The organism is Brevibacterium sanguinis (assembly GCF_003315415.1).
Lineage (GTDB): Bacteria > Actinomycetota > Actinomycetes > Actinomycetales > Brevibacteriaceae > Brevibacterium > Brevibacterium celere_A.
In genome coordinates this window covers 1-115,343 of sequence record NZ_QNSB01000002.1, presented here as the reverse complement: position 1 = coordinate 115,343, position 115,343 = coordinate 1, and the positions used below count along the sequence as shown (strand labels likewise).

Here is a 115,343-nt window from a genome sequence, read left to right as displayed (position 1 = left end):
GGCGCCGACGGCGACATGGACTTCTACACTGACTCACGAGGAGGTGAGGCGAATGCTCATCGGAGAAGTGGCGCGGCGCTCAGGCGTGAGCGCGCGCATGCTGCGGCACTACGAGTCGCTCGGCCTGCTCGAGCCGAGCGCCCGCACCTCCGGCGGGTACCGCGAGTACACGGCCGACGACATCCACCGGATCTTCCACATCGAGGGGCTGCGCGCCCTGGGAATGTCCCTGCGCGACGTCGGCTCCGCCCTGGCCGATCCGGACTTCGACCCCGAGGAGGTCATCACCGAGCTCATCGCGGCCGCGCGGTCCCGGATCGCAGCCGAACGAGAGCTGCTGGCCCGGCTCGAACGAGTCGCACGACTCCACCACACCGACGGGGAGTCCCTGCTGCAGACGATCGACCTCATGCGCTCGCTCGAATCCCGCGACGTCATCCTCCGCCATCGGGCGGCGCTCGACAGCGGGGCCGAGGGAGCGGTTCCCGTCGACACGCTGTCGCGGGCCGTCCTCGACGAATCCGTGCTCAACGCCGCCGGAGCCCTGCGGTGGGCACTGGCACAGTCGGGCGCCGACGCCGTGAGCCATCTCGTCGACGGGCTGAGCGAGGGCGAGACGGAGACCCGCCGCAATGCGATCAGGGCCCTCGACGAGGTCCGGCGCAACAGCCCCGGTGAGCTCGACACCGCGACGATGGCGACGATCACCCAGGCGCTGCGCCGCGGGCTGACCGACACCGACGGCGATGTGCGGACCGTCGCGGCGCTCGCCCTCGGGCAGATGCTCGACGGCACCGCGATCGCCGACCTCTTCGAGATGGCGATGGACGGACCCAAGGACATCGACGCCGCCGAGGCGCTCGCCGGCTTCGTCACGAACGGGCACTCCCGGGGCGGGACCGCAGCGGGGGACGCGAACCGGATCATGTCGGAGCTGCGGCGCCATTCCCGATCACCCGAGGCGACGGTCCGCTTCCGGGTGCTCCAGGTCCTCGCCGAGATCCCGGGCCCCGAGAGCGACGACTTCATCGCCGAACTCATCGCCGATCCCGACCGGGAGGTCGCGGTGACGGCGAAGGCGATGCTGCATGCGAGGACGAGTCGGGCGACCTCGCCGAGGGCGGCCGTCCGCAATCCGGCTCACTAGACTTGGACCATGAGCTCCCGCAGGACGACACCCGAGCCGGGACGCGGACCGCGGGCGCGACGACACCGGCAGCCGTTCGTGTTCCGACGGCACCACTTCACGGTCACCGGCGTGCTCGATTACATCTTCTTCCTCTTCGGCGGTGCCGCTTCGACGTGGCTGGCCGTGCTCCTCGTGTTCAGGGGATTCTCCCTCGGGTGGTGGCAGGTCCTCACCCTGCTCGTCGTCTGGGTGGTGATCTCCTACCTGGCGCTGCCCCGACTGCACCGCATCTTCTCGCAGATCTACGTCCCCAACTACTTCATCGGCCGCACGCGGACCTCGGACGGGCTGCTCGGGGATCCCGTCAACCTCGCCTGGAGAGGCGAGGAGGCCCAGATCCACCACGCGATGAAGGCGGCGGGATGGTCGCTCGCGGAGGAGATCACGGCCGCCTCGACATGGAGGATCATCGTGTCGACGCTGACCCGGCGCAGCTACCCCGAGGCCCCGGTATCCCCTCTGCTGCTCTTCGGTCGACGGCAGGACTTCGCCTATCAGCAGGAGGTCGACGGCGATCCGGGGCAGCGGCACCACGTCCGATTCTGGAAGTGCCCCAGCGGCTGGCTGCTGCCGGGCGGCCTTCAGGCCGACTGGCTGGCGGCAGGGACCTATGACAAGAGCGTCGGCCTCTCCCTGTTCACCCTCCAGTTCACCCACAAGATCGACGAGAACACCGACATCGAACGCGACTACGTCGTCGACACCGTGACGGCGACCGATCCGCTGATCACCGTCGAGCACGTCGAGGACTTCTCCACCGGCTACCACTCGCGCAACGGCGGGGGAGACGCGATCATCACCGACGGAGACCTGCCCATCATCGAGGTCGGCGCGGTCGTGCCCGACGTCTCGGACTATCCGGAGCGGCTCGACCTCGCCCTGGACTTCACCGTCGAGGCGACCGATCGGCACTACGTCCCCGAACTCGCCAAGGTGCTGTGGTCGCGGCGACCGCTGCAGACGCTCATCGGCGCTGTGCTCGTCCTCGTCCTGCTCATCTTCCAGGCCGCGGGTGTGGCCAGCGCGGTGCTCGGCTGGGAGTGGCTGCGGACGGAGTTCTCACCGCTGGCCCAGATCGCGAGCTTCGAGTCGAGCGACGAATCCGCGCTCCTCGCCGCTCAGGTGCTCATCGGGCTCAGCTTCGTCATCGGCTGCCTGCAGGTCGCGGCCAGCGTGTCGGTCGTCCGCGGCAGCAACAGGGCGAGGCTGTGGCTGCTGGCGCTGTCGTCGGCCTCTGTCGTCGTGTCGATGACGAACTACTTCACCGGTGACCGGGAGCTCGCGACCAACCTCTATGCGCTGACGACCATCGCGATGCAGGTCGCGGTGCTCCTCGCCCTCTCGAGCGATTCGTCCCGGCTGTTCACGAGGTTCAGCACCGAGGCGGCACGCATCGAACGCCAGGACCGGGCCCTCGAGGACTGAGTAGACTGACGCTGACCGAACATCGTGCGCGGGGGACCCGGGTCCGGCCGCCTGGCGAAGGGACTGCCATGACCGATCCGACGAGCACCCCCACCCCCGACGAGGATCCGCAGGCGGCTGCCGACGCCTCGGTGTTCGACACCATCGACGACAGCCTCAAGGTCGTCACCGCGGAGATCACGGTCAACGCCCCTGCCGCCGAGGTGTTCGAGCTCATCGCCGACCCCTCCCGGCACGCGGACTGGGACGGCAACGACAATGTGGCGACCTCCGCCCCGGGTCAGCGGGTCACGGCGCCCGGCGTCTCCTTCATCACTACGCTGACGAAGGGGGTCGAGCGCGAGAACCACGTCGTCGACTTCGTCGAGGGGGAGCGCATCGCCTGGATGCCCTCCGAGGTCGGAGGCGAACCGTTCGGCCACAAGTGGATGTGGGAGGTCGAGGCCCTCGGCGAGACGAGCGCGACCGTGCGTCAGACCTATGACTGGACCCGGCTGCTCGACGTCCGCCGCCTCTCGCGGGCGCGGTCGACGACGCAGGAGACGCTGCTCGCCTCGATGGAGCGGCTGAAGGAGCTCGCCGAGAGCTGAGCCCGCGCCCGCGCACCCTCACCCCGATCGCGGCCCGGAGGCCACCGCGCCTCAGCCCGACCGCAGCACCGAGGCCAGCGCGTCGAGGACAGTGCGGTCCTCGATCGTCGAGGGCACGGCCGGGTTCTCGGCTCCATCGGCGATCTCCCGCATCGTCTTGCGCAGGATCTTGCCCGAGCGGGTCTTCGGCAGTGCCGGGACGACGTCGACGCGCCGCAGCGCCGCCACGGGGCCGATCTCCCGACGGACCAGGGCGATGAGCTCGGCCCTCAGCGCCTCCTCGTCGACCGCCTCGGCGCTGGTGCCGAGGACGACGAGAGCGCGGGGGATCTGACCCTTCGTCTCATCGTGGACCCCGATGACCGCGGTCTCCGTGACCGCCGGGTGGGAGGCGATGACCGCCTCCATGATCCCGGTCGACAGCCGGTGACCGGCGACGTTGATGACGTCGTCGGTGCGCCCCATGACGAACAGGTAGCCGTCGTCGTCGAAGTACCCCGAGTCGCCGGTGAGGTAGCAGCCGTCGAAGGCCGAGAGGTAGGAGGAGACGAACCGGTCGTCGTCACCCCACACCGTGGCCATGGTGCCGGGCGGCAACGGGAGCCTGATGACGATGAGCCCCTCCTTCCCGGGCGGCAGGGGAGTGCCGGAGGGGTCGACGACCTCGACCCGGTAGCCGGGCACCGGTTTCGTCGGTGAGCCGGGTTTGAGCGGGAAGCGGGTCAGCCCGAGCGGGTTCGCCGCGATCGGCCACCCGGTCTCCGTCTGCCACCAGTTGTCGACGACCGGGATGTCGCGGCCGGTCGCCTCCCTGAGCACCCGCGTCGTCCATTCGTAGGTGTCGGGGTCGAGGCGCTCGCCGGCGAGGAACGACGCCCGCAGGCTGGACAGGTCGTGTTTGCGCACCAGCGTGCCCTCGGGGTCTTCCTTCCGGACGACCCGCATCGCCGTGGGGGCCGTGAAGTGGACGTTGACGCCGTGGTCGGCGATGATGCGGAAGAACGTCCCGGCATCGGGGGTGCCGATCGGCTTGCCCTCGAACAGGACGGTCGTCAGCCCGGCGAGCAGAGGACCGTAGACGATGTAGGAGTGGCCGACCACCCAGCCGACGTCCGAGGCGGTGAACATCGTGTCGCCGGCCTCGAGGCCGAAGATCGCCGGCAGCGACCAGCTCAGCGCGACCGCGTACCCGCCGGAGTCGCGGACGATCCCCTTGGGCCTGCCGGTCGTGCCCGAGGTGTAGAGGACATAGAGCTCGTCGGTCGCCCTGACCGTGACGGGGGCGATGCCCTCGGCGGTCGCGGCCAGCAGCTCGGCATAGTCGAGGTCGGTCTTGCCGAGTTCGCAACGGTGCTGCTCGCGCTGGACGATGACGGTGAAGTCGGGGGTGTGCGCGGCGAGGTCGAGGGCCTCGTCGAGCATCGGCTTGTACTCGAGGATGCGGGTGGCCTCGACCCCGCACGAGGTCGAGATCACCGCCTTCGGCGCGGTGTCGTCGATGCGCGCGGCGAGCTCGGCCGGGGCGAATCCGCCGAAGACGACCGAGTGGATCGCGCCGAGGCGCGCGCACGCGAGCATCGCGACAGCCGCCTCGGGGATCATCGGGAGGTAGATGACGACGCGATCGCCCTTGCCCACCCCCCGGTCGGCCAGGGCGCGGGCGAAGCGGGAGACCTCGTCGAGCAGCTGAGCATAGGTGATCGTGCGGATCGTGTCCGTGACCGGGGAGTCGTAGACGATCGCGGCCTGGTCGCCGCGCCCGGAGGCCACGTGGCGATCGACGGCGTTGTGGCAGACATTGAGCTCACCGTCGGGAAACCACCGGTAGATGGGGGCCCGGGAGTCGTCGAGCGCCCGCGTCGGTTCGGTGACCCAGTCGATGAGCGATCGCGCCTGCTCCAGCCAGAACCCCTCGGCGTCCGTGGCGACGCGGTCGATGGCTTCCTCGTAGGCGTGGGATGGGAACTGCGCTGCTGTGTTGGCGTCCATGACACCATTGTGGCCCAAGCCACAGATCCGCGCCGAGGCGATGACGGGGCACAATAGGGGCATGCGATACGCAGTGGCACTCCTCATCGGCATCGGCGCCATGTTCGGCGTCAACCAGCTTACCGGCATCTTCTCCCTGCCGAGGCCGTGGAACTCGCTCCTCATGGGTGCGACCGTGGGTCTGACGATGGTCGTCATCCTTCTCGTCTGGGAGACGGTCAGACCGAGCCGGCACGGCCAGTCGCCCAAGTCCGCGCAGCGAACCGGGGACCGCGTGGCGGGTGGGGACGCGGCCGATCCGGCCGAGGAGGAAGTGCCTGGTGACGAGGCGAAGGAGGCCGAGGTGAGTGGGGACATGTCCGATCCGGCCGAGGACGAGGTGAATCGTCCGGAGGCGGATTCGGAATCGGAGAAGCTCGCGCTGATCTCCGGCGATCACATGGCCGACGAGCCCGGGGTGGGCGAGGCGGACGGGTCCTCGCTGGAGAATCCCCCTCCGGGAGAGGCGAGAACGCTCGGTGAACCGGGCGAACCCGTCATCGCCGACCCCGGGAAGGAGGTCGAGGCGCCCGACGAGGTCGAGATTCCCGAGGCCGCCGACGACGCCGACCCGGAACCGGTCGCCGACGAATCGGAGGGTGACGAGCGCGGCGACCCCACAGACATCGACGCCTACGGCGGGAGGTCGGACCCCGATCCGCACTCGGACACGGGGGTGACGCAGGAGCCCGGACGCCGGGACTGAACCGGACGTCGCCCGGGCCGGCGAGGCTCAGCCGACACTGGGGGTATGCGGCACGGATCGTCCCGCGAGCACAGCGAGCACGTCGGCGAGCGCTCGGTCCCGATTCGTCAGGAGGAGTCGGGGCCACCGTTCGCCGGGCGTCGGCTCCGACCCCTCGGCGATCTGCGCGCGCAGTCGGGCCCAGCGCCGCCAGTGCCGGTCGAAGGCGTGTTCACGCACCATCCGACCGCGCGCGGACTGGCCCTGCAGCGCGGCGTCGCGATCGACATCGATGAACACCGCCGCCGGCGCGTAGCCGAGCCGCAGCCCCAGCCACAGGAGGAGCCGCCGGCTCCATGACCGGGTTCCGGGATCATGGACGACGAGGGGGCCGTCGCCTCGGCGGAGGACCTGGAGCAGCACCGCGAGGTGCGCGAGGACGTGGACGAACGGCCGGCACAGCGGATACGGCGCCCACCCGATCCTCCGGGCGAGGCGCCGCCGCACGAGGTCGGAGTCGGCGACCCGGATCCGCGGTGAGGTGGCGGCCAGCGCGCGCAGGGTCACGGTCTTGCCGGCGCCGGGAACTCCGCCGAGCAGCACCAGAGTCGCCTGCGTCGAGGTCATACGGAGATTCTGCCCCTCAAGCCTGACGAGAGGGTTGGAGTTTCGATTGTGCTGCCTGCGGAACGATTCCCTGAGGGAGAACTGCCGTACGATGGGAACAGGAGACGACGCGATTCGGCGATCGATGCAGTTCGGACCGTGGTCACCGCATTCTCGCCTCCATGGTGTGAAAGCAGGTGGCTCCCATGTCGGCTGAAGCGTACGTCGACACGTACCGGCGATTGAGCTCGACGGTCCATGATGCGGGTCTGATGCGCAGGAGGCCGGGGTTCTACCTCGTCCGCATCGGAGGGTGGCTGGGGGCCCTCGCGGGGCTCCTCACCGTCGTCGTCCTCCTCGGCGCGACCTGGTTCCAGCTCATCGCGGCAGGGCTGATCGGCCTCGTCCTGGCACAGCTGGGGTTCCTCTCCCACGAGGCGGCGCACCGGCAGGTGTTCTCCTCCCGTGAGGCCAACGAGTGGCTGTCGCGGATCGTCGCCGGGCTCGTCATGGGCCTGAGCTTCGGGTGGTGGATGGCCAAGCACAACACCCATCACGCCTACCCCAACCACGAGGGCACCGACCCCGACATCGAGTCGACGCTCATCGCCCTGACCCCGGACGCCGCTCGCCGCCGTCGCGGTCTGGGTGCGTACCTGGCCAGGCATCAGGGGATCTTCTTCGTCCCGCTGCTGTTCCTCGAGGGCCTCAATCTGCATGTCGCCTCCCTGCGGATGCTGCTGGGCGCACGGGAGGTGTCGCATCGGATGACCGAGATCGCTCTCATCCTCGTCAGGCACGGGGCGTACCTGACCCTGCTGTTCCTCATCCTGCCGTTCGGGATGGCGTTCGCCTTCGTCGGTGTCCAGGTCGGAGCGTTCGGGATCCTGCTCGGCGGGGCGTTCGCGCTCAACCACATCGGACGGCCCTCCGTGCCCCGTGGCGTGAATGTCGACTTCCTGCGCAGGCAGGTGGTCCTGTCCCGCAACATCAAGGACGGTCCGGTCGTGCGGTTCCTCATGGGCGGCCTCCAGTTCCAGATCGAGCATCACCTCTTCCCGGCCGCACCCCGGCCGAACCTGTCGAGGATGCAGCAGATCGTGCGATCCGAATGCGCGCAGCGGGGGATCCCCTATGTCGAGCGGACCCTCGCCGAGGCGACCGCCACCGTCATCGCCTACCTCAACCAGGTGGGCGTGCGGAACCAGGATCCGTACGCGTGCCCTCTGGTCAGGCGCTACCGGGGATGAGAGTCGGCGAGGCGGTCCACGGAGGGATCGATGACGACAGGGCCGGACGAGGCGAGCGGTCGCTGAGCCCGGTGAGTTGAGGATGAAGGTGAGGACCATGGAGATCACGGTGCATTCGAGCATGTGCGTCGCATCGGGAAACTGCGGACACGTCGCTCCTGCCGTCTTCGCCAACCCCGAGGAGAACGACGGCTTCGTCGAGCTCCTCGACGCGCATCCGCCCGAGTCGCAATGGGTGCCGGCGCGCGAGGCCGAGTACCTGTGTCCGTCGAAGGCGATCCAGATCGACGGCCATGCCGTCCCTCCCGATCGCCCGGACCCGCCCGGTCGCTCGGACCTACGCGGTCGCCCGGACCTTCCTGATCGCAGGAGTACTCCTGCTGACGGGACTCAGGCGCGGTAGAACGAGGTGCGGTGGACCTCGTTCCTGATCTCATCGTCACCCGCCAGCGCCTTGTGGAGCAGGCGCACCGCCGTCGCACCGTAATCGTGCGCCCGGAAGTCCACGCTGAGGATCCGGGAGTCGAGGGCGTCGCTCATCGGATCTCCGGGAACGGCGACGATCCGAGGCGGTTGACCGCTCGCCGTCTCGGTCGCGAGACTCAGGAGAGTGGATGCGAGCCCCTGATAGGCGACGATCCACGACGACTGGGTATCCTCGCCGAGGTCCGCGACAAGGGCTCGCAGGGCGGATGTCTCGATGCGCCTCGGCGACGCCGGTGAACTGAAGCCGTCGTCGGCCTGCAGCGGCAGTCTCACTTCGCGCTCCGGGATTCCGCGCTCTCGGCATTCCCGTGCGAAAGCCTGCTCCACCTCCTGCAGCCACACCGGCATCGTGGGCAGATCGACGACGACGAGTACCGGATGGGTGCTCTCGGAGGAATCGTCGAGTCGACGGAACACCTCGGCGACGACCGCGGAGAAGTCGATGCTCACCGATGCGGCGACCCGTTCCCGCTGAGCGTCGGAGGGGTCTCCGATCGTCACCAGCGGGATCCGCGCCTCGGTGAACTGGTGGATGCGGTGGTCGTCGGGCTGTGGATCGCACACGATCGCTCCGTCGATGGGGACGTTGAGCGACACGCGCGACCGCTCATCGACATGGGTGTAGAGCATGAGATCGCTGCCGATCTCGGAGCACGCGTCGCTCACGCCCAAAGTGGTCTGCATGTAGAACGACAGTGCGCGCACCCCCGAAGGGATGGTCAGCCCCACAGTCCCGTAACGGGCGGAGCGCAGCTGCTGGGCGGCTCGGTTCGACACATAGCCCAACCTCTGAGCCGTCTGGCGCACCAGCTCGCGGGTCGCCGGCGACACTCGACCGCGGTCGTGCAGCGCGTTGGAGACCAATGACTTGGAGATGCCGAGCTCTCTGGCGATGTCCACAATGGTCACTCGGCGACTGCTCATGGTCCCAGTCTAGGTCCGTGGATGGAGTCCAGGGCCTTGACGGCGAGACGAGCCCTGGCTCACAATAGTGAACTGCTGGAACGTTCTAGCATCAGATCAGGCAGGAGTGTCAATGTCGACAACCATCTCTACCCGTAGGGCCGCCCTGACGCCGACGGTCATCGGCGGATTCATTGGCAGCGGCGTCATCTCTCTCATCGCGGCGAACTTCGTCCCCGTTTTCATCTCAGGGCTGACGAACGATCTCGGATTCTCCCTGGGCACGGCGGGGCTCATCGCCACCGGGCTCTCGTTGGCGTCCGTCGTGTCCATGTGGATCGCGAACTTGTTCGTCGCGCGCCGCTCCCGACCCGTGCTCGCCGGAATCGGGACCGGATTCATGGTCCTCGGATTCGGGCTCGCGGCGCTCTTCTACTCGCCGGCAGTCGTCCCAGCCGGCCTCATCGTCGCGGGCCTGGGTTGCGGGATCATGGGTGCGGCGAGCGTCGCCGCAGTCTCGTCGACCCTGAACCCGGATCGCAGCACCACGGTCGTCGCGCTGATCAACCGGGTGGCCGTCTCGGCACTGTTCCTCCTCGCCCCCATCTTCTTCAACGACCTGCGTCAGGTCTTCGTCGTCCTCACGTTCCTCGGACTGGTCGGAGCGGTCCTCGTGCGCGGCCTGCCCAACGCTCCGAAGGAACTCATCACCTCTTCGTCCCTCCCGGCGGCGAACGCCGCACGGATACGCCCCATCGGAGTGGTCCTCGCCGCAGCATTCGGTCTGTGGTCACTCACGGAGGACATGGTCTACTCGCTCACCTCGGCGGTCTTCGGAGTCCACGCCGGACTGTCACCGGATGTGTCGACCTCGGTGCTCGCGTACAAAGTCCTCGGAGGCCTGCTCGGCACGATCATCGCGCCCTTCGTCCTGAGGAAGCTGGGCCGGACGACGGCTATCGTCCTCATCGTCATCATCAGCACCGTCTCGAAGTTCCTCCTTGTCACGGCCGAGAACCCGGCGCTGTACGTCGTCAGCCTGGTCATCTGGGGAGTCGTCTATCTCACTGTTGTCGTCCTCGTCCTCGGACTGGCGGCGAACATGGACATCTCGGGACGCACCGGGGTTTTCGTCAACAGCTTCTACGTCATCGGGATCGCCTGTGGGCCCATGATCGCCGGTGCGCTCCAGCCGCAGATGTCCTTCGCGTCCTACGCCGTACTCGACTGCGCGGTGGCCGCCGTCGCCGGAGCGGTCATCGCGATGGTCTCTCACCGTGAAGAGGCACGTGTTCGAGCCGAAGCGGACGGACTCTCCGCCACCGCACGCCACCCTGAGACCATCTGACCCGCAGATCACCGACAGAGAAAGCAGGAACCATGACCATCGAATCCTCCACCACCCTCTCCGCGCGGGGCGATGTGAAGCCTGCCGAGCTGATCATCTCGGCCGCAGCCGTCCACACCTTCGATCCCGAGAATCCCGCTGCGTCGTGCGTCGCTGTGCGCGATGGCCGGATCGCGGCAGTCGGCACCCCTGCCGAGGTCGAACCGTACCGTGGCGAGTCCACGGTGACCCTGACCTTCGACGGCACGCTCACACCGGGACTCACCGACGCGCACACCCACGTCGTCATGGGCACCATCTGGACACGCGGCCTCGATCTCACCGATCTGAGCCTCGACCAGGTGAGAGAGGCGCTCGCCGCTCATATCGTCGTGAACCCCGACGAGGCGTGGGTGAGAGGATGGGGCCTCGATCCCAACATCTTCACGTCCGAGTTCGACGGCCGGATATTCGACGAGGCGACCCGGGGTCGGCCGATGTTCCTGCGCATGCGCGACGGTCATTCGGCCGTGACCAATTCCGCGGGGATCCGCATCGCCGGGATCTCCGGAACCGAAACCTTCCGCGACGAATCCGCGGTCGGAGTCGACGACTCCGGCGCTCCCACCGGCTACCTCCTCGAGTTCAGCGCCATGGACCTCGTCCTCGACCACTGTCCCGAGGAGTCGACCGCCGAACTCGGCGCCAGGCTCCTCGACGTGCTCCGTCGGATGGCTGCCACGGGCATCACCTCCACTCACGTCCTGGACTTCAACCCGCCCGCCGCCGAGGTGGTCGAATGGATCGAGGAGAATCACGACCTGCCCGTCAGGCTGCGGTTCTCTCCGCTGATCTTCCCGGGCACCACCCCAGCGGATTGGGAGGCAGTGGCCGCTCTGCAGGGGACCGGCGGACGCCGCTGGACGGTCGACGGGGTGAAGTTCATGATCGACGGAACCGTCGACAACGGCTCTGCATGGCTGGAGCATCCGGATGTCTTCGGCCAGGGGACGAAGTCGATCTGGACGGACACCGAGGACTATCGTCGCGCGCTTGCGTTCTTCGCCGAACGCGGAGTCTCCACCGCCACTCACGCGATCGGCGATCGCGGAGTCCAGTTCGTTCTCGACGCGGTGGAGGCCCTGGGCGACCTGCGGGACCGATCCGCCCACCGGATCGAGCACATCGAGACGATTCCCGACGAGACCGTGTCACGGTTCTCCGCGCTGGGCGTCGCCGCGAGCATGCAGCCCATCCACGGAACCCATCACACCAAGGCGGACAGGAGTGACAACTGGTCGCAGCGCCTCGGCGCCGAACGGGCAGGGCGAGGCTGGCGGTGCCGGGATCTGCGCGACAGCGGTGCGATCCTCGCGCTCGGTTCGGACTGGCCGATCACTCCCTGGGATCCTCGCGAGATGATGGCGGATTCGATCCTGCGCCGCCCGGTGCGCAGGCCCGAGGTCGCTCCGGTCCAGCCCGAGCAGGCGCTGACGGTCGAGCAGGTGTTCGAAGGGTACACGTCGCATGCGGCGATCGCGGCGAACCTGTTCGATTCCGCGGGTACGGTCACTGTGGGCAAGCATGCCGACTTCACGGTCTTCGCCGTCGACCCCCTGCAGCTCGATGCCGAAGCACTCGCCGACGTGGAGATCACCGCGTGCTTCGTCGCGGGCGAGCGAACGGTCTGAGCACCAGTTGTTCTCTGAACCTGTGAGTTGAGGAAGCGGCACGGCGCGCTCACTCAAAGGGTGTGAGGACTCAGCGATGTTTCCACGATGAGCAGATCGACCGAACTCTTGACCCGCGCCTCGGCGACCGTGGGAGTGCGCAACGACCCCGCGCCTCGGCGACCGTGGCAGTGCGCAACGACCCCGCGCCTCGGCGACCGTGGCAGTGCGCGGCAGCCGCATCGTCGCGGCTACTGCGGGGCGACCCCGAGGCCCGGTTCCTGCGCGTAGTGCGCGGCGAGGAGCTCGAGCCCCTCCTCGATGGTCACCCGGGGCCGCCACCCCAGGACCTCCTGGGTGCGGCGCTGGTCGAACCAGTGCGCGGTCGAGAGCTGCTCGGCGAGGAACCTCGTCAGCGGTGGCTCGTCGTCGTGCTCCCCGAGCTCCCACACGCGTTCGACGACCGACCCGGCGGCGAGCGCGGCGCGGACGGGGATGCGCAGCCTCGGCTCCCGAGCGCCCCCGGCGATCGCGATGCGCGACATCAGCTCGCCGATCGGTCGGGGCTGGCCGTTGGTGACGACGAGCGCCTCGCCATGGACGGTGTCCACGGCGTCGAGGGCGGCGACGATCGCCTCGACGGCGTTGTCGACGAAGAGGGTGTCGACGAGCGCCGTGCCGGCCCCGAGCACGGGCATCCGTCCGGAGCGGGCGCGCTCGACGATGCGCTCGGTGAGCTGAACGTCCCCCGGACCCCACATCAGGTGCGGCCTGAGGACGAGGACGCGGAACCTCTCGGAATCGGCGCCGAGGGCGATGATCTCGCCGGCGGCCTTGGTCCGGGCGTACTCGCCGCGCGCCAGGTCCGGGCTGGCCGGCCTGGCGCCCTCGCCGACGATCGACTCACCCGTGTGCGCGACCGAGGGTGAGGAGATATGGACGAGTCGGGAGACTCCGGCCGCCTGCGCGCCGTAGACGAGGGTGCGGGTGCCGCCGACGTTGACCTCCTCGAACTCGTCGGGGTCACCGGTCAGTGACACCTTCGCCGCGAGATGGACGACGGCCTCGGCCCCGTTGACCGCCTCGGCGACGGCAGCCGGGTCCGTCACGGTGCCGAGGACGTCCCGGGCGCCGTCGACTCCCGAGGGGCGGCGCTGGAGGGTCGTGACCGAGTGGCCCTGGGCGACGAGCGTCCGCGCGACGGACGAGCCGAGCAGGCCGGAGGCCCCGGTGACGGTGATCTTCATGCGAACTCCTATGGCTCGGTTGGGCGGGGGAGGCGTGCCGGCCGAGCGAGGCCGGTCAGCCCTGCCTCCCGGCTCACGGGTGCCGGCGCACCGACCCGCCCGAGAGGACGTGGTCGGCCCAGGCGGCGAGGCGCGAGCGGTCGATCTTCGAGTTGTGGCGGATGTCGGTCGGGAAGCTCGGGGCGACGAGGACGGCGCTGAGGTCGTGCCCGTCGACCTCGGCCACCCGCGCGCGCAGCCGCGCACTGAGGTCGAGCGGGGCGAGTCCCGGCGAGAGCTCGGTGCCCTCGGCGTCGAGCACCGCCACGAGCGCCTGCGTCCCGGTGGGGCCGACACCGACCACGGCGCTGCGGGTGACCTGGGCGTCCTCGTCGATGAGCGCCTCGAGGGCGCCGGGACCGACGGGTCCGCGCGGAGTCGTCACGACATGCTGGAGGCGGCCCTCGAGCCACACGCGGCCCGCGCTGTCGATGTGGCCGATGTCGTTCGTCCGATGCCAGGTGCGGCCGTCGAGATCGTCCCGTGCGGACTGCGCGGTCGTCCGCCAGAGCCGGTCGTACCCGGTCTTGATGTGGGCGGCGCTGACGACGAGCTCGCCGAGGCGGCCCTGCGCCTCGGCGCCTCGAACGAGGGTCTCGGTGGGGGTGCCGGACGCGTCGATCGGGGCGAGGGCGAGCTCGACTCCGTCGATGGGGCGGCCGACGCAGACGCCGAGGTCCCGGCGGGCGGGCGCCGATGTCGGGTCGGCGATGCCGGGCCCTGTCGACCGGTCCGGGGTGGTGCCGGCCGTCGTCGCGTCCCGAACGGTCGCCGAGGCGGCGGCCCGGACCCCCTCACGGTCGATGTCGGTGAGCAGGAGTCCTTCGGTCATCCCGTACGGTGAGTGGATCTCGGCGTGGGGGAACACCCCGGCGATCGCGTCCATGAGGTCGAGGGGCACGGGCGCTCCCGCGGAGAGCACGAGCTCGACCCCGGCACACGCGGCCCGCTGCTCGGCACTCAGCGCCGAGGCGGTGGCCGCGACGTTCCGGTACGCGGCGGGGGAGGCGAAGACCATCGTCGCCTCCCCGGCGATGATGGCATCGGCGATGGCGGTCGCGGTGAGGGTCCGCGGTTTCGTCACCGACATGTCCGGGGTCACCGAGGTGGCGCCGATGGCCGGTCCCAACAGGGCGAACGGCGGGAACCCGGCGACCAGACCGGTCCCCTCGGTGACATTGAAGACCCTGGTCAGGACCGCGGCCAGCGAGGAGATGTCGCCATGGGTGTAGCGCACCCCCTTGGCGGGACCGGTCGAGCCGGAGGTGAAGAGGATCGCGGCGTCCGCGTCGGGCTCCGGGGTGGGCGGCTCGGCGCGGTGCTCGGTGCGGGCGAGTTCGGTCAGGCTGGTCTCGACCGAGAGGAGCCGACGCCGGACCGGGCCCAGTGGGCGCACGGAGATGCGGCGCCCGGGCCAGTCGAAGGCGCGGGCGAGCCCGAGTCCGGGCAGCTCGCCGATGATCCACTGCGGATCCGCCGAGGTGACCGCCCGGGTCATCCCGCGAGGACCGAGACCGGCATCGGCGACGACGGCGACGGCGCCGATCTTCAGACAGGCGTAGAGCGCGGCGGTGAGGTCGTTGCCCGGCGGAACGAGCATCGACACCCGGTCGCCGGGACGCACACCGAGGTCGCGCAGCCCCTGCGCGATGCTCGTCGTCACATGCCACAGCCGCCGCCAGGAGACCTGCTGGACCGGTGTGCGCGAGCAGTCGACGGAGGCGACCGCGTCGTCGTCGCGGCGGGCGTCGAGGATCGCGGTGATCGGGCGAGCGTTAGCCGTCGTCGCGTCGGCGTCCGCTCCCGGTCCGGTCGAGCCGGCCGCCGCCGAGGCGGTGGGAGCCTGGCCCGGCTGTGTGGATTCCCGGCTCGCCGACTCCGTCGGAGAGGCGGGAGCGGCCACCGGGAACTGCGCGGTGAGCCAGTCGACGACGACTCCGGCGACGTCGAAGTCCTCGCTGACGAGGTGTGATCCCTGCTCGAAGCGGTGGATGTCGGCCTGGGGCAGACGCCCGCGGAGGTCACGGAGGTAGCGCTCGAGGAACACCGGGTCCTTCGGTCCCCAGACGAGGAGGGCCGGGCGGTCGAAGGCGGCGATGTCCTCGCCGGTGCGCTGCAGCTCCGCGTGCGAGGGATGCTTCTCGTCGACGGGGATGTCGGCGACGAACCCGCCGATCCCATGGCGGAGCTCACGGGTCTCATAGGGCATCCGGAACGCGTCCCTGACCTCGGGAGCGAGGTCGCCGAGGCGCAGCGTCACCCGCAGGAACCAGTCCGTGAGGACGGTCGCGGTCGGCAGCATCGGACCGGCCAGGGCGGCCCGCAGCGGAGCGGGGATGGGGGCGTCCTCGGGCTGGTGGACGGCGGTGTTGAGGCTGATGGCCGCCGAGACGAGGTCGCGGCTGCGCGCGGCCCAGCCGAGGGACAGCACGCCGCCCCAGTCGTGGCCGATCGTGACGATCGGGTGGTCGCCCGCGGACCCACGGTCGCCGCCGTCCACCTCGGCGAGGAGGGTGCCCACCACCGCGTCGAGGTCGTCGATGCGCTGGGAGATGCGCCGCACCTCGGGTCCGTGGGGCTTGGGCAGGGTCTCGTGCTCGAGCCGCTCCGAGAAGCCCATGTCGAGCTGATCGGGGGCGATGACCCGCCAGATCCTCTGGCCGGGACGACCCGCCGCCTCGACGGTGGCGCGGGCGAGGTGCCGCCACAGGTAGGACCATGTGGGATTGCCGTGGAGGGCGACGATGGTTCCCGTCGGCTCGCACCCCTGGGCGCGCAGAGCGGCGAGGGTGTCGAGGACATGGAAGGAATGCGTTCCGTCGGACGACTCGGTCTCGACGATCCGGGACCATGCGGGGTCCCACTCGGGCAGCGTCGGGGGAATCGTGGCCGGCCGTGCAGGAAAACTCATGGAACTCCGTTCACCACTCGATCTCGGTCATTGCCGTGTTGAGTCCCGATCCCACGCCCATGCACAGGACGCGGTCCCCGGGTGCAAGGTGCTCGGCCTCGCGGCACAGGGTGATCGGCAGGGAGGCCGGGCCGACGTTGCCCAGCTCGGGGTAGGTCACGGGGATCCTGCCGGAATCGAGCTTCGCCGCTTTCGTGATCGAGTTCGTGTGGACGTCGGAGACCTGGTGCATGACGTAGCGGTCCATGTCGCGCCAGTCCCAGCCGTCCTCGTGGGCTTCCTCCCACGCGGCGACGACGAGCTCCATCCCCCCGGCGAGCAGGCCCTTGGTGTCGGTGAACATGCCGTTGTGGTCGCCGACGCACAGTTCGTGGTGCTGGGTCGCGGCGCGGGTGATGCCGCCGAGGATGCGGTGGCCCTCCGGGTGCCTGTCCGTGGGGCCGAGGACCGCGGCGGCGGCTCCGGACCCCAGGGTCAGGGAGGCGAACTCGTTGAGGTACTCGTCGCGGGTGATCCCGGGGCGGGTGAGCCGGCTCAGCGTCGCCTCCTGCACGCGGGAGGCATCCTCACCGGCGACGACGAGGGCGTACTCGATCTGCCCGGAGTCGATCATGCTCGCGGCCAGGGTCATGCCGTTGACGAAGCCGAGGCAGGCGTTGGCGATGTCGAAGTTCATCGCCTGGGGGCCGAGACCGATGCCCGCGTGGACGCCGACGGCGACGGAGGGCTCCAGGTGCTCCCGGGTGACGGAGGTGTTGACCATGAGGCCGATGGCGTCGGGGGAGACGTCCGCCGCGGCGAGGGCCTTCCGGCCGGCGGCGATCGCTCCGTCGACGAACTGATGGGGCTCATCCCAGTTGCGTCGGGCCTCGACGCCGGCGACGCGCTGGAGCAGACCGGTGGGCAGGTTGAGGGTGGAGAGGGTATCGGCGAGACGGTCGTCGAAATCCTGGGATGCCACTCGATTGGGGGCCTCCTCTTCGGCGAGGCCGATGAGTGACACATTCGAATGCCGGAAAGTTGCGTTGCCGTTCGCCAATTGAAGTTCTCATCCCTCTTCGGGTAGTCCTGACCAATGTGCTGCCGGTTCCTGCCCCGGCCGCGCGGACCTCCGACCGGTGGTCGGACGCGGCGCGATCCGGGTCGAGACGCCAGAATTCAATCCTATATCCGCCAACCTGGGGGTGCGGTGAGCGATCCGGGCCGCGGGAACGGCCGCCCGGTAGTGTGGGCGGTGGAATGTTGAGTCGGCCGTCGCCGGTCACGGCCCGAGCACAGGAGCCTCGCCCATGAGCAATGCACGCGCGTTCACCACCTCGGCGCTTCCGCTGGAGGACCAGATCGTCCTGGTGACAGGCGCAGGTCGTGGCCTCGGCGCCGCGATCGCGAAGGCGTTCGCGCACGAGGGCTCGGCCGTCGTCGTCAACTACCGGTACTCCGCCGAGGCGGCCGAGGAGCTGGCGGAGTCGATCCGCGCCCGCGGCGGGCGGGCGGTGGCGATCGAGGCCGATGTCACAGACTCCCGCGCCGTCGACGCGATGGTCGAAGCCGCCCACACCGAGTTCGGGGCACCGATCTCGACCGTCGTCAACAGCGCGCTCGTCGACTTCTCCTTCAACGGCGACGAACGGCAGCCCGCCGATGAGATCGACTACTCGGACTTCGCCGATCAGTTCCGGGGGACCGTCGAGGCCGCTCTCAACACGATCCAGGCGGCGATGTCCGGGTTCCGGGAGATCGGGTCCGGCCGGGTCATCAACATCGGGTCGAACCTCGTCCAGAATCCCGTCGTGCCCTATCACGACTACACCGCCGCGAAGTCGGCCCTGCTCTCGCTGACACGGACCTTCGCCAGGGACCTCGGGCCCATCGGGGTGCGGGTGAACATGGTCTCGGGCGGGCTGCTGCGGACCACGGATGCATCATCGGCCACTCCCGCCGCGGTGTTCGACCAGATCGCGGCGGCCACCGCACTCGGACACGTGACCACTCCCGAGGAGTTCGCCTCGGCGGTCGTGTTCTTCGCCTCCCCGGCCTCCCGCGCCGTGACAGGGCAGAACCTCATCGTCGACAACGGCCTCGTCATGGGCTGACGACTGGGATGAGCCGCGCCCCGGCAGGCCGCGCCTATCCTCCGGAGCTCCCCTCGGCCGTCAGTCGTCGGCGCTCGCCAGCAGTGACTCGGCACCGGCCAGGTATCCCGCGATCATCGCCCGCGCCACCTCGAAGACGGCTCGCTCGGGGGGCAGGTAGGTCGCGTCGTGGAGCGAGACGCCCGGCTGGCCGGTGCCGACGAAGCTCATCGCCGACGGCACCGCCTGGGAGAAGAACGAGAAGTCGTCGGCGCCCAGGGAGCGCATTGGCTCGGCTGTCTCCGCCCCCAGGCCCTCGGCCCGCCGCGCGAATCGCGCCGCGAGCTCGGCGTCGTTGAGCAGCACGGGCTCCCCGTCGACGAGCCGGACCTCGGCCTCGAGTCCGTAGGCGACGGCGATGCCCTCGGCCATTGTCTTGATGGCCGCACGGATCCTCGTGCGATCCTCCGCCGAGGTGGTGCGCACAGTGGCGCTGATGTGTCCGGCCTGCGGCAGGACGTTGGCGGCGCCCTCGCCGACCCGGATCGTGCCGATGCTGACGACCGCGGCGGACATCGGGCCGATGGTGCGACGGACGATCTCCGGCAGTGCCAGCGCGATGTTCGACACCCCGGCGACGGGATCGGCGGCGTCGTGGGGGTAGGCGCCGTGGCCACCCCGGCCATGGACGGTGATGTGGACCTCGTCGGCGGCGGCGTTGATGTACCCGTCGCCGATCGCGATCTCACCGGCGGCGACGCCGGGGTGGTTGTGGACCCCGATCATGTGGGCGATCGACCAGCGCTCCAGGCCCATCTCCGAGACGATGTCGAGGGCCCCGGAGGGGTAGGTTTCCTCGCGGGGCTGGAAGACCGGCGCCAGCGCCACCGGCAGGTCGGCCCCGGTCCGTTCGCGCACCGTGCGCACCGCCCGCAGGAGCGTGACGAGCGCCGCCATGTGCACATCGTGACCGCAGGCGTGCATGGCCGAATTGGTCGAGGCGAAGCTCGCGCCCGTGCGTTCGACCAGGGGCAGGGCGTCGAGCTCCGCCCGGATGCCCACCGCCGGACCGTCGACGGGTCCGAGGCGTCCGATCCTGCCCGTCCGGGCGATCGGCCACAGGGTGAGGAGTTCGGAGAGCTCCGCGGAGACGAGTTCCGCCGTGGCGTCCTCGCTGCCTGAGACCTCGGGCTGGGAGTGGATCCTCCGGCGCAGCTCGTGAGCATACTCGAGATCGGCGGCGACCGCGTCGATCCAGATCTCCCCGAGGGCGTCGAGTTCGCAGGTGCGACCCGCGGCGGGTCCCTCGTGATCGTGTTCGGGAGGCTGAGGGACGTAGAGGCCGAGGGAGGAGGGGGTGCTGTTATCCATTCTCGCCCTTGTCATCGAGGCCGTAGACGCGGCGGGCGTTGCCGGCCGCGATCATCGTCGTGATCCTGCGCAGCTCGTCCTCCGGCCACCCGTGGCGCTGGGACCACTCGGCGAGGACGGAGTCGAGCCCGTCCTTGAACAGGAGCGCACCGAGGCAGTAGAGTTCGGCCGCTCCCCAGGCGTCGGAGGAGAAAAGTGCCTTGTGGAACGGGGTCAGTTCGAGGGACTCGGCGATGACCTGCGCGGATTGTGCCCCGGTGTAGTTGATCGCGAGGCCCACATCGCAGTAGACGTGCTCGAAGCAATGGGCGAGGTACCCGGCCTCACGGTGGTAGGGGTAGCAGTGGAGGAGCATGACGGTCGCGCCCGAATCGCGGCTCAGCCGGAGGAAGTCGGTGAGCAGCAAGGGGTTGCACCGGTGGAGGTCGACATCGGGGTCGCCGTAGCCGATGTGGAACTGGATCGGCACGGCGCGGTCGACCGCCTCCCAGATGAGATGGCGGATGACCCGCTCGTCGTTGAGGCGCCCCGGTCGGCGTGTGGCGTTGATCCACTCGGCGAGGGCGGCGTCGACCTCGTCGGCGGCCGGGCGGGCGGCTGCGAAGTCGAGCCCGATCCGGTAGGCCGCAATCGACTTGACGCCGACGGCAGTCCGCAGCCGGGAATCCAGCTCCGCGGAGAACGCCACCCGGAAGCGGGAGGAGTCGACGCCGGACTCGACGAGCTCCTCGGCTATGCGTTCGAGTCGTACCACCTCGGCGACACCGGACTCCGCGCGCTCGCCCATGTGGGCCGGGTCGAGGATCTCGTCCCCGCGGTGTCCGGTTTCGATGAGCAGAGTGTTGTAGCCCTGCCCGCGCAGCAGCCTGCGGTTGACCTCGGCCGCTCCGAGCTCGGCCCGCCTGGCCAGGTAGTCCTCGGGAGAGGCGAAGGCCGGCAGGTCGAGCAGCGGCGCGCAGTAGCGGCGTATCATGAATCCGAGCTGGGTGTCGAAGAAGGTGGTGCTCACGGGCCCGGGTCGGTCCGATTCGGTGATGAGGTCCTCGAAGCCCGCACGGTCGAGATCGTGCTCGAGCACGCCGTGGCAGTGGTGGTCGACCAGCTCGATGTCATTCATCCATTCGAAGTGCACGGGTGAGTCCTCGCCTCTCGTCGTGTGCGGTGTGGGTGTCAGTAGATGGTGCGGTACGCGGAGCACTGCTCGGCAGGCTCCAGGGCGCCGAACTCCGCGATTTCGGCGCGCTTGACGGCCAGGTAGGTGGCCAGCAGCTCGGGGTGGAACCATCCTCTCACCACGTCGTCGTTCTCGAGCAGCTCGAGGGCGTCGGCGAGGGAGGTGGGCAGCTGACCGGGAGGGGTCTGGGCGGAGTCTGGATCGCCGACGACCACCTCGGCGGGGTCGAAGCCCTGGCGCAGCCCTTCCATGCCTGCCTTGAGCAGGATGCCCAGCAGGAGGTAGGGGTTGGCGCCGATGTCGCCGCCGCGGAACTCGAAGTGCAGCTGCGGACGGGGGTCGCGCCCGCCGATCTCGTTCGTCGGCACGATCCGCAGCAGCGCCTCGCGGTTCTGCAGCCCGAGGAACGATGCCGCCGTCGACCAGTTGTGCGGTCGCAGCCGCTGGTAGGAGACCACGAGCGGAGCGAAGATCGCCGTGAGGGACGGGGCGTACCTGACGATGCCGGCCGCGAACCGGCCCGCCAGCTCGGAGAGGCGACCGGGGCGGTCCGCGTCGAATACGAGGGTCTCGCCGGTGGCGTCGTCGTTGAGGCCGAAGTGCACGTGGACCCCCGAGCCGCCGCCTCCGGCGACCGGGACGGGGGAGAATGTGACGTCTCTGTCATGGCCGGCGAAGACAGCGGACACGGTGTCGCGCACGAGCACGGCGCGGTCGGCCGCGGTGAGCGCTGGGGCGGGGGAGACCGTGACCTCGAACTGGTTCGGGGTGTACTCCGGCAGCCAGTTCTCCGGTTCAGCGTTCATCTCCGCCAGCGCCGCCATCACCTCGGAGCCGATCGGCTCGAGCCCGCGGTGGGCGAGTAGGGAGAACGGCTGGGTCGGCTTGGCGTTGCCGAGGTCGTTGAATTCGTGTTCGAAGGCGGCGTTGACGGTGATGCCGAAGTCCGCGGACAGCTCCGCGATCGTCTGCCTGAGGAAGGACCTCGCGTCACCGTGCCAGGGTGTGCCGTCGGTGTTGACCTGGTCCGCGAAGACGATGGTCAGGGGCGGCTGGCCCGGGATGGCCGTCGTTCGCACGGCCGAGTCGAAGTCGGGCAGCAGGCGCAGGTCCCCGGAGGAGCCGAACGGGATCTCGTCGGTGATGTGGCCGCTCGGACCGATCCCGAGGTTGGCCGGCACCCAGCCGCAGGAGGTGGTCTGCGACAGCGACTCCACGCGCACGGCCCGACCGCGGGTGTGCGCCGCGAGGTCGGAGGTCGCCAGGAAGGCGAGTTCGCCACTCTCGGGGCGGACGTGGGACGGAAGCCATTCGTGGCAGCGAAGTTCTGGAGTGGACGTGGCCTCATTGCTCATGATCGTGACTCTCTTCTCGAACGTCGGTGTTCCTTCGCGCTCGGGCGCGGGACAGTCGGCTCCGGGCAAAGCCGACTGTGTAATGAATGATATCAATGATGGAGTTCTAATGCCAAAATGAAACATAAGTTTCAGAACGGGCGGAGTCCTCGTCACAGGCCCTCGTGCCGGGTGGCCGCCGATCGTCGGGGCGCGGGCGGGAGTGTCGGGCCCCTCCCCGACACAGTACAGTCGAGATCACGAGCGAGAGGCGACCAGATGACAGGCGAACCACATGACTGATGATTCCACCCCGACCCACGGCGCCGCCGCCGGAGCCGAGGGGACGCCGAGCCTGGCGATGCGCCTGCGCAGTGCGATGTCCGAGCTCACCCCGGCGGAGAAGAAGATCGCGCGCGCGATTCTCGCCTCCTACCCGTTCTCCGGGCTTGACTCGATCTCCGATCTGGCTGAGACCGCGGGAGTGAGCGCCCCCTCCGTGGTGAGGTTCGCCCGGACCCTGGGTTTCAACGGCTACCGGGAGTTCCAGGAGGCGCTCAAGCACGAGATCCGCGAGCGTGAGGAATCCAATCTGTCCCAGGCGGAGGGCCGTGTGAGCGGGCAGGGAGCCGTGTTCAACGATGCGCGCCGGGCCTACCACGCGGGCATCGACCAGACCTTCGACGCAGTGATCGGCGACGAGCTCGACCGCACCGTGTCGCTGCTCACGCAGACGAAGAGGGCCGTCGGTCTCATCGGCGCGACCTACTCCGGCTACATTGCGGACATCTTCCAGGCGCAGCTGGCGCCGGTGCGTCCCGGAGTCACCAGGGTGGCCTCGAATCCCGTCGTCGCTGCCGGCCAGCTGCTCGACTTCAGGCGAGGCGATCTGCTCATCGCCTTCGACGTCCGCCGCTACGAGCCGACCATCGCCGACGTCGTGCGGGTGGGCAAGGAGCTCGGGCTGACGACGATCGTCTTCACCGACCCCTGGATGTCTCCGGCGGCGGCGCAGGCCGACCATGTGCTCACGGCCGATGTGCGCGCCGCCGGCCCCTCCGACACCCTGGTGCCGATGCTCGCCCTCGTCGAGGCGGTCAGTGAGCTCGTCGTCGCCGAGCTCGGGGAGTCTGGCATCGATCGGCTGGCCCGGCTCGACCCCCTGCGCCTGAGCCTTGGCGGCAGCGCGAACCGCGCCTGAGCGCGCTCACACGTCCTCGAGCACGCACGCCACGGTCTTCTCGCCGTCGGCGTTGATGCTCAGGCCGTGGGTGATCCCATTGCATCCCGGGTAGCGGCGGGCCAGCTCCGACTCGGCTTCGAGGTACTCGACGATCTTCGGGCTCACCCGTTCGCCGGGAACCAGCAGCGGGATCCCCGGTGGGTAGGGGGTGAGCAGCACCGCGGAGATCCGGCCGACCAGGTCGGAGATCGCCACGTGCTCGATCCGTCCGCCGGTCATCGCAGCCCAGGCCGCGGTCGGCAGCATCGCCACCTCGGGTTCGTCGAGGTAGATGTCGGTGCTGAGGTTGGCGAAGTCGGTCTCGCGGTAGAGGGCATGCAGGCGCTCGCAGAGGTCGCGCAGGCCCAGGGACGCGTACTGCGGCTGCTCGGCCGCGAACTCCGGCATCACCTCGGCGATATGGACATTGCGGTCTAGGACGTCCTTGAACCGGTGCAGCTCCGCGATGAGTGTGTTCCAGCGACCGTTGGTAACGCCTATCGTGAAGAGGATGAACAGCGAGTAGAGTCCGGTCTTCTCGACGACCACCCCGTGCTCGGCGAGGTACTTCGCGAGCACGATGCCGGGGATGCCGAAGTCCCCGAACTCCCCGTCCGTGTTCAGGCCAGGTGTAGTCAGGGTGACCTTGATCGGGTCGAGCATCGCGAAGTCCTCGCCGATCTCGTCGAAGCCGTGCCAGTCGTCGGCGGCCGACAGCTGCCATTCGGCCCGCTCGGCCAGCCCCTCGCGGGGAGGGGTGTCCGGACCCCAGACGTCGAACCACCAGTCATCGGCGGCGTGTTCCTGGCCGATCCGGATGATCGCCCGGCGGAACTCCATCGCCTCGGTGATGGTCTCCTCGACGAGGGCGTGCCCGCCGCGGCCGCGCATCATCTCCGCGGACACATCGCAGCTGGCGATGATCGAGTACTGGGGGCTGGTCGAGGTGTGCATGAGGTAGGCCTCGTTGAAGATGTCGCGGTCCAGCTCCGTCTCCTCGGCATTGCGGACGAGGATCTGCGAGGCCTGCGAGAGCCCCGCCAGGAGCTTGTGCGTCGACTGCGTGGAGTAGACGAGGGACTTCTGCGTCCTCGCGGTCCGTTCGTCGACCCCGTGCATGCCCCGGTAGAGCTCGTGGAACCGGGCGTGCGGCAGCCACGCCTCGTCGAAGTGGAGGACGTCGACGAATCCGTCGAGGGTCGACTTGATCTCCTCGGCGTTGTAGACGACCCCGTCGTAGGTGCTCTGGGTCAGGGTGAGGATGCGCGGGGTCGCGCTCGGGTCGGTGACGAACGGGTGCGCGCGAATCTTCGCGGCGATCGAATCGGGGCTGAACTCCCGGCGCGGGATCGGTCCGATGATCCCGGCGCGGTTGCGGGTGGGCCAGAGGTAGATCGGGATCGCGCCGGTGAGGATGATCGAGTGGAGAATCGACTTGTGGCAGTTGCGGTCGACGAGGACGATGTCCCCGGCGCTCACGGCGGAGTTCCAGACCACCTTGTTCGAGGTGGAGGTGCCGTTGGTGACGAAGAACAGGTGATCGGCCCCGAACGTGTCGGCGGCCCTGGCCTCGGACTCCGCGACCGGGCCTGTGTGGTCGAGCAGCTGACCGAGCTCCTCGACGGCGTTGCAGACGTCCGAGCGCAGCAGGTTCTCCCCGAAGAACTGGTGGAAGACGGTTCCGGCGGGCGACTTGAGGAAGGCCGTGCCCCCGGAGTGCCCCGGGCAGTGCCAGGAGTAGGCACCATCATGGGAGTAGTCCATGAGCGCCTTGAAGAACGGCGGCGCCAGGCTCTCGACGTAACGTGAGGCCTCCCGGTGGATGACGCGGGCGACGAACTCGGGGGTGTCCTCGTAGGGATTGATGACGCCCTCGATCTCGGCGAGAACCTCTGTCGGCAGGCTGCGCGCGGTAAGGCGCTCGCCGTAGAGGAAGACCGGGATGCCCGAATTCTGCTCCCGGATGGACCCGACGAGCTCGCTCAGCGCGGTGCCGTCAGGAGCGGCGGGGGAGGCGGTGAACCGGTCGACATCGATGAGCAGCCCCGATTTGTCGTTGAGCAGCCTGGGCGACTGGAAGGGGGTGATCTCGGTGGTGGCGGTGCCGAGCCGGTGCAGTGCGCTGCGCACGGAGTCGAGCGGATTGGCGTGCCCCGAGTCCGGTGAGAGGTGACGGGAAACGATGGCGAGGGTGAATTCCGGCTTGCTCATATGATTCCTTCGCGGCTGATGTCGGATGGGCGGTGCCGGTCGGAGGGCACCGGGCGGTCTGGGTCGATCGGCGGCCGGGTCACCAGCCGCCGAATCGCTCGAGCGCCTCCGTAGGCACGCGCCCCGAGGCGGCGTCGTCGAGGGCGTGGAGGACGATGTCCAGTCCGAGTTCGAGTTCGGACTCGGTGATCGACAGAGGCGGAGTGAGCTCGAGGACGTCATCGCCGACAGGGTAGATGACGGCGCCGAGCTCCCAAGCCCGGTAGACGGTCGCGGCCGCCAGTCCGGAGGCGACCTCGATGCCGAGCAGCAGACCCCTGCCGCGCACCTCGGCGATGGCGCGGCTCCCCGGGCGATCGGTGCGGCGAAAGTCGGCCAGGCGCTCTCGGGCGAGGGCGCCGAGCTCCTCAGCGCGGCCGGTGGGTCCTGTCCCCGACAGCAGGTCGAGCACCGCGTTCGCGGCCGCGGCGCAGATGGGAGCCCCCGCGGCGGTGAGCAGGGCGGTAGCGGGGACGACGTCGAGCACGGAGGCCGGACCGACGGCAGCGGAGACGGGCAGCCCGCCGCCCAGCGACTTGCCCAGGGTGACGATGTCCGGGCGGATTCCGGAGTGCTCGAACGCGAACAGCCTGCCCGTCCGTGCGAGCCCGGCCTTGACCTCGTCGACGATGAGGTGGGCCCCGGCTTCGTCGCACGCCTCGCGCAGGAGGGGCAGGAAGCCCGCGGCGGGCACCCGGACCCCGCCGTCGCACTGCACGGCCTCGACGATGACGGCCGCAACGTCACCGGGGGCCAGGGCGCGATCGAGCCGTGGCCGCACCCCGGCGAGGTCCGCCTCGGTGACGGGATAGTCGAGGACGCGGGACCCGGGCACCGGCTCCCAGCCGATCCCCGACACCTCCCGGGAGCTGCCGAACCCGCCGTGGTAGCTGCCGGTGAACGAGACGATCGTCGGGCGACCGGTCGCACGGCGCGCGGCCTCGATCGCGGCGGCATTGGCATCACTTCCGCTCAGACCCAGGTAGGCGCGCTGGGCCTGCCGGACCGGCACCAGGGTGAGCAGACGCTCGGCCAGCCGGGTGGTCTCGGCGACCGCGGCCGACAGCGCCGAGGCTCCCGCCCCGGTGCCGGCGGCGCGGGCCACCGCCTCGGCGATGTCGGGCTGCCCATGGCCGAGCGCCGAGGCGGTCCAGCTCGCGGAGAGGTCGATGAGCTCGCGCCCCGAGGCGCTCGTCAGTGTGGCCCCTGATCCTGAGGAGACGGCGAGCGGGAAGAACCGCAGGTTCTCGATGTGGGCGAGTGCGGACTGGTCCCGGGCGTACTCGGCCTCCTCGACCCTTCGCTGCTCCTCGGTGATCTCGACGATGCTCACGATTCAATGTCCTCGACCGTGAGGCGGGCGCCGATCCGCTGGGCGAGTGCGGGCCAGCTGATGACGATGACGAGACCGAGGACGCACCAGGCGCCCACGGCCCAGGGGAAGTAGGTGTAGGGAGCCTCCTGCTCGGTGACTTGGATAATGTAGACGAACACGAGGTAGAAGAGACCGAGGGCGGGGATGACGATCTCCCACTTCGGGATCCCCGAGCCGGGTCGGAAGGCGTGCCGGATGACCCCGACCGAGGTCATCCCGTAGGCGACGACCATGCAGAGCGTGCCGAGCGTGGCGTACCAGTAGTAGGCGTCCACGCTGGTAGCGCCGAAGACGCCGAGGCCGAGCGTCATCGCCGTGGTGAGCACGATCACCGCGGTCACCGCGGTGGTTGGCACCTTGCTCACGGGGTCCTGGCGGGCCAGCGAGGCGGGACCGAAGCCGTCCCGGGCGAGGGCAAAGAGGAGCCGGGAGGCGGCCGTCGAGGAGCTGAGGAAGGCGCCGAAGGCGACGAAGAATGCGACGACCGAGATGAGCACGGCGAACCAGGCGCCGATGTAGGTCGAGGACAGTGTGGTCAGGGTGGAGGCCGCGGTAGAGAAGAGCTCGATGCCGACGGCGTCCGTGCCGAAGCCGATGGTCTGGGCGAACATCACGAATACGTAGACGAGTCCGCCGATGATGACGGCGAAGAGCAGCGAACGGGGGATGACGCGTTTCGGCTCGGCCGTCTCCTCGCTCATCGAGGAGCCTGATTCGAAGCCTGCCCAGGACAGGAAGCCGAACACCGAGGCCGTCATGATCCCCGACAGCGGGTTGTCGCCCGGGCTGAGGACGCTGAGATCGATGCCGGTGGAGACCGGGGCGTGGCCGGTGCCGACGCGGACGACGATGACGATCGAGAGCACGATCATCGCGGCGATGCCGATGAAGCCGATCCCGAGCAGGGTGCGCGCGACCGTGGCGGACTCCCTGCGGTTGAGCACCAGGGCGATGAGGCCGACGGCCAGCGCCACTAGCATCCACATGCCGGGGGCGAGCGTGATCCCGATCTCGGAGAGCATCGCCTCGAAGAAGACGGCGCAGGCACCCAGGATGCAGGCGGCGAAGAAGATGTAGGTGCCGAGGAGGGCGAAGCCTCCGAAGAAGCCGGCACGCGGTCCGAGGGTTATGCCCGCGAGGGCGTAGACCGACCCGGCGTGCGTGATCCTGCGCAGTAGACGGATGAACCCGTAGGCGACGAGGAGCGTGCCGATGAACGATACTAGGAAGGTGAACGGAACGGCCTTGCCGACGAGGGCTGCGACCCCGATGCCGTTGAGGGACATGGCCATCACTGGACCCATGAATCCGATCGAGATGGCGGTGACTTCCCAGGTGTGGAGAGGTCGTTTGGGTGAGGTTCCGGCGTCGTTGCGCGGCTGTGTGTCTTTCACTGGTTTCCGTTCTGTGGTGGATTCGGTCGCTATGCCTGCGCGAGCAGCGAGATCCACCGTGAGTGCGCGGGTCCGAGCCGTGGTGCACGGTGCCGGCGGGCCTCGGGTGAGTTCGCAATCATCGTTGATCCTGTCTCGCGAGCGTCGGTGGTGAGCTCGGGGGCGATGCGAGTGCGCGGGCATCGACCACGGGTTATGTAACGTGAGTTTCAATATACAGAAACACGATGAAAATGTAAACGGACTTCAGCGCGCCTCCGCACCCCCTACCGGCTCTGGCCGCGGCGGAGGTGGAAGGTGTCGGGACGGGCGGCCTTCCAGTCCGCGGCCCAATCCCCGGGAGCGCCGTCGAGGAGCTCACCGGGCTCGAGCCAGTCGTAGAGCTTGGCGTACGACCAGGACTCCGACGGTGAGATGTTGCGGCGGAGCATCGTCGGCTCGAGCTCGTCGGGGCTGCTCACGCCCATCGCCGCCATGATCCGCACCGCCTCGGCGACGGTGCTCTCCTGGTAGTTCTTCACCCGCTGCGCCTTGTCGGTGACATCGATGGCCCGCGTCCGCCGGGGATCCTGGGTCGCCACTCCGACGGGGCACTTGCCCGTATGGCAGGTCATCGCCTGGATGCATCCGACGGCCATCATCATCGCGCGGGCAGAGTTCGTATAGTCGGCGCCCTGGATGAGGCGCTTGACGATGTCGGAGCCGCTGGCGATCTTCCCCGCGGCCCCGATCCTGATCCGATCCCGCAGGCCCGTCCCGACGAGGGCGTTGTGGACCGTCATCAGCCCCTGGGTCAGGGGCAGGCCGACGTTGTCCTCGAACTCGAGCGGCGCGGCGCCCGTCCCGCCCTCGGAGCCGTCGACGATGATGAAGTCCGGGGTGATGCCCGTCTCGAGCATCGCCTTGCACATGGCGAGGAACTCCGTGCGGGAGCCGATGCAGAGTTTGTAGCCGGCGGGCTTGCCGCCGGAGAGCTCGCGCATCCGGCCGATGAACTGCATGAGCTCGATCGGGGTCGAGAACACGCTGTGGTTCGGGGGGCTGATGCAGGTCTTGCCGACGGGGATGCCGCGGATCTGGGAGATCTCCTCGGAGACCTTGGGGCCGGGAAGCACACCGCCGATCCCGGGCTTCGCCCCCTGGGACAGTTTGAGGGAGGTCATCTTCACCTGAGGATCCTGCGACTTCTCAGCGAACGCCTCGGCGTCGAAGTGACCGTCCTCGGTCCGCGCGCCGAAGTAGGCGGTGCCGAGTTCCCAGATGAGATCGCCGCCGAACTCCCGATGGTAGGGAGTGATCGCCCCCTCGCCCGAGTCGTGGGCGAAACCGCCCATCGCCGCTCCCTTGTTGAGCGCCCGGATCGCATTGTCGCTGAGCGAGCCGAAGCTCATCGCGGACACGTTGAGCAGGGAGATGTCATAGGGCTTGGTGCACTTCTCACCCCCGACCCTGACCTTGGGCGGGACCCGCGGATTGGACAGCGGGACGGCTGAGTGGAGGAGGGATTCGTAGTCCCGGCGCTCGACGTCCCGCTCGGTGCCGAAGGCCTGCTCCGAATGGATGCCCTTCGACCTCTCGTAGATCGTCGTGCGGGTCTCCCGGTTGAACGGGCGGCCGTCCCAGTTGCGCTCGATGAAGTACTGCTGGATCTCCGGTCGGATCGACTCGAGCAGGAACCGGGCGTGGCCGATGACCGGGTAGTTGCGCAGGACCGCGTGCTTCTTCTGCGTGTAGTCCCACGCGGCCAGGGCCCCGAGCCCCAGCGCCGAGGCGGTCGCGGCAACGCGTGCCACCCGCTTTCCCGTCGAGGCCGTCGAGGCCACGCTGACGATGGGCAGCTGACGTTTCATCAGTCCTCCTTGAGGAAGAGTGCTTGTGGTGAGCCTAATGGGCTCGACCAGCGGTTTCCAGAGCCGCGGCGGGCTGCGAGTGCGTCACCCGTTCAGCCGCGGGCACCTTACGGCCACGGGCCGAGGGCACGGCCCCGCCACGGTCGCGGACCGGGGTCCGAGTTTGGACGCGCACCTCGGCGGGCATAGCGTGGGAGGCATGGGCACAGGCGGGTCGAGCGCGACGAGCGATCGGCGCACCGTCGTCGCCGTGTTCCTCGCCGGCGTCGCGGTGTTCCTCGTGCTCTACGAGACCCAGGGGCTCATCCCGGCCATCCGCACCGCCTACGACATCGACGCGCCGACGGCGAGCCTCACGGTGTCGGCGACCAACGTGGCCATGGCGGTCTTCCTCATCCCGTTCTCCCTGCTGGCCTCCCGGATCGGGCACGCGCGGCAGATCGCCGCAGGGGTCATCCTCGCCGCGGTGCTCGCCCTGGTCCTGCCGTTCATGCCGAGCGCCGAGCTGCTGATCGCCGTGCGATTCCTCCAGGGTGTGGCGATCGCATCGGTGCCCGCGACCGCGATGGCCTACCTCTCCCTGCGCCTGCCGTCCACAGCGCTGCCGGGAGCGATCGGCGTCTACATCGCGGGCAACACGATCGGCGGACTGTGCTCGAGGCTGCTCACCGGGCTGGCCGCCGAGCTCTTCGGCTGGCACGGGGGACTCGGCGTGACGGCCGCGATCTCCCTGGTCCTCGGCGTCATCGTCGTGTGGCTGCTCCGTCACGATCTCTTCGCCACCCGGAGGAACGCGGGCAACTCGCGGTCCGGTCGCACCCTGGACCCCGATCCCGCCGAGGTGGGTGAGCAGCCCGCTGCGGACGTGACGCCGCCGACGGACTCCGCGGCCGGGTCACCTCGGCGGGCGGTCATCCCGCTGGGGTCGGGGCTGTGGCGGATCTACCTCACCGGCTTCCTGTGCATGATCGTCTTCGGGGGATCCTTCACGATGCTCGGCTCCCGGCTCCAGCACGACCCCTGGCGCCTGAGCGAGGGCGCGGTCGCCCTCTTCTTCCTCATCTACCTCGTCGGCACCGTCGTGACGACGTACTACGGTCGGCTCGCGATGCGCTTCTCCCGCACCCGCCTGACGCTCATCGGCATGGTCACGGCGCTCGCCGGGGCCGGGCTGACCCTCGTCGACTCGCTGGTCTGGATCATCGTCGGGATGTCGCTGCTCACCGGGGGATTCTTCCTCGGCCACACCGGAGCCTCGGCGGCGGCCAGCGCCGCGCGCCCGGGTGTCGACTCGACGCGCTCCGCGGCGATCTACCTCACCGTCTACTACCTCGGCACGAGCCTGGGCGCCTGGCTCTCGGCCGTCCTCTTCACGGACTTCGCCTGGCCCGGGGTCGTCGCGATGTGCATGGTCGCACTGACCGCGGTCGTCGCATTGACCCTGAGCGGCGCTCCGATAGGGTTCAGAAGACGCCACTGACCCTGCCGGCGGGTCGACCCCCGATGGCCGCGGGCCGGCGCCCGATGGTCCTGACCCTGCTGCCGCGAGAACGAGGAATCCCATGAGCGCTCCCATCGTCCCCATCCACGCCACCCTCGAGACGACGGTGGCCCAGGGCGTCGCCCACGTCGAGCTCGACCGTCCCGCGAGCCTGAACTCCCTGACCAGGGAGGTGTTCGAGGACCTCGTCGAGGCGGGCTGCGCCCTGCGGGAGAGAGCCGAGGTCCGCGCCGTCGTCCTCTCCGGTCGCGGACGCGCGTTCAGCGCGGGGCTCGACGTCAGTGAGTTCGCCGGCCTCGCCGAGGCGACCGGCCCCGAACGCGGCAGCGCGGTCGTCCTCGGCGAGCAGATGGGCGCGGCGCGGGCCCTGGCGCAGCAGGCGGTCCACGTCTGGTCCCTCGTCGAGGTTCCCGTCATCGCCGCCGTCAACGGGCCGGCGCTCGGGGGCGGGATGCAGATCGCCCTGGGAGCGGATCTGCGCATCGCCCACCCCGACTCCCGATTCGCGCTGATGGAGACGAAGTGGGGGATCATCCCCGACATGTGCGGCACTCAGCTCCTGCCCCGCCTGGTGGGGCAGGGAATGGCGAAGCGGCTCATCCTCACCGCCGAGACCATCGACGGCACCGAGGCGCATCGGATCGGGCTGGTCGAGGAGCTCGCCGAGGCGCCGGTCGAACGCGCTCTCGAGCTCGCGGCTGACCTCGCCGGCCGCTCACGCTCGGCGCTGGTGCACGCGAAGTCGCTGGTCGACCTCGCCTATCGGGTTCCGCTGGCCGACGGCCTCGACGCCGAGCAGCAGGCACTGTCCGAGCTCCTCGGCACCGAGGAGCAGCGCAGCGCCGTGGTCGCGCAGCTGGCGCTGCTCAGCTCGCGGGGAGGTCGGGGCGAACGGGATCGAACCGCCGATCGAGAGCACTGAGCTCGGCCGTGTCGCGGAACCCGCTGAGCTCACCGAGGAGGACGAGCGTCGGTCGCATGAGCCGCAGCCGTCCGGCCGACTCCTCGGCGAGGATCTCCTCGACCGGCAGCCACTCGCTCGTGTGCGCCTCGGTGGTCCGGTGCGCGGGGGCGTGGATCTCCCCGACGAGCGCGAGGTAGAAGTACGTGTCGAAGCGTCTGGGCAGGCCCAGCGGGGTCACCCAGTTCGCCCACGGTCTGAGCAGCGAGGGATCGAGGAGGGTGCCCGTCTCCTCCTCGACCTCCCGCACGGCGGCGGCCAGCAGCACGCGCCAGCCGTCGGGCACCTCGGCGATGGAGGAGTTCGTCCACGCCTCGTCGTGGACCCGGGGGTCGGCGACGTCGAGGGTCTCCGCCCGGGACACGTCACTCGGATCGACGCGGCCGCCGGGGAAGACGACCACTCCCGCGGCGAAGTCCATCGTCGTCACGCGGTGCTGGACGAAGACCTCGAGTCCGTGCCGACCGTCGCGGACCATGAGCACGCTGACGGCGGGGCGGATGGGCACCGCGGCCGGATCGGGGACGTCGATCCGAGCGCTCGCGGAATCGGCGGTGTCGGAGCGGTCGGACCCCTCGGGAGAGATATCTCGGATCACGCGCGGTCACTCTCACTTCCGTCTCGGCTTCGCTTCCCATTATGCCGGTGTCACCCGCACGCGCGACCGGCAGAGCCCGCACATGCGGTCGCGTCGTTGGTCCCCGGCGAGGCGCGTCAGCTGCGGCGCGGGGCGAACGGCTGCCCACGATCGCGGCAGGATACGATGGGTGGAAGAGTTGACACCGGGTCGTGCACGAGCGGAATCCGGTGAGTCGGAACAACACAGAATTGAGCGACGTGGAGGTCTATTCCTTCTTCACGATCGACCGAACGTGGCCGAGCTGGCTGGTGATCACGCTGGTGGCGGTCGATCTCATCATCAGGCTCATCGCGTTGGGGTGGATCCCCCACAACCGACGGCCCTCGGTGGCCCTGGGCTGGCTGCTGGCGATCTTCTTCATCCCCTATGTCGGCATCGCGGCCTTCCTGCTCCTCGGCTCCTCGAAGCTGCCCAAACGCCGGCGCAACGAACAGACCGTCATCAACGGCATCATCCGTGAGAGGGTCACCGACACTCCGATCATCGGCGACTCCTCGCATCTGCCGGAGCCGCTGAGCACGGCGGCTCAGCTCAACTTCGACCTCGGGGCCCTGCCGATGACCCACGGCAACGGGTTCTCGCTCCATCCCGACAACCATGAGTGCATGGAGGCCATGGCCGACGCGGTCGACGCGGCCGAGAAGTACGTCCACTTCGAGTTCTACATCGTCGCTCTCGACTCGACCACGCAGCGCCTCATCGATTCCATGCTCGCCGCCCACGCCCGCGGCGTGCGGGTGCGCATCCTCATCGACCACCTGGGCTCGCTCGGCTACCCCGGATACGCGACCCTGGTCAAGAAGCTCGACGAGGCGGGGGTGAGCTGGCGACGGTCGTTGCCGATCCGTCCCTGGAGAGGCGAGTACCAGCGGCCTGACCTGCGCAATCATCGCAAGATCCTCGTCGTCGACGGAGAGGTCGCATTCACCGGTTCGCAGAACATCATCGACCGGTGCTACAACAAGCGCCGCAACCTGCGCAAGGGATTCCAGTGGCAGGACCTCTCCCTCGAATGCCGGGGCCCGGTGGTCGCGGAGCTCGACGCGGTGTTCGTCTCCGACTGGTACTCGGAGACGAGCGAGGTGCTCACCGATTCGTATCAGCTCGAGCTCAACGCCCCGGAGCGGGGAGGGGTGCAGGCGCAGGTCGTCCCCTCGGGCCCGGGGTTCGAGGAGGAGAACAACCTGCGGCTGTTCCTCCACCTCATCTACAACGCGAACCGCTCAGTCGTCGTCTGCTCGCCCTACTTCGTTCCGGACGAATCGCTCATGCACGCACTGACGACGGAGGCGCGTTCGGGAGTCGATGTCCGGCTCTATGTGGGGGAGACGAGTGACCACTGGGTCACGCAGAGAGCACAGCAGTCGTACTACGACTTCCTCGTGCGAGCGGGAGTGCGCATATTCATGTACCACGCTCCCACCGTACTCCACTCCAAGTTCCTGCTCATCGACGACGAGGTGACGATCATCGGCTCGTCGAACATGGACGAGCGGTCGTTCGCCATGAACATGGAGGTCACCATGTTCATCATCGACAGGGACTTCACGGCGCAGATGTACCAGCTGGAGCGGGAGGAGTACCGCCCGAACTCGGTCGAGCTCGACGCGGAACGGTGGCGCAACCGCCCGATCCTCCACAAGTACGTCGAGAACGTCGCGCGACTGACGAGCTCGCTGCTGTAGCGGGCGGTGCGCCGGGCAGCCGCTGGACCGCCCGACCGCGGAGACGACGAAGGTGCCCGGTCCGAGCCGTCTCCGCATATCGGAGCCGGCCGGATCGGGCACCCTGGCTGCCGTGGTCAGGAGGAGACGCCCGCGGGCCCCTCGTCCTCCTGGGGGCGGGAGGGATCCGCCTCGACGTCCTTCTTCCTGGCGTCGCCGGAGGACGTCGCGGCGCTGCCGGACGGCTTCGTGCCGGACGGCTTCGCGGCGTTCCCACCGGCACCCTGAGCCGCCGAGGCGCTCGGCTTGGGCTTGATATCGCTGGGCTTGATATCGCTGGGTTTGACGTCACTGGGCTTCGGGGTGCTGTCGCCGGAGCTCTCACCGTCGGGTCTGGGACCCGGCTTCGCATCGCTCGACGAGGTGCCGGTGGATTCGCCGGCCCCGCCCGTGGTCGCGGCATTGCTGCCGTCGGCCGTCGCGGCGCTGCCGCCGCCCTCGCCGCCGCCGACTCCGCCGGTCGCGGCACCGGCCGCTCCGGCCGCCGCAGCGGAGGAGACCTTGTCAGCGGCGCTCTGCACGGCGTCGGCCACGCCGGGTGCCTTATCCCGGATCGACTGGTTGGCCTTGTCGACGGTGTCCTGCACTCGTGGATCGCTCCACAGCTGATGGACCTGAGCCTTGAGCTTCTCGTAGCTCTGACGTCCGGTCCGTGACCCGAGAACGTATCCGACCCCCAGTCCGGCCAGAAGGATCAATCGCTTCTTCATCGTCCTGCTCTCCTCTCCACGTGGTGCGGCCCGACACACGTCGCTCAGCTGGCGCCGTGTGTCCTGGTTCACCACCCTATACCGCGACGGGGACTCGGGGGTCTGCGCATTTCCCCATCCGTCATCCGGTCCCGTGTGCCGGGATGGTCGCGGTCCGCACAAGCGGAACCGAAGGGGTCAGCACAAGTGGGACGGACGCGGTCCGCACAGCAGGGACAGGCCCGGGCCGCACTGTCAGGACGGGCCCAGGCCGCACAGCCGAGCCGCGTCGCCCCCTGTCAGGCCGGGGTGGGCTGCTGCTGCGTGATGCAGTGGATTCCGCCCCCGCGGGCATAGAGCTCGCGGGCGTCGACGCCGACGACCTTCCGGCCCGGGTACACCTGCTCGAGGATCGCGACCGCCTCGGCGTCCATCGGATCGTCGAAGGTGCACGCGATGACCCCGCCATTGGTGACGAGGTGGTTGACGTAGGAGTAGTCCACCCAGCCCTCGTCGTCGCGCAGGGTCGTCGGCGCCGGAATCGCGATGACCTCGAAGGGCCGGCCGTCAGCGGTGGTCTCCCGGGCGAACTGCGCCTTGACCTCCTGGCTGAAGGCATGGTCGGGGTGCTCGGGATCGCGCTGGTCGTGGACGAGCACGACTCCGGGGCTCGGCATCGTCGCGACGATGTCGACGTGCCCGCGGGTGCCGAAGGTCTGGTTGTCGCGGTGGAGCCCGCGATCGAGCCAGATGACCTTCTTCGCCCCGATGGTGCGCGCGAACTCGGCCTCGACGTCGGCCTCGGTGAGCTCGGGATTGCGACCCGGGTCCAGCTGCACGCTGCGGGTCGCCAGCACCGTCCCCTGCCCGTCGACGTGGATGCCGCCGCCCTCGTTGCGCAGCTCGGAGCTGATGATCGGGGTCCGGGAGAGCTCGGCGACGGTGCGGCCGATGTGCTGATCGTGGTCCCACTTCGCCCACGTCTGCGCTCCCCAGCCGTTGAACACCCAGTCCACGGCATGGAGCCGGCCCTCGTCGTCGAAGACGTACGTCGGTCCGATGTCGCGCATCCAGGCGTCGTCGAGCTCCGCGTTGACGATCGAGATCGGGTGCGTGATCCCCTCGCCGAGGTGACGGCGGGCATGCTCCGTCTGCGACTCGGAGACGACGACGGTCACGGGAGTGAACTCGCTGGTGGCGCGGGCGACCGCGGCCCAGGTGCGGCGGGCCGCCTCGGCGTCGTCCTCGGTGTCGCCGAGTGCGTAGCCGGAGGACGGGAACGCCATCCAGATGCGATCATGAGGCGCGGTCTCCGCGGGCATGAGGTACGACATTGCTGACCCCTTCGAGGTGGTGGATGGGTACGGGACGACTGTGGGCCCGACCGTACGGTCGGGCCCACAATACCGCAGTCGTGGCGGGCTCACCGCCGGGCGCCGAACGCCGCGGCGGCGTCCTTACTTCCGGGCGGTGATCGCCTCGGCGGCCTGGGGCAGGACCTGGAACAGGTCGCCGACGACGCCGAAGTCGACGAGCTCGAAGATCGGAGCCTCATCGTCCTTGTTGATCGCGACGATCGTCTTCGAGGTCTGCATTCCCGCGCGGTGCTGGATGGCGCCGGAGATGCCGGCCGCGACGTAGAGCTGCGGGGACACGGTCTTGCCGGTCTGGCCGACCTGGTTGGCGTGCGGGTACCAGCCGGCGTCGACGGCCGCACGGGAGGCGCCGACGGCCGCACCGAGGGAGTCGGCGAGCGCCTCGACGGGGCCGAAGTCCCCGCCGGTGCCGCGTCCGCCCGAGACGACGATCGCCGCCTCGGTGAGGTTGGGGCGACCGGTCTGCGGCTTGTCCTCGGTCGCGACGACCTTCGCGGTCTTCGCGGCCTCCGAGATGTCGGCGGAGACGGCCTCGACGCTGCCGGCCGCGGCGGCGGCCTCGGGGGCGACGGAGTTCGGCTTGACGGTGATGATCGGCGTTCCGGCGGTGACCCGCCCGCGCACGGTGTAGCCGCCCGCGAAGACGGACTGCGTGGCGACGAGATCGGAGTCGATGTCGACCGCGTCGGTGATGACGCCCGAGTTCGTCTTCACCGAGAGGCGTCCGGCGATCTCCTTGCCCTCGAAGGACGAGGACAGGAGCACGGCGGCGGGAGAGCGCGACCCGACGAGGGAGGCGAGCAGCTCGGCGGCCGGAGCGACGAGGTAGTCGGAGTAGACGGAGTCATCGGCGGTGAGGACCGCCTCGGCGCCGTACTCGCCCAGGGACTGGGCGATCTGGGCCGCGGCGTCACCGGCATTGACGACGACGGCGACGGGCGTGCCGATGCGCCGGGCGAGGGTGAGGAGTTCGAGGGTGGACTTGGCGACCGTGCCGTCAGCATGGTCGGCGTAGACGAGTACTTCGGACATGTGTGGGATCCTTCCTTCGACCGGCCCGCCGGGCCGATCACTCTGGGGTGTCGGGCTCAGACCAGCTTCTGACCGGCGAGGAATTCGACGAGCTTCTCGCCGCCGTTGCCCTCGTCGGTGATGATCTCACCGGCGGAGCGCGGAGGACGAGCGGTGACCTCGAGGACCTCGGTCGTCGCACCGGAGGACCCGGCGACACCGGAGTCGAGGCCGAGGTCGTCGAGCTCGTACTCCTCGAGCGGCTTCTTCTTCGCGGCCATGATGCCCTTGAAGGACGGGTAGCGGGGTTCGTTGATCTGGTCGGTGACCGAGACGAGTGCCGGCAGGCTGACCTCGATGTGCTGGCTGGCGGTGTCGCCGTCGCGGCGGATCTTCACGCTCTGGCCGTCGACGGTCACCTCCGAGGCGAAGGTCGCGGCAGGGCGGCCGAGGAGCTCGGCGACCTGGACGGGGACGACGGACATCGAGCCGTCGGTCGAGGCCATGCCGGTGACGACGAGGTCGACGGGGCCTTCCTCCTCCTCGATCTTCCTCACGGTGGCCGCGAGGACCTTCGACGTTCCCAGGGCGTCGCTGGCGGCGAGCGAGTCGTCGACGACGTGGACGCCGGAGTCGGCGCCCATCTGGAGTGCCTTGCGCACTGCGTCGACGGCGTCGTCGGGTCCGACGGTGACAGCGATGACTTCGGCGTCGTCAGCGTCCTCGGCAATGCTCAGGGCTTCTTCGACGGCGTATTCGTCGAGCTCGGAGAGCAGGCCGTCGACCGACCGGTCGACGGTGTTGTCGTCGGTGAAGCTCCGGTCGCCCGCGGCGTCCGGGACGTACTTAACAAAAACGGCAATCCGCATGAGGGTGGTTCATCCTTCCTGACATGGCCAATACACCCGATCGCTGAGTGTGAGGTGCCCCTAAGTGGGGCCGGCTCGTCCCACGTTATCAACTGTTGATGTTGCCTGTGACACAGACTCCATAATAGTCAGCACACTGGCATGTTCAAACGTTCGTTAAGTGATGTGCGGGGTCGGGCCCGTCGCTCGCGTCCCCGGCCGGGGCGTGTAGTTTGGCTGAGGAGAACAGCAACGTCATGCCGAGACGGCAACGTCATGCCAAGGGAGGCAGCAAGTGGAGCAGCAGGACCTGCGGGAGATCTTCGGTCGGACCGGGAGCGGACCGTTGAGCGGGGTGGTCGTCGCCGACTTCTCGCGCGTGCTCGCCGGTCCCTACGCGACGATGATGCTGGCGGACCTCGGCGCCACGGTCATCAAGGTCGAGGGTCCTGCCGGGGACGACACCCGGCACTGGGCGCCGCCTCGGCGAGGGGACGACGCGACGTACTTCCTCACGGCCAACCGGAACAAGCACTCCGTCGTCCTCGATCTCAAGGACCCCGACGACCTCGCGCTGGCCCAGGAGCTCGCTCGTCGCGCGGACGTGCTCGTCGAGAACTTCAAGGCCGGCGGGCTGGCGAAGTACTCACTCGACTACGAATCGGTGCGCGAGCTCAACCCGGGGATCGTCTACGCCTCGGTGACCGGGTTCGGTCGGAGCAACCCGCAGCCGGGATACGACCTCCTCATCCAGGGGATGTCCGGGTTCATGAGCGTCACCGGTTCACACGAGTCCGGGCCGGTCAAGGCCGGGGTCGCGATCGTCGACGTCTTCACCGGACTGCACACCGCCGTCGGCATCCTCGCCGCCCTCGCTCATCGCAAGGACACCGGCCGCGGGCAGCTGGTGGAGACGAACCTGCTGTCCTCGGCGCTGTCGGGCCTGGCGAACCAGACGTCCGCCTATGTGGCCGGGGGCGTCGTCCCGCAGCCGATGGGCAACGAGCACCCGAGCCTCTACCCCTACCAGCCGATGCCCACCGGGGAGGGGCAGATCATCATCGCCGTCGGCAACGACACCCAGTTCCGGCTGCTCGCCACGGTGCTCGGCCATCCCGAGTGGGCCGACGACGAGCGCTTCGCGACGAACGCGGACCGCAACGACAACCGCGCCCAGCTCGAACCGCTGCTCGTCGCCGCGCTGAGCGCGAAGACGAACCAGGAGTGGTTCGAGATCCTCAGCCGCGCGGGACTGCCCTGTGCGCCGATCAACACGATCGCCCAGGGGGTGGAGCTGGCGGCCGAGCTCGGCCTCGATCCCGTCGCCGAGGCGGGCGCCGGGGACCGGGTCATCCCGACCGTGAGCAACCCGATCCGCCTGTCCGAGACCCCGCCGAGCTACGACCTGGCCCCGCCGCGCCTCGGCGAGAGCAGCGACCTCGTGAGGAACTGGCTGAGGGGTGAGCGGGTCCGCGCGGTGAGCGAGGCCGAGGAGTGAGCGGGGCCGCGCGGTGGGCGGGGTCGAGCGGTGGGCGAGGCTGACGCGCACCTGGCAGGTGAAGTACGCTTGAGCCTGATTGCAAGCACCGAGGTCACTGCTGAGTCCCTGAAGGGTCCCGTCGAGGTCATTTCGGACTAGTGACAACCGACTCCAGGACTGAGATGGAACAAGAGAAGACCGAAACTCCGACCGGTCGACGATCGGTCGTCAAGCGCGCGCTCATGGTGGTGGCGATGCTGCTCACGGCATTCCACCTCTTCGCGTCGTTCCTGTGGATCGCGCCCGCCTCGGCGATGCGGCAGGTGATCCCGGGCAACCTGCTCAGCGAGTACATGATCCCCCTGTGGGGGCAGTCGTGGAGCGTGTTCGCCCCCGAGCCCATCAACGGCGACTACTTCTTCGACGTCAGGGCCGTCATCAGGACCCCCGAGGGCACCGAGGAGATCACCCAGTGGGTGCGGGCGACCGACGTCGAGCTCGACCACGCGACCTACCGGCTGTTCCCGCCGCGCTCGGCAGGACTGGCCATCGGCGTCGCGTCCGATCTCAAGAGCTCCTGGGAGAAGCTGTCCGACGATCACAAGGAGATCGTCAAGCTCGACTACTTCAAGGGCGACGACTCCACGGACCGGCTGAAGGCGAAGATGCAGGAGTACGGCGATCCCGAGGGCGTCATCGGCGGCTACCTGGACAGTGAACGCACGGCGTCGGCGTACGCCACCCAGGTGGCCGACGCGGTCTGGGGCGAGGACGCCGTCGTGCGCGTCCAGTACCAGGCCTCGCGCCAGAACGTCGTGCCCTTCGGCAAGCGCAACGACCCGGGCGCCGAGCGTCCACCCATCCAGGTCGTGCCGACCGGATGGCGGGCGCTGACCTACGAGGAGCACCAGTCCAACGAGGAGTTCGCCGAGTACTTCTGCGCCTCCGACGAAGTGAGGTGCCACGATGAGTGATGAGCGGACGACCTCGGGCACCACGGTGGCCGAGGACGAGAAGAGCGGCGCGACCCGGGTCACCGAGGTGACCGGCTCCGCCGCCGACGGGACAGCGCAGGGCTCGACCTCCGTCGGCCGGGCAGGGACCGGGACAGGTCGCGATTCCGATGAGCGCATCCCGCTGATCTCCCGCGGATTCGCGAAGGCGTCATCGGCCTGGGACGCGCTCGAGGACAAGCTCACCGGCCGCTACTACGCGACCTACGGCCTGGCCGTGACCCGCATCCTCATGGGCGTGACCGGCCTCGGCCTGCTTTTGACGAACTTCAACGCCCGCCACTACGCCTTCGGCGTGGGTGCGGCCTGGAACGGTGAGATCGAGGCGCCGAAGAGCGACTTCCCGAACATCTGGCTGTTCTCCCTGTTCCACCGTGCGGTGACGAACCCGCCCCTGTTCACCGCCCTGATGATCGGACTGGCGATCCTGGCCGTGGTCATCATCCTCGGGTGGCGGACGAGGATCATCCTGCCGATCTACCTCGTGCTCTGGGTGAGCTTCATCGAGCTCAACGACAGCGCCGGCGACCAGGGCGACAACGCCTACCGCATGTTCCTCATCGCGATGCTCTTCGCGGACACGACTCGCCGGTGGTCCCTGGACGCACGCCGGAGGAAGCGGAACGGGCGGTTCCCCGACACCGACGGCGGCCGATTCCGCTGGGCCTGGATCATGGCGAACAACCTCGCGATCGTCGTGCTCGCGTTCCAGGTCTGCGCGATCTACTTCTCCGGCGGCCTCTACAAGGCCGGGGGCGCGCCCTGGCAGCACGGATACGCGGTCTACAACCCCCTGCAGACGATGCAGTTCGGCACGTGGCCGGTCCTCTCCGACCTCGTCACCGCCTGGGGGCCGATGGTCGTCGCGATCTCCTGGGGCTCGGTGCTCTTCCAGTGCGCCTTCCCGTTCATGCTCTTCAACCGCTACACGAGGATCATCGCGCTGCTGGGCATCCTCTCCTTCCACCTCGGCATCGCGCTGCTCATGGGGCTGCCCTGGTTCTCCCTGACGATGATCGCCGTCGACGCGATCTTCATCCGCGACCGCAGCTTCTCCAAGGTCAACGCCTGGGCGATGCACAACCTCCGCTCCATCCGGCAGGGGATCGCGAGAGCCAAGGCCTCCTAGACCGCGTCTCGGCCGGCGCGGCGGGTCGCGCCGGCCGGACAGCACAGGGCTCGACTTGCTCCGAAAGGCACCGGGCGCAACCCGGGCATCTCAGAGCACGTCGAGCCCTTTCGTGATCCGACTCGGGCTGCTCAAAGCACGTCGAGCCCTTCGTGGCGGTGCTCCGACCTGGGGCAGCACCGCGGTCTCAGCGCTTCGGCCGGATCTCCAGTCCTCCGCTGCTCGGGTCCTCGGGGAGGTCGATGACGACGGTGTCGCCGTCGGTGACGTCGCCGGCGAGCAGGGCGCGGGCGAGCCGGTCGCCGATCTCCCGCTGGACCAGCCGGCGCAGGGGCCGAGCGCCGTAGGCGGGGTCATAGCCCTCGAGGGCCAGCCAGTCCTCCGCGGCGTCGGTGACCGCGAGGGTGATCCGGCGGTCGGCCAGCCGCGCCGCCAGATGCCTGATCTGCAGGTCGACGATCGACGAGAGCTCGTCGGTGCTCAGGGCGTCGAAGAGCACGATGTCGTCGAGGCGGTTGAGGAACTCCGGCTTGAACGTCGACTGGACGACGCCCATGACGGCCTCCCTCTGCTCCTCGGTCGACAGCGACCTGTCGACGAGGAACTGCGAACCGAGGTTCGACGTGAGGATGAGGATCGTGTTCCGGAAGTCCACCGTGCGCCCCTGCCCGTCCGTGAGCCGACCGTCGTCGAGGACCTGGAGGAGGATGTCGAACACGCTCGGATGCGCCTTCTCCACCTCGTCGAGCAGGACGACCGAGTACGGGCGCCGGCGCACCGCCTCGGTGAGCTGACCGCCCTCGTCGTAGCCGACGTAACCCGGAGGGGCGCCGACGAGGCGGGACACCGTGTGCTTCTCCCCGTACTCGCTCATGTCGATGCGGATGAGCGCCTTCTCATCGTCGAAGAGGAAGTCGGCAAGCGACTTCGCCAGCTCCGTCTTGCCGACGCCGGTGGGTCCGAGGAAGAGGAACGAGCCGGTCGGTCGGTCGGGATCGGCGATGCCGGCCCGCGAGCGGCGGATCGCGTCGGAGACCGCACGCACCGCGTTCTTCTGCCCGATCAGGCGCCGACCGAGGACGTCCTCGGCGCCGAGGAGCTTCTCGACCTCACCCTGGAGGAGGCGGCCCGCGGGGATGCCCGTCCACGAGGAGACCACCTCGGCGATGTCGTTGCTCGACACATGGTCGCTGACCATGGGATCGGATTCGGACTCCGCGTCCGCCTCCTCCGCCTCCGCCAGCTCGATCTCCTTCTGCACCGCGGGGATCTCACCGTAGAGCAGCCGGGAGGCGGTCTCGAGGTCGGTGTCGCGCTGGGCGATCTCGGCCTGGCTGCGCAGCTCGTCGAGCTTCTTCTTCAGCTCGCCCACCCGGTTGAGGCCGGCGCGCTGGGACTCCCACTTCGCCTCGAGCGCGCGCAGCTCCTCCTCCTTGTCGGCGAGGTCGGCCCGCAGCGCCTCGAGACGCTCCTGGGACGCCGTGTCCGTCTCCTTGGACAGGGCCATGTCCTCCATCTTCAGGCGGTCGACGGCGCGGCGGAGCTCATCGATCTCCACCGGCGCGGAGTCGATCTCCATCCGCAGGCGGCTGGCCGCCTCGTCGACGAGGTCGATCGCCTTGTCCGGCAGCTGCCGTCCGGTGATGTAGCGGTTCGACAGGGAGGCCGCGGCGACGAGCGCTCCGTCGTTGATCGTCACCTTGTGGTGGGCCTCGTAGCGCTCCTTGAGGCCGCGGAGGATCGCGATCGTGTCCTCGACGCTGGGCTCGCCGACGTAGACCTGCTGGAACCGGCGCTCCAGGGCCGGGTCCTTCTCGATGTTCTCCCGGTACTCGTCGAGGGTCGTCGCGCCGACGAGCCGGAGCTCACCGCGGGCGAGCATCGGCTTGAGCATGTTGCCGGCATCCATCGCCGAGTCCCCGCTCGCCCCGGCGCCGACGACGGTGTGGAGCTCGTCGATGAACGTGATGATCTGCCCCTCGGCGTTCCGGATCTCCTCGAGCACGGCCTTGAGCCGCTCCTCGAACTCGCCGCGGTACTTCGCGCCCGCCACCATCGCGGACAGGTCGAGGCTGATGAGCGTCTTGTTCCGCAGGGACTCGGGGACGTCGCCGGCGACGATGCGCTGAGCCAGCCCCTCGACGACGGCGGTCTTGCCGACTCCGGGTTCGCCGATGAGGACCGGATTGTTCTTCGTCCGGCGCGAGAGCACCTGGACGACGCGCCGGATCTCCGTGTCCCGGCCGATGACGGGATCGAGCTTGCCCTCCCGCGCCGAGGCGGTGAGGTCGACTCCGTACTTCTCCAGCGACTGCATCGTGTCCTCCGGGTTCTCGGAGGTGACCTTCCTGCCGCCGCGCAGCTCGGGCAGGGCGGCGAGCAGGGCGTCGCGGTTCGCGCCGGCCCTCCGCAGGATCTCGCCCGCGTCGTCCTTGCCCTGGGCGGCGGCGACGAGGAGGTGCTCGGTCGAGACGAACTGGTCGCCGAGGCTCGTCATCTCCTCCTGCGCGACGTTCATCATCTCCAGGGCGGCCCGCGACAGGCCGGGCTGCGAGACGCTCGTGCCGCTGACCGTGGGATAGCCGGCGATCGCCGCGCGGATCGAGTCCCGCACGGCCCTCGGTTCGGCGCCGACCTTCGTCAGCAGCGCCGAGGCGAGGGAGTCCGGCTGCTCGAGCAGCGCGGAGACGAGGTGTGCCGGTTCGATCTGGTTGTGGTGACGGGCGACGACGTCGTTGACCGCCGACTGCACCGCCTCCCGTGATTTCGTGGTCATCTGTGCGTCCATGCGCAGCTCCTCTCAAAGCCATTCAGTAGGAATCTCATACTCGACAGGAACAACATCGATGAAGTTGAGTCTATTCCACTCAACTTTGAGAATCGCGGGGGCGAATGTCCGACCGCTCAGCGCAGGAGCACGGACTGGAGGTCGAATCGGCGCAGCACCTTGTCCGCGGCCTCGGGGTCGGTGCCGCGTTCTCGGCGGGCCTGGAGGACTTCGCCGCGGGCGGTCTGCAGCACCCTGCGCTGGACCCGTCTCATCTGATCCCGATGCGTGCGCAGGCTCGTCGCGAGCTCCGAGCTCGCCTCGTCGTCGGTGAGTCCGACCAGCTGGGCGTGGAGGACGCGCAGTCGTCTGCGGATCGGGTCGACGACCTCCTCGGGAAGGTCCTCGTCCCCCAGCTCCTTGAGGGCGGCCCGATAGGCGCGCAGCGCGATCTGCGCGACCTCCTTCTCCTCGGCCTCGGTCTCGTCGTCGATGTCGAGGGCCCTGACGACCGCGGGGAACGTCAGCCCGGCCAGGACCAGGGTGACGAGGAGGATGACCGCGGCGGCGACGAGGATCTCGGAGCGCCCGGGGAACGGCGCCCCGGAGGCCGTGGTCGCCGGGATCGACAGGGCCAGCGCGATCGTCGCCAGCCCCCGCATCCCGCCCCACGTCATCAGGATCGCATCGCGCATGCTGTGCGGCGCGGCGTCCGCGTCCCCGCGCCTGCGCACGATCGCCGCTCCGACGACCAGCCACAGGAGCCGCACGGCGATGACGACGGCGGCGATGGCCAGTCCGATGAGCACCGAGGCGCCCAGTCCGCTGCGCTCGGCCTCGACGACCTGCCGCAGTTCGAGGCCGATGAGCCCGAAGGCGATCCCGGTGATGAGCATCTCGAGGACCTGCCACGTCGAGGCCTGGGTGACGCGGTCGGCCGAATTGTCCTCGACGTCGCGGCGGCGGATCTCGAGGGCGGCGACGACCACGGCGATGACCCCGCTGGCGTGGAGGTGCTCGGCGATGAGGTAGACGCCGAAGGGCAGCACGAGCATGAGCGAGGAGCGGGCGACGATGTGGTCGATCCTCGCCATGACGAACCACACGAGAGCCACGACGACGAAGCCGACCGTGATCGCGACGAGCGCCGAGAGCACGAATGCGACGAGGAGCTGACCGAAGTCCACCTCGCTGCCGGCCAGGGCCGCGGCCATCGCCGTCTGGAAGATGACGAGGGATGCGGCGTCGTTGAACAGCCCCTCGCTCTGGAGGGTGGACAGGATCCGCCGAGGCAGCGGCACGGTTCCCGCCACGGCGTCGACGGCCACGGGGTCCGGGGGAGCGAGCATCGCCCCGAGCGCGACCGCCGCGGCGAGGGTGATCCCCGGGATCAGCGCCATCGCGGTCCCGGCGGCTGCGGCGACGGTGACGCCGACGAGGGCGACGGCCATGCCGAGGATCGTGCGCCAGCGGATCGCGAACAGGGCCCAGGACGTCTTCTGCGCGGCGGCGAAGAGCAGGGGCGGCAGGAACAGGGGGAGGATCAGCTCGGGATCGATCCGGATCTCCGCGAAGCTGGGGATGAAGGCGCCGGCGATCCCGATGAGGACCATGAGAGCAGGCCACGGCAGTCGCAGCCGCTGTCCGAGGCCGACCACGACGCTCGTCGCGGCTCCGAATCCGATGACCATCAGCAGTGTGAGCACGCTCGTCTCCTTCGCCTCGCCGGCCGCCCGGATCCCGCGCATGCCGACTCTTGAGGACAACACTACTTCCGACGACTTCCCGCGTCCGGGTCTTGGGCTACAGTGGCAGTAGGCAGAGGGCGCATCTGCACCCGACGAGCACCGCTGCGCAGACGCCGGAGCCCGCGGACGCTGTCGCTGCCACCCCAGTTCATGAGCAGGAATGGAGGGCCGACGTGGCGATCATCGTGACCGGAGCAAGCGGCTTCATCGGCAGTGCCATCGCCCGTGCCCTCGCCGCCCGGGACGAGCGCGTGTACGCACTGGGCAGGCGTGACCCGCAGATCCCCGGGGTGAACTTCCAGACCTGGGACATCACCGAACCCGCACCCGCCTCCGTCCGGTCCCTGGCGGCGAAGGCGACCGCGGTCTTCCACTGCGCCGGCATCGCCGACGTGCGGCCGGGCTACGACGAGCTCTACCAGGTCCGGGTGACCGGGACCAGGAATGTCCTCGACGTGTTCGACCGCGCGCGGATCGTCCACATCTCCTCGACGACCGTGTACCCACCCTCGGCTCCCCACAACGAGCTGTGGGAGGAGGCCGGCCCGAAGGATCCCGGCGACTACGCCGACGCCTACTCGACGACGCATGCCCTGGCGGAGAAGCTCGTCGCCCGCATCCGCCCCGACGCCGCGATCCTGCGCCCGGCCGCCGTCTACGGGCCGGGGGAGACGATGCTCATGCCGTACCTGTCCTCACTGGCGAAGAAGGGGACGCTGCGCCTGCCCGGCGGCGGTCGGCAGAAGCTCACGCTGACCCACATCGACAATCTCGTCCGCGCGGCGCTCGCCTGCCTCGACGTGCCGTCGGCCTCCGGGCCCTTCAACGTCGGGGACCCGAAGCCCTACCGCCTCAAGGACGCGGTGTCCACGCACTTCGCGCGGATGGGCTACCCGCCCGTCGTCATCGAGGCGATCGCCAAGGACAAGGCGCTCTTCGCCGCGAAGCTCGCGCTCAAGGCGAAGTCGTTCTTCCGCAGGGGCGACTACGCGGAGCTCTTCCTCGTCGAATACCTCCAGTTCGACCGCACCTACAACCTCTCCCGGCAGCACCGGGTGCTGGGGATCTCCACCGCGCAGCACCTGACCCCGTCGCGCTTCAGCTGAGGGGCAGCGCCGAGGTGCGTGCCGAGTCCGTTCCTGCCACTGGCGGTGCGGCAGTGCGGAGCCGGCGCCGGGGCGCGCTCTCCCCGCCCCTCAGCTTCCGTGGAGCGTCGACTCCAGCCAGTCCGCGGCCGCGGAGAACGAGGCGTCCGTCGTCGTCGGATCGACGAGGACGGAGATCTCGTCCGCGGCCGGATAGCTGCCGAGGAACTCGAGCCTCCGCGCGATGCGGTGGACGCCCTGGAGCGCCTCCGCCATCCGGGCCTCCCGGATGTGGCCCTGGAGGTCGATGGAGAACTGGTAGAGGCCGAGGCCGTCGCCGGTGGGACGGGACTCGATGCGCGACATGTTCACCCCCCGCGTCGAGAACTGCTCGAGCAGCTCGAGGAGGGCGCCCGACCTGTTCGAGCGCAGCGCCGCGACGATCGTCGTCTTGTCCGCTCCGGTCGGCTCGGGGATGCGTCCCGGCCGCTCGACGACGACGAAGCGGGTCACCGCCTCGCGGTTGTCGCCGATGTCCTCGGCGACGACGTCGAGGCCGTAGCGTTCGGCGGCCAGTGCGGGGCAGACCGCGGCCACGTGCTCGCCCGCGTCGTTGGCGAGATCCCGGGCGGCCGCCGCCGTCGACGAGGTGGGGATGTAGATCGCGTCGGGGTAGTGCTCGGACATGTAGCCGCGCACCTGTGCCTCACCGTGGGGATGGGTGCCGAACGAGATCAGGGAGTCCGGGGCGGTGCCGGGCTTGACGGCGAGGACGAAGCGGACGGGGACGACCACCTCGGCGACGATCTGGAGCCGGCCGTGCTCGGTGAGGGCGTCGATCGTCGCGGGCACTCCGCCCTCGACCGAGTTCTCGATCGGGACGACAGCGGTGTGGCAGTCGCCGTCGAGGACGGATTCGAGCGCCGAGGCGGCTCCCCGCATCGGCACGATCGTGGCGGTCGAGCGCTGCCCCCGGTCGTCGAGGTACTTGAGCAGGGCGGCCTCGGTGAAGGTCGCCTCGGGTCCAAGGTACGCGAAGCGCCGCGTCACCTCGGCTCCCGCTGCCTCGTCGCCCGCAGCCTCCTCACGAGCAGCGCCCGGGCGACGTCGCGGTACTGCGCGGCCCGGTGCAGCTGGGCCTTCAGGCTGCGGCCGGTGACGCGGTGGTGGAGGTCGCATTCGACCTCGACGACGCGCAGTCCTGCGTTGACGACGTCGATCGTCATCGCGGTCTCCACTCCCCATCCGGGGGCGAAGGGCAGGGCCGCGTCGAAGGCCTGCCGGCTCAGGCAGCGCATGCCCGACAGCGGCTGGGTGGCCTCGAATCCGCAGAGTTCGGCGATGCCCTTCTTCGCCAGTCCGACGACGAATCCGAACCCGCCGCCCTTGCGCTTCTGGGCGGGCAGGATCGCGATCGTCATGTCCGCCTCTCCCGCGAGGACCGGTCGGGTCAGCGGCGCCGTGTTCACGGCGGAGTCCTCGAGGTCGCCGTCGATGAACAGCAGCGCCCGGTGCACGGGCGGCTGTCCGGGGACGGCGTCGGAGATCTCGCGGTTCCTGATCGCGAAGGCGCCGGTCATCATCGCGGCGGCCTTGCCCTTGTTCTTCCGGTGGGTGAGCACCTCGGCACCGGCCCGGCGGGCGAGCGTGCCGGTGGCGTCGGAGGAGCCGTCGTCGACGACCATGACGATGTCGACCCCGGGAATCTCCTTGGCGCTCATCACCGTCGCCGCGATCCTCTCGGCCTCATCCATCGCCGGGATGATGGCGGCGACGGACGGCGGAGGGGGTGTCGGGACGGACCTGTCCGACTTCTCTGGCATGGGTCCTCCCGGGGTCAGTGGATGGTCAGCTGGCGCGAGACGATGCCCGACCGCAGCCGGCGGGCCTCCGTGCTCAGCGGCTCCGAGGTCGTCAGCGCCGCGTCGACGCGGCGCCCGAACTCGGCGATGGGCTCCTCGACGTCATCGGCGCGGGTGCCGAACTCGAGCTCCCAGACGGGGACGATGATCCCGTGGGCGCGGAAGTACCCGAGGAACGTGCCCGGCCCGCCGAGGTCGTTGCCGCCCTCGGCGGCGAGTCGGGCCAGGGCGGTGACGACGGCGTCCTCGCCCTCGCCGCGGGCCCAGCGCACATACGTCCGGCCCGACATCTCGGTCCAGTACGCGGAGTCGACCGAGGCGATCTTCTCGGTCGGGGAGATCGACTCGTTCGCCTGCTCGAGGGCGGCGGCGATGTCGGGGTCGGTCTCGGCTTCGGGCAGGTTCCAGTAGTCGAAGCTCTCGAGGACGCGCACGGAGAAGGGGTGGTCGAGATCGAGGATGTCCTGGAGGCGGGGACCGCGTCCGGGCTCGGTGGTCGCCTCGATGCTCGTTCCCGGGGCCGACTCGACGGCGGCGAGGATGCCGTGGGCGACGTCGCGGGAGGGGTCCGTCGACGACACGGGCACCTGCAGGCCGGCGAGGATCGCCCCGTCCTCCCGATGCCAGGCCTGCCAGGCGGCGGGCAGGAGCGAGGTGACGGTCACCTCATGGCCGCCGTGCTCCTCCGTGAGCCTCACCTCGGCGGTCGCGGCGGGCACCAGCTCGCGCAGGCAGATGAGGTCCGCCTCGAACGGCAGCCCCTCGAACGGGCGGGCGACGAAGGCGGTGGCCTCCGCGCGCGCCAGACGCTTGGCGATGAGTTCTTCCTTGGAGCGCTTCGACTTCTTTCCCATGGGACGCAAGTCTAGTCGGTGTGCCACGGGGGTCGTGCCCGAGTCCGCGGCCGGCCGCGGACCACAGGCGCCGGGTGCGGGACCTGCCGCGCTCAGCCCTCCTGCGGGACGGGGATGAAGTACCTGGTCGTCGGCGTCTCGTCCATCCTCACCAGCAGCCTGTCGCCGGGGGAGGGATGCCCGGCGCCGGCGCCGAGTCCGCCTCCGAGGTTCTCGAGGCGGATGATCCCATGCCTGCCGACATCGTCGGCGGCCAGCAGATAGGAGTGCTTGAGCTCGCGGATCGTCACCTCGATCGAGGGTTCGGCCGCGCCGGCGTCGGCCGGTCGGGAGTCCGGGGCGTCGGAGGCGCGCTCGCCCTCGTAGGCCGAGCGGACGTCATCGGCGATGTAGCCGGCGACGGCATCGGCCTGGGCGAGCAGTCCGGAGAGGACGAGGCCGAGGCGCTCCTGCTCGACGTCCGACTTCAGCGCCTGACCGGGCTTGAACAGCTGCTCCTCGGACAGGGCCGACCACGCGTCCTGGAGCACGGTGCGGATCTGGAGCTCGACGAGGACCGAGGGTTCGGCGTCGAAGGGGACCTCGACGATGAGGTGACGGCCCCGGTAGCCCGAGGGCTTGGGGTGCAGGCAGTAGTCGCGCACCTCGGCGATCGAGAGGGAGTCGCCGCCGTCCTGGAGCAGGTCCCACAGCGCCGACTGCTCCCGTTCGGTCTTGCACACGACGCGAGCGCCGACGACGTCGACGACGTGGTTCTCCACCTCGACGGACTGGTGGATCATGTCATTGGCGTCGGCGAGCTTCCGGCGCAGCTTCTCGCCCGTGCGCAGCGGGCTCTTGATCCTCCCGGCGGTCACCTGGACCCGGTCCGCGGAGAGGGCGGGAGTCGCTGAGCAGGCGGTTTCGACCCAGTCGTTGACCGTCTCCAGGGCGGCTCTCCACGTGGAGCCGCGACGCTCGTAGGCCTCGTCGACGAGTTCTCGGACTGTAGCGGACATCCTTGTCACCTTCCTCGCTCCTGGCTTCCACTTCACCAGATGAGAGGGTGGTTGTCCATGCCCTGAGCCCGAAATGTGCTCCGTGTCAGCCGAGGTCATCCCGGCACGACGCTCGCCCGGCCCGGGGTCGGGCGACGACACGAGGTCCCCGACGGGCCGGGCGCTCAGATCTCGTAGTCGACGATCACCGGGGCGTGGTCGGAGGCTCCCTTGCCCTTGCGCTCCTCGCGGTCGATGAGCGCCGAGGCGGCCGTCTCCGCGAGCTTCGCCGAGGCGAGCTGGAAGTCGATGCGCATGCCCTGCTTCTTCGGGAAGCGCAGCTGCTGGTAGTCCCAGAACGTGTAGACGCCGGGCCCGGGAGCCAGCGGGCGGGTGACCTCGGTGAGTCCGACCGAGAGCAGGTCGGCGAAGGCCCGGCGTTCGGGCTCGGAGACATGGGTCGCCCCGGCGAACGCCTCCATGTCCCACACGTCCTCGTCCCGCGGGGCGACGTTGAAGTCCCCGCACAGGACGAGCAGCTTGTCCGGGTCGTCCTTGAGCGCGGCGTCGACGTCGGCGGCCAGGGCCCGGAACCAGTCGAGCTTGTAGTGGTAGTGCGGGTGATCGACCTCGCGGCCGTTGGGGACGTAGAGCGAGTAGACGCGCACCCCGCCGCACGTGGCCGAGATCGCGCGCGCCTCGACGACGGGATCGTCGCCGAACGCCGGCACCTCGGCGAACCCGAGCTCGGGATCCTCGAGGCCGACCCGCGAGGCGATCGCGACGCCGTTCCACTGGTTGAGGCCGTGGAAGCTCACCTCGTAGCCGCGCTCGTCGAAGATCTCCTTCGGGAACTGCGCATCCTTGCACTTGAGCTCCTGGATGGCCAGGACGTCGACGTCTGAGCGATCCAGCCAAGCACCGATTCTGTCTTTCCGGGCGCGGATCGAGTTCACATTCCAGCTAGCGATTCTCACCCTCCCAGCCTATGCGCTCGACGCACCGGACCAAAGCGGCCCGACGCACCTGAATGCAGCGGTGCCCGACGGGCCGGGCCGCAGCGGCGTTCGACGCCTCGGACCGCGGTGACCCGACTCCCCGGGTCGCAGCGGCGCCGTCATGCCCGCCTGGAGTGCCGATCGGCCGGGTCGATACTCTGGAGGCATGCCAGCAGCTCTCAACCAGCACCTCGGCCACGACGGGTCCGACTGCCCCGACTCCTACTACGTCCGGACCGGAGGGGACCGTCTGCACTCGACCCTCCACTCCCAGGGCGCATGGCAGCCGGGTGAGCAGCACATGGCCCCGGCCTCGGGGCTGGTCCTCGCCGAGGTCGAACGTCGGCTGCCCACGGACAAGGTCGTCTCCCGGGTCGCGTTCGACATCCTCGGCGTCATCCACTCGGGGGAGTTCACCGTCGACGTCGAGGTGACCCGGCCGGGACGGACCATCGAGCTCGTCGAGGCCCGGATGCGCCACGGGGACCGCACCAGCGTCCATGCGCGGGTGTGGCGCCTGCAGTCCGGGGCCACCGGGCCGATCGAAGGACACGAATGGGCCGGACTTCCCGCCCCCGAGGACATGCGCGAGGTGTCCTTCCAGGAGCGGTGGGGCGGGGGCTTCATCGCCTCCCTCGAGGCCCGGCAGGACGAGCACTCCCGCCCCGGTCATGCCCGGTCCTGGATCCGCGCCCCCTTCCCGCTCGTCGCCGGAGAGCCCGACCCGCCGACAGCGGAGTTCGTCAAGCACGTCGACGTCGCCAACGGCATGGCCGTGCGCGAGGACCCGCGAACGACCTTCTTCCCCAACATCGACCTCACGATCCACCTCACCCGGCAGCCGCGACCCGGCTGGGTCGGATTCGAGACGCGAGTGGCGTTCGGGCCCACGGGACTGGGAGAGACCGCCTCGGTGCTCAGTGACGAAGCCGGCCCGATCGGGACCGCGGCGCAGTCGCTGACGGTGCGCACGGGCGAGGGAACGAAGCAGTGAGCGCCGGGGGATCGTCCCGGCCGCGAGCCCTCGTCACCGGCGCGAGCGCCGGGCTCGGCCGCGGATACGCCCGCAGGCTCGCCGCCGACTCCTACGATCTCGTCCTCGTCGGCCGCGACAGGACCCGCCTGACCGGGCTCTCCCATGACCTCGAGTCCGAGTTCGGGATCCGCGCCGAGGCGGTCCCCGCCGATCTCTCCACCGACGACGGCATCCAGGCGGTCAGGTCCGTCATCGCGGACAGCCGTGTCGACGTGCTCATCAACAACGCGGGCCACGGACTGCGCCACGGCCTCCTCGACTCCGCGCCCGAGGAGGTCGAGCGGCTCGACCGGGTCCTCAGCGGCGCGGTGCGGGTGCTGTCCCTGGCCGCGGCGCAGGAGATGCGCCGCCGCGGCCGCGGCGGGATCCTCACCGTCTCCTCGCTCGCGGCGCTGACGACGATGGGCCAGTACGCCGCGTCGAAGGCGGCGGCACTCGTCTTCACCGAGGCGCTCGCGGACGAACTGCGGGACACGCCCGTCACGGTCACGGCCGTGCTTCCCGGATTCATCCGCACCGAGTTCCACGCCCGACTCGGCGTCGAGCGGCCCGGTCCGGACTGGATCTGGCTGGACGTCGGGCAGGTCGTGACGACGTCCCTCGCCGATGCCCGCCGGGGTCGGACGGTGTCGATCCCGGGCCGGCAGTACCGGGTCGCGGCGTGTCTGAGCCACGTCATGCCGCGCGGCCTGGTGCGATGGGGATCGCGGAGATTCTCGTTCGAGAGGAATCCTGAGACGGTTCGCGACGACTTTCGAGAAACAAGTTGAGGCTTGTACTACTCAGTAGGGGCCTGTCACCTGGTGAAACGCGGTTCTGAGCGCGGTAGGCCCCTGTCGGGGGTCCCGAAAAGTCGACGATTTCATTCTTTACAAGACCGCGCGGCGTGTGTTGGAATTGTCATGTCCACCCGGTGGGGATCGGGTGGGCGAAAACGGACGTATGGGGATGCGTCCGGGTACTCGAGGGGAGTGCTGCGAAGACCCCGGGATGACGCGATCACGCGCCCCGGGGTCTTTGTCATCCACGGGCACCGGGGGCGAGGACGACGCTGCGTTGCCGCCGCGGCCTGGCGGTCGTGTCGATCTCGATGACGACGGTCGTGAGCGGCCCTCCGAGTGCGGTGCTGCAGTTGCGCGCCGCGCGTCCGGTCACATCGTCGACGACTGCGCCGATGTCCGCCGATTCGTCGACGGAGACGCGGACGACGAGCTCGGGTGCCTCGGTCGTGCCGCGCAGCACGGCGTCGGCATCGATGACGTCCGCGGAGAGCTCGACGTCCGCTGCGACCGCATCCGCGAGGGCCTCCGCGCTGACCGCGGTGACGCCGGTTCCCGTACGGGTGCGCAGCTGCCGTGCCGAGTCCCTGCGGGGGATCTGGCGGATCAGCCAGGAGAGGCAGACGACCGCGAGGACCAGGGCCGTGGCCACGGCGATCAACGCCGAGTAGGGCCGCTCGGCCCCGACGGCGAGGGTGCCGAGGTCGCTGTTCGGACTCAGTCCGGCAGGCCTCATCAGGCCGAGTCCGATGGCCGACGCGAACGCGCCGATGAGCAGGAGCACGACCCCGAGGCCGGTGAGGGCGAGGCGGTTGGTTCGGGCGGGCCATCGTCTCATGACGTCCTCCTCGGTGTGCCGACCCTGGTGGTCACCGGGCGTGCGAAGTCGATCCCGGAGATGCGGGCGAGAACGGAGTCCTCGACTGCACGGCGGATCGCAGCCGACTGCCGGACGGGAGTGCCGACGACGACACGGGTCGACGTCGCTCGGGACCGGGCGCGAGCCGTCGCCACCCCGTCGACCGTGCGGGCGGCGGCGGAGGCGATTCCGGAGATCCCCGCGGTCGTCATCCCCACCTCGAGTCGGCCGACGTGGGCACGGTCCTCGGCCCGCAGCCGTGCGATCCGCCGGCGGCCCGGCCAGATGCCTGCCAGGACCAGGATGATGCCGAGAGCGGCGAGGGCCGCCCCGGCGATCCGAACGGGCTGGTCCTCCCAGCGCAGGGCGGCGAGGGCGTCGAGTCCGGTGAGGGTGGCGCTCAGCGGGGCCGCCGGTGAGCCCTGCGCTCGCAGGGCGGAGACACCGCACCAGCCGAGGGCGAACCCGAGCCCGAGGAGGACGAGGGCAGTGGCGACGGCGGGAGCGATACGCGCCGATCTCATCCGCAGGCGGGTGCGGCTCACAGCGGTCTCCTCTCTCCAATTGCCTCGGCCTGCGGGCTCAGGGACACGACGTCGACGTCGACCTGCCGGACGCGGACCCCCGTGAGGTCCTCGACCTCGGCCATGAGTCTCCGCCGCAGCGCATCCGCGGAGGCGGCGATCGGGCAGGGGTAGCGCAGACCGACGCGGACCGCCAGAGTGCAGCTGCGTCCTGACAGCTGCGCCGACACCGCGGGAAGGGAGCCGCGGGCGCCGAACGCGGCCATACGGGAGGCGGGTCGCTCGACTTCCGGCCGGAGCCGGAGGACCTGGGAGGCGGTCTTCTCGATGACGCGGTCTGCGACCGTGGTGGTGCCGCGGCTGCCGTCCATGTCCGTCACCTCCGACTCGCAGGGCGCAGGGGCAGTGCGGCCGGATCGAGGCGCCCGTCGAGGACGAGACCGAGGATGAGCCCGAGCGCGCCGCAGAATCCGACGACGAGGAATGCGAGGAAGCCTCCGAAGCAGGCGACGAGGCCGAGCAGGAGACCGACGAGCAAACCGATGAGTGCTTTCGACATGACTGTCCTAGGGATCGGGCACCTGCCCGCCGAGCAGGCCGGCGGGCAGGTGCGGGCGGTGCGGTTCAGGAGAGAGCGGAACCCTCGTCGGGGCGCTCGTCGTCCTCCGGGAGGTGGACGTCAGTGACGTCGATGTTGACCTCGACGACGGTGAGTCCGGTTCCCTGCTCGACGGAGCGGATGACGTTCCTGCGAATGGCCTCGGCCACCTCGACGACCGAGGTCCCGAACTCGACGACGATCGTCAGGTCGATCGCGGTCTCCTTCTCGCCCTTCTCCACCGAGACTCCGCCGGAGACATTGGTCTGCGAGCCGGGAATCCGCTCGGTGATGGTGTCGAATGCCCGCCTGGCCGCGGTGCCCAGACCGTGGACTCCCGGAACCTCCCGGGCGGCGATGCCGGCGAGCTTGGCGACGACGTTGTCCGCGATCGTCGTGCTGCCCTTCTCGGTGACCAGCGGACTGCTGACGGTCGAGGACTGCGGGGCGGCGGGGGATGAATGCGTTTCTGGCATTGCCTTTCCTTCTTCTCGAGGGGTGCTGACATCTGTACAGACGTCGGTGGCCCGCGATCCTCACGCTCGAGCGGAGAAGAATTTCGATCGGCCACTTCCCGGTTCGGTCGCCTACGATGGCCTCATGGCGGATCAGGAGGAGCGATGGGACATCGTCACTCTCGTCGTGCGTGCCCGTGAGGGCGACATCGACGCCTTCGAATCCCTGGTCCGCCGGTATGAGATGAAGCTGCTGCGCTTCTGCCTGCGCACCCTCGGCGATCGGCAGGACGCGGAGGACGTGGTCCAGGATGCGCTCGTCCAGGCCTGGAGATCGCTGGGCTCGCTGTCCGAGCCGGCGGCATTCGGGACCTGGATCTACCGACTCGCATCGAACCGCTGCATGGATCTGCTCCGGCGCAGGGCCGCACGACCGGCCGACGCCCATGACCCCGAGGATCTCAGCGTGCATGCTGACGGGTCCGTCTCAGTCGAGAAGTCCGTCGAAGCGCGGAGGGCGCTCGCGCACTTCTCGCAGGTCCTCGAAGGCCTGTCCTCCGAGCAGCGGGTGACGTGGGTGCTTCATCAGATGGAGGGTCTGAGCTACGCGGAGGTGGCCGAGACCCTCGGCATCAGTGAGGGCAGCGTGCGCGGACGGATCCACCGGGCTCGAACGGCCATCATCACGGGGATGGAGGGATGGACATGAGCGATCATGATGACGTCGCGCCCGAGCCGGGCCCCGACGAGATCGCGTCCCAGCGGAAGCTCGAGGCGGAGCTCACGGGTGTCATCGGCGATTACATGAGGGAGCTCGAGCCCCGTCCGGAAGATGCCGTCGGTCTGCACGAGCGGATCCTCAAGCTCGTCAGGGAGGACCTCTACCGTGGTCCGTCGACGCAGCTGCAGACGGGCAGGGGCAACCGGTTCGGGATCTCGACGGCCACGGTGCGCGGGATCGTCCGCGGAGCCGTCGACGCCGTCGACGGGATCCGGGCTCGAAGCGTCGCCATCGCCGCCGCGGGCGACCCGGAGGGTTCCGGGGCCGAGGTCCGGCTGACCGTGGCGATGCGCGCGGGTGTCGACTTCCCCCGGGCGGCGGATGAGGTGCGCAGGTCCGTCGCCGGCGCTCTCGCCGAGGAGCTCGGCGTGCCGTCCACTCGCATCGACATCGAGGTCGAGGATGTCTACCGTGACTGAGCGGCCCACGACTGCGCGGATCGGTGACAGGGAGGTGCTGACATGACAGGAGAGCAGGAGGGCAGGCGGTTCGCGGAGATCGACGCACCGCGGCGACTGGCCGCGGCCGTCGTCACCGTCCCCGGGGTCAGGGAGCTCGCGCCGGGACTGCGCTCGCTCGTCGCCTCGGCCGCGGCGAAGGTTCTGCGCAGGGAGGGCGGTGAGGCCCTGGGCGTCGACGTCATCGAGGACGAACACGGGCCGAGGGTGCGCATCGACGCCCACCTCGACGACAGCCGGCGCGTGTCCGACGTCGTCGACGAGATCGTCGAGGTCGTCGCAGCCGTCATGTCCGCCGGAGCGCCGCCCGCCGCCGACGGAGCGAGCGCCGAGGAGTCGGGCGTCCGCGGACCCGTGGCGGTCGACCTGCGGATCGTCAGCCGCACCAGCACGAAGCCGAGCACGGTCACGAGCACCTCGGGGTCCATTTAGACTGGCACCATGACAGACACCGCTCAGCAGCTGCTCGACCTCATCGACGAACTCGCCGTGGTCCGGGGCAGAGTGACCCTCTCCTCCGGGCGCGAAGCCGACTACTACCTCGACCTGCGCCGAGTCACTCTCGACCACCGGTCCGCTCCTCTCATCGGTGACGTGGTGCTCGACCTCCTCGAGGCCGAGGGCCTGCTCGGTTCGGTCGACGCCGTGGGCGGGCTGACCATGGGAGCCGATCCCGTGGGCACCGCCGTGATGCACCGCTCCGTGGTCCGCGGCACCCCCGTCGACTCCTTCGTCGTCCGCAAGGAGGCGAAGAAGCACGGAATGTCGCGCCGGGTCGAAGGCCCTGACGTCAAGGGCAGACGGGTCGTCGCGGTCGAGGACACCTCGACGACCGGGGGATCCGTGCTCACCGCGGTCGAGGCTCTGCGTGAAGCCGGCGCCGAGGTGGTGGCCGTGGCCGTCGTCATGGACCGCAACACGGGCGCCCGGGAGAAGGTCGAAGCGGCCGGACTCCGCTACCTCACCGCCCTGACGACGAGCGATCTCGGACTCGACTGATTCGGTCGCCGGGCCCGTCCGAGGACCTGCGTCAGCGGTCGGGCCACCAGCTGGGACTCGACTGACAATTCGACCGAAACCCTCGTCCTGGTTTGAAACATCGGAGTCCATTCCACACGATAGATGGGGCCCTCCCACACATTCGCCTGCCTGGAAGAAGGAAGACACGTGCTCACATTGAAAGAGATCTCCCTGCGACAGGGGAAGCGGACGTATCTGGACGAGGTGAGCTTCACCGCGAAGGCAGGTCGGATCACCGCCGTCGTCGGGACCCGATCGGCAGGGCGGACCGAACTGGTGCGGGTCATCATGGGCCTCATCGCCCCGGACGAGGGGACCGTGAAGCTCGAGGGGCACGAACTCGAGTTCGGCGACCGCCAGAACTTCGGCTACCTTCCCGGTGAACGCGGGGGGTACCCGAACATGCGCGTCATCGACCAGATCGTCTATCTCGCCCGGCTGCACGGGATCACCCTGGGGGCCGCCGAGCGCAATGCGCTCACCCTGCTCTCCCGGCTCGAGCTCGCCGACCGCGGCTATGCCCCGCTGAAGAACCTCAGCGGAACCGAGATCGCCCGCGTCGACATCGCCGCGACCCTCGCCGCCGATCCCGACGTCGTCGTCATCGACGACGCGTTCGCCGGCCTCGACATCCGGTCGACAGAGCTGGTCATGGAGCTCCTCGCGGCCCACGCCGCGTCCGGCGTGCCGGTCATCCTCGCCACCGACGACTGGGAGTCGGCGCAGAAGTACGCCGACGACGTCGTCGTCCTCAGCCAGGGGCGGGTCACCGCCAAGGGCGGCGTCGACGAGCTGCTCGGCGAGTCGAAGTACCGCATCGAACTCGCCGAGGCGGAGGCCGCCGCGAACTCGCTGCGCGACAGCGCCGGCATCAGTGACGTGGAGGTCGTCGACGCCGACGGCACCGTGATCAGCTTCCGCGCCGAGGATGCGACGGCGGCGGTGCTGACCGTGTCCCGGCTGAGTGGAGTGACGAGTTTCGGCCGTGTTCGTCCGACGTTGGCCGAGCAGTACAAGGAGGTTGTGTGATGGCAGCTAAGGACGAAGGCCGCGACGAGGAATCCCCCGCACCCCTGGACCTGGGCGCTGACCCGGTTCCGTTCGAGCTGCAGGAGGACACCCCCGACGCGGACGAGCTGCCCGAGACCGGCCTGGTCTCCGAGTTCGTCGACGTCAACCGCAGGCAGGCGGCGTGGCTGGTGTCGAACCGGGAGAGCTCGACGCTGATGCGCAGCCCGTACTTCCTCGTCACCGGTGCCGTGATCGTGCTCGGGATCCTCGCCGCGATCATCAGCGGCATCGTCAGCGAGGCCCGGACGAGCTCGGGCACGCCGAGCCTGGCGATGGTCGGCGTCGGCGAGCAGGCCGCGATGTACGAGCAGCAGCTGGGCGTGGACATCACCGACGTCGACGACCCGCAGGCCGCCGAGGCGCTCGTCCGTGAGGGCAAGGTCGACGCCGCGTTCATCCAGGACCCCACCGGTCAGGCGCAGCCGACGATCATCGCCTACGACAGGCAGCCCGAAGCGCTGCTCGAGAAGCTCGCGCCGGCGACCGAGGCCACCCTCCTCCAGCCGCCGGCCGTCGAGGAGCCCGTCGCGACCCCCCTGCTCTGGGGCATGGTCGTCTTCTCCCTGCTTGTCATCGTCACCCTCGGATCGGCGATGTACTCCAACCTCCGGCTGGAGAAGCGCAACCGGATCACCGAGATCATCGCGGCGACGATCCCGCCGCGCGCCTCGGCGTCGGGTCGGATCACCGGACTGCTCACCCTCGTCGTCATCCACCTCCTCGTCGCGGCGGTCGTCGTCGAGCTCGGGCTGTCGATCTCGGGCCGGACGGCGCTCGCGTTCTCGATGCTGCCGGGACTGGGCTGGTTCGCGCTGACGCTGCTGTTCACCGCGTGGATCGTGTTCGGACTCCTCGTGTGGGCCTCGACCCTGACGTCGAGTGCAGCGCGGAAGGTCTTCCTGTGGGTCGTCGGAGTGCTCACCGTCGCGGGCCTGCTCGTGCCGATGTTCGTCGGGACCGCCGGCACCGCGGCCAAGGTGCTCTCCTGGACACCGTTCTCCTCCCCGATCGGGATCGCCGGCCGGTACTTCGCCGGCGGCACCGAGTGGTGGGAGGGACTCGTCGCGGCGGGCATCTCCCTGGTCGTGGCGCTGATCATCCACTCCCTGGCCGGGTCGGCCTACGTCCGCTCGGTGCTCACCGGCGGCGGCCGCGGCGGGAAGACCGTGAAGATGACCAAGCGGGCGCAGAAGGCCGGCGCCGCCGTCGGCGCGAAGTCGGCGTCGGCGGACCGTGCGAAGTCCGAGTCGGACGAGGATGCGGATTCGGACGACGAAGCGGACCCGAGCGGCGACTCGGACGGCACGGCCGCAGCGGCGGAGTCCGAGCCGGACGAGGATGCGGACTCCGCTTCCGCGACGTCCTCCACGGCCGCAGGAGACGCCGAGGAGTCGACCGCCTCGGCGAAGGGCGCGACGTCCGCGAAGGGCTCGACCGCCTCGGCGAAGGGCGCGACGTCCGCGAAGGGAGCCACGTCGGCGACGGCGGACTCCGGAGACGACAGCCGCAGGTGACGGAGTCGAACGAACAGGTGGGGGTCGGTCCGTGGACCGGCCCCCAGCCGTCGGGTGAGCATTTCGATCCCGTTCTGCTGCGCGACGGGGATCGGCGCAACGTCGTCGATCGCTATCGGTACTGGAGCCACGACGCGATCGTCGCGGATCTCGACGCGACTCGGCACGACTTCCACGTCGGTGTGGAGAACTGGCAGCACGACCTCAACATCGGCTCGGTGGTGCGCACGGCGAACGCCTTCAACGCCGCCGCCGTGCACATCGTCGGCAGGCGCCGCTGGAACCGGCGCGGAGCGATGGTCACCGACAAGTACCAGCACATCATCCACCATCCCGACGTCGACGACCTGCTCCACTGGTGCGCGGACAACGAGGTGCCGCTCATCGGCGTCGACAACTTCCCCGACTCGGTGCCGCTGGAGACCTTCGACCTGCCGCGGAGATGCCTGCTGCTGTTCGGGCAGGAGGGTCCGGGGCTGAGCGAAGCGGCGCACCGGGCGAGCACCGCCGTGCTCTCGATCGCCCAGTTCGGGTCGACGCGGTCGATGAATGCCGCGGCCGCGGCCGCGATCACGATGCACTCGTGGGTGCGCCGCCACGTCTTCGATCAGACCGTGGACTGACGCTGCCGCGCCCAGGGCCTGCTCGGACGGCTGCGGGCGGGCCGTGACCGTGGCTGATTCGGACAGTCAGGGCCGGACTCGGGCCGAAATGCGCTGACACCGGCGGTGGGAAAGCCCGGGCCGAGATGTGTCGACTTCGTGCCGATTCTTGCGCTCAGAACGGGACGAAGTGCACACAGGTTGCCGTGAACGGTGCGAAGTGCACACGATTCGAGCGGCGAACGCGAGCCCCGCGAGGGGCCGTCAGTTGAGGTCGGCGGCGTACGGCTCGATGAGCCCACCCAGCTGCGCCAGTTCCGCGGTCAGCGAATCGGCATCGTCGAATGTCCGCGCGATGACCGTCAGGCGCTTGGCATAGTGGCCGATGGGATACTCCATCGTCATGCCGATCCCACCGTGCATCTGGATCGACTCCTGGCTGATGTGACGGGCGCAGCGGTCGACGATGATCTTCGCCGCGATGACGTCCCGGTGCCGATCCTTCTCCGCGCCTTCGACCCCGGACGACACCGCGAGCCTCGCGTACAGCGCCATGCTGCGTGCCTCCTCGAGGGTCGCGTACATGTCCGCGGCCCGGTGCTGCAGGGCCTGGTTCGCGCCGATGGGGGCGCCGAACTGCTCGCGGGTCTTGAGGTAGTCCGCGGTCATCCGCAGCGACACCTCCATCGCGCCGACGGCCTCGGCCATGATCGCCGCGTTCGCGGTGTCGAGAACCCGGGCGACCACCTCGGCGGCGGGGGCGGCGTCGAGGCGCTGAGCAGGGGCATCGTCGAACCGGACGCTTGCGGAGCCCAGTCCGTCGGCCTGCCGGTGGGCGATGCGGTGCACGCCCTGGGCGGAGGCGTCGACGAGGAACAGACCGAGCTCCCCGTCCTCCATCGCGGTGACGATGAGATGATCGGCGACGTCGCCGCCGAGCACCCCCGACTTCTCCCCGCGCAGGGTCACCGTGTCTCCGCCCGATTGCGAGGCGGGCCGGACGGTCGAGTCGGAGCCTGGACCCAGGTCCCCGGTGCCCTGGGCGATGGTGGCGGGGGAGCCGACGGAATAGCGCGATCCGGGTTCGAGCACGGCGAACGCGAGGAACGCGGTGCCCTCGCAGACGCTCGGCAGGACGGCCTGCTTCTGCTCCTCGCTCCCGGCGAGGGTGAGCGCGTTGGCCCCGAGGACCACGGTGGCCAGATAGGGCTCGAGCACGAGCGCGCGCCCGAAGGCCTCCATGACCACCCCCACCTCGGCGAAGGTCATCCCGGCACCGCCGTAGGCCTCCGGCACAGCGAGGCCGAGCAGGCCCATCTGGGCGAAACTGGCCCACTGGTCGCGGGAGATGCCCTCCGCGCTGTGCAGGATGGCCTCGCGCGTCGACTGGTCGTATTCGCTGCGGAGGTACTTGGCCAGGGAGCCGGCGAGCTCCTGCTGGATGTCACTGAGTTCGAGATCCATTGTCGTCCTTCTCTTTCGCGTCTCTGAGGGGAACCGGGCCCGCACGGACGGTGTCCGCGGGGCGGGCGGCGACTCAGAGGCCGAGCAATGCCTTGGAGATGATGCCGCGCTGCACCTCGGACGAACCGCCGTAGATGGTGACCTTGCGCTTGTTGAAGTAGGCCGGGAGCGCGTCGACCGCGCCGAGGGGGAGGTCGCTGAAGCCCGCGCCCTGGACCCGATCGGTGACGAAGTCGAGCCCCTGCGGTCCGAGCACGTCGACGAGGAGTTCGCTGATGTCCTCCTGCAGCTGCGAACCGCGCAGCTTGAGCACCGAGGAACGGGGATCCGGTGCGTCCGCGCCGGCCGCCTGGGTCGAGAGGATGCGCAGCTGGGTCATCTCCAGAGCCGTGAGCTCGGCCTCGAGCCTCGTCAGCCGGGCGGAGAACAGCGGATCGTCGAGGAGGCTGCCCCGCGCGGTCTTCGTCACCGCCGCATAGGCCTTGGCGCGGGCGAGGTTGACCTTCGACGTGCCGATCCGGGCGATGCCGGTGCGCTCGTTGCCGAGGAGGAACTTCGCATAGGTCCAGCCCTTGTTCTCCTCGCCGACGAGGTTCTCGACCGGGACCTCGACATTGTCGAAGAAGACCTCGTTGACCTCGTGGCCGCCGTCGATGAGCTGGATGGGGCGGACCGTCACGCCGGGTGACCGCATGTCGATGAGCAGGAACGAGATGCCGGCCTGCTTCTTCACGGTCGGGTCGGTGCGCACGAGGTTGAAGATCCAGTCACCGTACTGACCCAGGGTCGTCCAGGTCTTCTGACCGTTGACGATGTACTTCTGCCCGTCGCGCACCGCCGAGGTCCGCAGGGACGCGAGATCCGATCCGGCGTTGGGTTCGGAGAACCCTTGGGACCACCAGATGTCGAGGTTGGCGGTGGCGGGAAGGAAACGCTGCTTGAGCTCCTCGCTGCCGAAGGTCGCGATGACCGGCCCCACCATGGACGTGTTGAACGGCAGCGGCTGCGGGACGCAGGCCAACTGCATCTCCTCGAGCCAGATGTGGCGCTGCACCGGCGTCCAGTCCCGGCCACCCCACTCCGTCGGCCAATCGGGGACCGCATAGCCGTGACTGTTGAGGATCCTCTGCGAGGCGACCATGTCGTCCTTGCCGAGCTCCTGTCCCGTCGCGACCTTGAACCGCAGCTCCTCGGGGATCTCGCTGCGGTAGAACTGACGCATCTCGAGCGCGAAGTCGCGTTCGGAGGCACTCAGAAGGGTGTCCATGAGGGCTCCTGATTGATCGTTCATTAAGGATTCCTCACCATGTTACTGTGCAGTGTCGTCCGTCACAAACGGTATTCGATTCGCCTCTGCCTCGCGCGGGTTGCGGCTGCCGGCCCGCCGATCGCTACTGCGGAAGGACTGCCGTGAAGGTCGTGCGGCGGAGGGCGCCGAGGTCGCCCGTGTCCGCCGCTCGATAGGCGACCTCGATCGTGTGCACGCCTTCGGTGAGCGGCACGAAGTGCTCTCTGCCGGTTCCGGCGGGCACGGCCTCGAAATCCGTCCGCACCCCGTCGATGAGCACCGAGTACGGATGGCTCTGCCCAGTCGTCAGCTGCAGGAGCACCGACTCGGGTTCGCCATTGCCGTCGATGTCCCACTGCATCGCCGTTCCGCCGTCCACGGGTTCGGTGATCGTCGGTGCGAGGTAGGTGTAGCGCCGGCTCAGGGTGACCGGCGCCGAGGCTGTTCCCCCGATCTCCTGGGTCACCGCGTATCCGATGCTGCGGTCCGGTGCCCCGGGCCGAACGGTGAGCGCCCAGGTTCCGTCCGGGGCGACGGTGGTGGTTCCCGCATCGGCGGGCTCGGAGGCGGACTGTGCCGCTGTTCCCGAGTCGACGATCTCGACGGCGCGGATCAGGGCCCCGGGCTCCCCGGTGCCGCTGAGCTGGATCGGCACGGCGTAGGAGCCCGCGGCGGGGCCGACGACGGTGGGGGACTGGACCTGGGGAGGTTCAGTGGTCGGCGCCTGGGTGGGAGTCTGCGTCGGTTCGGCGGTCGGTGACTGCGTGGGGGACTGCGTCGGTGATTGCGTGGGCGCTTGGGTCGGCTCCGAGGTGGGTGATCGGGTTGGGGTCGGCTCGGATGTCGGTGACTGGGTCGGTTCCGATGTGGGTGTCTCGGTCGGCGACTGGGTGGGCTCGGACGTCGGCGACTGCGTGGGCGTCCGGGTCGGCTCCGATGTGGGTGATTCGGTCGGATTCGAGGTCGGTTCGGATGTCGGAGACTGCGTCGGCGCCGCAGTCGGCACATCGGACGGGTCCGAGGTGGGGAGCGGCGCCTCCGTCGAGGGCACATCCGGGGCGGACGCCGGCAGCGAAGGCGTTTCGTTCGACTCGGTCGCCGCAGGCAGCGGCGCGGATGGGAGCCCAGCGCCATCGTCGTTTCCGGCGTGACCTGCTGAAGCGTCATTCTCGACATTCATCCGCGCGGTCGGCGCCGAATCGGGAACGGGCTGTTCCGCAGTGTCGGTCGAATCGGAGTGGCCGCTGTCGGGCGACTCCGACGCGCCGTCCGCCGAGGCGTCTCCTGAATGACCGTGTGAGGACGAGTGTCTCTCGCCGGGGTCTCCGCCGGCGGGCATGTCGTGAAGAGGTTCGTCATCGCGAGAGTCATCCGCGTCTCCGATCTGGTCCGCATCATGTCCGTGGACATCCGTGCCCGGAGCGGCGATCGCGGTATCCGGTTGCGAAGCGGGGTCGTTCCGCGAGTCGACGACGAGCGCCGCCGCGATAGCGACCGCGATCGCGGCGGTCCCGGCGGAAACGGGGAGGAGAAGCTTGCGCGCCGCCGAACCAGCGGCGGTGCCGCCACTCGCAGCCCCGGTGTCCTCCGAGCCAGTGGCCTCTGCCGCCTCGGCGCGGCTTCCCGCTGCGGCAGTCGCGGCACCCACTCCCGCTGCCGCACCTGCCCCGAGGGAACCGGGGGACGGCTTCTGCGAGAACGTCGCCGTCGACGCACCCGTCGCTGTCGACGCGTCCGTCGACGCCGGCGTCGGCTCGTGAGAGGCCGGCCGGCCACTCGACGGCGCCGTCGACCCGACGACGGACGACAGTCGTTCGAGCAGCAGTGGGGAGGTGAGCACGATCGGAATGAGCAGCGCTCGGCGCCTCACCGTCATGTCATTGAGCTCGGCGAGGACGGACGCGCATTCCGAGCACTCATCGACGTGGGAGCGCACAACCTCCGCGCGAGTGGGAGGCAGCTGACCCGACAGGAAAGCGCTCATGGACGACACGATGGGCCGGCACTCGAGGCGGCTCGGATCCGCCCGGAGCAGGGTCTGGAACCATGCGGTCCGCAGTCCCACCCGAGCGCGGCGGGCCAGCTGGGACACGGCATTCGGGCTGATGTGCAGCTGGTGCGCGATCGCTCGCGGAGGCAGCTGTTCGACCTCGACGTACCACAGCACTTCCTGCCAGTTGCGGGGAAGGCTGGCGAACGCCGTCTGCACCCGCTCGTGCTCGAACCTCATCTCCACGACGTCCGAGGTGTCCGCGGTGCCGGAGGCGAACTCCTCGATCTCGTCGACGGCGATGCTGCTGCCGCGACGAGCGCGATCGGTGAGCTCGTTGCGCACGGTCCTCATCAGATAGCCGACGAATCCCTCCCGAGGCCCGCCGCCCGAGTGGACGATCCTGAAGGTCCTCAGGAAGGACTCCTGCACCACGTCCTGGGCGACATCGGGGTCGCTGAACCGGCCGGCGTACCGTGCGGCGACGTCGAAATGCCGCTGATAGAGAATGGCGAAAGCCCCACTCGTGCCCGCCCTGACCAACGAGAGCAGCTCCTCGTCGGACCTGTCTCGGAACTCCGAGGGCATCGATTGAACGGAAGAGGACATGGGCAGGTTCCTTGTCGGGGGAATTCGGCACAACAGCTGTGTGACATTTCGAGTGTGTTCTCGGTAACCGTACACGCGTCTTCCGTCAACGGCGACGACTCCACCCGAATCCCGCTGTCGCATGCGGTCGGACGATGATCCCGCGGTCATGCCCGGCCTCTCGAATGTGACGCAGATCACAAGCGGGATCGCGTCACGATCCGGTCGCTTCGGCGTGAAGGGTGATGAATGGCAGCGATGGCCGCTGGCAGCGACTCAAGAAGGTGTCCGATGAAATCGATTGCACGAATGTCGTCTCGAGAGAGTAACGATTTCCGTATCTTTTCTGTGATATCGGCTGAAGCCATGACGAACCGGGCGTTCCGCGCTTTAGAATCAGGTCTCAGCGCGTCTCCGTTCCGATCGGCGTTTCGGCACCGGTTCCTCCCCGTCCGTGCGTCGGAGACGAGAATGAGAAATCGGGTCGATGATCACTAGCCAGATATCCTCAGCCACCTTCGGTTACCGAAGTGAGACTGCCGCGATCACCGCCGCCCTGTCGGACTTCAGCGGAGCGCTCATCGTCGGGCCCTCGGGAATCGGCAAGACCACTCTCCTGAACTCCGTCGTCGGCGCCCTCGATTCGGACACCCCGGTGCTGAGGTTCCGCGGCTCCGCTGAGCTGATGGATCGCAGCCTCGGTGTGTTCGAGGTGTTCCTCTCCCGAGCAGGACTCTCCGCGGACCTGGCCCCCGGCGCCGCGCTGTCGACGATCGCTCGGGAGATCACCAGCCGGTCACAGGGGAACCTGCCGATCGTCGTCGTCGACAATGCCGCCAGGGTCGACGAGCATTCACTCTCGGTCCTGGCGCAGCTCGTCGCAGCGGGACGGATCCGACTCCTGGCCGCGGCCGAGACCATCCGTCCTCCGGTGGACCTGCTGGCGAACCTGTGGATGTCGGGGCTGCTGCGCCGGATAGACCTCACCGGACTCGACAGGCGCGCGGTGGAGACGATGGTCCGGAACATCGACCCGTCCGTCCGGAGTCAGGCGGTGGCAGAGCTCCATGCCAAGAGCCAGGGCAATCCGCAGATGCTGCGGAACCTGCTCGTCGGCCGGGTCCAGGTCCGTGCCGCCGACAGGGTGCTGTGGTCGGTCGATCCGCGCCACCGCAGCCTCCTCGAGATGATCGCGATCGTCGGAGCGCTCCCTCATGAGGTCCTCGCCCATTTCGCCGACCTCCGGGACATCGACGAACTGGTCGAGCGGCGGATCATCAGAATGACCGAGGGCAGGCGCGCGGCGGTGTCGCTGGTCGAGCCCGTCGTCGAGGAGGCGCTGCGAACCGGGGTGCGACCCTCGCGCTCCCTGCAGCTGTGGAAGGAGCTCACCGCCGTCCTCGACATCGACACTGTCGAGGGCCAGGTGCTCTTCGGAATGGTCGCCTGGGCGCAGTCACTGGGGTTCCAGCTGTCGGCAGAGCGGGTGTTCGCTGCGGGCTCGTGGGCCAACTCCGCATGGAGGTACGCCGAGGCGGCCGAGGTCCTGCGCGGATCGCAGTACGAGGATCCGACCATCCTTCTCGAACTCGCACGATCCGAGCGCGGACTCGGCCACTTCGCGGAGGCGAAGATGATCACCGACCGGCTCGTCGACGCCGCCACCGGGGCCACCCCTCGAACTGCGGCCGACGAGGCCGAGCTCTCACGGCTGGCCTGCATCGAGCTGCGCCTGACCGACCCGCGCAGGCCGGAGGACCTCAATGCGGTCTGGGTGCGCGATCGACTGAGCTCGCCCGCCGAACGCGGGCGGCTCGACGTCACTCGGGCCAGGTTCGAGCTCAAGGGAGGCAGACTCGCGGCCGGCCGCGCGCTGGCCGAGGGCGTCTACCACGACCACTCGTGCGCCACCCGACATCGGACCCGCGCGTGCGCCCTGCTCGGGGCGACCGAGGTGATGTGCGGTCGGATCAAGGTGGGACTCGACTACCTGGCCCAGGCCGAGCTGATGTTCCAGCTGCCGGGCATGACGAGCTTCGAGCTCGAGGACGCGGGCCCGCAGTTCTTCCTCGGCCGGTACATCGCCGGCGAATGGGAGGACGCCCGCCGCTCCCTGCAGTGGATGACGGTCTCACCACAGCTCGCGGAGATCTCCTCCGCGCTCATCGACATCCGCTCCGGCAACGTGGCCAGGGCGCACACCGTCCTCGAGCGGCAGAGGCACGACTCGAGAATGCTGGAGATGGTCGACCCCTCACGCCTCGCCCGTGGCGCGATGCAGCTTGCCGAGGGGATCCTCGGGACGGACCCCGCGCCCATCGACGTCCCCTCGGCACCAGCGCCGATCGGCACCGAAGGAGGCTTCGCCGCCTACACGTGGTGGGCCGAGATGGAGACCCGCCTCATCGAGTTCCAGGCTCTGGCGCTGACGAACCGTGACAGGGCCGCCCACCAGCTCTACGAGCTCGGACACAGCGCCGAGGAGGCCGGTGCGCGGACCGTTGCCGTCATGGCGTGGATCGATGCCGTCCGTTACGGGCACCACCGGGCTGTCGAGGCGCTGGGCGCGATGGCCGAGACCGTCGACGGCGGTCCGGGACGGTTCGGCCGAGCCATCGCCGCCGCCTTCGAGAGGGACGATCACACGACGCTCACCGAGGCGGCACGCGAGGCGCTCGCCTTCGGCGCGGTGGTCGTGTGCTCCGATCTCGCGCGGTCGGCCCGGACGAAGGCGATCGCGCGCGGCGATTCGAGCGGTGTCAGGGAGGCACGGATCCTCATGGAGACCAGCCTGCGGACGATGCGATTCAACACACCGGGGGCACGGCTGCCCGATGTGCTCACGGAACTGGAGAAGAAGGTGGTCGACGGAGTGATGGACGGAGCGAGCAGCGCCGATCTTGGAGCAAGGCTGCATCTGTCCCCGAGGACGATCGAGTGGCACCTCAGCCGCATCTACCGTCGGCTCCATGTGAGCAGTCGGCAGGAGCTGCGTGAGATCGTGCGGACCTGGGAGCGGTGATGACCGACAACGGGCACGAGGACCGCGTCCTCGGTCTTCCCGAAGAGCTCCACGCGCTGGTCGGACGCGCCGAGGAGGTGCGTGCCGTCGAATCGGCGCTGTCCTCGCCTCTGGCGTCCGGGATCGTCATCGAGGGCGAGATCGGCATCGGCAAGACCCTGCTCGCCAGGGAGATCCACCGACGCCGAGGTGCGCGCGACCTCTGGGTGTGCGGCGACCGGGTGCACAGCCGGGTGCCGTTCGGGGCGTTCGGGCTCCTCGTCGACCTCGACGGCGATTCCTCGACGCTGCTCAGTCGGATCGTCACCGCACTGACCGAGGCCGAACCCGAGCCCGTGGTCTTCGTCGATGATGCCCAGCACCTCGATGAGGACAGTGTCCGCGTGCTCTCCCAGCTGGCCATCGACCGTGCCATCCGGCTCGTGGTCATCGTGCGCCGGTCCACCGTGGGCGAGCGGACGCCCTTCGTCGACCTCGTCGACGAGCAGGTTCTCGAGCACATCGTCCTCGAAGTCCTCGAGCCCGCGCCGTTCCGTGCCCTCATGGAGGACTTCCTCGGCGGCATCGCGGCTCAGGGGGCCGTCGACATCGTCCGATTCCATTCGGGAGGCAATCCGGGGAAGATGCTCGAACTCCTGCGCTACACCCGGCGGAAGAACCGGTTCCTCCACCGGCAGGGCGTGTGGCTGCTCGACGGGCTGGACGTCGACTACGACGACCGGGCCCGCGACTTCACCCGGGTGGACCTCACACAGTACTCGGAGGAGGAGAAGGAGGCGCTCGAACTCGTCGTCCTCGCCGGTGAGATCGACGTCGAGCTCATGCTCTCCGCTGGTCTGGGCCGGGCCGCCGACGCCCTTGTCGCCGTCGGCGAACTGCGCATCGAGGAACGCGGGTCGAGGGTCTATGTCGCGATGGAGAACCATGCCTCGGAGACCATCAGGCACACCGTCCCACTCGGACGCAGTCGGCAGAAGTACGAGCTCGTCGCGAACCATCAGGACTCACCGTCGGAGTACGCCCGCATCCTGCGCGCCGAATGGGCGCTCGGATGCGGGGCCCGACTGGACGAGCAGAGCCTCATCGACGCCGCCCGGATCGCCTACCGGCATGGCGAATGGCACCGGGCGCTGCGGCTGCTCGCGGAGATCCCGACCGACCGCATGGCCGCTCACGAGCTCTTCGATCTGGCCAGACTCTACTGCGATTCGGGAAAGCCTCCGTTGGGGCTGGACGTGCTGGCGCAGTGCGTCGAGAAGGCGTGCTGTCCCGGAGTCGTCGTCGAGTCGCTGGTCATCTGGATGAATCTGGACCCCGGCTTCAACTCGCCCGCGATCAGCATCGAGGACTTCTATCGCGCTCTCGAGCGGCTGCGGACCGCCGAAGACGCACCCCCCGTCTCCACGTGCACCGGCGGTGACATCGACGTCGACACGGCGTGGACGCTGTTTCCGCGTGTCGCCGCGCTCTTCTCGGACCCGCCCGGAGACCAGGAGCGTCTGCTCGAGGAGATCTTCGACACGAGCCTGCCGGAGACCTTCCGGGTCCTCGCCGCGCTCCGCCATGCCTCGGATCGGCTCAACGCGGGCCGCGGCGGAGAGGCGTTCGAGGCCCTGAGCTTCACCAGGAGCACCTACCGGTCCCTGGGCACGGGGATGCTCCTGCTCAAGATGATGCAGGTGCGCATCCTCGTCCAGGAGGGACGACTCGACGAGGCGAAGGCGCGGCTGCGCGCACTGCCCACCCACGACATCGCGTACCTCGCGGCCCGCAGCGGTCCCAGCGACCTGCTCTGGGCACAGGTCCACCTGTTCGAAGGGCGGTTGCCCGAGGCCGCCCGGGCCCTGCGTGCCGGGGTCGAGGCACTGGGCTACTGGCATCAGAACCCGCTGCTCGCGGTGGCGCTCGGCACGATCGAGCACATCTCCATGATCAGGGGCGAGATCGACGCCGCCGACGATTACCACGCCCGCGCCGAGCAGCTGCCGCGCACCGGACTGTTCCTCGAGCAGGAGCGAGCCCGGATTCTCGGGCTCGTCGCCAGGGCGATGCGCACAGCGGACCCGCGGTACGAGAACGAGCTGCGCGAGATGCTCGCTGCGGCTGAGCACGATGGCGCCCACGGCGTCGCCGCGCTCATCACCCTCCTCCTGTTCCGGCATTTCGACGCGGTGGATCCGGAGCGGATGTGCCGTCTCGCGCCGCTGGGGACGGACTACGAGTTCCGGCTGCTGCGGAAGCTGGGCCCGGCGCTGCGGGACCGGGACGGCGACGCGCTGCTCGACTTCGTCACGGCCTTCGGCGCCTCGATGCCCGACCTCGCCGCGAAATGCCGGGCGATGGCCAAGGGCTTCCACTCCGGAGGCAGGGGCGAGGCGCGGCCGAGCGAATGGCTGCGCACCGCGGATCAGCTGACGAATCGGGAACGGCAGATCAGCAGCCTCATCGTCTCCGGCAAATCGAACGCGGAGATCGCCGAGGAGCTCGGAGTGGCGCTGCGCACCGTCGAGGGCCACACCTACCGTCTGTACCGGAAGCTCGGCATCACCCGTCGCCACGAAGTCGCCGAGGCGGTGGCCCGCCTCGAGGCGCAGGTCGACGGCGGGCCTCGGCCAGCGACCGACCGGGTCGAGTGAAGTCGGGTCGAGCGGGACGGTCGCGCGTGCCGACCCGGCAACCCGAGTAGTCGTCTCCCGTAATGACCGCACGATGACCGAGTAGTGACGGATCGATGTCCGGAAATGACCACCTACTCGCGTGAGCGCCGGGCGGCGAAGCTGGACGCGTGACCATCTACAGCGAACTGACAGCAGCCGACCGACCGGTTCGGTCCACCCCGATGACCGGGCCGCCGACCCGCTTCGAGGTCTGGGACTCGGCAGCCGAGGACGACCGTGAGCAGTGGCTCGCCGCCTGGGACCGCGCGGGAGGAGGAGAGCCCTTCAGCCACCCGGACTACCTCGACGCGGTCCTCGCCGACGGCGAATCCGCCCGTTGCGCCCATTGGGCGAGCGGCGGTGCGGAGATCATCTTCGCCTTCGTCTCCCGACCCATCGCCGACGCCGCGGGGAACCCGACCGGACTCACCGACATCATCACCCCGCTCGTCTACGGGGGGCCGCTGGGCACGATCCACCGGGACGGGGCGAGCCGCACGTTCTGGGACGTGATGGCCGCGTGGGCCCGCGCGAACTCCGTGGTCAGCGAGTTCATCCGCTTCTCCCCGGTGGACCGGCTGCGGGCGCCCGACTACCCGGGCACTCTCCGGCAGCAGGCCCCGCATGTGGTCAGGCACCTCGACGGAACCGATCGGGACGCGATCCTCGCCGAGGTCGGACCCAAGGTGCGAGGCAAGTGCCGCAAGGCTCAGCGGTCGGGACTGACGATCCACGTCGACGCCACCGGTGAGATGATCGAGGACTTCGTCGACATCTACCACGAGACGATGCGGCGCGTCGCGGCGTCCGACCGCTTCTTCCACGGCCGCGACTTCTTCGCCACGGTGAACACGGCCTTCGCCGGCCGCTTCGCCTACTACTATGCGATGTCGGGGGGACGTCCGGTCTCGGGCAAGCTCATGCTCTACGCCGATGACGTCGCCTACGATTTCCTCAGCGGGACCAGGACCTCCGAGCTGACGACCGGCGCGCATGTGCTCACCTGCGTGGAGTCGATGCTCGGGTCCCTCGACCGCGGGGTCCGCGACCATGTGCTCACCGGCGGGGTGACGAACTCCGTGGAGGATTCGCTGCTGCAGTTCAAGCGCCGGCTCGCCCCGAACGGGCTGTCGCACTACTTCACCGGTGAGCGGATCTTCCTCCCGGAGATCTACGCCGAGCTGTCCGAGTCCCGGGTCGCCGACCCGGGCTGGTTCCCCCGTTATCGAGCGCCCGTGCCGGGCGTCGGGGCATCGACAGGAGTCCAGTCATGACCGCAGACATCCGCTTCGCCGTCCTCGATGCGCGAGTGCCCCGTGAGCGCGAGCAGTGGATCCGGCTCTGGGAGGAGTCGCCGAGTCAGCTGCCCTTCGCGCATCCGGCGGTCGCCGAGACGATGGTCTCGACCGAGGACCGGCTGCTCTGCGCGACGACGCGCAGCGGGGAGGGGACGGCGATCTACCCGGTGATCCTCCGCCGCGTCGACGCGGAGGCGAACGACCTCATCTCCCCCTACGGCTACGGCGGGGCGCTGCACTGGAACTGCGCGAACCCCACCGCTCTCGCCTACCGGTTCTGGGCCGACTTCGATCTGTGGGCGCACGAGAACCGCGTGATCAGTGAATTCGTCCGTGCGTCGCTCTTCGATGACATCCTCCCCCATCCGGGCTGGACCCGGGACAGGGCCGTGAACTACGTGCGGACGCTCACCGCCGATGTCGATGTGCTCGGCACGAGCGCGCCCAAGGTCAGGCAGAACGTACGCAAGGCGCTCCGATCGGGACTGAGCGTGCGCATCGACCGGGAGGGTCGCCTCGGCGAGGCCTTCCACCGGATCTACACCGCGACCATGGACCGGCGGAACAGCGCCGAGAGGTATCGCTTCTCCTCGGACTTCTTCGCCCGGCTCCAGGCCGGATTCGGTGACAGGGCGGTCTACTTCGCCGCCGAGGCCGAAGGTGTGCCGGTCTCCATGGACCTCGTGCTCCTCGGACGTGACACCGGCTACTACTTCCTCGGCGGAACCGACCCCGAGGGCCTGAGCCTGCGTGCGAACGACCTCGTCAAGGCGACGGTCATGGAGTGGCTGCAGGACAACGGCTGCCGCAGCTACGTCCTGGGCGGAGGCGTCGTTCCCGGTGACGGTCTCGAGAGGTACAAGAAGGGTTTCGCACCGGAGGGTCGGTGCAGCTTCCGGACGATCGAGAGGGTCTTCGACTCCCAGGCCTACACGGACCGGGTCGAGTCCCGGCGCAGCCGCGCCCGGTCGCAGGGCTGCGACTGGCCGGCCGACGAGGACTTCTTCCCCCTCTACCGGTCACCCCTGCCGCCCCCGCAGTCCGCAGCCGACGTCCCTGCCCCGCAGACCGGCGCCGAGGCTCCCGCCGAGCGATCCGGCGACATCGCACCCGACCCGCAGCTCATCGCCGCGCCCTAGGAGAGAGATCCCATGCATCAGACCAATCGCGACGCCGAGTTCGAGCGTCTGTGCCGACTGCTCGACGACGGGCTGAATGTCGCGGTCGCCGGTCCGCGCGGATCGGGACGGACGACCGTGCTCGGCCGCCTCGACGACGGAACCCGCCGGCTCGTCCACGTGCCCTGCAGCCGAGGAGAATCGGGCGTTCGGCTGTCGGGCCTCGACATCATGACGGCAGCCCTGGGGACACTCGCGACCACCGGGGAATCCGCCGTGGAATCAGCCATGGCGGATCCCGCGACCGATGCGGAGATCTCGGAGCGCTTCGTCACCCTGGTCCGCTCGCTGCCCGGGCCCACCATCGTCGTCGTCGACGACGCCGATACGATGGACCCGGCCTCGCAGGAGGTCCTCGGACACGTGCTGCGCCGGGCCGGAGGGCGGCTGCGGATCGTCGTCGCCGTCCGCTCGGTCGCCCACGAGGGCCCCTTCGCCGGAGTGCCGACGGTCACCCTCGAACCGCTCGACCATGATGCCTCGGTCGCCTTGGCCCATCACCTGCTGCCCGACCAGCTCGCGCCGGAGTCGGCAGAGCTGGTCGCCCGTGCCGGACGGGGGAACCCGATGATCATCCGGCATCTGCTCGAGCACCTGACCCCGCGGCAGCGACGCGGGGACACGGCCCTGCCGCGGCCGCTGCGCACGGGTGCGGCCCTGCACGAGAAGCTCGCCGAGGAGTACGGGACCTTCGACGCCGAGACCACGGACATCCTGAGGATCCTGTCCCTGGCGCCCCTGACCTCCGCCCGCCCCCTCCAGGTCCGGTTCCCCGATCTCTGGGAACGACTCGACGATCTCGAAGCCGCCGGGGTCGTCGAACGCGACGGTGCCTGCCTGCGCTTCGAGAGCGAGCTCCTCCGGTCGGCGGTCCACCAGGAGATGACCGCCGGCGAACGGATCGAGCGGCACCGGCTGATGAGCGAGCAGTGCGCGACGGCCGACCCGCGACTGGCCCGCTGGCACGACTCGTTCCGGGATCCCGACCCCGAGCGGTCGCCGGGACTCCTCGCCGACGCCCGGCGGTACCTCGCGGAGGGGCGCGCCGATGCCGGAATCGAGTTCTGCGAACGCGCCCTGCTGCTGAGCCCGGATCCCGGGCAGCATGCCCGGGCCCTGCTCGACGTGGCGGCCGAGCTCCTCACACTCGGCGAGTTCGCCTTCGCCGACCGCTGCATCCGACTGGCCGCAACGTCCGGCGCGCCCGCCGAGCGAATCGAGGCCAGGACCCTGTCGATCCTCACCGAATTCGTCCGGACCCAGTCCCTGCCCTCGGGCTTCCGCGGCGCGTGGAGCCGGATCGAGGCCGCGCAGGCGCCGGCGGAGGTTGCCGGGCTGCAGCTCACCCTCGCGCTGTGCCACGCGTGGAAGTGCGAGCTGACCGAATCGGAGGAGCTCCTCGACGAAGCGGCAACCCTCGGCGTCGATCTGGATGTCCACGCCCGTGACCTGCGCACTTCCGTCGGGCTCCTGCTCGACAGCAGCCGCGGTCGGAGCGAGTCGGCATTGTCGGCGTTCGAGAGGTTCGTCGCCGGGGAGGTCACCGACGTGGTGGCCGGCGTGATCCTCGCCGAGGCGCTCGCCCGAACCGAGCATTACCATCGCGCCCGGGCGGTCCTCGACCATCTCGACGCGGCCCATCCGCGGCCGACGATCTGGAAGTCGTGGATCGCGACACTGGGTGCCGAGATCGAGATGCGCTCCGGTCGGATCGGGCAGGCTCTGGCCATGGTCGACGAGGCGAGGATGCGTCGTCGCCAGTGTCCATCGGCCCGGGAGGACCGGTCCCTCGTGCTCGAATGCTGGCAGCTGCTCACCGAGGGGAGGGCCAGCGAGGCCGAGACCGTCGAGGCCCGACTCGTCGATCACGCGGCCCGGGCGGACAACGGGCGACTCGTCGCCGCGCTCAACGCCCTGCAGGGCGCCTATCTGCTCAGCGTCGACCTCCCCGCCGAGGCGCTGCGCCACCTCCAGCGGTGCGAGGAGCTGAGCGCCGGGGTGACCAACCCGAACGCCCTGAGGTATGAGCCCGACCTCATCGAGGCCCTCGTCCGGGTCGGACGCAGGGACCACGCCGCACTCGCCCTGCAGCGATTCCGGAAGCGCCTCGAACGGTGCCCGTCGAGGTGGGGAGAGCTGGCCGCGGACCGCTGCCACGCCCTGCTCACCGCCGATGAGCGGTCCCTCGAGGAGTTCGGGCGCGCGTTGCGGAAGTTCGGGCTGCGCGATTCGGCGTTCGACAAGGCACGCCTGCTGCAGGCGTTCGCCCGCCGACTCGAGGAACTGGGGCACCGGGCTCAGGCCGACGAGCAGGCGAAGACGGCGGCGATCCTCTTCGGTGAGGCGGGGTCGCCCCGGACCGCCGCGGCGGTGCCGCGACGGCCCGCCGAGTCCCCGGTTGCCGCGGACGAGGAGCTCCTCGCCCAGCTGACGGAGGAGGAGCAGACCATCGTCGAGCTGGTGCGCACGGGCCTGAAGAACCGCGACATCGCCCGCCGCGTCTTCGTCTCGCTGAGGACGGTGGAGCTGAGACTGACCTCCGTCTATCGGAAGCTGGGCGTCGGCTCGCGCACCGAGCTCCTCGCCCGCCTGAGCTCCCGGCCGGCCACCGTCCTCATCCCGGTCCCCTCCGAGATCGCGCGCACACGCAGGCCCGCCGCAGTCTGACGCACGTGAAGGCCCCGGACCGAGGAGTTCGGGGCCTTCACCTGCGCCCGGACACGCGGCCCGCCGGCGGCAGCCGGGCCGATGACCACCGGTGGGCCGGCAGCCGCCGTGCCGGTGGACAGCCAGTGGGCCTGCGGCCTCCCGCAGGGTCCGCGCGGGAGGCCGCAGATTCCCTGCATTTCGGCCCCTGACCAGCGGATTCGCTGGTTGTCTTGAACGTGATCGCCGCAGGGGATCACGCGTCCCTGCGCACATACACATCCAGACGAATCGGGGAGAAGACAATGACGACCCTGCCTCTCGAACGGCCGAGATCCCATCGTTCGCTGCGTCGGTGGGCGCAGACGGTCTCAGTCGCAGCATGGAACCGCCGCAGTTGGGTGCAGAGCACCGTCGATTTCCTCGCGTGGTTCGCCGCGAGCGGCCTGGCGTGGCTCGTCCTCGTGGACTCAGCGCCCGATGCGACCGACTTCCTCGTCGCCGCCGCCGCGTCCGTGGTCCTCCAGCTCATCCTCGGATTCGGCCTGCTGCTCTACCGGGAGCGCTACCGGTACGGAAGCTTCGCGGAGTTCGGAGCGCTCGCCCTGTCCACCGCGGTGATCGCCGCCGCGCTGCTCGTCACGACGGCCGGCGACGTGCCCTTCGTCCTCCTGCTCGCCTCCAGCGCCCTGCTGCTCATGGCCGGCAGCCGCTACCTCGTCCGCCTCGGCTACGACGCCGCTCAGCGTCCTCTCGCAGGCGAGCCGGTGCTCATCATCGGGGCCGGCTGCGCCGGACAGTCGCTCATCGGGCAGATGGTGGCCGACCCCGACGGGGCCTATCTGCCGGTCGGGATCATCGAGGACGAACCGCGCAAGCGCCATCTGCGGATCTGCGGAGTGCCGGTCAGCGGGACCAGCGACGAGGTCGCCGAGGTGGCCCGCCGCCTCGGCGTCGCCGGAGCGATCATCGCGATCGCCGACACGGACGCGGCCTTCGTGCAGAAGTGCCGTGACCAGCTGGCCGGAACCGGATGCTGGCTGCGGACGATCCCGCCGCTGCCCGAGCTCGTCGATCGCCGGGTGGAGATCGCCGACATCCGCGACATCAGGGTCGAGGACCTCATCGGCCGCAGCAGCGTGCGGACCGATCTCAGCGAGATCGCGGACACCATCAGGGGCCGGCGAGTGCTCGTCACCGGCGCCGGCGGGTCCATCGGCAGCGAACTCTGCAGGCAGCTCGCCGCACTCGAGCCGGCGAACCTCATCATGCTCGACCGGGACGAATCCGCCCTGCACGCGGTGGAACTCGCGATCTTCGGGTCCGCCCTGCTCACCTCGTCGGATACCGTGCTCGCCGATATCCGGGATCCGGAGGCGCTCGCCCGCATCTTCGCCGACTCCCGACCCGACATCGTCTTCCACGCGGCAGCTCTCAAGCACCTGCCCATGCTGCAGCGGTTCCCGCAGGAGGCATGGAAGACCAATGTGCACGGGACGCTCAACGTCCTCCGGGCGGCTCAGACGGCCGGCGTGGCCACGTTCATCAACATCTCCACGGACAAGGCCGCCGCCCCGACGAGCGAACTGGGCCGGAGCAAGCGGGTGGCCGAGCGTCTGGTCAGTGAGTTCGCACGCTGCTCGACCGGAACCTACCTGTCCGTGAGGTTCGGCAACGTCCTCGGGTCCCGGGGATCGGTGCTGCTGGCATTCCAGGAGCAGATCCGCCAGGGCCTGCCTCTGACGGTGACCGATCCTGAGGTGCGGCGCTACTTCATGACGATTCCCGAAGCCTGCCAGCTGGTGCTTCAGGCCGCCGCGATCGGCCAGGACGGCTTCGTCATGGTCCTCGACATGGGAGAGCCGGTGAAGATCGTCGACATCGCGAGGAACCTCATCGCGATGTCCAACCGCGACGCCGAGATCGTCTTCACCGGTCTGCGCGAGGGCGAGAAGCTCGATGAGGAGCTCTTCGGGGACTACGAGGGAACGGTGGTGAGGATCCACGAGAAGATCAGCCGAGTCGCCGTCCCCGAACTCGCCGTGTCCGCACTGCCGCCGGCCGACGCCCCGACGGAGGTCATCGGCGAGTTCTGCGACCTCAGCTGCATGGCCCTGCTGGGGGCCGGCGCGGACGTCGGCCCGCTCCCGGACGTGGGCATCGAGACGATCCCGGGTGCGGGCACCGGCCCCGTTCCGCATGGCGTGGACCAGGGCGGTCTCCGCCTCGGCGCGGTGCGGGCCCTCGTCCCAGCACCCTTGGAGCAGCGCCATGCGGTCTGAGGGCGTGGACCGGGGAGGCCGCCGGCGTGCGAGCTCCCATCCGGAGCGTGGGACGTATGCGGCGCTCAAGCGCTGCCTCGACTGCTGCGGCGCGGCAACGGGGCTGCTCGTCCTCAGCCCCGTGCTCGTCGTCGTCGCACTCCTCGTCGCGCTCCGCCTCGGCACGCCGGTGCTGTTCCGGCAGCAGCGGGTGACGAAGGACTCGGCGGTCTTCGCGCTGCTGAAGTTCCGCAGCATGCGGCCCGTCGATCCGGCGCGCGGATGGATCGACGACGAGGACCGGCTGACGCCCTTCGGACGATTCCTGCGGGCGACCAGCCTCGACGAGCTGCCGAGCCTGTGGAACGTCCTCGTCGGGGACATGAGCCTCATCGGGCCGCGCCCGCTGACTCCCGACTACCTCCCGCGCTACACGGCCCACCAGGCGCGGCGGCACACCGTGCGCGCCGGTCTCAGCGGGCTCGCGCAGGTGAGCGGAAGGAACTCCCTGAGCTGGGACGACAAGTTCGATCTCGACGTCGCCTACGTCGAGGAAATGAGCTGGGGGCTCGACTGCCGGATTCTCCTGCGGACCGTCACCACCGTGCTCAGCCGGAGGGGCGTGGCGAAGGATCCTTCGACGACCACGCACAGCTACGGCGGCACGCTCCGCTCCGAGCTCGTGCGGTTCCATCCCGTGGAGGCGCCGGCGCCCCGCGGCACGTGGGTGGTCAGGACGCTGGACGGCGAGCGCATCGGCAGCTGCGAGCTGATGCCGCTCGATCCCGACACCGCCGAGATCGGTTGCGACTGGTGCGCCGACGCCGGACACGGCGGCAACAGGGAGGAGCTGCACGCGGAAGCGCTCCGACTGCTCCTCAACCGGGCGCGGGGCATCGACGTCGGCCACGTCGTCACCTCGGCCGCCATCGGATCGTCGGAGTTCGACAGTCTCGTCGCCGCCGGTTTCGCTGCCGAGACCGACGAGGCCGCGGCTCCCGAGACCGCAGCCGCCGTGACCGCGGCTCCCGAGACCGGCGAGACCCACACCCAGATGACGACGACCGTCCGGCTCCGCCGGGTGCTCTCCACCGACACCGCAGCCACGCCGACGAGAAGGGCCCTCCCATGACAACCGCCACCCCGACGACCCCCGGCACGGAACTCGAGCCGGTCCTCCTCTCGCCCCCCGATGTGGGTCCCTTGGAGGAGGCGTATGTCGTCGATGCCGTCCGCAGCGGCTGGATCGCCCCGATCGGGCCGGATCTCACGGCGTTCGAAGCGGAACTGGCCGCCAGGGCCCAGGTCGCCCACGCCGTCGGGCTCTCCTCGGGCACGGCCGCCCTGCACCTGGGGCTGCTCGGCCTCGGAGTCGGACCCGGCGACATCGTGGTGACGTCGACGATGACGTTCGCCGCGACCGCGAACGCCATCGTCTACTGCGGTGCCCAGCCGATGTTCCTCGACTGCCTCGACGACGGGAACATGGACCCGGAGCTGCTGCACAAGGCGCTGCGGGGCCTTGCCGAGGAGCACCGACTGCCGGCGGCCGTCGTTCCCGTCGACCTCCTCGGACGCGCCGCCGAATACGACCGGATCCTGCCCGTCGCAGCGGAGTTCGACGTGCCGGTCCTCGTCGACGCGGCGGAATCGTTCGGATCGTTCCACGGCGAGCGGCCGACGGCGTCCATGGGTCGAGCCGCCGCGGTGTCCTTCAACGGCAACAAGATCATGACCACCTCGGGCGGGGGAGCGCTGCTCACCGACGACGGGGAGCTCGCCGACCGGGCCAGATACCTCTCCGCTCAGGCGCGGCAGCCGGTGCTCCATTACGAGCACACGGAGGTCGGGTTCAACTATCGGCTGAGCAACATCCTCGCCGCTCTCGGCCGCGCTCAGCTCGAACGGCTCGACGCGATGATCTCGCGGAGGCGCCGGATCCGATCGCGGTACTCCCGGCTGTTCGACGCGCATCCCGGCCTCACCGTGCTCGGCGCGGGCAGCCGGCACCCCGACAACGCCTGGCTCACCGCCGTTCTCGTCGATCCCGGGATCGCGGGCTTCACCGCGGGGGATCTCGGTGCCTGGCTCGCCGAGGACCGGATCGAGACCAGACCCCTGTGGAAGCCCATGCACCTGCAGCCGGCATTCGCCGACTGCCCGAGGCTGGAGGGCCGCACCTCCGAGCGGCTCTTCGCCACCGGGCTGACCCTGCCGAACGGATCCGGGATGACCGACGCCCAACTCGAGCGGGTGCTCGAGCGCATCGGCCGGTTCCTCGGCGGTGGGCCGCAGGGTGCCTGCGGGAGCCCGCAGTCGCGGGTGCGAGCGGCCTCCGGCGGGAGAACCCGGCGATAGCCTGACAGCAGATCCATCAGTCTCGCGCCCATCGAGGGGCGCCGACGAGAGACCCGGGCGGCTGTGCCGCTCCCCTTCGCACCAGACGGATTCACACGTGGGTCCGCGGACACCGGAAGCAGAGGACACGATCATGGACAGAAGCGAAGCGGTTGACCTCATCCCCTCGGGTGCGGGCGCACGACCGGTCGCCGGCATCGGCGAGAACGGAGCGGCCCATGTCCGCTGAGGATCCGGCTCCGGCGACGATGGATCTGCGCGAATACCTGCGGATCATCCGCCGCAAGCGCCTGCTCGTCGGTCTCGTCACGGCGCTGGGCCTCGCCCTGGGGATCGCGTCCACTCTGCTGATGCCGCCCAAGTACGAGGCCAGCACCCAGCTCTACGTCTCCGTCAGATCGCAGGCGGGCAGCACGGGGGACCTGGTACAGGGCAGCAGCTTCGCCCGCGAGGTCGTCGGCAGCTATGTCGACGTGGTCGGCACGGGCGTCGTCCTCGATCCGGTCATCGCGGAGCTCGACCTCGACACCTCGGTGTCCGAGCTGAGGAAGCGAGTGGAGGCGAGCACTCCCGGGGAATCGGTCCTCATCGACATCTCCGTCACCGACACGGACCCCGAGCAGGCTGCGCGCATCGCGGGAGCCGTCGGCAGGAGCCTCGCCGAGGCGGTGCAGAGCAGGCTCGAACCGGAACGGACCGACGGGCAGAGCTCCGTCACCCTGACCACCACCCAGGAGGCGCTGACCGAGGAGGGCCCGATCAGCCCCCGGCCCGAGCTGCTCGTGCCGGCGGGGTTCCTGCTCGGCCTGCTGTGCGGGATCGGCGTGGCCGTGCTCAGCGTCGTCCTCGACAAGCGCGTGCGCTCCGTGCGCGACGTCAACCAGGTCACCGAGAAGCCCGTGATCGGCAGGATTCCCCGTGACCCGGCCGTCGCCGAGGACCCTCTGGTGGTGCGGACGCACCCGCGCAGCGCCACCGCGGAGGCCTTCCGGACCCTGCGGACCAACCTCGACTTCCTCGCCGTCGGCTCCGGCAGCCGCACCTTCGTCATCAGCTCGTCGAGCGTCGGCGAGGGCAAATCGGTGACTGCCGCCAACATCTCCCTCACCCTGGCGAAAGCAGGACTGCGGGTGGTGCTCGTCGACTGCGATCTCCGTCGACCCCGGATCGCGGAATACTTCGGGATCGAGGGAGGAGCGGGTCTCACCGATGTGCTCGCTGGCCGGGCGGAACCGAGCGATGTCCTGCAGCCCTGGGGCGAGGACGGCCTGCGCGTGCTCGCCGCCGGACGCATCCCGCCGAATCCGAGCGAGCTCCTGGGCTCCGAGACGATGGACGCCGTCATCGAGACCCTCAGCGACGACTACGACTACGTCATCCTCGACGCGCCTCCCACCCTCGCCGTCACGGACGCCGCGGTGGTCGGGACGAAGGCAGCCGGAGTCCTTCTCGTCGCGGCGGCGGGGAGCACCGAGAAGCACGCGCTCGACGACGCGATCCGCACGCACGAAGGTGTGGGCACCTCGGTGGCGGGAATCGTCGTCACGATGCTCCCGCCGACGGGCGAGGACGTGTACGGATACGGCCGCGACGCCTACGGGGAGCCGCCGACCGCCGAGGACGAACTCGGAGAGGACGAGATCCGGGAGGGGCGGGCACGGGACTGCGCGGCGAGCGCCGAGCAGGACCCCGGCGTGCCCGTGGACGACGAGCGGCCCGGCCGGGACGACCCCGTCGGGGAGAACCCCGCGACGGTGGAGCTGCCCCTGGTCGAGGCCGCGTGGGCGGAATCGAAGACCAGACCCGGAGGCACGAGCTGATGCCGGAACGGTTCACGATCCTCACCGTCTGCACCGGGAACCTCTGCCGGTCGCCTCTGGCGGAGCTGCTGCTCGCCCAGCGGTTCGCCGGCGTGTCCTCGATCCGGGTCCGCTCGGCCGGCACCCGGGCCATGGCAGGCTGGTCGATGCCCGAACCGGCGCGGAGGATCGCCACCGGCATGGGCGTCGTCGACGTCGGGGCCCATCGTGCCCGACAGGTGACTGCCGAGATCCTCCGGGAGGCGGACCTGGTCCTCGCCATGACCCGCGACCACCGGCGCAGCCTGGTCATGCTCGACCCCCGGGTCACCCGACGTGCGTTCACGGTGCGTGAATTCGCGTACCTCGCCGCACTGACGAGGGACGAGGACATCATCCGTGCGGGGGCGCCGCCCGCGGCGGACCAGCTCGCACGACTGCGGGCCGCCGTGTCGGCCGTCGCGCAGGGGCGCAGCCGTCGGCACCGCCCGGAGATTCCCGCCGATGACGACGTCATCGATCCCTATGGCATGGATCACGCGGTCTATTCGCTCTCGGCCCTGCAGCTGGCCCCGGCGGTCGACGGCGTGGCGGGTCTCCTGCAACGGGCACTCGACCTCGGCGAGGGGGCATGATGGACGCCGCCGAGCAGCCCGCGGGAGTGCGCATCGCAGCGCTCGTCCTCGTCGCGTCGCAGGTGCTCGCCGCCGGCGGCGCCGTGCTGGTCAACCTGCTCGCGGCCGTCGTGCTCGACCCGGCGGCGCGCGGAGACCTGGCCTTCGCCCTGCAGCTCGCCTACTTCCTCTCCGTCTTCGCCGTCATGGGCCTGGAGAGGCCGTTCATCGCCGCCCGGACCGGGGTGTTCGGCGCAGAGTACCGGATCTTCGCCCGACTGGTGGTCCCGGGCACTCTCGTGGTCCTCCCCGTCGCGATCGTCGCCACCGCCGTGTCCCCCTTCAGCACCGACTGGCTGTGGATGGGGGCGATCGCGATCACCGGCTACGTCGCGCTCAACTCGCTGACGCGGGCGGTGCGCGTGGCCTACGTGAGCAGCCGGAACTGGAAGCGGTTCACCCTCAACGCGATCGCCACCCAGGTGGTCATCATCGCGGGCGCGGGCCTGCTCGTCCTCCTCGACGCGGGCGACCCTGTGCTGTGGATGTGGGTCTACGTGCTCTCGGTGCTCCCGGCCGTCGTGCTCCTCGGCCTCGCCCTCCGGTCGGGGTCCCTGACCGCCGCGCCCGGTCGGCAGGAGACGCGCGAGCTGCGCCGCCGCGGCTGGGTGCTGCTGCCCTCGGAATTCAGCAACACCGCGATGCTTCGCTCCGACCGCCTGCTTCTCCCGGCGCTGAGCACCTCCGCGGAGCTCGGACTCTACGTCACCGTCGCCACCGTCCTCGAGATGGCCACCTGGCCCGTGCAGCAGTGGGTCGACGCCTCGCTGCGCGGATGGTCGACGTCGGCCCGATCGCTGCCGCGCATGGCGGCCCGGCTCATCGCCCGCTGCGTGCTCCTTCTCACGGTCGCGGCGACTGCACTGGGAACCGCAGCGTACGTGATGATCGTGGCCGTCCTCCCGGAGTCGTACCTCCCGGCCACGGCGGCGATCCTCCCTCTGGCCGTCTCCGCGGTGGTGTTCGGCATCACGCGCGTCCAGCAGGGACTGCTCATCGCCGCGGGAGCCCCGGGCCCGGTGTCGGTCATCGAGATCATCGGCACTGTCGCCTCCGTCCTCGCCTATGTCCTGCTCATCCCGCAGCACGGAATGCTCGGCGCGGCCTACGGCTCGATCATCGGTTACTCGATCTGCGCCGCCGCGGCCGCCATCGCCATGTTGTTGGTCTTCAGGCGCGGGACGGACGGCGGGGACCAGGACACCACCTCCGACGGCACCGCTGCCGCGGGGGATACGGCGGACGACGGGGCGGCAGAGACTTCGACCGCCACCGGCTATCGAGCAGGGGGTTGAACCGATGCGCGTACTGATGATCGCCCATTTCACCGACGGCGGAGACATGTCCAACAACCGGTTCAGCTCGCTGGCCGGGACCATCGCCCGGCGCGGCGCCGAGGTCGAACTGGTCACCTCGTCGTTCCTCCACAGGACCAAGACCCAGCGGGACACCTCGGCGCCCGGCAACCCGCTGTTCACGACCACCTACGTCAACGAGCCCGCATACCGGGGCAACGTGTCGGTGGGACGGCTGCGCAGCCACCGGGTCCTGGGGCGCAGCCTCGCGGACTATCTGCGGAAGCGGAGCGCGCCGGACGTCGTCTACTGTGCGGTGCCCTCGCTCGAGGTGGCGTCGGCGGCGACTGACTTTGCCAAGAGGCACGGGGTGAGGCTCATCCTCGACGTCCAGGATCTGTGGCCGGAGGCCTTCGAGATGGTGTTGAGGCCCAGGTGGGCGGCACGGTGCGCGCTCGCCCCCCTGCGCATTCACGCGGATCGGATCTACCGGGCGGCGGACGCGGTCGTCACGGTGTCCGAGACCTATTCGCAGAGGGTCGCCGAGGCGCGCGACGATGGAGCCGAGGTGACCACCGTCTACCTGGGCACGGATCTGCGGCGCTTCGACTCCTACCTGCCCAAGCGCCCGCCCGAAGCCGGGTTCCTCGAGCTCGCGTACGTCGGAACGCTGGGCCACAGCTACGACCTGCCCGCGGTCTTCGACGCCCTTCGCGCGCTGCGGAGGGACGGCCACCGCATGCGCCTGCACGTGATGGGCAGCGGACCCTTCGAGGGGCGCTGGCGACACGACACGCAGGACCTGCCCGACGAGGTCGTCTTCCACGGCCGGCTCGACTACCCGGAGATGGTCTCGCGCCTGCGCGGATGCGATATCGCCGTCAACCCCATCGTTCCGGGATCCGCGGGAAGCATCATCAACAAGGTCGGGGACTACGCCGCGGCCGGACTGCCCGTCGTCAACTCACAGGAGTGCGAGGAGTATCGGGCCCTGCTCGACGCCTACGGGGCGGGAATCAGCTGCGCTCCCACCTCCTCGGCGATCGCCTCGGCGCTGGCGGAGCTGGCGTCCGACCCGCTCCTGGGCGAGCGCGGACAGGGCTCGCGGCGGATGGCCGAGGAGCGCTTCGACCGCGGAGTCACCTACGAGCGCCTCGGTGAGATGGTTCTCGATGCGCGCTGAGGCGGCACCGACGCCACTCGATGCCCGGCGGGGTCAGCGCGGGATCGGGATCACCCTGCTCCTGCTCATCGCGGCCTCCATCGTCCCGGTGGCCGCCGTGCACACGCTGGCCGCACCGGTGCCGTTCACCGCGGCAGTCGTGGCGGGGTACGCCGTGCAGCTGGCCATCCTCGTCCTCATGGCCCTCCACTGGCGGATCCAACCGCGCGACCCGTGGCTGGGGATCGCGCTGGTCTACGGCATCCTGCAGGCCCTCACCCTGTTCTCGGTGTGCCTGAGGTTCGGCGACTACGACCCGATGGACCTCGTGGGGGCGATCGCCGGGATGATCTGCATCATCGCCTACGCGGGCCTCGCCCAGTCGCTGCGGCCCAGCGAGCGGGAGCTGAACACGTTCCTCGTCGGATTCCTCTGGCTCACGCTGGTGGCGATCGTCGTCAACGTCGTGCTCAACGGCACCGACATCCCGCAGATCCTCGGCTCCGGTTCGAGCTACCAGTTCGACTTCAGCAGTTTCTTCGCCAATCGCAATCAGTTCGGGTACTTCCTGTTCCTCGGGCTCGTCGCCCACGTCCTCCACCTGCACGGCAGGCGGCTGCGGGTGCACAACATCACGCTGTTCGCCCTGCAGATCGCCTCCCTGCTGCTGACGATGTCCCGGGGGTCGATCGCCGCCTCCCTCATCTTCCTCACCGCCTTCGCGGTGCTGCGATTCCGCGTGCGGGCGAGATACCTCCTGCTGCTCCTCGGTGCGGGTCTGGCCTCCGCCGTGCTCGTCATCCGCACGGGGGCGGGGGACGTGCTGCGGGACCTCCTGCTGCGGCCGGACGCCGCGCTCGCCGGCCGTGACGTCATCTGGAGCCTCGGACTCGACATCTGGCGTGAGAACGGGATCCTCCTCGGCGGCGGAGGGTTCCGCGGCGTCGCGATCGCGCAGGCCCGAGGCATGGAGCCCTCGGAGTTCCACAGCTTCTTCGTCGAGACGTTCGTGCGCGGGGGGCTGCTCGAGCTGGTCCTGCTGCTGGGCATCGTCGCTCTCGTCTGGGTGCGGCTCGCTCGCTCCCCGCTCGACCGCGGACGCCGACATGTGCTCTGTGCGTCCTCGGCGGGCGTCGCGGGCCTGTCCCTGGTCGAGAGCGTGTCTCTGTTCAGCGCCGGCCTGGTGGGGACGATCTTCACGATCTTCGTCATCTCGCTGCCTCTCCTCTACGCCGGTCTCCCTCCCGCGCCGGAAGGTGAGCGCCGGACACCCGGGTCAGCGGGAAGCCCCGTCACCCGGTCGGCGGGACGTCCGGCTCGACGCCGCCGCAGGAGTCCGGGCGTCCCGGATGCGGAAGTCTGCAGGCCCATTGCGGTGGCCCGCGAGATCGTCCGATGAATCCGCTCGATCGACCGGTCTCAGGGGGTTTGCGCTCGGGAGTGGTCCACAGTGGATCCATGAGCCCGGAACCGCACCGACCCGATCACCGACGCGCAGCGAGCCCTGCGGATCTGCAACAGCTGCTGGGCGTCGACGAGCACGTCGCGCGGCTGCTCTACGACGCCTCAGGCGGCTGGGTGGCCCCCGCCCGGGCGGCACTCGACTCGGTCGCGGCCTCGAACCGGAGCCTCGGCGAGCTGCTCGGCTCGGGAAGCCTCGCCGAGTTCGCGATCCGCAGCGGCCCCGACGTCGACATCTCGCTCGACCGCCGGGATCGATTGGCGCTGCGGACACTGTCACTGCTGCACCGGTTCTCCGAGCACGTCGCCGTGATCGCACTCGACGCGGTCGCCTCGACTCTCGAGCAGCGGGACGTCGACGCCGAAGACCACAAGGTCACCCTGCTCAGACTCCAGGCGATGGGACTCGTCCTCGCCGACGGTGAGGCGGACGCCCTTCACGTGCCGGCGCTCATCGCGGCGTGGGTGCGGTCGCTCTCGACCCAGGACGGATTGGTCGGCAGCTCCTCCCAGAACGGGAGTGCGACCGGACCGGGGTCCTCTCTCCGCCCCGCCGACGAGGACGCTCCGCTCGCCCGCCTGCGCTCGACCCTCGTCGAGGCATTCACCGAGCAGATCGAGTTCGCGACTTCCCCCGACGCGGTGCTCGTCGAGAACGCTCTCCTGCTCGCGCGGGCCGGACGGCTGTGGACAGCCCTCGGCAGGATCGCCTCGGCGGTGGGGCTTCCGGTTCTCTACCTCTATCCGGAGTCGATCGAGGCCTTCGCCCACCTGCCGCAGAGAGCCGTCCGCGAGTCGCCCGAGCTCGCGCTCCTGTCCGTCATTGCCGACACCGTCGCCGAGGCGCGGAGCAGGGCTCCGCGTGCCGGAGACACGTCGACCGGCAGACTGCGCGAGCTCGTGGCCAGGGCGACTGCTCCGGGCACACCGGGATCGCGGGAGTTCGCGCTGCTCTGCGAGCCGACGGCCCCCGCAGCTGAGGAGCCACCTGGCGCGAGGATCGACGACAGCACGTCGTCCCCCGACCCCACCTCGGCCGAGCATCCCGGCGCACTGATCGAGGCGAGGGACGTGCTCGCCCGGATGTCGCAGCTCTCGGGGCAGGGCCGACACCGCGAAGCCGCGCAGGTCGGAGCCGGCTGGGTGTCCCTCGGCGCGCCCCGGCCGCGGGCCATCGTCCGGTTCCGGGCGGCTGTGGAATCCGTGCTGGCCGGAGAACCGGGGCGTGCCCTGGCGCTGCTGCGCGACATCGAGGATGCGATGCAGGAGCGCGCCGTCGTCGGTGATTTCCTGGCCCCGGCCATCGTCGCCTGGTCGGCTCTGGCCTCCTTTCTCGGCGGAGACCACCGACGGGCGGAGGGCGACCTGCTCCGATTCGCGAGCCTCGACGAACCGCCGATCGTGCTCGAGGCGGCGTTCCGTCCCGCGGCACTCATCGCTGCGGCACACCGAGCACTCGATCGTCTCGACCTCGGGCGGTTGGCCGACCTCGTCGCGAGGCTCAAGGAGTTCCCGGAGATGGGATCCCTGTGGATCCACGTGCCGGTGCTCGAACGGACTCTGGCGCTGCTCTCCGCCACCTCGGAGTCGGGGATCCTCCTCGCTGACGAGGAAGCCGAGGTGTATGCGCAGACACGGCGGACCTCCGAGGCCGGGGCAGGCGTGCTCAGCGCCTCGCGGGCCGCCGCGCTCGTCGGGCTCGGACAGCTCTTCCGGGCTGAGCAGCTGCTCGCAGAGCTGCCTGCGCGCGTCGGCGCGAAGTATGTGCTCACGGCCCGCAGCTGCGTGGTGGCGGGGAGGTTCGACGATGCGCTGGCGGTGATCAGGTCGCACTTCTACGACGACTTCCTCAGCACCCGTGAGCGTGCCGAGCTGACCGGGCTCAGGGCCGTGGCGCATCTGCGCTCGGGAGAGGAGGACGAGGCAGCCGCGGCATTCAGGGAGGCCATCGAACTCTCCAACTGGGTGGGCTCGCTGCTCCCGATCGCGCTGCTGCCGGCACCGGACCGCAACACCCTCCTCGACCTCACCCCCGATGTCTGGGGGCCGGTCCTGCAGGAGTTCGCTCGGGATCGGATGCCGACCGCCGACCTCCGGGACCTTCTGGGAGGTGTCGCGACCGCGCTGGTGCCGAGTGTCGACAGCCCGAACCTCACCGAGAGGGAGAGGACTCTGCTCGCCCTGCTCGGGCGCAGCCGATCGGTGTCTCAGATCGCGGCCGAACTCCACCTCGTCGAGGGAACGGTGAAGAACAACCTCTCCGCCCTCTACCGGAAGCTCGGCGCATCCGGTCGCGAATCCGCGCTCGCCCGTGCGAGAGCCCTCGGCTACGTCGACCCTCCCGAGACCTGATGGCGAGGGTGCCGAGATTCGCCGCTCCGCGCGAGCAGCTCACGCGGTGATGAGGTTCCTCCGGCGGAAGCCGAGCACTCCGAGGCACACGAGCACCGCCGCGACGCCGATGAGGACGAGCACCGCCTCGGCGGACAGATCCTGGGCCGGGTACTGACCGACGTGCCGGAAGACGGAGGTGTCGAGGACCTCCTCGTCCACCTGCAGCATCTGCCCGAACAGCGTCAACACCGCGCTGCAGACGAACACGATCCACGTCAGCGCCATCAGCCGGGGAGCGAAGCCGTAGAGGGCCAGGGCGAGGGCGAGGAAGACCCAGACCGAGGCGGTCTGCGCGGTGTGGCCGAGGACCGAGGGACCGAACACCTCCCAATCACCGGTCGAGACTGCGGCGCCCAATCCGTCACCGAGTCCGGCGAGGAGCATCAGCCACAGGACTCCGAGAGCCGTCACACAGGTCCACGACAGGAGCCAGGAGCTGCGACTCACGGCGGTGGCCAGCACCGGTTCCGTGCGCACTCCCTGCTCCTCGGAGCGCAGGCCGAGGATCGCGAGGACGGCATAGGCGGTGACGATCAACGCGAAGTACATCGCCATGTACCCGATGTAGCCGTCGACGATCCCCGCGGCCCCGCCCATGATGTCGACGATCTCCGGGGGCATCCCCGCCGCGCTGTCGGCCATGGCGCCGGTGAAGGAGCCGAACACGACACCCATGGTGAACACGCCGATCGACCACCAGACCAGGCTCGAGCGCTGCAGCCGCAGCGCCAGGCCGAGCGGAGTCGACAACGAGCCCGGGGCGTGCTCCCGACCGAGGCGTTCGGCGAGGATCCCGGCCGCCAGATCGCGCGTCGACTGGAGCCTGACGGCGATCGGGACGAGCACCGCGAACAGGCCCAGGTGCAGCAGCAGGGGCCACCACCTGTCGAGGACGAACGGCGCGGTCTGCTGGGCCCAGCCCAGTGGGGAGAGCCAGGTCAGCCACTCGAGGTCCCCGTCCTGCACGGCCGACATGTCCCCGAGGCCGCGGATGACGAAGGCGGCGGCGAGGACCGCGCCGGCGATGCCGGATCCCGCGCGGGCGAACGCGGAGAACTGTGAGGTCACCGCGGTCACGGCGGCGAAGACGCAGCCGACGGCCGCGACGCCGAGGGAGAACAGGACCACCGAGGCCAGCGGCTCCGGTTCGGCGGCGGAATAGCGGAAGGCCAGGGTCATGAGCACGCTCAGCGCGGCATTCATCAGCACCGCGACGACGAGAGCCGCGATCAGCTGCGTATCGCGTCCCGTCACGTTGGCGCGGATGAGTTCGGCCCGTCCGGTCTGCTCCTCGATGCGGGTGTGCCGGGAGATCGACGTGATGTTCATCATCGCCGCCCCGAGCATGAGGAAGACGCCGTAGACCCCGGTGATGAAGCGGGGGAGCGTGATCTCGTCGAACCCGTATCCGGGGCCGGAGATCAGCCCCATGATCGGGTTCCGGGCGAACACCGTCATGGAGGCAAGCGCCTCGTCGTCCATCACCGTGCCGATGGCGTTGGCGAAGTAGGCGGTCAGTGCCGCCAGCCCGAGCACCCACAGCGGCAGCCGCCACCGGTCCCGCCGGAGCATGAACCGGATCATCGTGGCCAGGCCTGCCAGGCTTCCTCCCTGTCCTGACCCGGTGGGGGCGGCATGCCGGGGCCCGCTGCGGCCGGAATCGCCTCGGGGATCGTCCGGGGCGGACCGCCGGGGCGGTTCCGCGGGTGTGGTGAGGATTCTCGTGGTCATGATCGCGCCTTGTCGAAACTGCGGCTGGTCAGTCCGGTGGTGGTGAGGACACGGGTGCCCGAGGGGCCGTTCGAATCCGCGCCGTCGGCGGCGCGATCGGCGTCGTCGTAGTGGCGCAGCAGGAGCTGTTCGAGGGTCGGCGGCGTCGCCGTCAGCGATCGGATCTCATGCTCTCCCAGTGCCCGCATGATCGCCGGCAGCTCGGCCGTGTCGGCGCTGAAGTGCAGCCGGGTCCCGATCCGCTCGAGATCGTGCACCCCGGCCATCGCCGTGAGCTGAGGGACGGCGGTGGCGACGTCGACGGTGATCGCGGTCCGCGACAGGTGCCGCAGCTCGCTCAGGGCTCCCGACTCGACGATCCTTCCCTTGCGGATGATCGAGACCCGATCGGCCAGGGCCTCGACCTGGGCCAGGATGTGGCTCGAGAGCAGAACCGTGCGTCCCTCGTCCTTGGCTTCGCGGATGCACTCCTGGAACACGGCCTCCATCAGCGGGTCCAGCCCCGCCGTCGGCTCGTCGAGGAGCAGCAGATCGACGTCCGAGGCCAGCGCCGCGATCAGGGCGACCTTCTGCCGGTTGCCCTTCGAGTACGTGCGGCCCTTCTTGCGCGGGTCGAGATCGAAGCGGTCGATGAGCTCATCGCGGCGTCGTTCGTCGACTCCGCCCCGGAGCCGGGCGAAGAGGTCGATCGCCTCCCCGCCGGTGAGTCCGGGCCAGAGCTCGACATCGCCGGGGACATAGGCGAGCCGACGGTGCAGGGCGACGGCATGCTTCCACGGATCCTCGCCGAGGAGGCGGATGCGCCCCGAGTCGTGGCGCAGGATGCCGAGCAGGATCCGGATGGTCGTCGACTTGCCGGCGCCGTTGGGGCCGAGGAAGCCGTGGACCTCGCCCCGGGCGACCTCGAGGTCGAGGCCGTCGAGAGCGCGGACCCGGCCGTAGGCCTTGACCACCTCGGTCAGGGAGATGGCCGGACCGTCGGTCTGGGGTGTCATCATGACTGATCGTCTCCGTTCGGATCGGTGTCGGCCTCGACATCGGGGATCGAGTCGAGGACTCCGTTGACGTAGAGGTCGAGCAGGTGTGGTGCCAGTCGTGTCAGGGTGTCCTGGACATCCGTCGTGCCCAGTGCCGTCTGGATCCGGCCGGCGAGCATCATCGGCGCCAGTGCGAGGGCGGCGATCGTGGCGGCCTGGCCCCGCCGGTCCGTGCTCTGCCGGAACGTGTACCCGGCGAAGCCGTCGGCGAGGTATCCCTCGACGAGGTCGATGTAGTGCTCGAAGTAGCGCTGCCCGTGTTCGCTGGGGTCGAGGAGCGATTTCATCAGGTAGTCGATGTTCGTCCGCATCACAGGGTCGGCGAAGACGATCTCCATCGCCATCGTCGAATAGCGGGCATTGGCGGCCTTCGCCTCGGTGATCGCGGTGAAGACATAGTCGTCGCACGCGGAGCGCAGTCCCTCCTTCGAGCCGAAGTGATGGATGACGAGCCCGGGAGAGACCCCCGCCGCCGAGGCGATGCCGCGGATCGTCGGCTTCGTGAAGCCCTTCTCCGCGAACTCGCGGATCGCCGCCTGCTGGATCCGGTCGGCTGTCTCGGGGGAGGAGTTGGGGGAGCGGTCCGAGCTCTTCTTCGTTGAACGCATGTTCAATATTAAACGCCTGTTCAATGCTTCCGTCGAGGGGTGGGGTCGATTCCATTCGGCCTGTGGAACCCATTGACATACAACCAAACGGTTGTACGATGAGTGTCATGAAGACCCTCTCCGACGATCAGGCGGACGCCCTGTTCCATGCGCTGTCGGATCGGACCCGGCGTGACATCGTCAGGCGGGTCATGGACGAGGGTCAATCGGTCTCCACCTTGGCGGCGAAGTACGACATGAGCTTCGCCGCGGTGCAGAAGCATGTGGCCGTGCTCGAGAGGGCAGGGCTCGTGAACAAGCGCAGACGCGGACGCGAACAGGTGGCCAGGACCGATGTCGGGACGATCCGCTCGGCGCAGGAGCTGCTCGGCGAGCTCGAGCACCTGTGGCGGGAGCGCGTGGAGCGCATCGACGACCTGCTGGCCGCCGATGGGGGCTCGACCGGATCGACCGATCGGGCAGAACCGTCCGGCGCAGCGGGCGGACCGCCAGTCAGTTGACCACATCCGATGGAGGAGCAGTCATGCCAGTCACAGAAGTCCACCACGACGAGAACGCACTCACCCTGACCATGGTGGCGGAGTTCGCCGCGCCGCCCGAACGCGTCTGGCAGGTCTACGCCGACCCGCGCCAGCTGGAGAAGATCTGGGGTCCCCCGGGCTACCCCGCCACGGTCGTCGATCACGACATGCGGCCCGGCGGCAAGGTCACCTACTTCATGACGAGCCCGGAGGGGGAGAAGTACTGCGGCTTCTGGGTCGTCACCGACGTGGACGAGCCGCGCTCCTTCGGCTTCCATGACTACTTCTCCGACGAGGAGTTCAACCGGGTCGACGAGATGCCGGCGGCCCACAACGTCTACACCTTCACGGCGATCGACGGCGGGACCCGGGCCGAGTACGTCGGCACCTACGAATCGCTCGACGGGCTGAAGAAGGTGCTCGAGATGGGCGTCGTCGAAGGGGCGACCGGCGCGATCGGCCAGATCGACGAACTGCTCGCAGGCGAGACCTCGGTGGCCTCCTAGAAGCCGTCCCACCGCCTCGGCGAGGTGCCCGATGACGCCGAGGTGCTGCGCCCGGTGCGAGTTGTGTGCACTTCGTTCTGGCCCGGTGCGAGTCGGGTGACGTTCGTTCGGTTTCTGTCAATCGAAACGGACAGATCGTCACACGATTCGCCGTCCCCGACGCGCATCGTCACCTCTGCATCGCCAGGCGCGGGGCCTCCGGCCTGACGGGGATGATGAGGATCAGTCCGAGCAGCAGGACGAGGAGGATCCCGAGGACGCCGGCGCGCTGGAAGCCGAACACGGAGATGGAGACGGCGAACATCGCGGGGCCGAGGAAGCTGACGGCGCGCCCGGTGGTGGCGTAGAGGCCGAAGTTCTCGCCGGCGCTCTCGGGCGGGGTGATCCTCGCGAGGAACGACCGGCTCGAGGCCTGCACGGGTCCGACGCAGAAGCTGAGGATGAGCGCGCAGGCCCAGAACACCGCGCGCTCCTCGCTGAAGAGGATCGGCAGGCCGCCGAGGAGGATGACGATGAGTCCGGCGATGATCACCGGTTTGGGTCCGAAGCGGTCGTCGAAGACCCCCGCGATCATCGCGCCCGTCCCTGCCGCGATGTTGGCGGCGACGCCGAGGACGATGATCTCCGAGGCGCTGAACCCGTAGCTGCCGGCCGCGAGGACGCCGGCGAAGGCGAAGATCGCGGCCAGACCGTCGCGGAACACCGCCGAGGCGATGAAGAAGCGCAGGGTCTGGTGCTCTTCCCTCCACATCCGCACGAGGCGGCGGACCAGGGCGGCGTAGTCGGAGAGGAATGCCCTGACGGGGTTGTCCGTCGCGGTCGAGGTGCTCTCGGGCCCGGGCGCGGTGAACAGCACCGGAAGCGCGAAGACGGCGAACCACAGCGCGGACAGCGCCGCGACGATCCGGAACCGCAGCCCTCCCTCGTCCGCGGCGCCGAGGATGCCCACCTCGGGCTGGATGACGAGCACGAGGAGGAGGACGAGGAGGACCAGCCCGCCGACGTACCCCATGCCCCATCCGAAGCCCGAGACCCGGCCGACATTGTCGGGACGGGTGATGCGGACCATGATCCCGTTGTAGGACACTTCGGCGAACTCGAAGAAGACGCTGCCGACGGCGATGAGGAGCAGTCCCAGCCACAGGTACTCGGGGGAGTCGCGGACGAAGAAGAGGCCGAGCATCGAGAGCACGACGATGCTCGTGTGGATGCCGAGCCACATCCGGTGCCGCCCGCCCGCGTCGGCCCGCGTTCCGACGGCCGGAGCGACGAGCGCGATGACGAGCCCGGCCGCGGCCATTGACCAGCCGAGCGCGGACGAGCCCGATTCCTCGCTCGCCGCCACGCCCTTCGTCAGGTACGGGGTGAAGACGAACGTGATGATGACGGCGTTGAACGATGCCGACCCCCAGTCCCACAGCGCCCAGCTGAGGATTCGGGACCGGGAGCTCGCCGGCGGGGACGGCCGGGAACTCGGAGGCGGGGGAACCGCATGGCTCTGCATAACTGCACCTTACTGAAGAGAGGCGCCGATGGCCCCGCGGTTCCGCATCAGCGGCCCGTGGGTCCGTCCGGATGTCGCGTCCGCGCGTGGCACTCTTCTTGAAGTCTGCCGCCGATTCCGGCAGGGTGAGTAGTCGGTTCCATGCATTCGATCCGAAAGGCACCATGAATCACCCTGCAGAAGGCAGTGACAAGGGACAGTGGAAACCGCCCGCAGAGGACACCTCCTCCGAGGCGGCATCGGGCTCATCGGTGAAAGTCGACCCAGCAGTCGCGGTGACCGGCGAAGTCCCCGACAGTGAAGCCCCCAACGGTGCGGGCCCGGACAGTGCAGTCGAGGAGGGGCAGGCCCATTTCCTCTTCGGCGCCCCGGAGCCTGTGCGGCTCCATCTGCCGCAGCGCCTGCACATCGGCGAGGGTGATTCCGATGACGAGATCACCACGAAGCTGCGCGATCAGGGTGTGCGCATCGGCAGGGGCCTCATCGCCCCGCGGGTGTTCTGGCCCGCGCTTCGTCATCGTGGCCATCGCGGGACTGGCCATCATCCTGCCTGATTAGACCGGTCCGGTCCTCCTGTCGATCCAGAGCTGGATCGTCGCCGACCTCGGCTGGTACTACATGCTCGTGGTCGGGGGCTTCGTCGCCTTCGCCATCGTCGTGGGGCTGTCGAAGTACGGGAAGATCCGACTGGGCAAGGACGACGACGAGCCGGAGTTCGGAGTGCTCTCGTGGTTCGCCATGCTCTTCGCTGCCGGCATGGGCATCGGACTCGTCTTCTACGGAGTGGCCGAGCCGCTGACCTACGCCACGACCGGGGCGAAACCCGGTTGGGAAGGCGGAGAAGTGGAGAACGCCCAGATGGGCATGGCTCAGACCTTCGTCCACTGGGGACTGCACCCCTGGTCCCTCTACGCCGTCCTCGGCCTGGCGCTCGCCTATGCGATCCACCGGCGCGGCCGTCCGCTGTCCATCCGCTGGGCGCTCGAGCCCCTGCTCGGCCATCGGGTCAAGGGCTGGACGGGTGACCTCATCGACATCATCGCCATCTTCGGCACCGTCTTCGGCATCGCGACCTCGCTCGGACTCGGCGTCCAGCAGATCTCGGCCGGACTCAAGCACATCGGTGTCGTCGGGGAGTACGACAACACCTTCCTCATCATCCTCATCGTCATCATCACCTTCCTGGCCACCGCCTCGGTGGTCTCGGGTGTCGGTGCGGGAATCAAATGGCTGTCGAACATCAACCTCAGCCTGGCCGGGATCCTCCTCGTCACCGTGCTCGTGCTCGGTCCCACCCTCTTCCTGTTCCAGAACTTCGTCGAGTCGCTCGGCGTCTACCTCGCCAACGTGCTCGACATGACCTTCGACATCGGTGCCTACACCGGTGATGAGGGTGCCGAGTGGAACGCCTCGTGGACGCTGTTCTACTGGGGCTGGTGGATCTCCTGGGCGCCGTTCGTCGGCGTCTTCATCGCCCGCATCTCGCGGGGACGGACCGTGCGCGAGTTCATCGCCGGAGTGCTCCTCGTGCCCTCGATCGTCGGCTTCTTCTGGTTCTCCGTCATGGGCGGGACCGGACTCCACCGGCAGCTCTTCGGCTCGGGTGACCTCGTCGACCCCGCCGAGGGGGTCGTCGCCGAACGAGTGCTCTTCGACGTCCTCGGCGACCTGCCGCTGGGCTCGGTCCTGTCGGTCATCGGCATCATCCTCGTCGCGATCTTCTTCATCACCTCCTCGGACTCAGGGTCGCTCGTCGTCGACATGCTCGCCTCCGGCGGCCATCCCAACCCGCCGATGTGGTCGCGCGTGCTCTGGGCACTCCTCGAAGGAGCGCTGGCGATCGGTCTGCTCGTCGCCGGCGGCCTCGGTGCCCTGCAGGCAGGCTCGCTGATGACGGCGCTGCCGTTCAGCATCGTCCTCATCTTCGTCTGCATTGCGACACTCAAGGCATTCCGCGCCGAGGCGAGGCGGACCGAGGAGCTGGAGACGGCGGCACGGTACCGCGAGCTCGGTGAGCAGCTCGCCGACGACTTCGGCGAGTACTTCGAGGAGAAGGTCGATCAGCGCATCGACTACCGGCTCACCCGCAGCAGGGGGCTGCTCGACAGGCAGCGGGGAAGGGGAGCCCGCCGCGGCGGAACCGGCGCTCAGCGCCCCGCCCCGGGCAGCCGCTGACCGACAGGGCCCGCGCCTCGGCGGTCTGTGACCGTTTCCGGGCGATCACTTAGGCTGTAGGCAGATCAGTTCACGTTCGGATGACCGCCGGGGTCATCGCGTTTCGAAGAGGAGCACTCATGCCCATCGCAAGTCCTGAGGTGTATGCCGAGATGATCGACCGGGCGAAGGCCAAGGGCTTCGCCTATCCGGCGATCAACTGCACGTCCTCGCAGACGATCAACGCCGCCATCCGCGGCTTCGCGGAAGCGGGGTCGGACGGCATCGTGCAGATCTCGACCGGCGGAGCCGAGTACATGTCGGGTCCGACGGTCAAGGACCGGGTGCGCGGAGCGATCGCGTTCTCCGTCTTCGCCGCCGAGGTGGCCAAGAGCTACGACGTCAACATCGCCCTGCACACCGACCATGCACCGAAGGACGCCGTCGAGGAATGGGTCAAGCCGCTGCTCGCCCTCTCGACCGAGCGTGTGAAGTCCGGAGGGGACCCCTACTTCCAGTCGCACATGTGGGACGGTTCCGCGGTGCCGCTCGACGAGAACCTCTCCCTGGCCGCCGAGCTCCTCGAGCTCTCGACCGAGGCGAAGTCGATCCTCGAGATCGAGGTCGGCGTCGTCGGCGGCGAGGAGGACGGCGTCGAGAACGAGATCAACGACAAGCTCTACACGAGCGTCGACGACGGTCTCGCCACGGTCCGTGCCCTCGGTGCGGGGGAGAAGGGACGCTACCTCACGGCGCTCACCTTCGGCAACGTCCACGGCGTCTACAAGCCGGGCAACGTCCGGCTGCGCCCGTCGCTGCTCGGCGAGATCCAGGAGGCCGTCGGCAAGGAGATCGGCCAGGAGTCCCCGTTCGACCTCGTCTTCCACGGTGGCTCGGGTTCGAGCGCCGAGGAGATCGCCGAGGCGGTGCGGCACGGTGTCGTGAAGATGAACATCGACACGGACACGCAGTACGCCTTCACCCGTCCCGTCGTCGAGCACATGTTCCGCAACTACGACGGAGTGCTCAAGATCGACGGCGAGGTCGGCAACAAGAAGCTCTACGATCCGCGCTCCTACGGCAAGGCCGCCGAGGCGGGCATGGCCGAGCGCGTCGTCGAGGCCTGCCGGCACCTCGGCTCCGCAGGCACCAGCCTCAAGTAGCCTCCTCCCCGGGCGCGCCGCGTGCGCGCGAACGCCTCACGTCGAGCGCACCATGTTCTCTCGAGGGCCCCGCACAGTGCCGGCTCTCGTCGGACCGTGGTGCGCTCGCCGCTTGGCCGCTTCCCGCTCGACCGCTCGCCCGACCGCTCGACCCGCCGCCGACCGCTCGCCGCCTGACCTCGATGTTACCGAAGGATCCCCGATGCCGCAGCCCGACCTGAGCACCGAGACCGAGCCGGCGACCGGTGCCGCCGACCGGACCGGACCGCTCGACGGCAGGGGCTTCGCGTTCGCCGACGGCACCGGGTCGGCCGCCGGCCCGGGGTCGGCGCCGGTCACCGGATCGGTGCCGGTCACCGAACTGACGGTGGTCGGCGCCCGTGAGCACAACCTCGCCGACATCACCGTCGCCCTCCCGCACGGGCAGCTCATCGCGATCTGCGGAGTCTCCGGGTCGGGCAAGTCCTCGCTCGCCTTCGACACGATCTACGCCGAGGCGCAGCGGCGCTACCTCGAATCCGTCTCCCCCTTCACCCGGCACCTGCTCGGGACGATCGCCGCCCCCGAGGTCGACCGGATCACCGGGCTGCCCGCCGCGATCGCGGTCAGGCAGCTCGTCACCGCGGCCCCCGACCATTCGAGCGTCGGCACCCTGTCCCAGGTCTCCGATCTGCTCCGCGTCCTCTTCTCCCGCATCGGCACCTACCCGCCCGGGCTCGACCATCTTCCCGCCTCGGCGTTCTCCCCGAACACCGTCGAAGGCGCCTGCCCCACGTGCGCCGCCAAGGGCAGCCTCGACGACATCGACCTCGACGCGGCTGTCCCCGACGACCGTCTGACCATCCGGGACGGGGCGATCGCGGCGTGGCCGGGCGGCTGGCTGGGCCGGAACTTCAAGCACCTCGTCGAGACGATGGGCATCGACATCGACCTCCCATTCAGGGAGCTGCCGGAATCGACCCGCACCTGGCTGCTGCTCACCGACGAGACGCCGACGATCACCGTCGACCCCGCCTCCCTCAAGGAGACGATCGCGCGCGGGTACAAGGGGAAGTTCCGCAGCGCCCGACGCTACCTCCTCGACACAATGGTCACGACCGGGTCCCGGGCGACCCGGGAGCGGACCGCGCAGTTCCTGCGCCACGAGCCCTGCCCTGAATGCGGGGGAGCGCGGATCTCCCGCGCCGCGCTCGGCGTGAGGATCGGAGGGGAGACCATCGCCGAGGTGGCCTCCCGCAGCCTCGACGACCTCGCGCGCTTCATCCGCTCCGCCGTCACCTCGGGGCAGGACTCGGACGGCGGGCCCGGTCGGGCGGATGCGGCGAGCGAGGGAGCGGCCGGAGTCCTCCTCGACGAGCTCGCCAAGCGGACGCGCGTCATCTCCGAGCTGGGCGTCGGCTACCTCGCGCCGAACCGGCCCGCCTCGACCCTGTCGCCCGGCGAGCTGCAGCGGCTGCGGCTCGCCGCCCACCTGCACAGCGGCCTCCATGGGATGCTCTACGTCTTCGACGAGCTCTCCACCGGCCTGCACCCCGCCGACACGGACCACCTCTTCGGGTTCATCGAGGCGCTGCGCGATGCGGGCAACACCGTCGTCCTCGTCGAACACGAGATGGAGACGGTGCGCCGCTGCGACTGGGTCGTCGAGCTCGGACCCGGCGGCGGGGACCGGGGAGGGACGGTGATGTTCTCGGGGCCGGTCGCAGATGCGCTCGCCGGGGACAGCGGTGTCGCCGCCCGTCTGCGCAACGAACCCGATACCCCGCCGTGGAGGCCCGATCCCACGCCGGCAAACGCTCGTCAGGGCGACGGATCGGGCGGCGGCACCGGATCGCCTGCCAGCGGGGACTCGGCCGGACGGGGCGGTTCGTCCGGTGGGGCCGGCGCACCCGAGTCCGGATGGGCCCGCTGCTCGGGCCTGCGGGCGAACACACTCGCCGACGTCACCGTCGAGTTCCCCACCGCCGCGCTCACGGTGGTCACCGGGGTGTCGGGGTCGGGGAAGAGCTCGCTGCTGCGCTCGGTGGCGGCACTCGTCTCCCGGTCCGGAGCGACGTCGCTCCTCGACGACGATGAGCCGGCGGCTCTCGACGCCGACCTCGGCTTCGCCGAGGCGAACGCCGTCGGACTCGAGGAGTTCTCCCGGGTCGTCAGCTTCGATCAGAGCGTCATCGGGCGGTCGCCGCGCTCGGTCATCGGCACCTACCTGGGGATCTTCGACAGGATCCGTGCGCTCTTCGCGGCCACGCCCCTGGCGAGGTCCAGGGGCTACACGGCCTCCCGGTTCTCCTTCAACACGGCCGAGGGCCGCTGCCCCCGCTGCGAGGGGCTCGGCATGATCACGATCGACCTCGTCCACCTGCCCGCCTCCAGCGGGAGCTGTCCCGAATGCGAGGGCAGGCGCTTCACCGACGAGACGCTTCAGGTCACGGTCGAGGGTCTGACCATCGCCGAGGTGCTCGGACTGTCGATCGACGCCGCGGCCGTCCGGTTCGCCGAGGTGCTGCGCGCCGTCGACCACTTCGAGGCACTGCAGCGAGTGGGCCTCGGCGGTCTGCTCCTCGGGCAGTCGACCTCGACGCTCTCGGGCGGGGAGGCTCAGCGCCTGCGGCTGGCAGCGGCCATGCGCGCGCGGAGGAGACGGGAACGCTCACTGTTCATCCTCGACGAACCGACCAACGGCCTCCACCCCAGCGATGCGCGGGTGCTCGGGGAGCTGTTCCGGCAGATCGTCGACGAGGGCGACACGATCCTCATGGCCGACCACAACATGGAGATCGCCGCCGGTGCCGACTGGCTCATCGACCTCGGGCCGGGAGCCGGACCGGAGGGCGGCGGGGTCGTGGCGGCGGGCCGGCCGAAGGACGTCGCCCGGAGCGGAGCGGGCGCCACGGCTCGCGTGCTCACCGAACGGTTCGGCTGAGCCGCGCGGAAGCCGCCCGGAGCCGGGCGTGCTCACCTCACCTGCCCTCACCTCGGCGACCATTGCCGGTATCGAGGCGCGCCCGCGCCTCCGCGGCGCCGCGGCCCGACCACCCCTCACTGTGGCGGAGCAGGCCGAAGGCCCGGGACGCCGTTGTCCCGGGCCTTCGACCGACCGATCCTCTCGGAGAGGACGAGGCGCTCAGCCCTTCCTGTCCGCCCCGGTGCGGAGGCTCGCCAGACGGTGCACCCAGAAATCGGCGTTCCGGATGCTGAGCGCCTGCGGGTCGAACACCGGGTCGAGGCCCTCCTTGGTCTGCCGCTCGTAGTCGCGGAGCGCCTTGAACGCGGGCTGCTGGAGGAACAGGATGGCGATGACGTTGAGCCAGGCCATGAGGCCGACGCCGATGTCGCCGAGGGCCCAGGCGCTGCCGGAGGCCGAGATCGCGCCGACGGCGACGGCGACGAGGATGAGCGCCTGGAGCACGCGCTCGCCGATGACCATGACCATCTTGTTCTTGAAGCGTCCCAGCAGGTAGACGAGGTTCGTCTCGGCCATGTAGTAGTAGGCGACGATCGTCGTCAGCGCGAAGAAGAAGATCGAGATCGCGATGAAGCTCGCGCCCAGGCCCGGGATCATCGTGTCGAGTCCGGCCTGAGGCCAGGTCTCACCGGGAGTGGCGGCGATCTCCTCGGCGAGCTGACCGCGTCCCGAACCGATGATCGTCGTCTGATCGGCGTCGAAGACCTTGTACATGCCGGTCGAGAGGATCATGAACGCGGTGGCCGAGCACACGAGAAGGGTGTCGATGTAGATCGCTCCCGCCTGCACGAGGCCCTGCTTGGTGGGATGGGAGACCTCGGCGGCCGCTGCGGCGTGCGGTCCCGTGCCCTGTCCGGCCTCGTTGGAGTAGATCCCGCGCTGGACGCCCCACTGGATGGCCATGCCGAGGATACCGCCGAAGGCCGCCTCGGGGCCCGCGTCGACGCCGAAGGCGGACTTGAAGACGAGTTCGATGACCGAGAGGAGCTGGTCGGCGTTGACGAGGGAGACGACGATCGCGGCGAGGATGTAGATGATCGCCATGAACGGCACGACGAGGGAGGCGAAGTGCGCGATGCGCTTGACTCCGCCGATGACGATGAAGCCCATGATGACGGCCAGTCCGATCGCCGTCACCCACGACGGGAGGTTCCACGCGTTCGTGACCGCGCCGGAGATCGCGTTCGACTGGATTCCGGGGAGCATGAAGCTCATCGCCATGACGGTGACGAAGGCGAAGACCATGCCGTAGACCTTGAACAGGCCCTTCGCCTTGGTGTGGCGATAGGCCTTCTCGATGTAGAAGGCGGGACCGCCGCGGTACTCACCGGTCTTGGGGTCCTGCTCCTTGAAGATCTGACCGAGGGTCGATTCGACGTAGGAGGTGGAGGCGCCGAGGAGCGCCGAGATCCACATCCAGACGACGGCACCGGGGCCGCCGAAGGCGATGGCAGTGGCGACACCGGCGATGTTGCCGACGCCGACGCGTCCGGCCAGCGACATCGCCAGCGCCTGGAACGAGGAGACTCCCTCATTGGAGCTCTTGCCCCGGAACATCTGGACGAAGATCGCCTTGATCTGACGGAATTGGACGGCCCGCGAGCGGATCGTGAAGTAGACCCCCGCCCCCAGGCAGAGATAGACGAGTGCTGATGACCAGACGATGCCATTCAGCCATTCGATGAAAGCGGACACACTTCTCCTCAGTAGTTCTGCAGTTCTTCATCTGCGGACAGGGCGAACAGTCGTCGTTCCCCTGTGATACGACTCATAAGTCAAGCCCATTGTGACGTGGGACGCAAATCTGTCGAGCACCATCGTATGCGCTGAGATCCGACGGCGAGGCGATTCTCGAGGTTTCCGTCCAGGTGATCGGACTGCCAGTCCTGACCTGGGATTTTATGTCTCGTCTTGTGGTATGGGGAGGTGGAGGTTGCGATCGGCCCGTTCGCGGGTGACCGGCTTCGGGCCAAACTCCTGCGCTTGCAGGCTCCTAAGCGGGGTCGGCCCCCGAACGTGACCCGACGGGACTGATTCGATGCGGCGCCACGTCGAATCAGTCCCGTCGGGTCACATCAGCGGCAAGTGGGGTCAGCCCTGCTGCTGCGGGTCGGCGATGAAGTCGAGGATACCGGCCTGGCTGATCGGGATGTCGAGGAGTCGATCGAGCTCCTCGCGGTCAGGCTCGATGCCGAGGATGCGCAGCGCATAGAGGGTGAAGTCGCGCTCGATCTGTTCGGGCGTCAGCTCACCAGTCGGCCGGTACCAGATGGAGAGAGAGTTGCAGATCGACAGCACGGCACGCGTGGCCAGCTGGGGGTCGTCGACGGTGAACTTCCCGGCGTCGACCCCTGCGGCGATGACGTCGCCGAGCACGGCCCTCGCCTGCCGCTGCAGCGTCCTGATGGCGGCGGCGTTCTCGCCCTCGAGGCGTTCGGTGTCGCGCAGCAGCACCGTCGAGACCGAGACGTTCTCGATCCGGTATCTCACGAGGTAGCGCACGGATGCCGCGAAGCGATCGACGACGTCCTCGCCCGCCTCGGCGATGACGGCGAGGCCGTGCTCGATGTACCAGGAGTAGGCGGTCTGCACGAGCTCGAACAGGGCGTCCTGCTTGGATGGGAAGTAGTAGTAGAGAGCGGACAGACTCAGCCCCGCGGCCTGCGCGATGTCCCGGATGGAGGCGCCGTCGAAGCCCTTCGTCGCGAAGGTGTCGCGCGCCGAACGGAGGATGTTGTTGCGGCCGTTGGTTGAACGCACGGTGCTGGGTCTCCTTGCGAGCCGGGAAATCGAACAATCACTCACTTGCCAGTCGACAATACAACACGGCGCCTCCCGCGAGCCCGGAACCGGCGGAGCCCCTCCCCGCGCGGCATGTGAAGCCATGGTGCACGTCACGGTCGAAGGGGGGAATAGTTGACTGTTCAACCATGTTCTCCGTGGAGTGCGGGCCATTCGGTCACGTCCGACTGCTCGCACGGACCGATCCGGACACACCACCGAACAAAGGACGACAATGCTCTCCATCGCGATCATTCCCGGCACCTCCCGCCCGCAGGCCCTCAACCCCCAGATCGTCTCCTGGGTGTCCGAGCAGCTGGCCGGCCGTGACGACGTCCGCGCCGAGGTCGTCGACTTCGGCGACTTCGACCTGCCCCTCCTCGACGAGGTGATCCCCGCCGGTGCGAAGATGTACCAGAACGATCACACGAAGGCCTGGGGAGCCAAGCTCGATGAGTTCGACGCCTTCATCTTCGTCACCCCTGAGTACAACCACTCGATCTCGGGATCGCTGAAGAACGCCCTCGACTTCGTCGCCACCGAGTTCAACCACAAGGTCGCCGGCATCGTCAACTACGGCGCTGACAAGGGCGTGCGCGCCGCCGAGCACCTGCGTCACATCCTCGCCAACTACAAGCTCGCCGTCGTCCGCGACCAGGCGTCCTTCAGCATCTTCACCGACGTCGCGGACGGCAAGTTCGCTCCCACCGAGGTGTCGGCGGCTCCGTTCGCATCGATGGTCGACGACATCGTCGCCTGGGGCGAGGCGCTGAAGTCCGTGCGCGAGGACTCGGCGGAGGACGAAGCGGCCGCCTGAGCTCTCCCGTTCGCCGACAGCTCAGCGATCAGCCCAGGGCGCACCTCGTGAAGTGCACCCTGGGCTGATCGCTGCGGTGTCGCCGTTTCGGTGCTCCCGGGGTGACCGGGACCGCTCGTTGCCTTAGAGTCGGAGTGAATGAACGATCACTCAGTCTCGACTCGAAGGACATCCATGGATCTCAACAATGCCGTCGCGCTCGTCACCGGTGGAGCCTCCGGACTCGGCCGGGCGACCGCCGAACGCCTGCTCGCCGCGGGAGCTCAGGTCGTCATGGTCGACCTCAACGCCGAGGTGGGTGAGCAGGTCGCGACCGAGCTCGGCGACCGTGCCCACTTCGTCGTCGCCGACGTCACGAGCGAGGAGCAGGTCCAGGCCGCCGTCGACACGGCGACCGGCCTCGGCGCCCTGCGGGTCGTCGTCAACTGCGCGGGCGTCGCGACGCCCGGGAAGCTCGTGTCCAAGCGCGGCCCCCTGCCGCTCGAGACCTTCGAGAAGGTCGTGGCCATCAACCTCGTCGGCACGATCAACGTCTGCCGTCTCGCCGCCGCCGCGATGCAGCGGCAGGACCCGGTGGGCGAGGAGCGCGGCGTCATCGTCAACACGGCGTCCGTCGCGGCATTCGACGGGCAGATCGGGCAGATCGCCTACTCCGCCTCCAAGGGAGCCGTGGCCGCGGTGACCCTGCCCATGGCCCGCGAGCTCGCCGCCTCCCTCATCCGGGTGGTGACGATCGCACCGGGCATCTTCGAGACGCCGATGATGGCAGGACTGCCCGCCGAGGCGCAGGAATCACTGGGCAGGTCCGTGCCGCATCCGGCCCGGCTGGGCAGGCCGGCCGAATACGCGCAGCTTGTCGAGTCGATCGTCGCCAACCCGATGCTCAACGGGGAGACGATCCGCCTCGACGGCGCGATCCGCATGCAGCCGAAATGACCCGAGCCGCGGTCGCGGCTTCCGGCCCCGGGCTCAGGCGGTGAACCTCACCTCGGTGAATTCCCTGCGCCACGCCGAGACTTCGGCGGCGATCTCGTCCAGGGTCGCCTCGGCGGGAGTGCCGGCCGTTCCCGCAACCCCAGCTTCCGCGTCCCCGGCCGACTTGGCGCCACTGTCGCCACCTGCGGTCAGCGCGCGAGCGATGAGCGAGGCCAGGCGCGGCATGTCCGCGACCTCCATGCCCCGGCGCACGATCTCCGGGGTGCCGATGCGGATGCCGTTCTGGTCACCGGGGATCTCGGGCACGGGCAGGCCGATGCCCGAGGTGAGGAACCCGGCCCGCTCGAGGACACGGGCGGCCGTGGTGCCGCCGCCGAAGGGAGCGGCCAGGAGCCCGAACTGGTGGGAGTCGGTGAATCCGCGCTCGCATTCGAAGGGCTGGACCCCCGCCTCGGCGAGGGATCGGGCCAGGACCGCCGCGCACGCCCGCATCCGGGCGGCGTAGTCCTCCCCGGTCTCGATCCAGTCCGCCAGTGTGACACCGAGCGCGGCGACGGCGCTGACGTCGAAGTTCGCTGTCAGTCCGGGGAAGGCGATGGCGTCGATCCGCTCGGAGAGGGCGGCGTCGTTGCTCAGCAGCAGCCCATGGGTGGGCCCGCCGAGGCTCTTGTACGTGCTCATCGACATCAGGTGAGCGCCCTCGTCGAGGGGGTTCGCCCACTGCTTCCCGGCGATCATCCCGCACACGTGGGCGGCGTCGAAGAGCAGGTGAGCGCCCACCTCGTCGGCGATCTCACGGACCTTGGCGACCGGATGCTCGAAGAGGTTGAGGGATCCGCCCATCGTGATCAGCCGCGGGCGCACCTCGCGGGCCAGCGCCGCCAGCGCATCGAGATCGTAGCTGTAGGCGGCGACGTCGACGGGCGCGTCGACCGTTCTCAGCCCGTAGAGGCCCGCGGCACCCGCCGCATGATGGGTGACGTGACCGCCGATCGTCGCCGGTGAGGCGATGATCGTGTCACCGGGTGCACACGTGGCCATGAACGCGTAGAGGTTGGCCATCGCGCCGCTGGGCACCCGCACCTCGGCGAAGGAGGCGTGGAACAGTCGCGCGGCGAGCTCGGCGGTGATGACCTCGATCTGCTCGATGTGCTCGAGCCCCATCTCGTACTTGTCACCCGGGTAGCCGAGCGACGTCCGCGACCCCGTCCCGCTCGACAGGAGCGCTGCGGCCCGCGGATTGAGGACGTTGGAGGCGGGGTTGAGATTGAACGTCTCCTCGTCATGGAGCCTGTCCGAGGCTGCGACGAGGTCTTCGATGCGATCGACCACAGCGGCCATCGGGGTGGCCGCGCTCGTCTCCGGACCGTGATCGCCGGCGGTGGGATCCCCCTCGCCGAGGTGGGTCCTCGCGATCTCCTCGATGCGGGCGCGGCTCTCTGCCGGGACCCAGGCCTGTGGTGACTGGAACATGGATGACTCCTTCGTCGCGGTCGTGGTGCCGGTTCGATTCCGGCTGCCGCCGGTTCACGTCCGGCGCTCGTGCTGCCTTCTCGATCATAGGGAGGGCCGCGAAGGATTCCGCCCTTTCGGACTCAAGAGTGCGTACACGAAATGGCTGAAGGAGATCGAACGATGCGAAGGCGCCGAGCGCCGGTTCGCCGGTGACGACGGCGAAACCGAGATCCGTGGAGGGGACATCGGTCCGCGAGAGTCGTGACGGGGACCATGACGTCGATGAGGTGTCCGAAGGACGCGGAGCGTTGAGTCACCCTCGGGCGAAGCGGGCGCCGAGCTCCTTGACGATCGTCTCCGCCGAGCCCTCTGTCGCACCCCGGTAGCCGGTTCCCGCCCACAAGTGCAGCCCCTGCGGATCATCGGAGGCCTTCGCCGCCGCACGGAACTCCTTGGTCAGGTGGTGGATCGCCGGGTAGGCGTCGATGGCGAGGTCGTCGAACCGGTGGACGAAGTCGTTGACGAGTGCTCGCGCGGGTCGCCCGGTGAATGCCCGGGTCAGCCGCGTCTCGGTGAACATCCCGTCCTTGAGCGCCCGGCGGTGCGTCGCCGAGGTGCCCGCTTCGTCGGCGAGGAGCAGCAGGGTTCCGATGGCGACTGCGCTCGCCCCCGCCGCGAGAAGCTCCTCGACAGCACCCGGACCGTCGACTCCTCCTCCGGCGGCAAGGGGCAGGTCCACCTCGGCGCGGACCTCGGTGAGCAGGTCGATAGTCGGGCGGTCGGCGATCCGTCGAGTGGGATCGGCAGTGCCGCTGTGCGCACCGGCCCGCGGACCCTGGACGATGAGGCCGTCGACCCCTCGGTCCCGGGCGGTCCGCGCCTCGTTGAGGGTCGTCACCGTGGCGGCCACCTGAGTGCCCACGGCCTGGAGGCGCGCAACCACCTCGGCGGTGGGGAGGTTGAACGTCGTCGAGACGAGGGGCACGGGATGGGACAGGAGGTGGTCGAGCTTCTCGGTGAAGTGGTCATCGTCGACGACGGGTTCGGGGTCGAGTGTGATCCCACGGTCGGCGGCGAGGGGCTCGAGCTCGCGGACGAACGTGTCGAAGGCGGCGCGGTCGAGGGGCACGGGGTTCGGGGCGAACAGGTTCACCCCGAAGGTCTCCGTGGTCTCCCGAGCGCGCTCCACCTGCTCCGCGAGCGCCTCGGCGGTGAGGTACCCGCCGGCGACGAAGGGGAACCCACCGGCTCGGGCCACCGCCTCGACGAGGTCCGGGGTCGTGGTGCCGCCGGCCATCGGGGCGCCGATGATCGGCAGGTCGGTGGTCATGAAGGCGATCGTCGACATTGCGGTTCTCCTCACTGTGGTCGTGGGGCCATTGTCGCACCGGACGGTCTCCATGCTCTGGCCTGGGCCTTCCCGGGCGGTCCGGATCCGATCCGTCGAGAGGTGTGCCAACGTCGCCGTCGCCGTCGCCGTCGCCGTCGCCGGTGCCGGTGCTGTCACCCGACGCCGGAGTAGTCCTCGTGCGGGGCGGCGCCGGAGGCGGAGTACTCGAGGATGACCAGCCCCGCCGGGGTGGCCGATGAGCGGTCGAGTCGGAAGCCGCGATCCTCCAGCGGGTGGGTCAGCAGTCGCCGACCGGCGCCGACGACGGTCGGGGCCAGCGCCAGCCGGAGAGTGTCGACGATCCCGGCGTCGAGGAGGGAGGCGGCGAGGCGAGCACTGCCGTGGATCTGAAGCTCCCGACCCGGCCTGGTCCTCAGCTCGGCAACGGCGCCGATGTCGGCGAGCACCGTCGTGGGATTCCACGTGCCCTGACCGAGAGTCCTGCTCACCACGAACTTGGGCAGCGTGTTCATCCGCACGGTGAACGGGTCGGGCTCGGGGATCTGCGGCCAGTCGCGGGCGAAGGCCTCGTAGGTGCGGCGCCCGAAGAGTAGTCCGCCGGCCAGATCGAGCCATTCGGAGGCCTGGGCGACGAACGCCTCGTCGAGGAAGGGCGTGAACCAGCCGCCGCGGGTGAAGCCGTCAGAGGTGTCCTCATCGGCCGAGCCCGGTCCCTGGCTCACTCCGTCGAGGCTGACGAACTGGGTGAGTGCGATTCTCAAGGCAGTGCCTCCTCGCTGTTTCGGATTCCGATTCCGACTCTGGTTCCGATTCGGATTCCGACTCCGGTTCCGACTCCGGCGCGGGCGGCCCGGGGAACGGCGCCGGACGGTGACGCTGCGCTCCGACGGACGCAGCGATCCCGACGCCCGGCGTCTCGCCTGACGCAGCATTCTCGACGGTCGGCGTCTCGTCCGACGCAGCATTCCCGACGATCGGCCTCCGCGGTCATGGTGCCAAGAGTCCCACACCTCGGCGGCCGAGGGAAGACCCCGACGAGGCTCTTAGAAATCCCTCGGATCAGCAGGGGCCGTGCCTCACACAATAATCCTCGCGAACACTTCCCCACCCACACGGGTACGCGGCCGAGGGAAGACCACTCGGGATGCGCGCCGGCTGACGCACCGCCGCCGGGAGAACCGACATGACGGTTCGTGACTGCGGCACAAGACGAATCATGACGGGCGGTGACTTTCCGGGTCACGACCGTCGCTCCCGTTCCGGGTGGCGGGCCAGACTGGTGGGACTTCGGCAGCGATGTCGAAGGGACCACCAGTGAGAAAGGACCCGCCGTGAGCTCCACAGATCGCGTGCAGCGAAGTGACCAGGTGTCGACGACGACCGCCTCTGCCTCGCAACCCGCCCCGAACGGTATCTCGACCCGCTCGATCCATGCCGGCGCCCTTCCCGAGGCGCACACGGGCTCCGTCGTCGCCCCGATCTTCCAGACCTCGACGTTCAAGATGGACGTCCCGGGGGTCGCCCGTGCCGGCTTCGACTACGCCCGGACCGGCACCCCGAACCGCAGCGACCTCGAAGAGGTGCTCTGCGATCTCGAGGGCGCTTCCTTCGCGGCGGCCCTCAACTCGGGCACCTCCGCCGAGGTCGCGGTCTTCTCCGCGCTGCTCGGCCCGGGCGATGAGATCATCATCCCGCGCGACATCTACGGCGGGACATACCGGTTGCTCGTCAATGAGTACGAGCGTTGGGGCGTCACGGTCACCACCGTCGACCTCACGGACACCGCCGCGCTCGCCGCGGCGATCAGCGAGCGGACGGCCATCGTCTGGGTCGAAACCCCGAGCAACCCGGGCCTCGACGTCATCGACATCGAGGAATCCGCGCGCCTGGCCCATGCCGCGAACGCGCTCCTCGCCGTCGACTCGACGTTCGCCACCCCGTACCTCCAGCGGCCGATCGAGCTCGGCGCCGACGTCGTCATCCACTCGACGACGAAGTTCATCAACGGCCACTCCGACGTCATCGGCGGTGCCGTGCTCACCGGTGACGGGTCGACCTGTGCCCGTGCCGCCGAGGCGACCGACCGCCTGGTCGAGTACCTCGCCTCCGTCGGGCTGGGGATCTCGCCGTTCGACGCCTGGCTGACTCGGCGTGGGATCAAGACCCTGCCGGTGCGCATGGCCAAGCACTGCGAGAACGCGCAGGCCGTGGCGGAGTGGTTGGAGCAGCGCCCGGAGATCGCCGAGGTGTATTACCCGGGCCTGCCCTCCCACCCCGGCCATGAGACCGCGAAGCGCCAGATGAGCGGATTCGGCGGAGTCGTCTCCTTCTGCACCGACACCGAGGAGCGCGCGCTCTCCCTGGTCCAGAGCACCGAGCTCATCACGCTGGCCGAATCGCTCGGCGGCGTCGAGTCCCTCATCGACCACCCGGCCACCATGACCCACCTCGCCGTCGCCGACTGCGAACTGAGCGTCTCGCCGAAGTTCATCCGCCTGTCGCTGGGGATCGAGGACATCGACGACATCCTCGCGGACCTCGACATCGCTCTCGCGAAGACCCATCCCGAGTCGACTCCGAACGTCGACAGCGCCGAGGTGAGCGAGGCGGAGGCCGCAGCAGTTGACGCGGCGGTTGCTGGCGCGGACGTCGTGGCGGTCGCAGACGCGGCCGAGGCGGCGGTCGCGCGTGCCGCGGGCGTCGAACCCGAGGACGCCGACGTGCTCACCCGCGCCTGACCCAGGCCCGGTTTCGCACTCCGCACCGTTAGCTCCAATCCACCGCGTCGCAACGGTGCGGGGTGCGGCTGACGGTGTGGGGTGCGAAACTGCCGGGAGGGCATGCGGCTGACGGTGCGCGACGCTGCCGGGTGGACGTGCGGCCACCGGCAGGGGGTGAGGTTCGCCTGTAGGGGAAACCCGAAGCTCGGTCGGCGGTCAGCTTGCTGTCGGGCCTGTCCGGGGTCGGCGTAGCGTAGTCGGTATGAGTGAGAAGACCCCCGAGAATCCGCACGAGGAGCCGCAAGGCCCTGAGTCCGCGGAGACTTCCCCCGACGCCGCCACGGCGCATCCCCAGCCACCCCTCGAAACCCCGACGCATCCCCGAACGGCTGATCCTCAGCAGGCGAACTCCCAAACGGCACACCCCGAGCAGGCGAACCCCAGCCAGCACACGCAGGAGTATCCGCAGACGCTCTCCTATTCGCGGACCCAGGTGGTCCCCTTCGCCGAGGCGGAGCACGGGACCCCACATGACCGCGGCGCCACGTCGGCGTCTCACGCTGATCCCGCTCCTGCCTCACGTCACGACGTCCCACCGCAGCCCGCGACCCCTCCTCAGGTCGCTGACTACGCCGAACAGGTCGGCCCGCTGCACTCCGCCTACGCCGCCCACCCTGCCAACTCAGGCCCGCAGCCGGCTGCTCATCCCGCCCACTCGGGCCCGCGGGGGCGGGGGGGGCGGCCGGCGGCGGGCCAGCGGGCTGAGGGCCCGAGTGGGCGGGAGGCGCAGCCGGCTGCGGG

At 69.4% G+C, this 115,343-nt stretch carries 90 protein-coding genes and 1 pseudogene; 49 read left to right on the top strand and 42 right to left on the bottom strand.

Annotated elements, in window-relative coordinates; genetic code table 11:
* Nucleotides 1-52 precede the first annotated feature (52 nt).
* The 3 genes from DFO65_RS03055 to DFO65_RS03045 all read left to right on the top strand — a co-directional run bounded on the left by DFO65_RS03055 (nucleotide 53) and on the right by DFO65_RS03045 (nucleotide 3,204).
* Nucleotides 53-1,147 (top strand): MerR family transcriptional regulator, encoded by a 1,095-nt coding sequence (locus DFO65_RS03055; protein WP_113902963.1) that lies wholly within the window; start codon nucleotides 53-55, stop codon nucleotides 1,145-1,147.
* A 9-nt stretch (nucleotides 1,148-1,156) separates the two neighbouring features.
* Nucleotides 1,157-2,614, top strand: coding sequence for an LssY C-terminal domain-containing protein (locus tag DFO65_RS03050; protein WP_113902962.1), 1,458 nt, complete (start codon nucleotides 1,157-1,159; stop codon nucleotides 2,612-2,614).
* 68 nt (nucleotides 2,615-2,682) lie between these two features.
* Nucleotides 2,683-3,204: an SRPBCC family protein gene (locus DFO65_RS03045; protein WP_113902961.1), complete on the top strand. Its 522-nt coding sequence runs from the start codon at nucleotides 2,683-2,685 to the stop codon at nucleotides 3,202-3,204.
* Nucleotides 3,205-3,255: 51 nt separating this feature from the next.
* Here the strand turns inward: DFO65_RS03045 and DFO65_RS03040 are convergent, their stop codons facing one another.
* Complete coding sequence (locus DFO65_RS03040) at nucleotides 3,256-5,193, bottom strand: acetate--CoA ligase (RefSeq protein ID WP_113902960.1); 1,938 nt, start codon at nucleotides 5,191-5,193, stop codon at nucleotides 3,256-3,258.
* Nucleotides 5,194-5,254: 61 nt separating this feature from the next.
* On the opposite strand from DFO65_RS03040, the gene DFO65_RS03035 reads away from it, so the two are divergent.
* Nucleotides 5,255-5,938: a hypothetical protein gene (locus DFO65_RS03035; protein WP_147233223.1), complete on the top strand. Its 684-nt coding sequence runs from the start codon at nucleotides 5,255-5,257 to the stop codon at nucleotides 5,936-5,938.
* Between the two features lie 27 nt (nucleotides 5,939-5,965).
* Here the strand turns inward: DFO65_RS03035 and DFO65_RS03030 are convergent, their stop codons facing one another.
* Complete coding sequence (locus DFO65_RS03030) at nucleotides 5,966-6,544, bottom strand: AAA family ATPase (protein WP_113902958.1); 579 nt, start codon at nucleotides 6,542-6,544, stop codon at nucleotides 5,966-5,968.
* 185 nt (nucleotides 6,545-6,729) lie between these two features.
* Between DFO65_RS03030 and DFO65_RS03025 the strand changes: the two genes are divergently transcribed.
* Nucleotides 6,730-7,773 carry a fatty acid desaturase family protein gene (locus tag DFO65_RS03025; RefSeq protein ID WP_113902957.1) on the top strand — a complete coding sequence of 348 codons (1,044 nt, stop codon included), beginning with the start codon at nucleotides 6,730-6,732 and terminating at the stop codon, nucleotides 7,771-7,773.
* Nucleotides 7,774-7,870: 97 nt separating this feature from the next.
* A complete protein-coding gene (locus DFO65_RS03020; RefSeq protein WP_181778595.1) occupies nucleotides 7,871-8,176 on the top strand; it encodes a ferredoxin in 306 nt (101 codons plus the stop codon).
* On the opposite strand, the gene DFO65_RS03015 is transcribed toward DFO65_RS03020, so the two are convergent.
* Nucleotides 8,164-9,183, bottom strand: coding sequence for a LacI family DNA-binding transcriptional regulator (locus tag DFO65_RS03015; protein ID WP_113902955.1), 1,020 nt, complete (start codon nucleotides 9,181-9,183; stop codon nucleotides 8,164-8,166). The two genes, DFO65_RS03020 and DFO65_RS03015, sit on opposite strands and share 13 nt — an antisense overlap.
* A 112-nt stretch (nucleotides 9,184-9,295) precedes the next feature.
* Between DFO65_RS03015 and DFO65_RS03010 the strand changes: the two genes are divergently transcribed.
* The gene (locus tag DFO65_RS03010; RefSeq protein WP_113902954.1) at nucleotides 9,296-10,510 is read left to right on the top strand and encodes an MFS transporter; all 1,215 of its coding nucleotides are present in this window, start codon (nucleotides 9,296-9,298) and stop codon (nucleotides 10,508-10,510) included.
* A 32-nt stretch (nucleotides 10,511-10,542) separates the two neighbouring features.
* Nucleotides 10,543-12,180: an amidohydrolase gene (locus tag DFO65_RS03005; RefSeq protein ID WP_113902953.1), complete on the top strand. Its 1,638-nt coding sequence runs from the start codon at nucleotides 10,543-10,545 to the stop codon at nucleotides 12,178-12,180.
* Nucleotides 12,181-12,410: 230 nt separating this feature from the next.
* On the opposite strand, the gene DFO65_RS03000 is transcribed toward DFO65_RS03005, so the two are convergent.
* From DFO65_RS03000 to DFO65_RS02990, 3 genes are all read right to left on the bottom strand, one after another.
* Nucleotides 12,411-13,406 (bottom strand): NAD-dependent epimerase/dehydratase family protein, encoded by a 996-nt coding sequence (locus DFO65_RS03000; protein WP_113902952.1) that lies wholly within the window; start codon nucleotides 13,404-13,406, stop codon nucleotides 12,411-12,413.
* 73 nt (nucleotides 13,407-13,479) lie between these two features.
* Nucleotides 13,480-16,356 carry an alpha/beta fold hydrolase gene (locus tag DFO65_RS02995; RefSeq protein ID WP_113902951.1) on the bottom strand — a complete coding sequence of 959 codons (2,877 nt, stop codon included), beginning with the start codon at nucleotides 16,354-16,356 and terminating at the stop codon, nucleotides 13,480-13,482.
* A 10-nt stretch (nucleotides 16,357-16,366) separates the two neighbouring features.
* Nucleotides 16,367-17,395: a 3-oxoacyl-ACP synthase III gene (locus DFO65_RS02990; RefSeq protein WP_113902950.1), complete on the bottom strand. Its 1,029-nt coding sequence runs from the start codon at nucleotides 17,393-17,395 to the stop codon at nucleotides 16,367-16,369.
* A 250-nt stretch (nucleotides 17,396-17,645) separates the two neighbouring features.
* Between DFO65_RS02990 and DFO65_RS02985 the strand changes: the two genes are divergently transcribed.
* Nucleotides 17,646-18,449: a 3-oxoacyl-ACP reductase gene (locus DFO65_RS02985; RefSeq protein ID WP_113902949.1), complete on the top strand. Its 804-nt coding sequence runs from the start codon at nucleotides 17,646-17,648 to the stop codon at nucleotides 18,447-18,449.
* A 60-nt stretch (nucleotides 18,450-18,509) separates the two neighbouring features.
* On the opposite strand, the gene DFO65_RS02980 is transcribed toward DFO65_RS02985, so the two are convergent.
* From DFO65_RS02980 to DFO65_RS02970, 3 genes are read right to left on the bottom strand one after another with little or no spacing between them, the layout of a single operon-like run.
* Nucleotides 18,510-19,799 (bottom strand): M20 metallopeptidase family protein, encoded by a 1,290-nt coding sequence (locus DFO65_RS02980; protein WP_113902948.1) that lies wholly within the window; start codon nucleotides 19,797-19,799, stop codon nucleotides 18,510-18,512.
* A complete protein-coding gene (locus DFO65_RS02975; protein WP_113903188.1) occupies nucleotides 19,792-20,916 on the bottom strand; it encodes an amidohydrolase family protein in 1,125 nt (374 codons plus the stop codon). Before DFO65_RS02975 ends, DFO65_RS02980 begins: the two co-directional genes overlap by 8 nt.
* A gap of 53 nt (nucleotides 20,917-20,969) precedes the next feature.
* Nucleotides 20,970-22,328 (bottom strand): glutamine synthetase family protein, encoded by a 1,359-nt coding sequence (locus DFO65_RS02970; RefSeq protein WP_113903187.1) that lies wholly within the window; start codon nucleotides 22,326-22,328, stop codon nucleotides 20,970-20,972.
* Nucleotides 22,329-22,602: 274 nt separating this feature from the next.
* Here DFO65_RS02970 and DFO65_RS02965 point away from each other — a divergent pair, with 274 nt between their 5' ends.
* Nucleotides 22,603-23,508, top strand: a complete 906-nt coding sequence (locus DFO65_RS02965; protein WP_113902947.1) for a MurR/RpiR family transcriptional regulator — start codon at nucleotides 22,603-22,605, stop codon at nucleotides 23,506-23,508.
* 6 nt (nucleotides 23,509-23,514) lie between these two features.
* On the opposite strand, the gene DFO65_RS02960 is transcribed toward DFO65_RS02965, so the two are convergent.
* From DFO65_RS02960 to DFO65_RS02945, 4 genes are all read right to left on the bottom strand, one after another.
* A complete protein-coding gene (locus DFO65_RS02960) occupies nucleotides 23,515-25,740 on the bottom strand; it encodes an Orn/Lys/Arg family decarboxylase (protein ID WP_113902946.1) in 2,226 nt (741 codons plus the stop codon).
* A gap of 79 nt (nucleotides 25,741-25,819) precedes the next feature.
* Nucleotides 25,820-27,112, bottom strand: a complete 1,293-nt coding sequence (locus tag DFO65_RS02955) for an aminotransferase class III-fold pyridoxal phosphate-dependent enzyme (RefSeq protein WP_220151224.1) — start codon at nucleotides 27,110-27,112, stop codon at nucleotides 25,820-25,822.
* Entirely contained in the window at nucleotides 27,109-28,548 is a 1,440-nt protein-coding gene (locus DFO65_RS02950) for an APC family permease (protein ID WP_245940440.1), read from the bottom strand. The genes DFO65_RS02955 and DFO65_RS02950 overlap by 4 nt, the downstream gene beginning before the upstream one ends.
* Before the next feature lie 266 nt (nucleotides 28,549-28,814).
* Nucleotides 28,815-30,398: an FMN-binding glutamate synthase family protein gene (locus DFO65_RS02945; protein WP_113902944.1), complete on the bottom strand. Its 1,584-nt coding sequence runs from the start codon at nucleotides 30,396-30,398 to the stop codon at nucleotides 28,815-28,817.
* Between the two features lie 199 nt (nucleotides 30,399-30,597).
* Here DFO65_RS02945 and DFO65_RS02940 point away from each other — a divergent pair, with 199 nt between their 5' ends.
* The gene (locus tag DFO65_RS02940) at nucleotides 30,598-31,878 is read left to right on the top strand and encodes an MFS transporter (RefSeq protein WP_113902943.1); all 1,281 of its coding nucleotides are present in this window, start codon (nucleotides 30,598-30,600) and stop codon (nucleotides 31,876-31,878) included.
* Between the two features lie 82 nt (nucleotides 31,879-31,960).
* The gene (locus DFO65_RS02935; RefSeq protein WP_113902942.1) at nucleotides 31,961-32,821 is read left to right on the top strand and encodes an enoyl-CoA hydratase-related protein; all 861 of its coding nucleotides are present in this window, start codon (nucleotides 31,961-31,963) and stop codon (nucleotides 32,819-32,821) included.
* On the opposite strand, the gene DFO65_RS02930 is transcribed toward DFO65_RS02935, so the two are convergent.
* The gene (locus DFO65_RS02930) at nucleotides 32,766-33,458 is read right to left on the bottom strand and encodes an NUDIX hydrolase (RefSeq protein ID WP_113902941.1); all 693 of its coding nucleotides are present in this window, start codon (nucleotides 33,456-33,458) and stop codon (nucleotides 32,766-32,768) included. The genes DFO65_RS02935 and DFO65_RS02930 overlap by 56 nt on opposite strands.
* Nucleotides 33,459-33,697: 239 nt before the next feature.
* Between DFO65_RS02930 and cls the strand changes: the two genes are divergently transcribed.
* On the top strand, nucleotides 33,698-35,185 hold the full coding sequence (gene cls, locus DFO65_RS02925; RefSeq protein ID WP_245940439.1) for a cardiolipin synthase: 1,488 nt from the start codon (nucleotides 33,698-33,700) through the stop codon (nucleotides 35,183-35,185).
* Between the two features lie 116 nt (nucleotides 35,186-35,301).
* Here the strand turns inward: cls and DFO65_RS17015 are convergent, their stop codons facing one another.
* From DFO65_RS17015 to DFO65_RS02905, 4 genes are all read right to left on the bottom strand, one after another.
* The gene (locus DFO65_RS17015; RefSeq protein ID WP_181778594.1) at nucleotides 35,302-35,934 is read right to left on the bottom strand and encodes a hypothetical protein; all 633 of its coding nucleotides are present in this window, start codon (nucleotides 35,932-35,934) and stop codon (nucleotides 35,302-35,304) included.
* 278 nt (nucleotides 35,935-36,212) lie between these two features.
* Nucleotides 36,213-37,247 carry an agmatine deiminase family protein gene (locus DFO65_RS02915; RefSeq protein WP_113902939.1) on the bottom strand — a complete coding sequence of 345 codons (1,035 nt, stop codon included), beginning with the start codon at nucleotides 37,245-37,247 and terminating at the stop codon, nucleotides 36,213-36,215.
* Between the two features lie 123 nt (nucleotides 37,248-37,370).
* Complete coding sequence (locus DFO65_RS02910) at nucleotides 37,371-38,321, bottom strand: electron transfer flavoprotein subunit alpha/FixB family protein (RefSeq protein WP_113902938.1); 951 nt, start codon at nucleotides 38,319-38,321, stop codon at nucleotides 37,371-37,373.
* A gap of 56 nt (nucleotides 38,322-38,377) precedes the next feature.
* The gene (locus DFO65_RS02905) at nucleotides 38,378-39,169 is read right to left on the bottom strand and encodes an electron transfer flavoprotein subunit beta/FixA family protein (protein ID WP_113902937.1); all 792 of its coding nucleotides are present in this window, start codon (nucleotides 39,167-39,169) and stop codon (nucleotides 38,378-38,380) included.
* Between the two features lie 274 nt (nucleotides 39,170-39,443).
* Between DFO65_RS02905 and DFO65_RS02900 the strand changes: the two genes are divergently transcribed.
* From DFO65_RS02900 to DFO65_RS02890, 3 genes are all read left to right on the top strand, one after another.
* Nucleotides 39,444-40,646 (top strand): CaiB/BaiF CoA transferase family protein, encoded by a 1,203-nt coding sequence (locus DFO65_RS02900; protein ID WP_113902936.1) that lies wholly within the window; start codon nucleotides 39,444-39,446, stop codon nucleotides 40,644-40,646.
* 164 nt (nucleotides 40,647-40,810) lie between these two features.
* Nucleotides 40,811-41,602, top strand: a complete 792-nt coding sequence (locus DFO65_RS02895) for a DUF5819 family protein (protein WP_113902935.1) — start codon at nucleotides 40,811-40,813, stop codon at nucleotides 41,600-41,602.
* Nucleotides 41,595-42,770 carry an HTTM domain-containing protein gene (locus tag DFO65_RS02890; protein WP_113902934.1) on the top strand — a complete coding sequence of 392 codons (1,176 nt, stop codon included), beginning with the start codon at nucleotides 41,595-41,597 and terminating at the stop codon, nucleotides 42,768-42,770. Before DFO65_RS02895 ends, DFO65_RS02890 begins: the two co-directional genes overlap by 8 nt.
* Before the next feature lie 187 nt (nucleotides 42,771-42,957).
* On the opposite strand, the gene clpB is transcribed toward DFO65_RS02890, so the two are convergent.
* Nucleotides 42,958-45,558, bottom strand: coding sequence for an ATP-dependent chaperone ClpB (gene clpB, locus DFO65_RS02885; protein WP_113902933.1), 2,601 nt, complete (start codon nucleotides 45,556-45,558; stop codon nucleotides 42,958-42,960).
* A 116-nt stretch (nucleotides 45,559-45,674) separates the two neighbouring features.
* Nucleotides 45,675-47,243, bottom strand: a complete 1,569-nt coding sequence (locus DFO65_RS02880) for a Na+/H+ antiporter (RefSeq protein ID WP_245940438.1) — start codon at nucleotides 47,241-47,243, stop codon at nucleotides 45,675-45,677.
* A gap of 215 nt (nucleotides 47,244-47,458) precedes the next feature.
* Here DFO65_RS02880 and DFO65_RS02875 point away from each other — a divergent pair, with 215 nt between their 5' ends.
* The gene (locus DFO65_RS02875) at nucleotides 47,459-48,391 is read left to right on the top strand and encodes an NAD-dependent epimerase/dehydratase family protein (RefSeq protein WP_113902931.1); all 933 of its coding nucleotides are present in this window, start codon (nucleotides 47,459-47,461) and stop codon (nucleotides 48,389-48,391) included.
* A gap of 90 nt (nucleotides 48,392-48,481) precedes the next feature.
* On the opposite strand, the gene pheA is transcribed toward DFO65_RS02875, so the two are convergent.
* The 5 genes from pheA to DFO65_RS02850 all read right to left on the bottom strand — a co-directional run bounded on the left by pheA (nucleotide 48,482) and on the right by DFO65_RS02850 (nucleotide 53,040).
* Nucleotides 48,482-49,420 (bottom strand): prephenate dehydratase, encoded by a 939-nt coding sequence (gene pheA, locus DFO65_RS02870; protein WP_113902930.1) that lies wholly within the window; start codon nucleotides 49,418-49,420, stop codon nucleotides 48,482-48,484.
* Nucleotides 49,417-50,193, bottom strand: coding sequence for a glycosyltransferase (locus DFO65_RS02865; protein ID WP_113902929.1), 777 nt, complete (start codon nucleotides 50,191-50,193; stop codon nucleotides 49,417-49,419). The genes pheA and DFO65_RS02865 overlap by 4 nt, the downstream gene beginning before the upstream one ends.
* Nucleotides 50,194-50,207: 14 nt before the next feature.
* Complete coding sequence (locus DFO65_RS02860) at nucleotides 50,208-51,086, bottom strand: DUF5926 family protein (protein ID WP_113902928.1); 879 nt, start codon at nucleotides 51,084-51,086, stop codon at nucleotides 50,208-50,210.
* Between the two features lie 92 nt (nucleotides 51,087-51,178).
* The gene (locus DFO65_RS02855; RefSeq protein ID WP_113902927.1) at nucleotides 51,179-52,084 is read right to left on the bottom strand and encodes a GTP pyrophosphokinase; all 906 of its coding nucleotides are present in this window, start codon (nucleotides 52,082-52,084) and stop codon (nucleotides 51,179-51,181) included.
* Nucleotides 52,085-52,248: 164 nt separating this feature from the next.
* Complete coding sequence (locus DFO65_RS02850) at nucleotides 52,249-53,040, bottom strand: exodeoxyribonuclease III (RefSeq protein WP_113902926.1); 792 nt, start codon at nucleotides 53,038-53,040, stop codon at nucleotides 52,249-52,251.
* A gap of 187 nt (nucleotides 53,041-53,227) precedes the next feature.
* Between DFO65_RS02850 and DFO65_RS02845 the strand changes: the two genes are divergently transcribed.
* Together DFO65_RS02845 and DFO65_RS02840 are read left to right on the top strand one after the other, a co-directional pair.
* Nucleotides 53,228-54,055, top strand: coding sequence for a thioesterase family protein (locus tag DFO65_RS02845; protein WP_113902925.1), 828 nt, complete (start codon nucleotides 53,228-53,230; stop codon nucleotides 54,053-54,055).
* Nucleotides 54,052-54,867, top strand: coding sequence for an SDR family NAD(P)-dependent oxidoreductase (locus DFO65_RS02840; protein ID WP_113902924.1), 816 nt, complete (start codon nucleotides 54,052-54,054; stop codon nucleotides 54,865-54,867). The genes DFO65_RS02845 and DFO65_RS02840 overlap by 4 nt, the downstream gene beginning before the upstream one ends.
* 250 nt (nucleotides 54,868-55,117) lie before the next feature.
* Here DFO65_RS02840 and DFO65_RS02835 read toward each other — a convergent pair whose 3' ends face one another.
* The 5 genes from DFO65_RS02835 to DFO65_RS02815 all read right to left on the bottom strand — a co-directional run bounded on the left by DFO65_RS02835 (nucleotide 55,118) and on the right by DFO65_RS02815 (nucleotide 57,333).
* Nucleotides 55,118-55,714 (bottom strand): alkaline shock response membrane anchor protein AmaP, encoded by a 597-nt coding sequence (locus DFO65_RS02835; RefSeq protein WP_113902923.1) that lies wholly within the window; start codon nucleotides 55,712-55,714, stop codon nucleotides 55,118-55,120.
* Nucleotides 55,711-56,280 (bottom strand): DUF6286 domain-containing protein, encoded by a 570-nt coding sequence (locus tag DFO65_RS02830; RefSeq protein ID WP_113902922.1) that lies wholly within the window; start codon nucleotides 56,278-56,280, stop codon nucleotides 55,711-55,713. Before DFO65_RS02830 ends, DFO65_RS02835 begins: the two co-directional genes overlap by 4 nt.
* On the bottom strand, nucleotides 56,277-56,630 hold the full coding sequence (locus DFO65_RS02825) for an Asp23/Gls24 family envelope stress response protein (protein WP_113902921.1): 354 nt from the start codon (nucleotides 56,628-56,630) through the stop codon (nucleotides 56,277-56,279). The genes DFO65_RS02830 and DFO65_RS02825 overlap by 4 nt, the downstream gene beginning before the upstream one ends.
* A 5-nt stretch (nucleotides 56,631-56,635) precedes the next feature.
* Nucleotides 56,636-56,818, bottom strand: a complete 183-nt coding sequence (locus DFO65_RS02820; RefSeq protein WP_113902920.1) for a hypothetical protein — start codon at nucleotides 56,816-56,818, stop codon at nucleotides 56,636-56,638.
* Between the two features lie 65 nt (nucleotides 56,819-56,883).
* The gene (locus DFO65_RS02815) at nucleotides 56,884-57,333 is read right to left on the bottom strand and encodes an Asp23/Gls24 family envelope stress response protein (RefSeq protein WP_113902919.1); all 450 of its coding nucleotides are present in this window, start codon (nucleotides 57,331-57,333) and stop codon (nucleotides 56,884-56,886) included.
* A gap of 124 nt (nucleotides 57,334-57,457) precedes the next feature.
* On the opposite strand from DFO65_RS02815, the gene DFO65_RS02810 reads away from it, so the two are divergent.
* The 7 genes from DFO65_RS02810 to DFO65_RS02780 all read left to right on the top strand — a co-directional run bounded on the left by DFO65_RS02810 (nucleotide 57,458) and on the right by DFO65_RS02780 (nucleotide 62,779).
* A complete protein-coding gene (locus tag DFO65_RS02810; RefSeq protein ID WP_113902918.1) occupies nucleotides 57,458-58,021 on the top strand; it encodes an RNA polymerase sigma factor in 564 nt (187 codons plus the stop codon).
* Nucleotides 58,018-58,512 (top strand): Asp23/Gls24 family envelope stress response protein, encoded by a 495-nt coding sequence (locus DFO65_RS02805; protein ID WP_245940437.1) that lies wholly within the window; start codon nucleotides 58,018-58,020, stop codon nucleotides 58,510-58,512. Before DFO65_RS02810 ends, DFO65_RS02805 begins: the two co-directional genes overlap by 4 nt.
* Before the next feature lie 42 nt (nucleotides 58,513-58,554).
* Nucleotides 58,555-58,983 (top strand): hypothetical protein, encoded by a 429-nt coding sequence (locus tag DFO65_RS02800; RefSeq protein WP_113902916.1) that lies wholly within the window; start codon nucleotides 58,555-58,557, stop codon nucleotides 58,981-58,983.
* Nucleotides 58,984-58,992: 9 nt separating this feature from the next.
* The gene (gene pyrE / locus DFO65_RS02795; RefSeq protein ID WP_113902915.1) at nucleotides 58,993-59,550 is read left to right on the top strand and encodes an orotate phosphoribosyltransferase; all 558 of its coding nucleotides are present in this window, start codon (nucleotides 58,993-58,995) and stop codon (nucleotides 59,548-59,550) included.
* Nucleotides 59,551-59,718: 168 nt separating this feature from the next.
* Nucleotides 59,719-60,600 carry an ABC transporter ATP-binding protein gene (locus tag DFO65_RS02790; protein WP_113902914.1) on the top strand — a complete coding sequence of 294 codons (882 nt, stop codon included), beginning with the start codon at nucleotides 59,719-59,721 and terminating at the stop codon, nucleotides 60,598-60,600.
* Nucleotides 60,600-62,156 (top strand): ABC transporter permease, encoded by a 1,557-nt coding sequence (locus tag DFO65_RS02785; protein WP_245940436.1) that lies wholly within the window; start codon nucleotides 60,600-60,602, stop codon nucleotides 62,154-62,156. Before DFO65_RS02790 ends, DFO65_RS02785 begins: the two co-directional genes overlap by 1 nt.
* Nucleotides 62,153-62,779: a TrmH family RNA methyltransferase gene (locus DFO65_RS02780; RefSeq protein ID WP_113902913.1), complete on the top strand. Its 627-nt coding sequence runs from the start codon at nucleotides 62,153-62,155 to the stop codon at nucleotides 62,777-62,779. The genes DFO65_RS02785 and DFO65_RS02780 overlap by 4 nt, the downstream gene beginning before the upstream one ends.
* A 243-nt stretch (nucleotides 62,780-63,022) precedes the next feature.
* Here DFO65_RS02780 and DFO65_RS02775 read toward each other — a convergent pair whose 3' ends face one another.
* The 3 genes from DFO65_RS02775 to DFO65_RS02765 form a co-directional block, all read right to left on the bottom strand.
* Nucleotides 63,023-64,222: an acyl-CoA dehydrogenase family protein gene (locus DFO65_RS02775; RefSeq protein ID WP_113902912.1), complete on the bottom strand. Its 1,200-nt coding sequence runs from the start codon at nucleotides 64,220-64,222 to the stop codon at nucleotides 63,023-63,025.
* Nucleotides 64,223-64,295: 73 nt separating this feature from the next.
* On the bottom strand, nucleotides 64,296-65,489 hold the full coding sequence (locus DFO65_RS02770; protein ID WP_113902911.1) for an acyl-CoA dehydrogenase family protein: 1,194 nt from the start codon (nucleotides 65,487-65,489) through the stop codon (nucleotides 64,296-64,298).
* A 124-nt stretch (nucleotides 65,490-65,613) separates the two neighbouring features.
* Nucleotides 65,614-68,109 (bottom strand): sigma-70 family RNA polymerase sigma factor, encoded by a 2,496-nt coding sequence (locus DFO65_RS02765; RefSeq protein WP_181778593.1) that lies wholly within the window; start codon nucleotides 68,107-68,109, stop codon nucleotides 65,614-65,616.
* A 466-nt stretch (nucleotides 68,110-68,575) separates the two neighbouring features.
* Between DFO65_RS02765 and DFO65_RS02760 the strand changes: the two genes are divergently transcribed.
* The 14 genes from DFO65_RS02760 to DFO65_RS02695 all read left to right on the top strand — a co-directional run bounded on the left by DFO65_RS02760 (nucleotide 68,576) and on the right by DFO65_RS02695 (nucleotide 92,251).
* On the top strand, nucleotides 68,576-71,110 hold the full coding sequence (locus tag DFO65_RS02760) for a LuxR C-terminal-related transcriptional regulator (protein WP_113902909.1): 2,535 nt from the start codon (nucleotides 68,576-68,578) through the stop codon (nucleotides 71,108-71,110).
* A complete protein-coding gene (locus DFO65_RS02755) occupies nucleotides 71,110-73,746 on the top strand; it encodes a helix-turn-helix transcriptional regulator (RefSeq protein ID WP_113902908.1) in 2,637 nt (878 codons plus the stop codon). The genes DFO65_RS02760 and DFO65_RS02755 overlap by 1 nt, the downstream gene beginning before the upstream one ends.
* 149 nt (nucleotides 73,747-73,895) lie before the next feature.
* The gene (locus DFO65_RS02750) at nucleotides 73,896-75,041 is read left to right on the top strand and encodes a GNAT family N-acetyltransferase (RefSeq protein ID WP_113902907.1); all 1,146 of its coding nucleotides are present in this window, start codon (nucleotides 73,896-73,898) and stop codon (nucleotides 75,039-75,041) included.
* The gene (locus DFO65_RS02745; protein ID WP_113902906.1) at nucleotides 75,038-76,204 is read left to right on the top strand and encodes a lipid II:glycine glycyltransferase FemX; all 1,167 of its coding nucleotides are present in this window, start codon (nucleotides 75,038-75,040) and stop codon (nucleotides 76,202-76,204) included. Before DFO65_RS02750 ends, DFO65_RS02745 begins: the two co-directional genes overlap by 4 nt.
* 12 nt (nucleotides 76,205-76,216) lie before the next feature.
* Nucleotides 76,217-78,910 carry a helix-turn-helix transcriptional regulator gene (locus DFO65_RS02740; protein ID WP_113902905.1) on the top strand — a complete coding sequence of 898 codons (2,694 nt, stop codon included), beginning with the start codon at nucleotides 76,217-76,219 and terminating at the stop codon, nucleotides 78,908-78,910.
* A gap of 380 nt (nucleotides 78,911-79,290) precedes the next feature.
* The gene (locus DFO65_RS02735; protein WP_181778592.1) at nucleotides 79,291-81,171 is read left to right on the top strand and encodes a nucleoside-diphosphate sugar epimerase/dehydratase; all 1,881 of its coding nucleotides are present in this window, start codon (nucleotides 79,291-79,293) and stop codon (nucleotides 81,169-81,171) included.
* Complete coding sequence (locus DFO65_RS02730) at nucleotides 81,161-82,282, top strand: sugar transferase (protein ID WP_113902903.1); 1,122 nt, start codon at nucleotides 81,161-81,163, stop codon at nucleotides 82,280-82,282. The genes DFO65_RS02735 and DFO65_RS02730 overlap by 11 nt, the downstream gene beginning before the upstream one ends.
* Complete coding sequence (locus DFO65_RS02725) at nucleotides 82,279-83,508, top strand: DegT/DnrJ/EryC1/StrS family aminotransferase (protein ID WP_113902902.1); 1,230 nt, start codon at nucleotides 82,279-82,281, stop codon at nucleotides 83,506-83,508. The genes DFO65_RS02730 and DFO65_RS02725 overlap by 4 nt, the downstream gene beginning before the upstream one ends.
* A gap of 218 nt (nucleotides 83,509-83,726) precedes the next feature.
* Nucleotides 83,727-85,328: a tyrosine-protein kinase domain-containing protein gene (locus DFO65_RS02720; protein ID WP_220151223.1), complete on the top strand. Its 1,602-nt coding sequence runs from the start codon at nucleotides 83,727-83,729 to the stop codon at nucleotides 85,326-85,328.
* Nucleotides 85,328-85,942 carry an arsenate reductase/protein-tyrosine-phosphatase family protein gene (locus DFO65_RS02715; protein ID WP_113903184.1) on the top strand — a complete coding sequence of 205 codons (615 nt, stop codon included), beginning with the start codon at nucleotides 85,328-85,330 and terminating at the stop codon, nucleotides 85,940-85,942. Before DFO65_RS02720 ends, DFO65_RS02715 begins: the two co-directional genes overlap by 1 nt.
* Entirely contained in the window at nucleotides 85,942-87,276 is a 1,335-nt protein-coding gene (locus DFO65_RS02710) for a lipopolysaccharide biosynthesis protein (RefSeq protein WP_181778591.1), read from the top strand. The genes DFO65_RS02715 and DFO65_RS02710 overlap by 1 nt, the downstream gene beginning before the upstream one ends.
* Nucleotides 87,277-87,280: 4 nt before the next feature.
* On the top strand, nucleotides 87,281-88,459 hold the full coding sequence (locus DFO65_RS02705; RefSeq protein WP_181778590.1) for a glycosyltransferase family 4 protein: 1,179 nt from the start codon (nucleotides 87,281-87,283) through the stop codon (nucleotides 88,457-88,459).
* On the top strand, nucleotides 88,449-89,837 hold the full coding sequence (locus DFO65_RS02700; RefSeq protein WP_113902899.1) for an O-antigen ligase family protein: 1,389 nt from the start codon (nucleotides 88,449-88,451) through the stop codon (nucleotides 89,835-89,837). Before DFO65_RS02705 ends, DFO65_RS02700 begins: the two co-directional genes overlap by 11 nt.
* 59 nt (nucleotides 89,838-89,896) lie before the next feature.
* Nucleotides 89,897-92,251, top strand: coding sequence for a LuxR C-terminal-related transcriptional regulator (locus DFO65_RS02695; RefSeq protein ID WP_113902898.1), 2,355 nt, complete (start codon nucleotides 89,897-89,899; stop codon nucleotides 92,249-92,251).
* Nucleotides 92,252-92,290: 39 nt separating this feature from the next.
* Here DFO65_RS02695 and DFO65_RS02690 read toward each other — a convergent pair whose 3' ends face one another.
* From DFO65_RS02690 to DFO65_RS02680, 3 genes are read right to left on the bottom strand one after another with little or no spacing between them, the layout of a single operon-like run.
* Nucleotides 92,291-94,024, bottom strand: coding sequence for an ABC transporter permease (locus DFO65_RS02690; protein ID WP_220151222.1), 1,734 nt, complete (start codon nucleotides 94,022-94,024; stop codon nucleotides 92,291-92,293).
* Entirely contained in the window at nucleotides 94,021-95,019 is a 999-nt protein-coding gene (locus tag DFO65_RS02685) for an ABC transporter ATP-binding protein (protein WP_113903183.1), read from the bottom strand. Before DFO65_RS02685 ends, DFO65_RS02690 begins: the two co-directional genes overlap by 4 nt.
* On the bottom strand, nucleotides 95,019-95,669 hold the full coding sequence (locus DFO65_RS02680; RefSeq protein WP_113902896.1) for a TetR/AcrR family transcriptional regulator: 651 nt from the start codon (nucleotides 95,667-95,669) through the stop codon (nucleotides 95,019-95,021). The genes DFO65_RS02685 and DFO65_RS02680 overlap by 1 nt, the downstream gene beginning before the upstream one ends.
* 107 nt (nucleotides 95,670-95,776) lie before the next feature.
* Here DFO65_RS02680 and DFO65_RS02675 point away from each other — a divergent pair, with 107 nt between their 5' ends.
* Both DFO65_RS02675 and DFO65_RS02670 read left to right on the top strand, forming a co-directional pair.
* On the top strand, nucleotides 95,777-96,169 hold the full coding sequence (locus DFO65_RS02675; protein ID WP_113902895.1) for an ArsR/SmtB family transcription factor: 393 nt from the start codon (nucleotides 95,777-95,779) through the stop codon (nucleotides 96,167-96,169).
* 23 nt (nucleotides 96,170-96,192) lie between these two features.
* A complete protein-coding gene (locus DFO65_RS02670) occupies nucleotides 96,193-96,696 on the top strand; it encodes an SRPBCC family protein (RefSeq protein ID WP_113902894.1) in 504 nt (167 codons plus the stop codon).
* Nucleotides 96,697-96,865: 169 nt separating this feature from the next.
* Here the strand turns inward: DFO65_RS02670 and DFO65_RS02665 are convergent, their stop codons facing one another.
* On the bottom strand, nucleotides 96,866-98,200 hold the full coding sequence (locus tag DFO65_RS02665; RefSeq protein ID WP_113902893.1) for an MFS transporter: 1,335 nt from the start codon (nucleotides 98,198-98,200) through the stop codon (nucleotides 96,866-96,868).
* A gap of 377 nt (nucleotides 98,201-98,577) precedes the next feature.
* Between DFO65_RS02665 and DFO65_RS02660 the strand changes: the two are divergent.
* The 3 genes and pseudogenes from DFO65_RS02660 to DFO65_RS02650 all read left to right on the top strand — a co-directional run bounded on the left by DFO65_RS02660 (nucleotide 98,578) and on the right by DFO65_RS02650 (nucleotide 104,440).
* Nucleotides 98,578-100,375: pseudogene (locus DFO65_RS02660) on the top strand (BCCT family transporter).
* 119 nt (nucleotides 100,376-100,494) lie between these two features.
* Nucleotides 100,495-101,517: a class II fructose-bisphosphate aldolase gene (gene fbaA, locus DFO65_RS02655; RefSeq protein WP_113902892.1), complete on the top strand. Its 1,023-nt coding sequence runs from the start codon at nucleotides 100,495-100,497 to the stop codon at nucleotides 101,515-101,517.
* A gap of 202 nt (nucleotides 101,518-101,719) precedes the next feature.
* Nucleotides 101,720-104,440 carry an AAA family ATPase gene (locus DFO65_RS02650; RefSeq protein WP_181778589.1) on the top strand — a complete coding sequence of 907 codons (2,721 nt, stop codon included), beginning with the start codon at nucleotides 101,720-101,722 and terminating at the stop codon, nucleotides 104,438-104,440.
* 201 nt (nucleotides 104,441-104,641) lie between these two features.
* Here DFO65_RS02650 and DFO65_RS02645 read toward each other — a convergent pair whose 3' ends face one another.
* Together DFO65_RS02645 and DFO65_RS02640 are read right to left on the bottom strand one after the other, a co-directional pair.
* Entirely contained in the window at nucleotides 104,642-106,177 is a 1,536-nt protein-coding gene (locus DFO65_RS02645; RefSeq protein WP_113902890.1) for an alanine/glycine:cation symporter family protein, read from the bottom strand.
* A gap of 396 nt (nucleotides 106,178-106,573) precedes the next feature.
* The gene (locus DFO65_RS02640) at nucleotides 106,574-107,242 is read right to left on the bottom strand and encodes a TetR/AcrR family transcriptional regulator (protein ID WP_113902889.1); all 669 of its coding nucleotides are present in this window, start codon (nucleotides 107,240-107,242) and stop codon (nucleotides 106,574-106,576) included.
* A gap of 256 nt (nucleotides 107,243-107,498) precedes the next feature.
* Here DFO65_RS02640 and DFO65_RS02635 point away from each other — a divergent pair, with 256 nt between their 5' ends.
* Nucleotides 107,499-108,080, top strand: a complete 582-nt coding sequence (locus DFO65_RS02635) for an NADPH-dependent FMN reductase (RefSeq protein ID WP_113902888.1) — start codon at nucleotides 107,499-107,501, stop codon at nucleotides 108,078-108,080.
* Between the two features lie 174 nt (nucleotides 108,081-108,254).
* On the top strand, nucleotides 108,255-109,016 hold the full coding sequence (locus tag DFO65_RS02630) for a 3-hydroxyacyl-CoA dehydrogenase (protein ID WP_113902887.1): 762 nt from the start codon (nucleotides 108,255-108,257) through the stop codon (nucleotides 109,014-109,016).
* A gap of 33 nt (nucleotides 109,017-109,049) precedes the next feature.
* Here the strand turns inward: DFO65_RS02630 and DFO65_RS02625 are convergent, their stop codons facing one another.
* Nucleotides 109,050-110,489 carry a serine hydroxymethyltransferase gene (locus DFO65_RS02625; protein ID WP_113902886.1) on the bottom strand — a complete coding sequence of 480 codons (1,440 nt, stop codon included), beginning with the start codon at nucleotides 110,487-110,489 and terminating at the stop codon, nucleotides 109,050-109,052.
* Between DFO65_RS02625 and DFO65_RS02620 the strand changes: the two genes are divergently transcribed.
* Nucleotides 110,488-110,736, top strand: a complete 249-nt coding sequence (locus DFO65_RS02620) for a hypothetical protein (protein ID WP_113902885.1) — start codon at nucleotides 110,488-110,490, stop codon at nucleotides 110,734-110,736. The genes DFO65_RS02625 and DFO65_RS02620 overlap by 2 nt on opposite strands.
* 48 nt (nucleotides 110,737-110,784) lie before the next feature.
* Here the strand turns inward: DFO65_RS02620 and DFO65_RS02615 are convergent, their stop codons facing one another.
* Nucleotides 110,785-111,819: an NAD(P)H-dependent flavin oxidoreductase gene (locus DFO65_RS02615; protein WP_113902884.1), complete on the bottom strand. Its 1,035-nt coding sequence runs from the start codon at nucleotides 111,817-111,819 to the stop codon at nucleotides 110,785-110,787.
* Nucleotides 111,820-111,974: 155 nt separating this feature from the next.
* On the bottom strand, nucleotides 111,975-112,583 hold the full coding sequence (locus DFO65_RS02610) for a dihydrofolate reductase family protein (protein WP_113902883.1): 609 nt from the start codon (nucleotides 112,581-112,583) through the stop codon (nucleotides 111,975-111,977).
* Nucleotides 112,584-113,189: 606 nt separating this feature from the next.
* Here DFO65_RS02610 and DFO65_RS02605 point away from each other — a divergent pair.
* Nucleotides 113,190-114,560 carry a trans-sulfuration enzyme family protein gene (locus DFO65_RS02605; RefSeq protein WP_113903182.1) on the top strand — a complete coding sequence of 457 codons (1,371 nt, stop codon included), beginning with the start codon at nucleotides 113,190-113,192 and terminating at the stop codon, nucleotides 114,558-114,560.
* Nucleotides 114,561-115,343: the final 783 nt, after the last annotated feature.

What these genes read in the sequence shown, in the direction of transcription:
- DFO65_RS03055 (WP_113902963.1), top strand. Translation starts at nt 53, where the DNA reads ATGCTCATCGGAGAAGTGGCGCGGCGCTCAGGCGTGAGCGCGCGCATG.
- DFO65_RS03050 (WP_113902962.1), top strand. Translation starts at nt 1,157, where the DNA reads ATGAGCTCCCGCAGGACGACACCCGAGCCGGGACGCGGACCGCGGGCG.
- DFO65_RS03045 (WP_113902961.1), top strand. Translation starts at nt 2,683, where the DNA reads ATGACCGATCCGACGAGCACCCCCACCCCCGACGAGGATCCGCAGGCG.
- DFO65_RS03040 (WP_113902960.1), bottom strand. Translation starts at nt 5,193, where the DNA reads ATGGACGCCAACACAGCAGCGCAGTTCCCATCCCACGCCTACGAGGAA.
- DFO65_RS03035 (WP_147233223.1), top strand. Translation starts at nt 5,255, where the DNA reads ATGCGATACGCAGTGGCACTCCTCATCGGCATCGGCGCCATGTTCGGC.
- DFO65_RS03030 (WP_113902958.1), bottom strand. Translation starts at nt 6,544, where the DNA reads ATGACCTCGACGCAGGCGACTCTGGTGCTGCTCGGCGGAGTTCCCGGC.
- DFO65_RS03025 (WP_113902957.1), top strand. Translation starts at nt 6,730, where the DNA reads ATGTCGGCTGAAGCGTACGTCGACACGTACCGGCGATTGAGCTCGACG.
- DFO65_RS03020 (WP_181778595.1), top strand. Translation starts at nt 7,871, where the DNA reads ATGGAGATCACGGTGCATTCGAGCATGTGCGTCGCATCGGGAAACTGC.
- DFO65_RS03015 (WP_113902955.1), bottom strand. Translation starts at nt 9,183, where the DNA reads ATGAGCAGTCGCCGAGTGACCATTGTGGACATCGCCAGAGAGCTCGGC.
- DFO65_RS03010 (WP_113902954.1), top strand. Translation starts at nt 9,296, where the DNA reads ATGTCGACAACCATCTCTACCCGTAGGGCCGCCCTGACGCCGACGGTC.
- DFO65_RS03005 (WP_113902953.1), top strand. Translation starts at nt 10,543, where the DNA reads ATGACCATCGAATCCTCCACCACCCTCTCCGCGCGGGGCGATGTGAAG.
- DFO65_RS03000 (WP_113902952.1), bottom strand. Translation starts at nt 13,406, where the DNA reads ATGAAGATCACCGTCACCGGGGCCTCCGGCCTGCTCGGCTCGTCCGTC.
- DFO65_RS02995 (WP_113902951.1), bottom strand. Translation starts at nt 16,356, where the DNA reads ATGAGTTTTCCTGCACGGCCGGCCACGATTCCCCCGACGCTGCCCGAG.
- DFO65_RS02985 (WP_113902949.1), top strand. Translation starts at nt 17,646, where the DNA reads ATGAGCAATGCACGCGCGTTCACCACCTCGGCGCTTCCGCTGGAGGAC.
- DFO65_RS02980 (WP_113902948.1), bottom strand. Translation starts at nt 19,799, where the DNA reads ATGGATAACAGCACCCCCTCCTCCCTCGGCCTCTACGTCCCTCAGCCT.
- DFO65_RS02975 (WP_113903188.1), bottom strand. Translation starts at nt 20,916, where the DNA reads ATGAATGACATCGAGCTGGTCGACCACCACTGCCACGGCGTGCTCGAG.
- DFO65_RS02970 (WP_113903187.1), bottom strand. Translation starts at nt 22,328, where the DNA reads ATGAGCAATGAGGCCACGTCCACTCCAGAACTTCGCTGCCACGAATGG.
- DFO65_RS02965 (WP_113902947.1), top strand. Translation starts at nt 22,603, where the DNA reads ATGACTGATGATTCCACCCCGACCCACGGCGCCGCCGCCGGAGCCGAG.
- DFO65_RS02960 (WP_113902946.1), bottom strand. Translation starts at nt 25,740, where the DNA reads ATGAGCAAGCCGGAATTCACCCTCGCCATCGTTTCCCGTCACCTCTCA.
- DFO65_RS02945 (WP_113902944.1), bottom strand. Translation starts at nt 30,398, where the DNA reads ATGAAACGTCAGCTGCCCATCGTCAGCGTGGCCTCGACGGCCTCGACG.
- DFO65_RS02940 (WP_113902943.1), top strand. Translation starts at nt 30,598, where the DNA reads ATGGGCACAGGCGGGTCGAGCGCGACGAGCGATCGGCGCACCGTCGTC.
- DFO65_RS02935 (WP_113902942.1), top strand. Translation starts at nt 31,961, where the DNA reads ATGAGCGCTCCCATCGTCCCCATCCACGCCACCCTCGAGACGACGGTG.
- DFO65_RS17015 (WP_181778594.1), bottom strand. Translation starts at nt 35,934, where the DNA reads ATGAAGAAGCGATTGATCCTTCTGGCCGGACTGGGGGTCGGATACGTT.
- DFO65_RS02915 (WP_113902939.1), bottom strand. Translation starts at nt 37,247, where the DNA reads ATGTCGTACCTCATGCCCGCGGAGACCGCGCCTCATGATCGCATCTGG.
- DFO65_RS02910 (WP_113902938.1), bottom strand. Translation starts at nt 38,321, where the DNA reads ATGTCCGAAGTACTCGTCTACGCCGACCATGCTGACGGCACGGTCGCC.
- DFO65_RS02905 (WP_113902937.1), bottom strand. Translation starts at nt 39,169, where the DNA reads ATGCGGATTGCCGTTTTTGTTAAGTACGTCCCGGACGCCGCGGGCGAC.
- DFO65_RS02895 (WP_113902935.1), top strand. Translation starts at nt 40,811, where the DNA reads ATGGAACAAGAGAAGACCGAAACTCCGACCGGTCGACGATCGGTCGTC.
- DFO65_RS02890 (WP_113902934.1), top strand. Translation starts at nt 41,595, where the DNA reads ATGAGTGATGAGCGGACGACCTCGGGCACCACGGTGGCCGAGGACGAG.
- clpB (WP_113902933.1), bottom strand. Translation starts at nt 45,558, where the DNA reads ATGGACGCACAGATGACCACGAAATCACGGGAGGCGGTGCAGTCGGCG.
- DFO65_RS02865 (WP_113902929.1), bottom strand. Translation starts at nt 50,193, where the DNA reads ATGCCAGAGAAGTCGGACAGGTCCGTCCCGACACCCCCTCCGCCGTCC.
- DFO65_RS02860 (WP_113902928.1), bottom strand. Translation starts at nt 51,086, where the DNA reads ATGGGAAAGAAGTCGAAGCGCTCCAAGGAAGAACTCATCGCCAAGCGT.
- DFO65_RS02855 (WP_113902927.1), bottom strand. Translation starts at nt 52,084, where the DNA reads ATGTCCGCTACAGTCCGAGAACTCGTCGACGAGGCCTACGAGCGTCGC.
- DFO65_RS02845 (WP_113902925.1), top strand. Translation starts at nt 53,228, where the DNA reads ATGCCAGCAGCTCTCAACCAGCACCTCGGCCACGACGGGTCCGACTGC.
- DFO65_RS02835 (WP_113902923.1), bottom strand. Translation starts at nt 55,714, where the DNA reads ATGAGACGATGGCCCGCCCGAACCAACCGCCTCGCCCTCACCGGCCTC.
- DFO65_RS02825 (WP_113902921.1), bottom strand. Translation starts at nt 56,630, where the DNA reads ATGGACGGCAGCCGCGGCACCACCACGGTCGCAGACCGCGTCATCGAG.
- DFO65_RS02820 (WP_113902920.1), bottom strand. Translation starts at nt 56,818, where the DNA reads ATGTCGAAAGCACTCATCGGTTTGCTCGTCGGTCTCCTGCTCGGCCTC.
- DFO65_RS02815 (WP_113902919.1), bottom strand. Translation starts at nt 57,333, where the DNA reads ATGCCAGAAACGCATTCATCCCCCGCCGCCCCGCAGTCCTCGACCGTC.
- DFO65_RS02810 (WP_113902918.1), top strand. Translation starts at nt 57,458, where the DNA reads ATGGCGGATCAGGAGGAGCGATGGGACATCGTCACTCTCGTCGTGCGT.
- DFO65_RS02805 (WP_245940437.1), top strand. Translation starts at nt 58,018, where the DNA reads ATGAGCGATCATGATGACGTCGCGCCCGAGCCGGGCCCCGACGAGATC.
- DFO65_RS02800 (WP_113902916.1), top strand. Translation starts at nt 58,555, where the DNA reads ATGACAGGAGAGCAGGAGGGCAGGCGGTTCGCGGAGATCGACGCACCG.
- pyrE (WP_113902915.1), top strand. Translation starts at nt 58,993, where the DNA reads ATGACAGACACCGCTCAGCAGCTGCTCGACCTCATCGACGAACTCGCC.
- DFO65_RS02785 (WP_245940436.1), top strand. Translation starts at nt 60,600, where the DNA reads ATGGCAGCTAAGGACGAAGGCCGCGACGAGGAATCCCCCGCACCCCTG.
- DFO65_RS02775 (WP_113902912.1), bottom strand. Translation starts at nt 64,222, where the DNA reads ATGGATCTCGAACTCAGTGACATCCAGCAGGAGCTCGCCGGCTCCCTG.
- DFO65_RS02770 (WP_113902911.1), bottom strand. Translation starts at nt 65,489, where the DNA reads ATGGACACCCTTCTGAGTGCCTCCGAACGCGACTTCGCGCTCGAGATG.
- DFO65_RS02765 (WP_181778593.1), bottom strand. Translation starts at nt 68,109, where the DNA reads ATGTCCTCTTCCGTTCAATCGATGCCCTCGGAGTTCCGAGACAGGTCC.
- DFO65_RS02760 (WP_113902909.1), top strand. Translation starts at nt 68,576, where the DNA reads ATGATCACTAGCCAGATATCCTCAGCCACCTTCGGTTACCGAAGTGAG.
- DFO65_RS02755 (WP_113902908.1), top strand. Translation starts at nt 71,110, where the DNA reads ATGACCGACAACGGGCACGAGGACCGCGTCCTCGGTCTTCCCGAAGAG.
- DFO65_RS02745 (WP_113902906.1), top strand. Translation starts at nt 75,038, where the DNA reads ATGACCGCAGACATCCGCTTCGCCGTCCTCGATGCGCGAGTGCCCCGT.
- DFO65_RS02740 (WP_113902905.1), top strand. Translation starts at nt 76,217, where the DNA reads ATGCATCAGACCAATCGCGACGCCGAGTTCGAGCGTCTGTGCCGACTG.
- DFO65_RS02730 (WP_113902903.1), top strand. Translation starts at nt 81,161, where the DNA reads ATGCGGTCTGAGGGCGTGGACCGGGGAGGCCGCCGGCGTGCGAGCTCC.
- DFO65_RS02725 (WP_113902902.1), top strand. Translation starts at nt 82,279, where the DNA reads ATGACAACCGCCACCCCGACGACCCCCGGCACGGAACTCGAGCCGGTC.
- DFO65_RS02720 (WP_220151223.1), top strand. Translation starts at nt 83,727, where the DNA reads ATGTCCGCTGAGGATCCGGCTCCGGCGACGATGGATCTGCGCGAATAC.
- DFO65_RS02715 (WP_113903184.1), top strand. Translation starts at nt 85,328, where the DNA reads ATGCCGGAACGGTTCACGATCCTCACCGTCTGCACCGGGAACCTCTGC.
- DFO65_RS02710 (WP_181778591.1), top strand. Translation starts at nt 85,942, where the DNA reads ATGGACGCCGCCGAGCAGCCCGCGGGAGTGCGCATCGCAGCGCTCGTC.
- DFO65_RS02705 (WP_181778590.1), top strand. Translation starts at nt 87,281, where the DNA reads ATGCGCGTACTGATGATCGCCCATTTCACCGACGGCGGAGACATGTCC.
- DFO65_RS02700 (WP_113902899.1), top strand. Translation starts at nt 88,449, where the DNA reads ATGCGCGCTGAGGCGGCACCGACGCCACTCGATGCCCGGCGGGGTCAG.
- DFO65_RS02695 (WP_113902898.1), top strand. Translation starts at nt 89,897, where the DNA reads ATGAGCCCGGAACCGCACCGACCCGATCACCGACGCGCAGCGAGCCCT.
- DFO65_RS02690 (WP_220151222.1), bottom strand. Translation starts at nt 94,024, where the DNA reads ATGACCACGAGAATCCTCACCACACCCGCGGAACCGCCCCGGCGGTCC.
- DFO65_RS02685 (WP_113903183.1), bottom strand. Translation starts at nt 95,019, where the DNA reads ATGACACCCCAGACCGACGGTCCGGCCATCTCCCTGACCGAGGTGGTC.
- DFO65_RS02680 (WP_113902896.1), bottom strand. Translation starts at nt 95,669, where the DNA reads ATGCGTTCAACGAAGAAGAGCTCGGACCGCTCCCCCAACTCCTCCCCC.
- DFO65_RS02675 (WP_113902895.1), top strand. Translation starts at nt 95,777, where the DNA reads ATGAAGACCCTCTCCGACGATCAGGCGGACGCCCTGTTCCATGCGCTG.
- DFO65_RS02670 (WP_113902894.1), top strand. Translation starts at nt 96,193, where the DNA reads ATGCCAGTCACAGAAGTCCACCACGACGAGAACGCACTCACCCTGACC.
- DFO65_RS02665 (WP_113902893.1), bottom strand. Translation starts at nt 98,200, where the DNA reads ATGCAGAGCCATGCGGTTCCCCCGCCTCCGAGTTCCCGGCCGTCCCCG.
- fbaA (WP_113902892.1), top strand. Translation starts at nt 100,495, where the DNA reads ATGCCCATCGCAAGTCCTGAGGTGTATGCCGAGATGATCGACCGGGCG.
- DFO65_RS02650 (WP_181778589.1), top strand. Translation starts at nt 101,720, where the DNA reads ATGCCGCAGCCCGACCTGAGCACCGAGACCGAGCCGGCGACCGGTGCC.
- DFO65_RS02635 (WP_113902888.1), top strand. Translation starts at nt 107,499, where the DNA reads ATGCTCTCCATCGCGATCATTCCCGGCACCTCCCGCCCGCAGGCCCTC.
- DFO65_RS02630 (WP_113902887.1), top strand. Translation starts at nt 108,255, where the DNA reads ATGGATCTCAACAATGCCGTCGCGCTCGTCACCGGTGGAGCCTCCGGA.
- DFO65_RS02620 (WP_113902885.1), top strand. Translation starts at nt 110,488, where the DNA reads ATGGATGACTCCTTCGTCGCGGTCGTGGTGCCGGTTCGATTCCGGCTG.
- DFO65_RS02625 (WP_113902886.1), bottom strand. Translation starts at nt 110,489, where the DNA reads ATGTTCCAGTCACCACAGGCCTGGGTCCCGGCAGAGAGCCGCGCCCGC.
- DFO65_RS02615 (WP_113902884.1), bottom strand. Translation starts at nt 111,819, where the DNA reads ATGTCGACGATCGCCTTCATGACCACCGACCTGCCGATCATCGGCGCC.